The sequence below is a fragment of the Microbacterium sp. Marseille-Q6648 genome (assembly GCF_943181415.1).
Taxonomy (GTDB): domain Bacteria; phylum Actinomycetota; class Actinomycetes; order Actinomycetales; family Microbacteriaceae; genus Microbacterium.
Genome location: NZ_CALPBZ010000001.1, coordinates 400,441 through 515,783, shown reverse-complemented (window position 1 = coordinate 515,783; position 115,343 = coordinate 400,441). Strand labels below are relative to the sequence as shown.

The window sequence follows — 115,343 nt, the reverse complement described above, 5'->3', positions numbered from 1 at the left end:
ATTCGAGCGTCCGCGCGGCTACGGTGACGAGGACGCCGCCCGCTTCCACGCCGAGCGCCACCGCTCCCAACGCGACGACTTCGCGCGCGATCGGGCTCGTGTCCTGCACTCGGCGGCGCTGCGCCGCCTGGCGGCCAAGACGCAGGTGCTGAGCCCCGCCTCGCCGGCGGACTTCGCCCGCAACCGCCTCACCCACTCGCTGGAGGTCGCGCAGGTGGGTCGGGAGCTGGCGACGTCGCTCCATCTGGCCGCCGACGTCGTCGACACGGCGTGCCTGAGTCACGATCTCGGTCACCCGCCCTTCGGACACAACGGCGAACGGGCGCTGAACGACTGGGCGGAGGACATCGGCGGTTTCGAGGGGAATGCGCAGACCCTCCGGATCGTCTCGCGGCTGGAGCCCAAGGTCTTCGACGACGACGGTCGCAGCGCCGGACTCAACCTCACCCGGGCGAGCCTGGACGCGACGTGCAAGTACCCCTGGACGGCCGCTCATCCGCTCCCGGACCCCGGCGGGCGATTGAAGTTCGGCGTGTATCCCGAGGACGAGCCCGTCTTCCGGTGGATGCGCGAGGGTGCCCCGGGGCGTGTGCGCTGCATCGAGGCGGAGGTGATGGATCTGTCCGATGACATCGCCTACTCGGTGCACGACTTCGAGGACGCCGTCGTCAACGGCTATCTCGACCCGGCCGTGCTCGCCGACACGGCGGAGCACGACGCGCTTCTGGACGCCATCCAGACCTGGGTCGGCTTCGACTTCGCGCGGGACGAACTCGCCGACGCCCTCTACCGGCTGATGCGGATGCCGGAGTGGATCACCGGCTTCGACGGCACGCGGCCGGCCCTCGCCCGCCTGAAGAACCTCACCTCCGACCTCATCGGGCGCTTCGCGCGTGCGGCCACGACCGCCACCAGGGACGCCTACGGCGGGCCCACGCTCACGCGCTATCGCGCGCACGTGGTCGTTCCGCGCGTCGTCGAAGCAGAGATGGCGGTGCTCAAGGGCATCATCGGCGCGGTGGTGGTCTCCATCGACGGGCGCAAAGAGCTCTACCGCGAGCAGCGGCGCGTGCTGAAGCGGCTCGCGACGGCACTGTGGGACGAGCCGGGCGAACTCGACGCCCTCCACACCGAGGACTTCCGCGCGGCGGCCACGGACGACGCCCGTCGGCGCGTGATCGTGGACCAGGTGGCGAGCCTCACCGACCAGCTCGCGATCGCGTGGCACGGGCGACTCGTCGGCGAGGTGGATGCCGCGTCGCTCGGCATCTGGGCGCCAGGCGCCCGCCCGGGTCGCACTCTCGCTCGCAGGGCGGACTGATGGCAGGCCGCATCCGCCAAGCCGACGTCGACGAGGTGAAGGCGCGCACCAACATCGCCGACATTATCGGCGAACGCGTCGCGCTCAAATCTGCCGGAGTCGGCTCGATGAAGGGCCTGTGTCCGTTTCACGACGAGCGGAGCCCCAGCTTCAACGTCCGACCGCAGGCAGGCTTCTACCACTGCTTCGGCTGCGGCGAGTCCGGCGATGTCTACTCGTTCCTGCGGCGCATGGACCACGTGTCCTTCACCGAGGCGGTGGAGCGCCTAGCCGGTCGGATCGGCTTCGCGCTGCACTACGAAGACGGCGCCGCGGCGCCCGAGACCACGGGCCGCGCACGACTGTACGCGGCCAACGCGGCTGCCGCGGAGTACTTCCGCGGACGACTGTCGTCGCCCGAGGCGGACGCGGCACGGCGCTTCCTGGGCGAGCGGGGCTTCGACGCCGGGGCCGCCGCGCACTTCGGCGTCGGCTACGCGCCCAAGGGCTGGTCGTCCCTGCACCAGGCGCTGCGGGCGCAGGGCTTCAGCGACGAGGAGCAAACCACGGCCGGCCTGCTCTCGCAGGGACAGCGCGGTGTCTACGACCGATTCCGCGGCCGACTGGTGTGGCCCATCCGCGACGTCACGGGCCAGGTGATCGGCTTCGGCGCGCGTCGTCTCTACGACGACGACAACGGGCCCAAGTACCTCAACACCCCTGAGACGACGATCTACAAGAAGGCCCAGGTGCTCTACGGGCTCGACCTCGCCAAACGCGACATCTCGCGCGAGCATCGCGTCGTGGTCGTCGAGGGCTACACCGACGTGATGGCGTGCCACCTGGCCGGTGTCACGACGGCCGTCGCCACGTGCGGAACGGCCTTCGGGGCCGACCACATCACGGTGCTCCGCCGCGTGATGGGCGATGACACGACCGCCGGCGAGGTCGTCTTCACGTTCGATCCCGACGCCGCGGGGCAGAAAGCGGCCCTGCGCGCGTTCGCCGACGCCAAGCGCTTCAACGCGCAGACGTACGTAGCCACCGGACCGGAGGGCCTCGACCCGTGCGACCTGCGGCTCGGACGCGGTGACGGTGCGGTCCGCGCGCTCGTCGAGAAGAAGGTCCCCATGGTGGAATTCGTCCTCGATCAGCGCATCTCGGGGTACGACCTCGCCAGCGTCGAGGGCCGGGTCGGCGCGCTGCGCGCCGCCGCACCCGTCGTCGCCGATCTGCGGGACCCTCTGCTGCAGCCGGAGTACGTCCGCGTCCTGGCACGCCGTCTCGGCATGGACACCGAGGACGTGCGTCGCGAGGTCGAACAGGCGGGCCGCGGCGGCCGGCACCAGGATGCGGCCGCGACGGCTGAGCCCGCCCCCGGAGAACCGGCGACGCGGGTCACCATCGCGTCACTGCCGCGCACGGCCGAGATCGCGCTGGAGCGGGACGCGCTCATGGGCTTCCTGCAGTTCGGCCATCGGCTGGACCCCGAATTGGTGTCACGCTCGCTCGCGCAGCCGTTCCGGCATCCTGCGCTGGAGGCCGTTCGCCAGGCCGTGCAGGCGGCCACCGACCGCGACCGGCCCGGATGGGCCGCAGACGCGGTGGGAACCGTGCGTGAGCCCTATCGCTCCCTCGCCGGCCAGCTGCTCGCCGCGGATTTCCCGGCGCTGACCGACGCCGCCGCCGTGGCCTCAGCCACGGATCTGGCCCGACGGATCCTGGTGAGGGGACTCGACCGGGAGAAGTCCGAACTCCTCGGCGCCGTCCAGCGCGTCGCCCCCCAATCCGAAGAGGGGCGGCGGATCCGTCTGCGCCTGCGCGAGGTGGACGTGGAGCGTCAGCGCATCACCACCGACGGCTGAGCACGACGAGCCCGGCTGGCGCCGGGGCCGGGCCCAGGGCAGGATGAGGACATGCCCCGACGACGCGACGCCGAAGTGGCCATCCGGGCCGACGACCTCTCGATAGCCCGCACGCCCCGCCGGGGGCCCGTACAGCGCGTCATCGACGGTGTGACATTCGTCCTTCCCCACGCGTCCGCACTCGCGGTGTTCGGCCCCACCGGATCCGGCAAGTCCACTCTGGCAGCCGTCCTCGCCGGCGCAGCCGAGGACGGTCTCGCCGTCGTGGGCGGGGATGCGACGGTGGAAGGCGTGTCGGTGCGTCACCCCGGGCGTCGTCACCGCTACCTGACCTACGCGACGGGGTATCTGCCCCAGTCCGCCGGCGCTAGACTGCCCGCCAGGCTGACGGTGTCGGAGGTCATCGCCGAACCCATCACGGGGCGCGATCGGCGGGTCAATCAGCGTGCTCTCGCCATTCGCGTGGCCGCACTCCTCGACGAGCTCATGCTGCCGCTGGGCAGCGCGGCCAAGTACCCGTACGAACTGAGCGCGGGAATGCGACAGCGCGTCGCGCTCGCGCGGGCGCTGGTCCTGCAGCCACGGCTGCTCGTGGCCGATGAACCGTTCGCGAATCTCGACATCGAGGTGCGCCGGGCCGCGCGCGAGGCGATCCTGCGACGCCGGTCGGAATCGGCGATGTCGGCGTTCGTCGTCACCAACGACGTCGAGGTCGTGGGTGAGCTCGACGCTGACGTCCTCGTCCTCCGCAAGGGCAACATGGTGGCCTACGGGCACGGCACGAGCGACCTGCTGTGGACCCCCGGGGCCGAGGGCGACCACCGTCTGATCGCGTCGTGACGTACAGACCACCCCTGGAGCTTTGCTAATATGGTGTGGTTGCCCGCGCGAGAGCGCGGACATTCCTCCATAGCTCAATTGGCAGAGCAATCGGCTGTTAACCGATAGGTTCTTGGTTCGAGTCCAAGTGGGGGAGCGAGGCCCCGAGGCTCCACCCTCGGGGCCTTTTTCGTGCATCGACGGCGGGTGGTGTGTCCCCCGAACGACCTACAGACACGTGATCTCGGCGTTCGCCATGCTGATCACGTGAAGCACACCCCCCTCATCCCCTCCCTCGCAGCACTCGCAATCACCGCGCTCGTCCTCGGACCCGCCGCGCCGGCCTGGGCAGCCAAGCCCGGCGGCGGCGGCGGCAAGGGCGGCAGCGGTCAGACCCAGCCCGCTCCGTCTCCCGCTCCCGTCCCGACCGTCTCGGGCACCCTCTTCGCGACCAACACCGACGCGGCCGCACTCGCCGACCACTGGAACCGGTCGCTGCACGACCTCGCCATCGCGGGCGATCAGCTCTATTCGAGCTGGGGCAGCTACGACGACAACATCGGTCCCATCGCGCTGAACTCCCACAGTCTCACCTCCGGAGCCCAGACCCACCACCTGACAGTCAACGGCGAGGAGCTCGACGCGCTCCGCGTGTACGGCGGCAGCGTCTACACCGGCGACGTCGACCCCAAGGTGGGGTGGACCTCGAACGCGGGCTTCGCGGGCAACGCCGGCGGCGCCTGGGCCTACGCGGCGGCGACGCCGTTCATCCACGTCTTCGATGTCGCGGTGGCCGGGAGCGAGATCTTCCTGGCGGGCAGCATCGTCAACCCCGATCCCGCCGTATACGGCAAGGCTCCGTATCTCGCCGCGATCAAGAAGTCCTCGGACGGCGGCAAGACGTGGACGATCGCGAAGACCCGGTCGTCGGCGGTCGGCAGCAACGACTTCGACCGGTACTACTGGCTCGCCGTGATCGGCGGCAAGGTGTACGCGTCGGCGACCGTGGTCGACCAGAACGGCATCCGCAACAAGGTGCTGGACGTCTACTCCCGCGGCTCGTGGTCGACCGTCACCCTGCCGACCAGCGTTGCAGCGGGCATCCACGACGCACACACCGTCGTCGCGTTCGGAACCAAGATCGTAGGCAAGTCGATCAACAACAGCGTGTTCGTGTACGACACCGCGGCCAAGGGCAAGCCGAGCACGCAGTCGGCGACGCTCGGCACCGTCCGCGGCGTGATCAGCGACTTCTATGTCGACGGATCCACGATCTACGCGCTCGTGCGCGCCTCGGGCACCACGACCGATGACACCCTCTACTCGTCCAAGGACGGCGTCTCGTGGGCTCCGGTGATGAACGTCGACATCCCTGTGCCCAACTGGTTCCACACCTGGCACAATGGCGAGATCACCAGCGAGATGCGCGGCGCTGCGAGCAGCGTGGCAGTGAAGGACGGCGTGTTCTACTTCGGCACGAACATGGGGACGCTCTACCGCGCCACGCGCTGAGCCCTCACGTGGACGTCAGGCGTCGATGTCGTCGACTCCTGGCGTCCACGCGTGTCCGGGGCGACCCCAGCCGCGCTTGCGCGCGATCTTCTGAGCGGTCTTCCACTCACCGTCGCCGATCCGGTCGATGTACAGCACACCGTCGAGATGGTCGAACTCGTGCTGCAGGATCCGGGCCCGCCAGCCGTCCACCTCCAGCCGGACGGGGGCGCCTTCGAGGTCGGTCCCGATCACGACGACCTTGTCGGAGCGGCGCAGGGGAAACCGCTCGCCGGGGAAGGACAGACAGCCCTCCGACTCGTCGTCCGGGTCGGGTTCGCCGGGCTCGAACGGACGCATCCACAACTCGGGGTTGACGACCACCCCCCGCCACGGGGCACCGTCGTCGTCGGGATAGGAGTAGGTGAAGATCCGCAGGCCGACTCCCACCTGGGGCGCGGCCAGACCGACGCCGGGCGCGGCATCCATCGTCTCGAACATGTCCTGGACGAGCGTGCGTATGTCATCGGTGATCTCGGCGACAGGCGAAGCGGGGGAATGGAGCACGGGATCGCCCATGATGCGAATCGGAAGAACGGCCACGCCTTGAGCCTATCGAGGGGCTCCGGCCGTTAGGGTTTCTGTCGTGGTGTGGACGGCGAACGAGCTCGAAGAGGTGGGCGACCAGCTCGTCGGCGCCTTCCAGAATCCCGGCATCCTCATCGGGATCCCTCTCGCACTCCTGGGCGCGATCTTCATGTCCTTCGGCGCGCAGTACCAGCATCGCGGGGTCGTCAAGGTCGAGCAGCTCAGCGGCTCCGTCGCGAGTCAGGGGCTGAGCCGCTCGCAGCTGCTGCGATTGCTCTCGCGACCGTCCTGGGTGATCGGCACGGTGATGCTCGCCGTGGCCATCGTGTGCCAGCTCGCGGCCCTCACCTTCGCGCCCCTCATCGTCGTGCAGCCGCTCGGGGCGATCGCCCTGGTCGTCACGACGCTGCTGAACGCCCGCATCAGCGGTCATTCGCCGACGCGTCGATCGCTCATCGCGATCGCGGCATGCGTCGGCGGCATCTTCGTGTTCGTCACCATCGCGGCGGCCTTCGCCACCGAGAAGCCGGTGTCCAACGCGCAGCTGATCACGATCCTGATCCTCCTGGCTGCCGTCGCGATCGTCTTCAGCGGTCTCTGGGCGTGGTTGCGTCGGCGCATGGGCGCGCTCTTCTACATCATGGCTGCGGGTGTCATCTACGGTTTCGTCGCGACGCTGGCCAAGGTCGTCATCAAGCGCATCCAAGCCGGCGACTTCGAGTGGCTGACTCTCCTCTGTCTCGCCGCACTGGTGATCGGGACGGTGCTCGGCGCCTACTTCGTGCAGACGGCGTACTCGTCCGGGCCCCCGGACCTCGTCATCGCGGGGCTCACGGTCATCGACCCCATGGTCGCGATCCTCATCGGCCTGCTCGTGCTGGGCGAGGCCTCGGGAGCGCCGCTTTGGGCGTATATCGCCTTCGGAATCGTCGGCGCGGTGGCGGTGTGGGGCGTGCTGCAGCTGGCCCGCTACCACCCGCAGGTGATCAGCGACAGCCAGGAGATCCCGATCGTGCGAGGCAGCTCCGGCACGGAGGTCGCCCACCCGACGACGGGGTCCATCCGCGTCACCGAGGCGGTCGCGAAGGTATGGCCGGAGCCGCCTGTGCGCGACCCCGAAGTGGACGACCTCGACAAGCGCTGAGGCTGCGGAGTCAGCCCCGCGCGTGCTTTAGGCTCGTGGGGGAGGGGCGGTGGCCAAGCTGGTCAAGGCAGCGGGCTCATAACCCGACGATCGTGGGTTCAAGTCCCACCCGCCCTACGCACGCTCCTGCATGGCCTCGCCGATGTAGGAGTACTTCACGAACACCTCCGGCGCCAGACCCGCCTCGTCGAGGACCCCCTGCACGGCCCCCAGCATGTAGCTCGAGTCCCAGCCCATGTACAGGAACGTCTCCTCGTCGAGGCGGTCCCACTGACCGTTCCACGACTGCTCGGTGTACACCGGTCCGCCGCGGCGGCGGCTGTACGCCTGGACGTGCTCACGGGAGTCCGACCACAGCCGCTTGAAGACGCGGTTGAAGAGGTACCTCACGTCCGGCACTTCCCAGTGCTCACCGCAGTACTCCACGTAGGACCACTCGCGCTGCCACCCGCGCGGCCAGCCACGGCGTCGCACCGCGTCGAGGATCGGGGTGAGCCCATCGTCGTCGATGGGCGCGTCGCCCGGCCGCGGCCAGATCCGGATGAACTCCTCGGTGAGCCGGTCCGAGCGCGTGGCGATGGCCGCCGTACCCCAGGATTCCCGCTCGGCGAGCTCGCGTGTGAGCGCGAGTCCGCTGCGCGCATAATGCCGCCGCTTGGCCGGGAAGCTCTCGTCGAAGGCGCGCTCGGCGAGATCCGCTTCGAGGAGGACGAGGTTCCCGAGGGTCTGCGCGAGGGCGCGATGGCTGTTCTGCTCGTCATCGGAGTAGGCCGACCACGGCCGGTCCCCATCGCCGCTCCACGTGTCGGCGGGCGCGAGGGGAACGATGTGATCGATCTCGACATCCGCGTCGGCGGGGGCCCCCGACAGCCGGTGGAGCACGAAGGACGCGTGCGGCAGCTCGGAGTACTTGAGCGCGACGCGAACCCGGTCGTCGGAGGGAGTGATGCGGGCGACCGCCTGCACGAGGGCGTCGTGCCCGTCCCCGGCGGCCCGGCACAGGCGTGCGGCCAGCCGATCGCTGCGGACCCCGACCACCGCCCGGCGCACCAGCAGAGACTGCACCGTGGCGAGAGTCTCGCGCAGCCGGGCGTGATCCAGCGTGCCGGCCACGTGATCGCGGTACACCCGCATGGTGAGCGGGTACATCCCGCTGCCGAACTCGTTCAGGTGGGCCAGGTCGCGCGACACCTCGTCATCGGTCGCGCTGCTCGGATCGAGCAGCGTCCGGTAGACCTCGGAGAAGTCGCGCCATTGCGTGGCGAGCTCGCGCAGATCCGCCCACTCCAGGCGAGGGAACTCGGCGCGGAACGCGTCGTAGACGCCGCGTCCGCCGTCGTCCGGCGCTTCGCGTCCGGTGCGCATGACCAGGTACTGACGCCAGAACGCGGCGATGGCCTCGCCGGTGTTCCGCTCGATCGGAAGCCAGTACTCCTCCTCGACCTCACGCTGTTCGGCGTGCGAGAGTCCCATCAGCACGTAGTTGTGGATCAGCTCGTGGTCGCGCAACGGCTCGCCGGTCGAGTTCAAGCTCTCGAAGATCTGCTGCGCGTTGGCCCCTGGCCCCAGGGTGATGGCGACGTGCTCGAGCTTCTGCAGTCCACGCCAGATGCGCGGAGCCTCCTCCGACGAGATCTGGCTGCGGAAGAACGCGTAGTTGTCGTCGAAGCGCGACAGTCGGGAGGCGGCGTGGCCGGACGGCGGTGTGAGCACCACCCTCTCGAACACCTCCGCCCACGCAGGGTGAGGCCGGAGCTTCGTTCGAGCGCCGTCGGCGGCGCGGACCAGGACGCGCTCGAGATCCGTCCCGAGATCCGGATGCCGGTCCCGCACGGTGTGGTGGAGCGCTGCGACCAGCAGCATGAGGGTCGTGATGCGCTGCTGCCCGTCGATCAGCACGAGTTCGTCACCGCGCGCCGACACGGATGAGAGCACCGAGCCGATGAAGTGCATGTGGCGATCATCCAGGTCCGCCACGGCCCGGATGTCCGCCAGGAGCTGCTCGCACGCCCCGATGTCCCAGCGATACTGACGCTGGTAGACCGGAACGACGATCGACCATTCGCCGGAGGACAGCCAGCCGATCGTGTTCACCGCGGTCGCGTCGACGTTCGTGGCTGTGATGGCAGTGACCATGCTCGGGATCGCCTCTCGGTGGTTCGCGACGTCCACTGTAACCGACACGCTCGCCTGCCCCGGGATGGCGCGGATCGCGCGGGTAGGCTTGCCTCAGTGGGGCCTGTTAAAACGTGCTGGCCCGCTGACCGAAAGGCATGATCCGCATGGGTTACATCAAGTCCGCCGCTCTCGATGAGACCGGCTTCGTCGTCCTCGACTCCTACGATCGACCGATCGATCCCAAGGAGTGGCTCGACCTGGAGTACGTCGACTGGAAGTCCTCGGGCGACACTCGATTCGCACCGCTGGCCTCTGCCAAGGGCGAGGTCGAGTGCAACGGCTTCTGGAACCATACGCCGCCGCGCACCGACAAGGACGGCGTCTGGATCGACTCGCAGACCGCAATCGCCCCCACTCTCACTGAGCGCGCCATGGAGCCCGGCGCCAATGTCGGGCGCTGCCGCATCATCGAGCTCCAGCCCAACTCCTACGCCGACGCGCTCTACAACCTGCACCAGGACGACAACAACCGGCTCAACCCGGACGGTACCGGCTGGATCGTCCGCGGGTTCTTCAACCTGACCGACGACAAGGACAGCTATTTCGTCCTGCGCGACAACCGCACCGACCCCAGCGTGGAGTACCGCCTGGCGCTGCCCGCGGGCGCGCAGCTGATCGTAGACACGCAGCGGCTCTGGCACGCCGTCCACCACACCGGCGACGCTCCCCGCTACTGCCTCATCACGTCGTGGGAGTCCGGCCCCGAGCTGGACGCCTATATCGAGAAGTACCACGGCCGGCCCACCACCGATTACGTCGAGGTCGACCAGGAGACCCGCGACGCCGGTCAGGCCGAGCAGAACCGCCGGGATGCCGCCCGTGCGGCCTATTACGCGGCGAAGGGCAAGGCCGACCTGCAGGCCATGAGCGAGGCCTGAGCGTCGATCCGCATTTGAGAAGGGGCCCCCGATTCACATCGGGAGCCCCTTCTCGAATGACAGGCTTGTGATTCCGGCCGGGCATCGGGATAATGGCCCCAGACAACCGAACACGCCGGTGATCCGTTTCAGGTCGTAGGGGAAGACGTACCTGAAGGAAACGGAGACATCATGGCGACGACGCAGGCGCGCGGAGTGGTCTTCATCCACTCCGCGCCGAGAGCGCTCTGCCCCCACCTCGAGTGGGCGGTCGGGCGCGCCCTCGGTCGTGCGGTCAACTTCGACTGGTCTGATCAGCCGGTGCTGGCCGGCAGCCGGCGTGCGGAATTCTACTGGGAAGGCGCCGCCGGCACCGGCGCGGCCCTGGCCACCGCCATCCGCGGGTGGGAGCATCTGCGCTTCGAGGTGACCGAGGACCCCACGCCGCGCAGCGACGGCGGCCGGTGGCTGCACACCCCGGGGCTCGGCATCCACTACGCCCAGACCGATGCCGCGGGGAACGTCGTCATCGGGGAGGATCGCATCCGGTACGCCATGGAGGTCTCGGCAGGAGATGCCTTCGAGCTGCAGCGCGAGCTCCAGGTCGCGCTGGGTGCCGCGTGGGATGACGAGCTGGAGCCCTTCCGGCATGCCAGCGACGACGCCCCCGTGGTCTGGCTGCACAAGGTCGGATGAGGAAGAAGTCGGCTGAGGACAGGCCGGCAGGCGAGAGGCGCCAGTACCGACGCTCGGAGGTCGACTTCCCGGGCTGCGGGACCGTGTATCACCGCCTGATGCGAAGAAGCCCCCGGATTCCCGGGGGCTTCTTCGTGCGCCGGACGTCAGACGGCAGTGAAGGCCGCCACGGCGTTGTGGCCGCCGAAGCCGAAGGAGTTGCTGATGGCCAGCTGGTCGCCGGTTCCGAGAGCGACGGGGGAACCGGAGATGCGGAACGGCACGTCGGGGTCCTGCGTCGTGATGTTGATCGTCGGCGGAGCCTGGCGGTCCCGCAGCGCGAGGATCGTGAAGAGCGCCTCGAGCGCACCTGTGCCGCCGAGGAGATGACCGGTCGATGCCTTGGTGGCTGACACCGGGATCTCGTCGATACGGGAGCCGAAGACCGCTTTGAGCGCCTGGTACTCGTTCGGGTCGCCGACGGGTGTGGATGTCGCATGCGCGTTGATGTGCGTGACGTCATCGGGCGAAGCGCCCGCCATCTCCAGCGCCATCCGTACGGCGCGCGCTGCTCCGTGGCCCTCGGGGTCGTTCGCGGTGATGTGGTACGAATCGGCCGTGACCCCGCCACCGACCACGGCGGCGTAGATCTTCGCGCCGCGGGCACGGGCGTGCTCTTCGGTCTCGAGGATGAGGCAGGCCGCGCCCTCGCCCATGACGAAGCCGTCCCGGTCGACGCTGCACGGTCGCGACGCGGTGGACGGGTCGTCGTTGCGCCGCGACAGCGCCTGCATCGAGGCGAAGGATGCCACGGTGATGGGGTGGATGGCGGACTCGGTGCCACCCGCGATGACGACGTCCGCGAGGCCCGCACGCAGGTGCTCGACGGCGTTCACGATCGATTCGGTGCTCGAGGCGCATGCGCTGGCGACGGTTCGCGCGAAGGCGCGTGCGCCGAAGTGGAGCGAGAGGTTGCCTGCTGCGGCGTTGGGCATGAGCATGGGAACCGTCATCGGCATGACGCGGCGCGGACCCTTCTCACGCAGGGTGTCCCACGCATCCAGCAGAGTCCAGACACCGCCGATCCCGGTGGCGAAGTCGACGCCGAGTCGCTCGGACTCGACCTCGGGGGCTCCCGCGTCCTCCCACGCCTCCATCGCTGCGACGAGCGCCAACTGGGATGCCGGGTCCAGACGCTTCGCGGTCGGGCGCGGCAGCACCGACTCCGGTCGCACCTTCGCCTCCGCGGCGAAGGTCACCGGAAGCTGGTACTCCTCGACCCAGTCGTGCTCCAGGCTCCGGGCGCCGGAGGTGCCGGCCAGGAGCTCGGACCAGCTTTCCGGTGCGGTGCCGCCGATGGGCGATGTGGCGCCGATGCCGGTGACGACGATGCGGGGAGTGCTCATGCGTGTGGATTCCTCGGTGCAACGGGTGGTATCCCGGTGGGGGCGGATGCCCCCACCGGTGAAGGTCACGCCTGGTGGGACGTGATGTACGTGACGGCGTCGCCGACGGTCTTGAGGTTCTTCACCTCGTCGTCGGGGATGGTGACGCCGAACTTCTCCTCGGCGTTGACGACGATCGTCATCATCGAGATCGAGTCGATGTCGAGGTCGTCGGTGAACGACTTCTCCATCGCGACCTCGTCGGACGAGATCCCGGTCTCGTCGGTGATGAGCTCGGCGAGTCCGGCGAGGACCTCGTCGTTGGTGAATGCCATGGTTTCTCCTGTTTCTTCGGGGTTCGCGGTCCCGGTCGGGCCGGGAATCAGTCTAGGGTCGACGATGCGCGGCGTCAGGGAAGCACGACGACCTGAGCGCCGAACACCAGCCCGGCCCCGAAGCCGATCTGCAGGGCCAGCCCGCCGCTGAGCTCGGGGTGCTCCTGCAGCAGCCTGTGGGTGGCCAGCGGAATGGACGCCGCCGAGGTGTTTCCGGTGGTCTCGATGTCGCGGCCGATGACGACCGTCGCGGGCAGTCCCAGCTGCTTGGCGAACTCGTCGATGATCCGCATGTTGGCCTGGTGGGGCACGAACGCGGCGAGATCCGCGGCGGTGACTCCCGCCGCTTCGAGGGCCTGCCGGGCGACCTTGACCATCTCCCACACCGCCCACCGGAAAACCGTCGGACCCTCTTGCCGGAGGGTCGGCCAGGGAGCGCGGCCGTCGCGGAACTCCGTCAGGGTGTGGTTCATGCCGACCGCTTCCGCCTTCGACCCGTCGGATCCCCACACGGTCGGTCCGATCCCGGCGCTGTCGCTGGGACCGACGACGGCTGCTCCCGCACCGTCGCCCAAGAGGAACGAGATGCTCCGGTCGGCGGGGTCGACGATGTCGCTGAGCTTCTCCGTGCCGATGACGACGGCATACCGAGCGGACCCGGCGCGGATGAGGGCGTCCGCCTGCGCGATGCCGTACGCGAACCCGGCGCAGGCGGCGTTGAGGTCGTAGGCCGCCGCCGGATTCGCGCCGACGCGGTCGGCGACGATGGCGGCGACCGACGGCGTCTGCTTCGGGTTGCTGATGGTCGCGACGATGACCGCGTCGATGTCGCCTAATGCGACGCCGGACCGCTCGATCGCCTCACGCGCGGCATCCGTGGCCAGGTCGATGGCGTCGGTCTCGGCAATCGCGCGCACGCGCGTCACGATCCCCGTCCGCTGACGAATCCACTCGTCGCTGGAGTCGATGGGCCCGACGAGGTCGTCGTTGGGCACCGCGATCTCACCGCGCGCGGCACCGTAGGCGTAGATGCGGGTGTGGGCGGGGCCGGTCGACTGGACGAGCGTGGGTGTCATGGCGTCTCCGGTCATGCGTCTGGATGGGCGAGGCGGCGGGCCGACGCGAGATCGTCCGGTGTCTTCACCGCGACGGAGGGTACGCCCCGCAGGGCGCGCTTGGCCAGCCCGGTGAGCGTACCCGCCGGCGACAGCTCGATGAGACCGCCCACGCCGGCATCCGAGAATGCTCCCATGCACAGGTCCCAGCGCACGGGAGAGGCCACCTGCTCGACGAGGGCACGGACGAAGTCGCGACCGCTCGGGACGGCGCTGCCGTCGCGGTTGGTCCAGATGGTCGTCCGAGGGTCCGAGGCCTGGACGGACTCGGCAGCCTCGCGCAGACGCTCGACGGCGGGCTCCATGAAGCGCGTGTGGAAGGCGCCTGCCACCGCGAGGGGGATCACCCGGGTCGCGGGGGGAGGAGTCTCGGCGAGGGCGGCGAGGGCGTCGACGCGACCCGCCGCCACCAGCTGTCCGCCGCCGTTGTAGTTCGCCGGAGTGAGGTCGAGCTCGCCCAGGCGGGCGACCACGGCATCCTGGTCACCGCCGATGACCGCGCTCATGCCGGTCGCCTGCGCCGTAGCCGCCTCGGCCATCGCACGACCGCGGATACCGACGAGCCGGAGTGCGTCCTCTTCGGAGAGGATGCCGGCGGCGACGGCCGCGGCGAATTCGCCCACGGAGTGGCCGGCGACCCCCTCGACGGCGTCGCGGGCGTCCAGAGCGTTCCACGACAGCAGACTCGCGGCCACGATCAGCGGCTGGGCGACCTGGGTGTCGCGGATCCGCTCGGCATCCCACTCCGTCCCCGCGGCGATGAGGTCCACGCCCGACCAGTCCGAGTAGGCGGCCAGCCGGTCGCGTGCGCCGTCGACGTCGAGCCAGGGAGTGAGGAAGCCGGGGGACTGGGAGCCCTGACCCGGGAACACGGCGATGATCACTCTCACCATCCTGCCAAGGATGCGGATACACCTTCTGGCGATGTCGTCACAAGAATCCCGCTGGCCTTTGTGCGGAGGCGACAGTGCAGATCGAGATGACCGGGCCAGTTTCAGGCGGGTGCCCGCCGCGCCGCCTGCGGGCGCCGTCGTGCGGCATCCGTGCCGATCGAACCCAGGATCAGCGCCGTCTGCAGGATGAGCGCCTCTCGCGGGCCGGTGGCGTCCCAGCCGATCACCTCGGATACGCGCTTGAGCCGATAGCGCACGGTGTTCGGGTGGACGAACAGCTCGCGTGCCGTGGCCTCGAGGGAGCGGCCGTTGTCGAGGTAGGCCCACAGCGTGGCGACGAGGTCGGAGCTGTGCGCCTGAAGGGGCCGGTAGATCCGCTCGACGAGCGTCTGCTTCGCCAGCGGATCACCCGCGAGGGCTCGCTCGGGAAGCAGATCGTCGGCCTCCACGGGACGGGGGGCGTGCCGCCAGGATCGCGCGACGGCGAAGCCCGCCAGGGCCGCGCGGGCGCTCTGACCGGCTTCGACCAGCGCGGGCACGGCCGGACCCAGGACGAGATGACCGCTGCCGAAACCGGGTTCCAGCTGTTTGGCGATCTCGGTGAAGGGCAGCTCCGCCGAGGCCTCGTCGGCCCGGGGCGGTGTCTCGGCGCGGCCCACGACCAGCACCAGACGCGACCCCTGCACGCCGATCAGCACGTCGGCGGCGAGCTTGCGCGCTGTCCGCCGCAGTTGATCGACGTCGAACTGCGGGGGAGTGGTGCCGACCAGAACGGCCACCTCGCCGTGTCCGTGCCAGCCCAGCGCGGCGATGCGGCTCGGGAGCTCCTCATCGGCCTCGCCGGTCAGGATGGAGTCCACCACGAGGGCCTCCAGCCGCGCATCCCACAGCCCACGAGCCTCCGCCGCACGGGCGTAGACGTCGGCGGCGGCGAAGGCGACCTCGCGCGAGTAGAGCAGGATCGCCTCGCGCAGATGCTCGCCCTTGCCCGTCACGCGTTCCTCGGTGACCTCGACGGTCACCCTGATGAGCTGCAGGGTCTGGGTGAGGCTCACGCTGCGCAGCAGCTCGCGGGGCGCGGCGGCGAAGATGTCCGCAGCGATCCAGGGGGTCGACTCTGGGTCGTCGTACCACTGGATGAACGACGTGATGCCCGCCTGTGCCACCAGACCGACAGCCGATCTGCGCGCCGGAGGCATCTCCGCGTACCACGGGAGGGTGTCCTCCAGGCGCTTGATCGTGACGGTCGCGAGGTCACCCGAGATCCGTCGCAGCCAGGCGAGCGTCTCGGGTTTGTCCATCGGTGCCGTGGCGGCGGGCATCGCGCCGATCAGCTCTCGCCGCCCGCGTTGCCGCTCGTGCCCGCGGTCACGTCGTGCAGGCGATACTTCTGGATCGCCTGGCCGGCCAGCGCACGATCGACCGCGCCCTCGGTCGCGAGCGCCTGCAGGGTGCGCACCACGATCGACGGACCATCGATCTTGAAGAAGCGCCGCGCGGCGGCTCGCGTGTCCGAGAACCCGAATCCGTCGGCGCCGAGCGTGACGAACTGGTGCTGAACCCACGGGCGGATCTGATCCTGGACCGCGTGCATGAAGTCGCTGACCGCGACCACCGGGCCGGGGGTGCCGGCGAGCTTCTGCGTGATGTAGGCCGAGCGCGGCTCTTCGTCCGGGTGAAGGAAGTTGTGCTCGTCGGCGGCCAGACCGTCGCGGCGCAGTTCGGTCCACGACGTGACCGACCAGACGTCCGCCTGGACTCCCCAGTCGTCACGCAGCAGCTGCTGCGCCTCGAGCGCCCACGGCACACCCACGCCCGAGGCCAGGATCTGCGCCCGCGGACCGTCGCCCTCGGGCGACGAGATGCGATGGATCCCGCGCACGATGCCCTCGACGTCCACACCTTCCGGCTCGGCCGGCTGAACGATGGGCTCGTTGTACACCGTGAGGTAGTACATGACGTTGGGGTCGGGGTGCTCGCCGCCGTACATGCGCTGGATGCCGTCGCGGACGATGTGGGCGATCTCGTAGCCGTAGGCCGGGTCGTACGACACCGTGGCGGGGTTGGTCGACGCCAGCAGATGGGAGTGCCCGTCAGCGTGCTGCAGGCCCTCGCCGGTCAACGTGGTGCGACCGGCCGTCGCGCCGATGATGAACCCTCGGGCCATCTGGTCGCCCGCGGCCCACTGCGCGTCGCCGGTGCGCTGGAAGCCGAACATCGAGTAGAAGACGTAGACGGGGATCAGCGGCTCGCCGTGCGTGGCGTACGACGTCCCCGTGGCGGTGAAGGCCGCCACGGCTCCGGCCTCGTTGATGCCCACGTGCATGATCTGGCCCTGCGGGCTCTCCTTGTAGGCGAGAAGGAGCTCGCGGTCGACCGAGGTGTAGTTCTGGCCGTGCGGGTTGTAGATCTTGGCGGTGGGGAAGTAGGCGTCCATTCCGAACGTGCGGGCCTCGTCGGGGATGATCGGCACGATGCGGTGGCCGAAGTCCTTCGCGCGCAGCAGGTCCTTCAGCAGACGGACGAATGCCATCGTGGTGGCGATCTCCTGCGTGCCGGAGCCCTTCTTCGGCAGCGCGTAGGCGGCGTCACCCGGAAGCTCCAGGCCGACGTGGTGGCTGCGGCGCTCCGGGAGGAAACCGCCGAGCGCACGTCGGCGCTCGAGCATGTACTGGATCGTCTCGTCCTGCTCGCCCGGGTGGTAGTACGGCGGCTGGTAGGGATTCTCCTCCAGTTGCTCGTCCGTGATCGGGATGCGCATGGAGTCGCGGAAGTGCTTCAGGTCCTCGAGCGTCATCTTCTTCATCTGGTGGGTCGCGTTCCGACCCTCGAAGTGGTGACCGAGACCGTAGCCCTTGATCGTCTTGGCGAGGATGACCGTGGGCTGACCCTTGTGCTCGACCGCCGTCTTGTAGGCGGCGTAGACCTTCTGGTAATCCAGTCCGCCGCGGCGGAGCTTGCCCCAGATGTCGTCGTCCGACCAGTCCTTCACCAGCTGTGCTGTGCGCTCGTCGCGACCGAAGAAGTGCTCGCGGATGAACGCGCCGTCCTCGGCGCGGTAGGTCTGGAAGTCGCCGTCGGGCGTCGTGTTCATCAGTCGCACGAGGGCGCCTTCGGGGTCCTGCGAGAGCAGTTCGTCCCAGCCGCGTCCCCACACCACCTTGATGACGTTCCAGCCGGCGCCGCGGAAGAAGCTCTCCAGCTCCTGGATGATCTTGCCGTTGCCGCGCACCGGGCCGTCGAGGCGCTGCAGGTTGCAGTTGACCACGAAGGTCAGGTTGTCCAGACCCTCGTTGGCGGCGACCTGGAGCTGCCCGCGGCTCTCGACCTCGTCCATCTCGCCGTCGCCGAGGAAAGCCCACACGCGGGAGGACGACAGGTCCTTGATACCGCGGTTGGTGAGGTACTTGTTGGTCATCGCCTGGTAGATGGCGTTGATCGGGCCGAGGCCCATCGAGACCGTCGGGAACTGCCAGTACTCCGGCATGAGACGCGGGTGGGGGTAGGACGGGATGCCGTCAGGCGCCTTGGACTTCTCCTGGCGGAACCCGTCGAGCTGCTCGGCGGTGAGGCGTCCTTCGAGGAAGGAGCGCGCATAGATGCCGGGGGACGCATGGCCCTGGATGAAGACCTGGTCTCCGCCCGAGGGATCGTCCAGCCCGCGGAAGAAGTGGTTGAACCCGACTTCGTAGAGCGAGGCCGACGACGCGTACGTCGAGATGTGGCCACCCACGCCGATGCCCGGGCGCTGGGCGCGGTGCACCGTGAGCGCCGCGTTCCAGCGGATCCAGCGACGGTAGCGCCGCTCGAGCTCTTCGTCACCGGGGAACTCGGGCTCGCGGTCCACCGTGATGGTGTTGATGTAGTCCGTCGTCGGGACCTGCGGAACGTTGAGCTGCAGATCGTGCGAGGACTGCAGAAGGCTGAGCATGATCTCGCGCCCGCGCCCTCGACCCTTCGCCTGAACGAGCTGCTGGAGGGACTCCTGCCACTCCGACGTCTCTTCGGGATCGCTGTCGAGGGGTTCCTGCGAGTACGGATCCTGATCGTTGACAGTCACAGAAGACCTTTCGTCGTCTGGCAGATCATGCCAGGTAATCGCAACCGGTGCGGCCCTGCCGTTGTTCGCGACCGACAACGCACCGTCCATCAGCCTAGCGAGTCGGCGGCGTCGTCGAGGCCGACCGTGTCACTCTCGTAGACTTCCTCCCGAGGGCCTTTAGCTCAGCTGGTAGAGCGCCACGTTTACACCGTGGATGTCGTCGGTTCGATCCCGGCAGGGCCCACTCGACGCAGCCGCGGGGCCGGGTAGGTTGGTTGCGTGAACGCCAGCCCAGAAGACCAGCGCCGTCTCGTCGACCTCGCCGACCTCGATGCCCGCATCCGGCAGGCCGAGCACGCGCGGCGCAACCCGCCGCAGGCGGCCAAGGTGCAGGAGCTGCTCGCCCATCGCCAGCGCCTGTCGCAGGAGTTGACGATCCGCCTCGGTCTGCGCGACGATCTGCGCACCGAGCTGTCGCGCATCGAGTCCGACGTGGCCGTGGTCGACGCCCGCAGCGCGCGCGATGCGCAGCGGCTGGCCGCATCCTCCAACTCCAAGGAGGCGCAGGGTCTCGAGAGCGAACTGGCATCGCTGGCGCGTCGCAAGAGCGACCTCGAAGACGCCGAGCTCGAGGTCATGGAGAAGCTCGAACAGGCCGAACGCGCCGCGACCGAGCAGGAGCAGCTGATCGCGCAGACCAACGCCGAGGGCGCATCGCTGAGCGCCGAGGCGAAGCGCGTCGTCGCCGAAGCCGACACCGCATACGACGCGGCGACGCGAGACCGCGCTGCTCTGGCGCAGAACGTTCCGGCGGCGCTGATGGCGATGTACGAGCGCATCGCCGCACGGGGGACGGGCGCCGCGCTGCTGGTCGCCCGGACATGCGAAGGGTGCCGAATGGTGCTTTCGGGCACGGACCTCAACCTCATCCGGCAGGCTTCGGACGACACGGTCGTGACGTGCCCGGAGTGCGGCTGCATCCTCGTTCGCTCTGGCGAATCGGGCCTGTGAGGGGCGAGGACCGGTACGCGCACCGAGGTGGCTGAGCAGGTCCGGATCGTCCTGGGCCGCGACGGCTCGCGGGTCGCCGCCCTCACGATGGGCGCGGGCGGCGTGAACGCCCAGGAGAGCGTGGACCTGGAGGAGCTGCCGGCCTGGGTCGCCGAGCGCGAGCGCCGCGGCGGCATCCGGTGGATCTGGAACGACACGGTCGATTGGTATCCCGGTCTGCTGGAGGCGGGGGTGCGGGTGGCTCGGTGCCAGGACCTCCGGTTGACCCACGCCATCCTGCGCCACGCGGCCGGCGTGGCGGGCACGGCGATCATGCGCGGCTCCGGCGAGTGGGATGCGCCGCCTGCGGGGCGCCATGGCGCAGGCACGGCCTTGTTCTCGCTCGCGGACTGGCCCGCACGCACCGGGGTCCCCGCGGACGTGAGCGCCGCCCACGCCGAGTTCGCCCGGCAGCAGGACGCCGTGGCCACGTCGCGGGACCCGGGACGTCTGCGCCTGCTCGTGGCGGCCGAATCGGCAGGGGCGCTCGTGGCGGCCGAGATGACCGCGGCAGGGTTGCCGTGGGACCGGCACGCTCACGATGACATCCTCACCGGAGTGCTGGGGGAGCGATCGGCAACGGGGGTGCCCGCTCACCTCGCGGATGCCGCAGGACGCGTCCGGGCGGCGCTCGGTGATCCGAACGTTCGCCTCGATTCGCCGGTGCAGCTGCTCCGGTCGCTCCGACGTGCCGGACTGTCCGTGGAATCCACCGGCAGGTGGGAGCTCGCGCAGCACGATCACCCCGCCATTCCACCGCTGCTGGAGTACAAGCGCCTCGCCCGCCTGTTGAGCGCGAACGGCTGGGCATGGCTCGACGAGTGGGTGCGGGACGGCCGATTCCGCCCCGTGTTCATCCCCGGCGGTGTCGTCACGGGACGCTGGGCATCCGCAGGCGGGGGCGCGCTCCAGCTTCCGCGACAGCTGCGTCCCGCCGTGCGCGCCGATGCGGGCTGGATGCTCGTCGTCGCCGACGTGGCACAGCTCGAGCCCCGCGTCCTGGCGGGGATGAGCGGCGACCGCGGGCTCGCAGAGGCGGCCCGGGGGCGCGACCTCTACGAAGGGATCGTCGCCACGACGGCCATCACCGAGCGCGCCGACGCGAAGATGGCGCTCCTCGGCGCCATGTACGGCGCCACCAGCGGGACATCGGGGCGGCTTGCTCCGCAGCTGCGCCGGTCGTTCCCCCGTGCGATGGCGATGGTGGATGCCGCGGCGGCGCGCGGCGAGGACGGCGGAGCGGTCAGCACGCTGCTCGGTCGCACATCACCCGCACCGGACCCCCGCTGGCTCGAGGAGCAGCGGCGCGCGAGCGAAGACGGCGCGACGCCGGCGGAGATCTCACGCTCGCGATCGCGCGCGCGTGACCGCGGACGCTTCACCCGGAACTTCATCGTGCAGGGGACGGCGGCGGAGTGGGCGCTGGCATGGCTCGCCGATCTGCGGGCGGAACTGGCCCAGGCGCCCGCGGCGATGACCGAGGCGACGCTGTCGGGGCCGGTCTTCGGCAGGCGCCCGCACCTGGCGTTCTTCCTCCACGACGAAGTGATCGTCCACACCCCCGCCGAGCAGGCCGACGCCGTGGCCGCGCAGGTCCGTCGGAGCGCGGAGCGCGCCGGGCGTCTGCTGTTCGGAGACTTCCCGATCGACTTCCCGCTCGATGTGCGGGTGAGCCGCACAGCCGAAGCGAAGTGATGCCCCACCCGGGCGACTAGACTCGGCCTCGCGAATGGGTCGGCTGGACGGTCGCGTCGCCCGCGGTTCTCCGCGGGTGCCGAGGAACGTCCGGGCTCCGCAGGGCAGGGCGGTGGGTAACACCCACCCGGAGTGATCCGCGAGACAGTGCCACAGAGAGCAGACCGCCCGGCTCCGGCCGGGTAAGGGTGAAAGGGTGGTGTAAGAGACCACCGGGGTCGCGGTGACGCGACCCGCACGGCAAACCTCGCCCGGAGCAAGGCCAGACAGGGGATGATGACGCGGCCCGCCGAGTCCCCGGGTAGGCCGCTGGAGCGGCACGGCAACGTGTCGCCGAGAGAGATGACCGTCCACGGGGCGCAAGCCTCCGGACAGAACCCGGCGTACAGGCCGGCCCATTCGCCTCTCAGCCGGCGGTGTCGTCGCGCAGTGCCCGCGCCCCCAGGAGCGACAGCGCAGCAGCGCCGATGATCCCCGCGTTGTTGCGGTGGACCGCGGGGACGATGGGCGTGGCCAGCTTCAGCAGCGGGAGGAACTTGTCGGCGTGCTTGGACACGCCGCCGCCGACGATGAACAGATCGGGACTGAAGAGGAACTCGATGTGGCTGTAGTACCACTGCAGCCGCTCGGCCCACGCCTCCCAGGACAGCTCGTCACGCTCCATCGCGGAGTAGGCGGCGTACGCCTCGGCGTCCCTCCCATGCTCCGCACGCTGAACGTGGCCGAGCTCGGAGTTCGGGATGAGAACCCCGTCGTACAGCAGTGCCGACCCGATGCCGGTACCGAGGGTGGTCAGGATCGTGAGCCCGTCCTGGTCTTTCGCGGCGCCGTACCTCAACTCGGCTATCCCCGCCACGTCGGCGTCGTTCGCGAAGTGGATGTCGCGACCCAGCCCGTCTTCGAAGAACTTCTCGGCCTCGAAGCCGATCCAGGCGTCGGAGACGTTGGCGGCGGACAGGGTGCGGCCGCGCTTCACGATGGCCGGGAATGCGACGCCGAGGGCGATGGAGGCATCCGTGACGCCGAGCCGATCGAGGACGCCCCGTACCGCCTCGAGCACGTCGGCGGGCTCCGCGCCCGCCGGCGTCGCGACCTTCACGCGGTCCGAGATCAGCCGGCCTCCGGCGAGGTCCACCAGACCCGCTTTGATGCCGGTGCCGCCGATGTCCACGCCGACCGCGTGCGTCGCCTGAGATGCCATGCCGTCCAGCCTATCCAGCGCGGTGGTGCCCATCAGTAGGATCGACGCATCGGCCCGAAGGCGGCGCCGGGAGGGGGAGCCATGAGCGGCGACAGCGAGAAGTACTGGTACAACCTGACCACCGGCCAGGTCGAGCGGGGGTTCGAGTCGCCTGCGGTGGATCGCGCCGGCCCCTTCGAGACCGAAGACGAGGCCCGGCGAGCTCCGGACATCCTGCGAGAGCGCTCGCGCGCGTGGGCCGAGGAAGAGGCGCGAGACGACTCCTGGGGTCCTGCCGGGCGCGGCGGCGCGTCGGGGGATGCCGACGGCGACCAGTAGTCTGGCTGAAGCCGGTCCGGCACGGGAGAGGATGCAATGGACAAGCAGCGCGACTTCGTTCTTCGGACCATCGAGGAACGAGGAGTCAAGTTCGTCCGTCTGTGGTTCACGGACGTCATCGGGACGCTGAAGTCGGTGGCGATCGCCCCGGCCGAGGTGGAGGGCGCCTTCGCCGAAGGCCTCGGCTTCGACGGGTCGGCCATCGAGGGCCTCACCCGCTCCTATGAGTCCGACCTCCTCGCCCACCCCGACCCGACGACGTTCCAGACGCTGCCGTGGCGCGGTGAGATCGACCCGACGGCGCGGATGTTCTGCGACATCACCACCCCCGACGGTCAGCCCGCGGTGGCCGATCCCCGCAACGTCCTCAAGCGTGCGCTCGCGCGAGCGGCCGACGCGGGCTTCACCTTCTACACGCACCCCGAGATCGAGTTCTATCTTCTGAAGTCCTCGACCTACGGACCCGAGGGCCCCGTTCCCGTGGACTCGGCGGGATACTTCGACAACGTCCCCGGGGGCACCGCGCACGACTTCCGTCGGCGTTCGGTGCGGATGCTGGAGGATCTCGGGATCTCGGTCGAGTTCAGCCACCACGAGGGTGGACCGGGCCAGAACGAGATCGATCTGCGCTACGCGGATGCGCTCGCGACGGCCGACAACATCATGACGTTCCGCACCGTCATCAAAGAGGTGGCGATCGAGCAGGGCGTCTACGCCACCTTCATGCCCAAACCGCTCGGCGGGCAGCCCGGCAGCGGCATGCACACCCACATGTCGCTCTTCGAGGGAGACGTCAACGCCTTCTACGAGGAGGGCGCGCAATACCAGCTGTCGAAGGTCGGTCGTCACTTCATCGCCGGCCTCCTGCGCCACGCGAACGAGATGGCGGCGGTGACCAACCAGTTCGTGAACTCCTACAAGCGGATCTGGGGTGGCGACGAGGCCCCGAGCTTCATCTGCTGGGGGCACAACAACCGCTCCGCGCTCGTGCGCGTTCCGATGTACAAGCCGAACAAGGGGCAGTCCTCACGGGTCGAGTACCGCGGCCTCGACTCCGCGGCGAATCCCTACCTGTCGTACGCGCTCCTGCTGTCGGCGGGTCTCAAAGGCATCGAAGAGGAGTACGAGCTCCCGCTCGAGGCCGAAGACAACGTCTGGTCGCTCACGGATGCCGAGCGGCGGGCACTCGGCTACGCGCCGCTTCCGGCGAGCCTGGACCATGCGCTGGAGTACATGGAGGAGTCCGAGCTGGTCGCCGAGACGCTCGGCGAGCAGGTCTTCAACTACGTCCTTCTGAACAAGCGTCGCGAGTGGGAGCAGTACCGCGCGCAGGTCACCCCCTTCGAGCTGAAGAGCAACCTCGAGATGCTCTGAGCCGGGCTCATGTCGGCGACGGATCGCTCCACCTCCCTCACGGAGCTCGCCCGCCTCGGATTCAGCAGTCTGTCCGAGGCCGACGCGCTCCTGGCCGAGATCTCCGACGCGACGGGGTTCGAACGCGGAACCCTCACCGAGCGGGCCACGGCGGCGGCCGACCCCGACGCCGCCGTCGCGGCGGTCGCGAAGATCGTCCGACGTGCCCCGCAGGCCGTTATCGACCTTCGCGGCGACCCCGTGGGATGGCGCGCGCTGTGGGCTCTGACCGGAGCATCTTCCGGCTTCGCGGACTTCTACCTGCGGCATCCCGAGGAACTCGCCTCACTGCGGGGAGCGGGCGCGGCGCTCCCCGGCATCGAAGCGATGCGCGAGACCATGCTGCAGGCGGTCGGCGCCGAGGACGGGTTCGCGGCGGGCGGGGGAGAGGCATCCTGGGTCGCGCTGCGCGTGCGCTACCGCCGGATCCTCGCGTGCATCGCCGCGTACGACCTGACGAGTGACTCCGCGGTCGACGAGATGCCCGCGGTCGCGGCGGCTCTGGCGGACGCCGCCGGAGCCGCCCTGGAGGCCTCGCTGTGCGTGGCACGCACCCGCATGTGCGGCGGCGGACCGGGCGGAGGCTCGTTCACCCGCGACGAGGTCGCGGGCACACTGCTGGCGATCATCGGCATGGGCAAGACCGGCGCGCGCGAGCTGAACTACGTCAGCGACGTCGATGTGATCTTCGTCGCCGGCCTGGCCCCCGACGCCCCGGACGGACTCGCCGAAGGCCGGATGCTCGACATCGCCACCCGGCTGACCGTGCAGACCATGCGGGGCATCTCAGGCGTCGAGATCGAGCCACCGCTGTGGGAGGTCGATGCCAACCTCCGCCCCGAGGGCAAGCAGGGCGCGCTGGTGCGCACCCTCGACTCGCACCTGTCGTATTACGACCGGTGGGCCAAGAGCTGGGAGTTCCAGGCGCTCCTGAAGGCGCGGCCCATCGCGGGAGATCCTGTGCTCGGCGACGCGTACGTCGCCGCGGTGCAGCCGAAGGTGTGGACGAGCGCGGCGCGCGAGAACTTCGTCGACTCGGTGCAGCGGATGCGCGAACGGGTGACCGAGCACATCCCCGCGGAGGACGTCGCCTTCCAGCTGAAGCTCGGGCCCGGCGGCATCCGCGATGTGGAGTTCACCGTCCAGCTGCTCCAGCTCGTCCACGGTCTCAGCGATGACAACATCCGCCAGCGCGGCACCCTCGACGCACTGGACGCGCTGGTGGCCGAGGGATACATCGGGAGAGCGGATGCCGCCGCCTTCGCCCGTGACTACCGCGTGCTGCGCCTGCTCGAACATCGCGTGCAGCTTCGGGCGCTGAGGCGCACGCATCTCATGCCGGCTCGCGAGGAGGAGCGACGCGTACTCGCGCGCGCATCCGGCCTGGCGGCCTCCGCCGAGGACGTCTGGGCGCTGTGGGAGGCCACGAAGCGGGAAGTCCGGGACATCCACGTCCGCCTGTTCTACCGCCCCTTGCTTTCGGCTGTGGCCGCGCTGCCTGCCGAAGAGCGGGTCATCTCGCCCGCGCAGGCGCACGACCGCCTGGCCGCGATCGGCTTCACGGATCCCACCGGGGCATTGCGCCACATCGGCGCCCTCACCAGCGGGATCAGCCGGAAGGCGACGATCCAACGCCACCTCATGCCGGTGATGATCCGCTGGTTCGCCGACGGCGTCGATCCCGACTACGGTCTGATCGCGTTCCGCCGCCTCAGCGAGCGGCTCGGCAACACGCCGTGGTTCCTGCGGATGCTCCGAGACTCCTCGGGCGCCGCCGAGAGCCTCACCCGTGTCCTCTCCGGATCGAGGTATGTCGGCGAACTGATGGAGTGGATCCCCGAAGCCGCCGCATGGCTGGATGACGACGAGCTGCTGCGTCCGCGATCGGGCTCCTCCCTGCAGCAGGAGGCGCGGGCCATCCAGACGCGCCACACCGACATCACCGGCGCGATGCGAGCCGTGCGCGCGCTGCGACGGCGCGAACTCCTGCGGGTCGCCATGGCGGGCATCCTCGGCACGACGACGATCGAGGAGATCGCCGACGCGCTCACGACGATCACCGAAGTCACCATCCAAGCGGCGCTGCGGGCCGTCCGACGCGAAGTGGTCCCCCCCGAAGACGACGATCTCGACTTCTCGGTGATCGCGATGGGACGCTTCGGCGGGCGGGAGCTCGGGTTCGGCTCGGACGCCGACGTCATGTACGTCTACCGGGCGAACGGCGTGGATCCGCAGCGCGCGAACCAGCTCGCCCTCCAGATCGTCGCGGAACTCCGCCGTCAGTCGGAGGACCACCGCGTGCCGCTCGACCTCGACGCCGATCTGCGGCCGGAGGGGCGAAGCGGACCGCTCGTGCGCTCGTTGGACAGCTACGCCGCGTACTACCAGCGCTGGTCGCTGTCCTGGGAGGCCCAGGCGCTGCTGCGGGCGCGAGGCGTCGCGGGCAGCGTGAAACTCATCGCGGCGTTCACCGCCCTCGCCGATGAGATCCGCTACCCGGCGGAGGCCGACGCGCAGGGCCTTCGCGAGATCAAGCGCATCAAGGCGCGTGTCGAGAACGAGCGGCTGCCGCAGGGAACGGATCCGGCGAGACACCTCAAGCTGGGTCCCGGTTCGCTCTCGGATGTCGAATGGCTCGTCCAGCTGGTGCAGCTGCAGCACGCGCATCGGGTCTCCGGGCTTCGCACCACCTCCACGATCGCCGCGCTGCGAGCGGCCGAGGACGAGGGACTCGTGCCGACGCAGAGCGCGGACCTGCTCGCCGAGGCGTGGCGCCTGTCGAGCAGACTTCGATCGGCGAACACGCTGCTGTCGGGTCAGACCAGCGACGTGCTTCCCGCCGATCGTGGCCGCCTCGACGGCATCGGGCGTCTGCTCGGCTACCCGCCGAGGTCGGCGACCCAGGTCGAAGAGGACTACTTCGGCGCCACCCGACGTGCGCGGCGCGTCTTCGAGAAGCTCTTCTACGGCTGATCGCTTCAACGAGAGAAGCCCCCCGGACCGAGATCCGGGGGGCTTCCTGCGATACGTGGGTCAGACCCCGAAGTACAGCTCGTACTCGAAGGGGTGCGGACGCTGAGCGATCGGCTGGATCTCGTTCTCGATCTTGTACTCGATCCAGGTCTCGATGAGCTCGGGCGTGAACACGTTGCCCCGCGTCAGGAACTCGTTGTCGGCGCGCAGCGCCTCGAGCGAGTCCAGGAGCGAGTTCGGCACCTGCGGAATGTTCTTGGCCTCCTCGGGCGGAAGCTCGTACAGGTCCTTGTCGACCGGCTCGTGCGGCTCGATGCGGTTGATGATGCCGTCGATGCCGGCCATCAGCTGCGCGGCGAACGCCAGGTAGGGGTTGCCCGAGGCGTCCGGGGCGCGGAACTCGATGCGCTTGGCCTTCGGGTTGGTGCCCGTGATCGGGATGCGGATCGCCGCGGAGCGGTTACCGGCCGAGTAGACCAGGTTCACGGGTGCCTCGAAGCCCTTCACCAGGCGGTGGTAGCTGTTGAGGGTCGGGTTGGTGAATGCCAGGACGGCGGGAGCGTGGGCCAGGATGCCGCCGATGTACCAGCGCGCCACGTCGGACAGACCGCCATAGCCCTTCTCGTCGTAGAAGAGCGGCTCGCCGTTGTTCCACAGCGACTGGTGGGTGTGCATTCCCGAGCCGTTGTCGCCGAAGAGCGGCTTGGGCATGAAGGTCGCGACCTTGCCCCACTGCTCGGCGGTGTTCTTGACGATGTACTTGAACTTCAGGATGTCGTCCGCAGCGTGCACCATGGTGTCGAAGCGGTAGTTGATCTCGGCCTGGCCGCCCGTGCCGACCTCGTGGTGCGCGCGCTCGAGGAGGAGTCCGGCCTCGATGAGCTTGAGGCTGATGTCATCGCGGAGGTCGGCCTGCTTGTCCACGGGTGAGACCGGGAAGTATCCGCCCTTGTAGGGGGTCTTGTTCGCGAGGTTGCCGCCCTCTTCCACACGGCCGGTGTTCCAGGCGCCCTCTTCGGAGTCGACCGAGTAGAACGACGAGTTCTGCTTCACCTCGTAGCGGACATCGTCGAAGATGTAGAACTCCGCCTCGGGAGCGAAGAACGCCGTGTCGGCGATGCCGGTCGACGCCAGGTACTTCTCGGCCTTCTTGGCCACCTGACGCGGGTCTTTGGAGTAGATCTCGCCGTTGCGCGGGTTGTAGATGTCGAAGACCATGATGAGCGTCTTCGCTTCGCGGAACGGGTCGAGGTATGCGGTCGACACATCGGGGATGAGCTGCATGTCGGACTCGTGGATGTTCGCGAAGCCCCGGATGGAGGAGCCGTCGAACAGCTGGCCGACGGTGAAAAACTCCTCGTCGACGGTGGCTGCCGGGATGTTGAAGTGCTGCTGCACACCAGGAAGATCCGTGAACCGGATGTCGAGGAACTTGACGTCCTCGTCCTTGATGAACTTGAGCACCTCGGATGAATCACTGAACATGAAGTCTCCAGGGGTAGGGCATCGGGAACTGCCGCTCGCAAAGCGAGCTTGCCTGGCAACGTACCGGTGGGGCATTGCCCGGCAGTGACCGGATTGTTTCCGGCATGTTACACGGGCCTGGTTAGGCTGATCCGGTGACGCAGAGTGCGCAGGAGTATCCGGGTGAACGGCTCGGCCTTCCCCGCGACGGAGACGGTTCGATAGCCCGCCCTGGGCGGCGCGTGGCGGCGCTGTTCCTCGATTACGGCGCCGCCTACCTCATCTCGGGCTTCTTCGGATGGGACCCGCTCGCCATCCTCACGATCTTCGCGATCATCCAGATCGTCTTCATCCCCACGCTCCAGGGGAGCCCGGGGCACCGCCTCTTCGGTATGCGTCTTCAGCGCGTCGGTGGCGGCTGGGTCGGCCTGGGCAGGCCACTGCTGCGCACCCTCCTGCTGGTCGTCGTTATTCCGGCGGTGATCTGGGATGCCGATCAGCGCGGTCTGCACGACAAGGCCGCCGGAACGGTGCTCGTCCGGACCTGACCCCCGCCGCGCGCGCGTCAGCGCGGGCGCGGGGCGCGCACCTTGGTGGGGTCGATCCCCTTCGGGATGGGAAGGGACGAGAGGGACTGCGAGACCGATTCGACCCGCTTGATGACCGCCGCCATCGTCGCGCGGTCGATGGCCTTCGGCAGCGACTTGATCGTCGAGGCCAGCTTGCCGACCGGAACCTCGTCGGAACCGTGGCCGAGGTAGAGGACGGTGACCGGAACGCCGGACGCCACGCGCTGCACTTTCGCCCGCTCGTCGTTCACCAGGCGAGTGAGGCGACCGCGAGCACCCTCGCCCACGATGACGATCCCGCCTCGGCCGATCGCGCGATACACCGCCTCCTGGGTCTTCGGGTTGATCCCCACCGGCATCTCGCTGGCTTGCCAGCGCCGCCCGAGTGAGGTCGACAGCACATGACCGGCCGCCCCCGGCATCCCGTCGATCTTCTTGTACATCGCCAGCGTCGACATGCGGGTCATCGTCATGAGCGAGGCCAGCACGCCGAGCATCAGCCCGGTGATGCCCCAGAGGATGACACTCCAGATGGCGACGGGCGGCAGCAGGAATCCGAGCCCCACGCCGAGCGCGACACCGAGCAGCAGCACGCCCACCAGCAGGAACGGCAACCAGCGGTATTCCTTCTGAGTGAACGTGTAGAGGGTGCGGATCTGCGAGAAGAAGCCGGGGCGCTTCTCGGGCGTCGTGGTGCGGGCTGCCATGCGCATCATCCTACCGTTCCACCGCCTCGCCCCCTCCTCCCCAGTGCCCCTGCAGGATCGGTTCCTCCACAGCCTGGCGGGGGAGCCTCCGGCGGTCAGTGTCCCGGGACGACACTCTTCCCATGACCGAACGCGAGCTGATTCCGGGTGTGTATCGCACCATCCGCGGCCTCAGCGCGGGTCGCGAGGCGCCGTGGGCGGGCACCCTGTGCCAGGACGCAGCGGGGGCGGCGTTCCACGTCGTCGATGCCGAGGTCCTCGGAGACGACTGGGCGGGGTGGCGGGCCGCGCCCGACGGCCATGTCCTGGCCGCCGTGGACGTGGTCCGGCGGGCGTCGGGCCACGACGTCGTGCTCCCGGTGTGCGACGAGCCCGTGACGGCGCTCCTCGACCGTCGCGCCGGAGCGGGCGCGCCGCTTTCGGCGGGGGAGGCCGTGACACTCGGCATCAGCCTGCTGCGGGGGATGGGCGAGCTTCCCTCTGACGCGGCTGCTTCGTGCGCGGAGTGGTGGATCACCGGGGACGGTCGACCGGTGGTGGTGTCGGGCGCAGGGCGGGACGACGCCAGGGCGGCCAGCGTCGCCCTGGTCGAGCACCTGCGCAACCACGTGGACCTGTCGTGCTGGGGCCGGGTGCGCGATGCGGTGACGGTCGAGCGGTTGTCCGCCGTCGAGATGGATGCCGCCGAGGCTGCGCTCTTCGCCGAGGCGGCGCCGGAACCGCTCGCCACCGCGGTGCTCGCGCCGCGCACGGCACGCAGCGTGAGTCGGATCGGTCCACCCGAGATCGAACCGGTGCCTCCCGCTGACCCCTGGCCGCTGCGTGCGCTGCGGCACGTCGACGGCGACCTCGCGGACATGGTGTCCCGTGCGACGACGTCGCTGTGGCGGCGTGCGCGGGCGGCGCCAGGATCGGCGGGCAGGCGCAGACCGTGGGCGATCGCCGGGGGCGTCGCCGGGCTGATCGTCGCGGGTGGGCTGCTCTGGCCGACACCGGCCGAGCCCGGGCCGGCCGCTTCCGCCCCACCGCCGTCCGCGATCGAACCCGCCACGGCGACACCCGCCGCGTCGTCGGCGGCGGCTGAGGAAGCACGGGTCCCGGGCGCCACCGCACACGAGGACGAGGACCTGGCGGCCGTCCTCGCGGATCTGCTGGCCAGACGTGCGGAATGCGGGGGAGATCAGTCCTGTCTCGAGACGACCGCCGCGGCCGCGTCCGTCTCGTCGCAGACACTGGATCTGCCGGAATCCGATCGAACCATCGAACTCGTGGACGACCTCGGCGACGTCGCGGTTCTCAAGGTGGTGCCGCGCGATGCCTCACTGGCAACGCAGGTGGTCGTCATCGTCCGCAAGGACGGCTCATGGCTGCTGCGGGACGTTCACGACGTCCTGCAGCAGCCATGAGCGGAGTCGTCAGATACCGAGCTGCCCGGCGAAGGCCGCCTGCTCCAAGCGGGTCTTGACCGCGCTGAGGAACCGGGCCGCGTCGGCGCCATCCACGATGCGGTGGTCGTACGACAGCGCGAGATAGACGTACGAGCGGATCGCGATCGCCTCCTGACCATCGACCTTCACCACGCCGGGACGCTTCACGACAGTGCCGGTGCCGAGGATGGCGGACTGCGGCAGGAAGACGACGGGGGTGTCGAACAGCGCGCCACGAGACCCGGTGTTGGTCAGCGTGAAGGTGCCGCCCGCGAGCTCGTCGGGCTTCAGCTTGTTGTTCCGGGTACGCGCCGCGAGATCCGCGATCTCATGGGCGATCTCGGCGATGTTCTTGCTGCCGGCGTCGCGCACCACGGGCGTGAGCAGGCCGCGCTCCGTGTCGACGGCGATCGACAGGTTCTCCGACGCCGGGTAGACGATCGATTCGCCGTCGACCGTGGCGTTGATGACGGGATGGGCCTGCAGCGCTTCCGCGGCGGCGAGGGCGAAGAACGGCAGGAACGACAGCTTGTCGCCGGTCTTCTCGAGGAACTCTGCCTTCACCTGATCGCGGTACGCGGCCAGCTTGGTCACGTCGACCTCGACGACGGTGGTCAGCTGAGCGGTCGACTGCATCGAGGCCACTGCCCGCTCGGCGAGGACCTTGCGAAGGCGCGACATCGGCTGGGTCGTTCCGCGCAACGGCGAGACCTCCACCTCGGGTGCGGCCTCGGCGGCTGCGCTCGGTGCGGACTCGGCGGGGCTCGCCGCAGCGGTGGCCGCCTTGAGGACGTCCTCCTTGCGGATACGACCCCCGACACCGGTGCCGGTCACCGAGGCCAGGTCGACTCCCTGCTGCTGGGCGAGGCGGCGCACCAGCGGTGTGACATAGGTCGGCGCGTCATCGTCGGAGGATGCCCCGGCCGGCGACGCCGTCTCGGGCTTTGCGGCGGCAGGCTGAGCGGCGGGCTTCTGCGCGGCAGGCGCCGGGGCGGGCTCCTGAGCGGGCTTCTCGCTGGCGGGTGCCGGCGCGGACGGCTCGGGGGCAGGGGCCTCCTGCGCGGGCGCAGCAGCGGGCGCAGCAGCGGGCGCAGCAGCGGGAGCAGGCTCGGCGGGTGCGGATTCTGCGGGAGCCTCTGCCGGGGCTGCGGGTGCGGGTGCTCCGTCGCCGATGCGGGCGAGCGGCGATCCGACGGCGACGGTCTCATCCTCCTGCACCAGGATCTGCTGCAGTGTTCCCGCGAAGGGCGACGGGATCTCGGTGTCGACCTTGTCGGTGGAGATCTCCAACAGCGGCTCGTCCTCGGCCACCTCGTCGCCGACCTGCTTGAGCCAGCGGGTCACGGTACCTTCGGTCACCGACTCGCCGAGCTCGGGGAGCACGACATCCTTGCCGGCGCCCGAACCCGCATCGTTCTGCGCGGGCTGCTCGGCGGGCTGCGGGGCTTCGGCGGGCGGAGCTGCTGCCTCGGCAGGTGCCGCCTCTTCGGCAGGTGCCTCCTCGGCAGGTGCCTCCTCGGCAGGTGCGGCCTCTTCCGCGGGTGCGGCCTGTTCCTCTGCGGGGGCGGGCGCGGACTGCCCGCCACCGGAGCCGTCGCCGATCTTGGCCAGCACGGCTCCGACCTCGACGGTCTCGTCCTCCTGGACGAGGATCTCCTCGATGACGCCGCTGACCGGCGAGGGGATCTCGGTGTCAACCTTGTCGGTCGAGATCTCGAGCAGTCCTTCGTCGGCCTCGACGGTGTCACCGACCTGCTTGAGCCAGCGGGTGACCGTTCCCTCGGTGACGCTCTCTCCGAGCGCGGGGAGGACCACGGAAGTGCTCATGGGGTTGTCTCCTTCAGGATGCCTGATGTTCGTCTAGCTTAGTGATGCTGATGGGTCGGATCGTCAGAGGGTGTGCAGCGGCTTGCCGGCGAGCGCCAGGAAGGCTTCACCCAGAGCTTCGCTCTGCGTGGGGTGCGCGTGGATGAACGGGGCGATGTCTTCGGGATGCGCTTCCCAGGCGACGGCGAGCTGGCCCTCGGAGATGAGTTCTCCGACGCGGTCCCCGACCATGTGCACGCCCAGGACGGGCCCGTCCGTGGCACGGACGACCTTCACGATCCCGCCCGTCCCGATGATCTCGCTCTTGCCGTTGCCGGCGAGGTTGTATTCGTAGGACACCACTGCGTCGGCGCCGTGACGTTCGATCGCGGCGGCCTCGGTCAGACCGACGGAGGCGACCTCGGGGCTGCTGTAGGTGACTTTCGGAATGAGCGCGTCCTCGACGACGACCGGCGCCCGTCCCGCGATCTCCTCGGCGACGAAGATGCCCTGCTGGAATCCGCGGTGGGCAAGTTGCAACCCGGGCACGATGTCGCCCACCGCCCAGACGTGCTCTGCCGTCGTGCGGAGCCGCTCGTCGACGCGGACGAACCCGCGCTCGAGTTCCACTCCGGCGCCTTCGAACCCGAGATCCGCAGTCAGGGGACCGCGCCCGACCGCGACGAGGAGGTAGTCCGCTTCGAGCCGGTCGCCGTTCTCGAGCTCGACGACGACGCCGCTGTCGGACTGCGACGCCGACGCGAAGCGCACGCCCAGGGACGAGGAGATCGCGCGACGGCGGAAGGCCCGCTCCAGGGCCTTGCTGCTGGCGATGTCCTCAGCCGGAACGAGATGCGGCAGCGCCTCGACGATGGTCACGTCGACGCCGAAGGATCGCCAGACACTGGCGAACTCGACGCCGATGACACCCCCGCCGAGGATGACGACCGACCTCGGCACCTCGTCGAGGGCGAGGGCCTGCTCACTGGCGAGGATGCGCCCGCCGATCTCGAGGCCAGGCAGGGTGCGGCTGTATGAGCCTGTTGCGAGGACGACATCCGTGCCGAGATAGCGGTCCTCGCCGACGCGCACCGCCGGTCCGGGCTCGAGCCGGCCCTCGCCTCGGACGACGGTGATCTTGCGCGCCTGGATGAGACCTTCGAGGCCCTTGTGCTTCTTGGCGACGATGTTCTCGCGATACGCGCGGAGTGCTGCCGGGTCGACGCCCTCGAACGATGCGCGGATGCCCACCGCTCCTGCTCCGCGCGCGCCGTCCGCCACTTCCGCAGCGTGCAGGAGCGCCTTCGTCGGGATGCATCCGCGGTGGAGGCAGGTTCCGCCGAGCTTGTCCTTCTCGACCAGGGCGACGGTGCGACCGAGTTCGGCCGCACGCAGAGCCGCGGCATAGCCGCCGCTCCCACCGCCGAGGACGACGAGATCGAAGGTGTGGTCGGTCATCGGGTCACCTCGCCCGCGACGAACCTGATGAGGGCGCGCACCGTCGCGGCGGTGGGCCCCTTGTCGGTGAATCCGAACGGCGCTCCCTTGTGCATGCCGCTACCGGCGATGTCCAGATGCACCCAGGGGATGCGCGGGGCGTCGGGCTGGTCCTCCACCCGGCCCACGAAATGCCGCAGGAACAGACCGGCGAACAGCGACCCGCCCGCCGGATCGCCGATCTTGGCGTTCTGCAGGTCTGCGATGGGGGAGTCGAGCTCGTCGACCATATGCGCCGGAAGAGGAAGCTGCCAGGCGAGCTCGCCCGCCTCGGCGGAGGCGGCGAGGTACTCCGTGACGGCCCCGTTGTCGCCCATGACTCCGGTGTGGCGATTGCCGAGCGCCACCGTGATGGCGCCCGTGAGGGTCGCCACGTCGACGATCACGTCCGGCTTCTCGCGGCTCGCAGCCACCAGGCCGTCGGCGAGGACGAGCCGGCCCTCGGCATCCGTGTTGAGCACCTCGACCGTGGTCCCGTCGAGCATCCGCAGCACATCGCCGGGGCGCGTCGCGCGCCCGGACGGCATGTTGTCGGCCAGGCACAGCCACGCGGTCACCTTCACGTCCGCCTCGACCTTGGCCACGGCGCGGAGCACGGCGAGCACGGTGGCCGCGCCGCACATGTCGTATTTCATGCCGACCATCGAAGCCGGGGGCTTGAGCGACAGGCCGCCGGTGTCGAAGGTGATGCCCTTGCCCACCAGGGCGACGTGGCGGGTCGCCTGCGCAGGTGCGTACTCGAGTCGCACCAGGCGGGGCGGACGATCGGACCCCTGACCCACGCCGAGGATCCCGCCGTAGCCGCCCGCGCGCAACGCCTCCTCATCGAGGATCTCGACGGTGACCGCGAGGCCCGAGACCTCTTCCTCGGCACGCGCTGCGAGGTCTGCCGGCCCCAGCCACTCGGCCGGGATCGCCACGAGATCCTTCACGAGCGCCACGGCCTCCGCCTCCGCGTGCACCGCGGCGAGAGCCTCGTCGTCGGCCGGCGCGTCGCCGTGGATGATCACGGTGGCGGCACGGGACTTTGGCGCCTCGGTCTTGTAGCCGTCGAACCGGTAGCCGCCCAGAGCGGCGCCCTCGGCGGCGGCGCGCCACGCGTGCGGCCCGGCGAACGGGGCGCCGACGGCGACCGTGGCGTACCCCGTGAGGGAGCGGATGCCGGCTCCGACGGCTTCCCTGATCGCAGCGTCGTCCGGTGCGCCGCCGGTGCCCACGACGGCCAGGGGGCGGGTCGTCGCCTCCGGGGCGAACGTCCGCTGGAAGGAGCCTGGGGCGCCCGTGAAGCCGGTGGCTTCGAGTGCCTCGCGCAGACCCGGCCAATCGGCGAGGACGGCGTCGTCCGCGTCGGTGAGCGGGGGGAGGGCGAGGAGGATCGCGTCGGCTTCGGACTCTCGGATGGGGTCGGTGCGGTATTCGAGGTCGGGGAACGACATGGCTCCCATCCTAGGGAGGGGATTGTTCGCTGTGAGCGGGACGCGGCCGCATCCGGCGGGTCGAACCGGCTCGTAGCATGGCCACATGCCCTTTTCCGGATCGATCCTCGAGCGCGTGGCGTCCGCCCCGCCGGTCCCGCGCGGCCTGCCGCTCGTGATCGCGTTGACCGGCTTCACCGACGCCGGCAGCGCCGTGAGCCGCGTCGTGCAGTACCTTCGCGACGAGACCGGTCCGACGCCGCTGGTCGTCTTCGCGAACGACGTGCTCCTGGACTACCGGGCGCGCCGCCCCGTGATCTCCTTCGACGCGGATCACCTCACCGATTACCGCCCGGCTCGGCTCGAGCTCTCCCTCGCGCACGACACGCTGGGCCAGCCGTTCCTCCTTCTCGCCGGTTACGAGCCCGACTTCGCCTGGGACGCCTTCACACTCGCGGTGACCGAACTGTGCGATGAACTCGCCGCGAGCACCGTGACGTGGGTGCACGCGATACCGATGCCCGTGCCCCACACCCGGCCGCTCGGCACGACCGTGAGCGGCACCAGAGCCGACCTCACTGCCGCGCACTCGGTCTGGAAGCCGCAGACCCAGGTGCCCGCCACGGCGGGGCATCTGCTCGAGTACCGGCTCGCCGAGGCAGGTGTCGCGGTGGCGGGCTTCGTCATCCTCGTTCCCCACTACCTCGGCGACACGGAGTATCCGGCCGCCGCCCTGGCCGCCCTGGACAGCCTCACCGTGGCGACGGGTCTGGTCTTCGCCGGTGACGCGCTGCGCGACGAGAACCGGGACTACCTCGAGAAGGTGGACGAGCAGGTGACCGGCAGTGAAGAGCTCTCGCGCATGGTGCAGGCTCTGGAGGAGCGTTACGACGCCTACATGGCCGGATCCACGAACGCGACGCCGATGATCCACACCGGCGATCTGCCCAGCGCCGAGGAACTCGCCGCCGAACTCGAGCGCTTCCTCGCCACGCGCCCAGCGGACGAGGACAAGCGCGGATCCTGAATCGGAGGAATGTGCCGGGTCCTCGACGCGTTGGGACACAGCGACAGAGATGCCGCGCCGGCCGGGGGAGTGCCGCGCGGCGAGTGTGAGACAATAGACGCTCCGACCCGTTGTCAACCCGTTCCGCCGTGCTCTGCGCGGCCTCCGGACTTGACAAGGGTCTTACTAGTGTCCGAGATCTACCGGTGGGAGTGCTTTCGGCACCCGGCGGTGAAAGGCGAAACGTGACTCCAGGCACGAACACCAAGGCCCGTGCGGCCGCGGCGGCGAAGGACACCGACGCGGAGACGGTCGAGCCGACCGATACCGCCGCCCCCGCGACCAAGAAGGCGGCGGCCAAGAAGCCGGCCGCCAAGAAGCCCGCCGCGACGCGCGCGAAGGCTGCGCCCAAGACCGCCGCGAAGAAGCGCACCTCCGACGATGACACGGACGAGATCGACGATGATGTCGAGATCGACGCCGCCGAGGACACCGCCGATGAGGCGGATGCGTCCGATGAGACGCCCGCCGACAAGACAGACGGCAAGCCCACGGCCGACGCCGACTCGGACGACGACGAGGAGAGCACCAAGCCGGTGTTCACCGAGCCGCTTCCGACGGGCGCCATCGTGCTGTCCTCGAGCGACGAGGACGACGTTCCGGTCTACTCGACCCAGATCACCGGCGCGACGGCCGACCCCGTCAAGGACTACCTGAAGCAGATCGGCAAGGTTCCCCTGCTGAATGCGGCCGAAGAGGTCGAGCTCGCCATGCGCATCGAGGCCGGTCTCTTCGCCGAGGAGAAGCTCTCGCACATGTCCGCTGCCGAGAAGTCCAGCCAACTGGGCCTGGACCTGCAGTGGGTCGCGCGCGACGGGCAGCGGGCGAAGAGCCACCTGCTGGGGGCGAACCTGCGTCTCGTGGTGTCGCTGGCCAAGCGGTACACCGGGCGTGGGATGCAGTTCCTGGATCTGATCCAGGAAGGCAACCTGGGTCTCATCCGCGCGGTGGAGAAGTTCGACTACACCAAGGGCTTCAAGTTCTCGACGTATGCCACGTGGTGGATTCGGCAGGCCATCACCCGCGCCATGGCAGACCAGGCCCGGACCATCCGCATCCCGGTGCACATGGTCGAGGTCATCAACAAGCTCGCCCGCGTCCAGCGGCAGATGCTCCAGGACCTGGGACGCGAGCCCACCCCCGAAGAACTCAGCCGTGAGCTCGACATGACACCCGAGAAGGTCATCGAGGTCCAGAAGTACGGCCGCGAGCCCATCTCCCTGCACACGCCGCTCGGTGAGGACGGCGACAGCGAGTTCGGCGACCTCATCGAGGACACCGAGGCGGTCGTTCCCGCCGACGCGGTCGGGTTCACGATGCTGCAGCGTCAGCTCGAGTCGCTGCTGGACTCGCTGTCGGAGCGCGAGGCGGGCGTGATCCGCATGCGATTCGGCCTCGGCGACGGACAGCCCAAGACGCTGGATCAGATCGGCGACACCTTCGGCGTGACCCGTGAGCGGATCCGTCAGATCGAGTCGAAGACCATGGCGAAGCTGCGGCACCCCAGCCGGTCGCAGTCGCTGCGGGACTACCTCGAGTGAGCGCCGAAGCAAACGCCGGCAAGGCGCTCACGGTCGAGGTCGACGGCACCTCGTACTCGCGGATCCCGATCCGCACCCGCGTGGTGCTGCCAGGGGACGATCTGGACGCGTTCATCCGCGAGTACGTCGGCGACAGCCTGCGGCCCGGGGATCTGCTCTTCGTGACCGAGAAGATCGTGGCCATCACGCAGGGGCGCTCGTACCTCGTGGAGGAGATCACGCCGCGCCGGCTGGCGCTCTTCCTCTCGAAGTACGTCACGCGCACGCCGTACGGCATCGGTCTCGGCATGCCGGAGACGATGGAGATGGCGCTGCGCGAGTGCGGCACCCCGCGCATCCTCCTGGCCGCTGCGGTGTCGGCCGTCACGAAGGCCTTCGGCCGCAAGGGCGACTTCTATCGCATCGCCGGCGACAAAGCCCGCGCGATCGACGGCCCGACCAGCGGTACGATCCCTCCCTACAACAAGGCCGTCGTGCTGGGTCCGGAGCGACCCGACGAGGTCGCGAAGCACCTCAAGGCGCTGCTGGGCGGCGCCGCCGAGGTCGCGGTGGTCGACATCAACGACCTCGGTGGGAACATCCTGGGGTCGACGGTGGACCGTGCAACGGAGAAGCGGCTGGTGACGATCCTGAAGGACAACCCTCTGGGGCAGGGCCACGAGTCCACGCCGCTCGGCATCATCCGCGCCGCCTGAGCGGTCGCCCCCTGATGAATCTCGCGCGCGCGAGCAGCCTCATCGCCGCCGGCACCCTGGTGTCGCGGCTCACGGGGCTCGTGCGCACCATCGTGCTGGTCAGTGCGATCGGTGCGATCGGAGCGGCCAGCGACGCTTTCGGCGTCGCCAACCAGCTACCGAACACGGTCCTGACCCTCATCTCCACGGGTCTGCTCACCGGTGTCATCGTGCCCCGCGTCGTGGCCGTCAGCGCTCAGGCGGACGAAGGCCGTGCCTTCCTGCCGAAACTGCTGACCGTGGGCGCGACGATCCTCCTGACCGCGACGGCGGTGTCGATGCTTCTCGCCCCGGCGCTGATCTGGGTCTTCGCCGGGACCTTCAGCGAAGCGCAGCGGGCGCTGGCCACCGCCTTCGCCTACTGGTGTCTGCCGCAGATCTTCTTCTACGGCATGTTCGCCCTCATGGGCGAGAGCCTCAACGCACGCCGGATGTTCACGCCGTACGCGTGGGCCCCGGTCGTGAACAACCTCGTCTCGATCGCGGGGTTCGCGGCCTTCATCGCCATCTACGGCAGTGACCGCAATCAGCTCGACGGGTGGGGGCCCGAGATGATCGCCCTCGTGGGCGGAACGGCCACGCTGGGAATCGTGGCCCAGACGGTCGTGCTGACGATCGCCTGGCGCCGGTCGGGTATTCCGCTGCGGCCCGACTTCCGCTGGCGCGGCGCCGGATTCGGCGACATGGGCGGCCTCGCCACCTGGACGTTCGGAATGGTCCTGGTGACCCTCGGCGCAGGCATCGTGCAGCAGCGCACGATCGCGGTGGCCTCGGGTGACAACGCCTCCGTCGCGGTCTGGCAGAACGCGTGGCTGGTGTACATGGTGCCGTACGCGCTGATCGTCCTCTCCATCGGCACCCCGTACTTCACCCGCATCGCCGAGCACGCCGCGGCGGCACGCCACCGCGAGGTGCGCGACGACATCGGCGCCGCGATCCGCACGCTGGGGCTGTTCGTGGTGATCGCGGCTGCGGCGCTCATCGCGGCTGCCGCACCGGCTTCACGCATCTTCACGAACCAGGCGTCGGATGCCGAGCTCGCCGCCCCGGTTCTCGTGGCGTTCCTGCTGTCGCTGACGCCTATGGCGGTCCTGTTCATCGTGCAGCGCACGTTCTATGCGTACGGCGACACCCGGACGCCGTTCTGGTTCACCCTCGTCCAGGGCGTTCTCGTCGTCGCGCTGACGCTGGTCGCGGCCCTGGTGCCGCGGGAGTACCTCACCGCGGCGGTGGCGGCGGCGCAGACGCTGTGCGGCGTGATCGAGCTGATGCTGGCGGTCTGGCTGCTGCGCCGCAAGATCGGGCCGCTGGGGCTGCGCGGGCCGCTGCTCGGCCTGGTCCGGTTCACCATGGCCGCGATCCCCAGCGGCGTCGTCGGCTACGGCGTGTATCTGTGGGCCGGTGGGCCCGAGGGGTGGATGCTGCAGGACAAGCTGTTCGGCGCCCTGGGCACGTTCCTCATCTGCGCGGCCAGCGGTGCCGTCTATCTCGCCCTGCTGGCGGTGGTGCGCACGCCGGAGCTGTCGTCGGCGGTCGCGCTCGTGCGCGCCAAGCTGTCGCGTTAGCGACGGTCGAGCACTCCCGAGCCGACGGCGTCCCGGTAGCGCGCGAGCAGCCCGGTGCGCACACCCGACACGCTCGGCTTCATCTGGAAGACGCTCGAGTTGTGATTCGCCTCGATGAGCGCGGGGCCGGTGGGGGTGATGGCCACATCCCATCCGACGTAGGGGACGGTGGGCAGGCGTCGCGACGCCGCCTCGACCATCGCCAGAGCCTCGGCGAACAGGGGCACCTCGAACCCCGCGATGGGCACGTCGGTGACAGGATGCCGGGGGAAGACGTTCGAGTTCTTGTCGACCCCCGCCCAGCGTGCCACTCCGCGGTCGTCGAGCATGGTGAACATGCCGCCGCCGGCGAAGTTGTCGACCACACCGCCGTTGCCGATGCGCAGCACCGAGGCGATGACGTGGAACCGCTCGTCGGGCGCGCGGTAGGTGATGATGCGCAGGGTGTTCACGCTCCCGGCGTACAGCTGCGACATGCGCTCGTGCTGGGGCAGAAGCTCTTCGACGAGCGTCCGGTCCTCCGAGACGAGAAGTTCCCGCCATGCGGCCGGGTCGGAGATGTCGGCCGCCTCGAAGGTCGTGATCCCACGGCCGCCTTCGCCCCGCGCCGGTTTGACGAGGACGCGCGGGTGCCGTGCGAGGAAGGCGGTGATCTGATCGTCGTCGGCGTCGGCCACATCCAGCCAGTCCCGCCCGATCATGTCCGCGAAATCGCGGTAGAACTTGGGTTTGTCGCCGAGTAGTGCCGCGGAATCGGGGCCGTTCAGGGTGTTGTTGAGGCGGATGGCCTTGGGATGCGTCATCCACGTACGGCGCTCGCGCCCGTTCAGCAGGCGGATGTCCCACACCGCGTAGTCCCGGAAGCCCATTTCGTATCGCACCGAACACCAGAGCATGTCGGCCACGATCACCGGGAGAGGTGCCTTGGACACCTTCTTGACCTGGCGGGCGAACTCCGTCACGTTCGACGGCTTCAGCCGCCGGGCCCGCTGCAGCAGGTAGCGCACGCGCAGGGAGCTCTGTGACACGGCTTCACGCTAACACAGGGGCTTCCGCGTGTGCGGGCGCCGGGGTGGGACAGCTCGTCCTCGTATAATCGGTCGTCTATGGGCATCTCTCTGAAAGCGCGCGCCGGCTATTTCCTGAAGCGCGCCACGGCCTTCCGTCCCGCCCGGGTGTGGGGTTTCGCCCGCCAGATCTCGGACGAGACGGGCAAGTGGGCGGTGCCGGTCTTCGTCGACATGCTGTGGTCCGCCGCCTTCCGCGACACCGCCTACATCGACTACTACGAAGCGGATTTCGCGCTGCTGACCCGCAAAGAGCGGCGAACCTTCATGACCTCTCTCGTGCAGCATCACCTGGCTACCGCGGTCAACGACCGCGAGGTCGCGAAGACGCTCGAGGACAAGCTGAACTTCAACCGCGCGTTCGGGGAGTTCCTCGGCCGCGAGTGGATGCAGGTCGACGACGCCGACGCGGCTGCCCTCCAGGAATTCGCCCGCCGGCATCCCGTGATCATCGCGAAGGTGCCGGTCAGTCGCGAGGGGAAGGGCGTGTTCCGTTACGACACGGCCGAGGTCGACGACTGGGATGCCTTCCGCAGCGAGCTCATCGAGAAGGGCCAGATCCTCGTCGAGCAGCCGATCGCTCAGCACCCCTACCTGTCGTCCTACTGCGCCGGGACAGTCAACACCACCCGTATCACCACGTACTTCGACGGTGAGAAGGTGCACCCGCTGGTCATGGTGCAGAAGTTCGGCCGCGGCGCGGTGAGCGATCAGTTCACCTGGGGCGGCTTCTTCACGATGCTGGACGACGCCGGGCACTCGGTGGGGCCGGGACACACCGGCAAGCACAAGAGCCGCTATCTCGAGCACCCGGATTCGCACGCGTCGATCGTGGACTTCCAGGTGCCGTTGTGGGACGAGGTGATCGCGCTGGTCGATCGTGCCGCGCGGCGCATCCCCCAGGTTCCGTACATCGGCTGGGACGTGGCGGTGGGGCCCGACGGCCCGGTTCTGATCGAAGGCAACTGGATCCCCGGACTCTACGAGACGCGCGTGAGCGCGACCGGCATCCGTGAGGGCACGCGCCCGCGCCATGAGCGCGTCATGGGAGACGCCCTCCGCTGATGAGCGTCCGCGTCAGCGTGTCGCAGGCCGCGCTGCGTGCGAATCTCTCCGGATCCGACCAGGGGAGCGTCCTCGATCTGCGGGCGGACGCCTGGGGTCACGGGCTGCGCGTCGTGGCCGAAGCCGTGCGCGCCGAGACCTCGGCGACGGCTCTGGTCGACCCCCACGCCGCCGCGAGCGTGATCGACGCGGGTTTCCCTGCGGATCGCATCGTCACCTCGGCCGGGCCGACGGTTCCGGGCGAGCAACTCTATGGTCTCGACGGCCCGGGAGTCCCCGTCATGCGCCTGAACGGCGGGGTGATCAGCAGCAAGGAGCTGAAGGCGGGGGAGGGCGTGTCCTACGGATACCGGTATCGAGCGACACGGGACACCCGCATCGCTCTGGTGTCGGGCGGTTACGCCGACGGAGTCGTCAGGGGCCTCGGCGGCCGCATAGCGGTGACCATCGGCGACGCGCGGTGTCCGGTCCTCGGACGTGTCGCGATGGATGTGTGCGTCGTCGAGATCGGTGACGCCGACGTTCGCCGAGGGGACGTGGTCTGGTACTTCGGCGACCCCGCCGAAGGGCACCCCCCGGTCGCGGAGTGGGCCGCCCACACGGGTGCGAGCGCGGCGGAGATCGTCGCCACCGTCGGCCGACTCGCCGGCCGCGCACCGGGCGTGCCGAGGAGCGATCCGTGACCGCCGCCCTCGAGATCGACCTCGCCGCCTTCGACGCGAACATCGCAGCAGTTCAGGCGCGCGTGTCGCCGGCGGAGCCGATGCTGGTCGTCAAGGACGACGCCTACGGCCACGGAGCCGTACCGCTCGTGCGACGCGCCGTCGCCGCAGGCATCCGATGGATCGGCGCCTACGACATCGAGACCGCCCGCGCCGTCCGCGCAGCCGTCGGCGGTCGGGTGCGGATCTTCGTGTGGACGTTTCCCTCCGTGGATGAGGTCGCAGCGGCCGTCGACCTCCATCTGGATCTCGGGATCGGGGACCGTGAGGTCCTGGAGGACGTCGCGCGGGTCGGCGCCGAGCGTTCCGCCCGCGTTCACCTCAAGATCGACACCGGCCTTCACCGCAACGGCTTCCGGCCCGAGGACTGGCCTGCCGCCGTGCGCCAAGCCAGGCAGCTCGAACTCGACGGCACCGCTCGGGTCGTCGGCATCTGGAGCCACATCGCCGAGGCGTCCGACGCCGACGACGATGCCGCCCGCGCCGTCTTCGATCTCGCTCGGCGCGAGGCGGTCGAGGCCGGGCTCGGGCCGAGCATCCACCATCTCGCCGCCAGTGCGGCATCCTTCGCGCGCCGCGCCTTCCGCTACGACCTCGTGCGCGTGGGGGCGTACGCCTACGGTGTGGCACCGGCGGGAGGGCCATCGGGCGCCGACCTGGGGCTTGTCCCGATCGCTCGTCTTATCGCAACCGTCACCGCCATCGCACGCGACGAGGTCGTGGTGGACACAGGGGCGTTCGACGGGCTGTTCTCGACACTTGCGGGCCGCACATCGGTCGGAACGCCGGCCGGTCCGCGGGCACTCCTGCGGGTGGGCCACACCGAGAGTGCGGTGGCCGCGTGGCCGGGCGCCGCCATCGGCGACACCGTCGTGATCTACGGCCCGGGCACGCGCGGAGAGCCCACAGCGACCGGTCTGGCCGAACTCATCGACACGATCGGCGAGGAGATCGTCACGAGAGTGTCGCCGGATCTGCCGCGGCGCTACGTCGAAGGACGCGCCTGATCGGAGCCGAAGCCCCGGTGTGCTCAGTCGGCGTCGTGCAGGCGAGACGTCTCGTCGTGCCAGGAAGTCGCGATGGTACGCAGCTTTTCTTCGTACTTGCGGCCGTGATGAGCGCAGAAGAGCAGTTCGCTGCCGTTGACCTCGGCGGCGATGTAGGCCTGTGCGCCGCAGGAGTCGCACCGATCCGCGGCGTTCAGACGGTACTCGAGGACGGCGGCGGGCTCGGTGGGTGTCGATAGCGTGTTCATCTCGGTGCCTCCTCGGTCGCGAATCGCTCGGGTCGTGCTGATTCATGACATACAACCACGCGTTTGTTTCGAGAATGCCGCGATCGGGTCACAGTTCGCTGACCGCGTACGACGGCCCTCGAGCGCCGTGTTCGTGCGGGGGTCCCATGGCGTGCGCGGATACGCTTGAGGATTGTGACCGTCGAATACTCCGCCCACCACCTCCAGGTGCTCGAGGGACTGGAGGCGGTCCGCAAGCGTCCCGGGATGTACATCGGTTCCACCGACTCCCGCGGGCTCATGCACTGCCTGTGGGAGATCATCGACAACTCGGTGGACGAGGCCCTTGGCGGCCACGGCGACCGCATCGACATCGTTCTGCACCCCGACGGCAGCGTCGAGGTGCGCGACCGTGCACGCGGCATCCCCGTCGACATCGAACCGCGCACCGGACTGTCCGGGGTCGAGGTCGTCTTCACGAAGCTCCACGCCGGTGGCAAGTTCGGGGGCGGATCGTACGCCGCATCGGGCGGATTGCACGGGGTCGGCGCGTCGGTCGTCAACGCCCTGTCGGAGCGACTCGACGTCGAGGTGGACCGCGGCGGCAAGACCTGGGCGATGTCCTTCCACCGCGGTGAGCCCGGGATCTTCGAAGGACCGACACCGGACTCGACCTTCCGTCCGTTCGAGCGCAGCAGTGAGCTCCGCATAGCCGGCAAGGCTCCGCGGGGCGCGACCGGGACGCGCATCCGGTACTGGGCGGACCGCCAGATCTTCACCAAGGATGCCGCGTTCCATCTGCAGGAGCTCGAGCAGCGTGCCCGCCAGACCGCTTTCCTCGTCCCCGGGCTCGAGATCGTCATCCGCGACGAGCGGACCGACGAGCCCGTCGAGACGAGCTACCGGTACGAGGGCGGAATCTCGGAGTTCGCGGAGTTCCTCGCCCCCGACGCACCCGTGACGGACACCTGGCGGCTCAGCGGCTCGGGCACCTTCACCGAGACCGTTCCCGTGCTGCAGCCGACCGGCGCCATGGTGCCGACCGACCTGGAGCGCGAGTGCCACGTCGACATCGCCGTGCGGTGGGGGACGGGATACGACACCGTCAGCCGCTCCTTCGTCAACATCATCGCCACGCCCAAGGGCGGCACGCATCAGCAGGGGTTCGAACAGGCTCTGATGAAGGTGCTCCGATCCCAGGTGGAGCAGAACTCGCGACGACTCAAGGTGGGCAACGACAAGCTCGAGAAGGACGACATCCTCGCCGGACTGACGGTGGTGCTGACGGTGCGGGTCCCCGAACCTCAGTTCGAGGGCCAGACGAAAGAGGTGCTCGGCACCCCCGCGGTGCGCCAGATCGTCGCCAACGTCGTCACCCGGGAGCTGACCGCGCGGCTGACCTCGACCAAGCGGGACGACAAGTCCCAGGCCGCCCAGCTCCTGGACAAGGTCGTCGCGGAGATGAAGTCGCGCATCTCGGCACGCGCTCACAAAGAGACCCAGCGTCGCAAGAACGCGCTGGAGTCTTCGTCCCTGCCCGCCAAGCTCGTGGACTGCCGCTCGAACGACGTGGGGGAATCCGAGCTGTTCATCGTCGAGGGTGACTCGGCACTGGGCACCGCCAAGCTCGCGCGCAACAGCGAGTACCAGGCGCTGCTGCCCATTCGGGGGAAGATCCTCAACGTGCAGAAGGCCTCGGTGAGCGACATGCTCTCCAACGCCGAGTGCGCCTCCATCATCCAGGTGATCGGCGCCGGATCGGGTCGCTCGTTCGACCTCGGCGCGGCCCGCTATGGCAAGGTCATCCTGATGAGCGACGCCGACGTCGACGGCGCCCACATCCGCACGCTGCTGCTCACCCTCTTCTTCCGGTACATGCGTCCGCTCATCGAAGACGGACGCGTCTTCGCCGCGGTGCCGCCGCTGCACCGGGTCATCATCCAGAACCCCGGTTCGAAGCCGAACGAGACGGTGTACACGTACAACGAGGCCCAGCTCCACGCGCTCCTGGCCAAGCTGACCAAGTCCGGTCGGCGCTGGCACGAGCCCATCCAGCGCTACAAGGGCCTGGGCGAGATGGATGCCGAGCAGCTGGCGACCACGACGATGGACCGCGCCGGCCGGACCCTCCGCCGGGTCCGGGTCGCCGACGCCGAAGCCGCGACCGGTGTCTTCGAACTCCTGATGGGGAACGACGTCGCTCCCCGGCGGGAGTTCATCATCGACGCGTCCGATCGTCTCGCACGCGAGCGCATCGACGTCTGACGTCGTCGGGCGCAGCGGCGAGGCGCCGTCCTCCCGTCAGCGGACGACCGTGCCCAGGGCACCCACGACGGCATCCAGCGGGGTGCCGCTGGCGTCGCGCCTGCCCTTGACCGAGGGCAGCGTTCGGGGCGAGCCGTCGGCGCCGGTCGCGCGCGGCTCCACCCCGACCCACGCGAGCGCGATCACGTCCTCGCCCCGCAGGAAGCGCTGGGCGCGGACGCCGCCGGTGGCCCGGCCCTTGGGAGGGAACTCCGCCAGGTCCGACACCTTCGCCGATCCGGCATCCGTTCCCGCGATCGCCGTGGAGGACGCTGCGATGGTGACCACGACGGCTTCGTGCGCGTCCGCGGGGACCGAGCCGAAGTAGACGGCGTGCTGGCCCGCGGCGACGCGCACGCCGGCCATGCCGGCAGCGGTGCGTCCCTGCGGCCGCACGGACGCGGCGTCGAACCGGAGCAGCTGGGCGTCGGTGGTCACGAAGATCAGCTCGGCACCGTCCGGCGCAGGCGCGGCGCCGACGACCCGGTCGCCCGGCTTCAGCGCGATGATCTCGACGTCCGCTTTGGTCGAGATCTCCGTGGCCGCGACGCGCTTGACGACACCCTGCGCCGTGCCGACCGCGAGCACCGGCTTCTCTTCCAGCGGCACGAGAGCGACGACGTGCTCATCCGCGCCCAGGGTCAGGTAGTGCTCGGCACGCGTCCCCGCGGCCAACTGCACCGAGTTGCCGGGAACCGACGGCAGATCGACCGGTGAGAAGCGCACCAGGCGACCCGTGCTCGTGATGGCCCCGGCGTCCCCGCGCGTGGTGGTGTCGACCGCCGACCGCACGGCGTCGTGCTTGGACCGACGGGTGGGGGGCACGATCCCCCCGGTGCCGTCCTCGGCCGCGAGATCCGCGCGGACCATCCGTCCCGTGGCCGACAGGAACACCCGGCACGGTGCATCGGCGATCTGCAGGTCGGCCGGCTGCCGCGACCGGCTCGCCCGGGACGTCGCGACTCCGCCGTTGAGGAGGAGCGTCCGCCGCGGCGTGCCGAAGGTCTCGGCTGCGGCGTCCAGCTCGCGCGCGACCTGGGCGCGCAGCAGGACGTCGCTGGCGAGAAGCTCCTCGAGGTGCGCGATCTCGGTCTTCAGCTCGTCGCGTTCGGCCTCGAGCTCGATGCGCGAGAAGCGGGTGAGGCGGCGGAGCCGCAGCTCGAGGATGTATTCGGCCTGAGGCTGCGAGAGGTCGAAGACCTCCATCAGCCGCCCGCGTGCCTGCTCGCCGTCGTCGGAGGCGCGGATCACCTGGATGACCTCGTCGATGTCGAGGATCGCGATGAGCAGCCCCTCGACCAGGTGCAGTCGCTCCTGCCGTCGCGCGAGACGATAGCGACTGCGCCGCGTCACGACCTCGATGCGATGCTCGAGGTACACCCGCAGCATCTCCCGCAGGCCGAGCGCCTGCGGTTGACCGCCCACCAGCGCGACATTGTTGATGCCGAACGAATCCTCCAGCGGTGTGAGCCGGTAGAGCTGCTCGAGCACGGCCTGCGGATCGAATCCGGTCTTGATGCCGATGACCAGACGAAGGCCCTTGTGACGGTCGGTCAGATCGACGACATCCGCGATGCCCTGCAGCTTCTTCGCGTTGACGGCATCCTTGATCTTCTCGATGATCCGCTCGGGGCCGACGAGATAGGGGAGCTCCGTCACCACCAGACCGGTTCGGCGCGGCCCCAGCGATTCGATGGACACCTTGGCCCTCGTGCGGAACGTCCCGCGCCCCGTTGCGTAGGCGTCCTTGATCCCGTCGAGTCCCACGATGATCCCCCCCGAGGGGAGATCGGGGCCGGGGACGAACTCCATGAGCTCCTCGACCGTGGCGTCGGGATTGTCGAGAAGGTGGATCGCTGCGGCGACGACCTCGATGAGGTTGTGCGGGGCCATGTTGGTGGCCATGCCGACCGCGATGCCGGTCGCGCCGTTGACGAGGAGGTTGGGGAAGGCGGCGGGAAGGACCTCGGGCTGCTGGAACTGCCCGTCGTAGTTCGGGATGAAGTCGACGACGTCCTCGTCGAGGTTCTCGGTGAGCGCCAGCGCCGGCGGCGCCAGGCGCGCCTCGGTGTAGCGGGCGGCGGCCGGTCCGTCGTCGAGCGAGCCGAAGTTGCCGTGGCCGTCGACGAGGGGCACGCGCAGCGAGAACGACTGTGCGAGACGGACCAGGGCATCGTAGATCGCCGCGTCGCCGTGCGGGTGGAGCTTCCCCATGACCTCGCCCACCACGCGCGCGGACTTCACATGCCCCCGGTCGGGCCTCAGTCCCATGTCCGCCATCTGGAAGAGGATGCGGCGCTGCACGGGCTTGAGTCCGTCCCGAGCGTCGGGCAGGGCGCGGGAGTAGATCACGGAGTACGCGTACTCGAGGAACGACCCCTGCATCTCGGTCGAGACGTCGACGTCCTCGATGCGGCCGTGGTCGGCGGGAGCGGATTCGGTGCGGGATGCGGGCATGACGATGAGGCCTCGGGAGACAGCGGTCGGCGGGGGGCAATCTGTCGTGTGCGAGACTGGCCCGGATGTCCCTCAGCCTACCCGCGGACCCGCCAGGGGCCCGGAGCCTCACCGACGTCGTCGGAGAGATGACGGCGGCCCTGGACGGTCGATCGACGTGGTTCCCTCCGGCCACCAGCGCCGTGGTCTTCGTCATCGACGGACTCGGCGCACGCAACCTCGCCGCGCGAAGCGGTCACGCCCGCTTCCTCGCGCAGGCGGGGGGACGCCGCGCGGTCTGCCGCACGGTCTTCCCCTCGACGACGGCGAGCGCGTTGACGAGTCTGCTGACCGGTGCGTCCGTCGGGACGCACGGCATCGTGGGGTACCGTGCCCGCGTCCCCGCCACCGACGAGGTCGTGAACCAGCTGCGCGGATGGGACGCCGGCCACCTGCCCCCGGGCTGGCAGCGTGCGACGCCGTCGTCTGCGGGCGAGCGGCCCTTCTTCGCCGTCTCGAAGAGCGAGTACGCCGGGACGGGCTTCACCGCGGCGACCCTCGGGGGAGCCGAGTTCCACGGGGAGGACGATCTCACCCAGCGCGTCCGGGCCGCCGCAGCGCTGGCGTCGCGGGTGCCGGGCTCCCTCACCTACCTCTATGCGCCCGAGCTCGACGCGATCGGGCACCGCAGAGGCTGGGAGTCCGATGAGTGGGTGGCGGCCCTGGAGCGGGTCGATGCCGCCGCCCGGGACCTGGAGGCGGCGGCGACCCGCGGCGTCGGCATCGTCGTCACAGCCGACCACGGCATGGTGGACGTGCCGCGGCATCGGCACGTCCTGCTGACCGAGGGCGGTCTCACCGACGGCGTGCGACACATCGGCGGCGAACCGCGGATGCTGCACCTGTACGCCTCGGACACCGAGGCCGACGCCGTGCTCACCCGCTGGCGCCACGCCGAGGCCCATCGATCCTGGGTGCTGTCGCGAGACGAGGCGATCGAGGCCGGGTTGTTCGGCGACGTCGCGGATGACGTGCGCGCGCGCATCGGCGACGTGCTGGTGGCCGCACGTGCCGGCATCGCCTACTACGACGATCGCGAGGCGGACAAGGGCGCGCAGCGGATGATCGGGCAGCACGGATCGCTCACCGATGAGGAGCGAGTCGTGCCGCTGCTGGGGCTCGGGGCCTTCGCACGGTCCTGAGACGCGGACGCGCGGCGCGGTGCGGGAGACCCGCGCTCCGGGTCAGTCGTCGGTGCGCGCTCCGAAGACGATCTCGTCCCACGACGGCATGGACGTCCGACCCTTCCGGCGTCCGGCTTCGGCCACGGCGGGCGAGCTCGTCTGCTCGGGCGCGGCATCCCCGTCGGTCTCGTCCTCGCGAACGTCCAGCGCATCGAACAGGGCCACGGGCGACGACGACGGAGCGTCCGGTTCCTCCATGCCCGGCAACGGCTCGCGCTGACCGCGGCGGCGTCGCAGTGCCTCCAGGAGATCGGCCGTCTCGGCTGACGTCACCACCGGCTCGCTGCGACGCTTGATGGCCGCTTCCTGAGCCGGCGACCCGGACACCGGGGGATCGGGCTGCTCTATCTCGACTTCGGTGTGACGGCGAGGCCCGAAGGCGCCGCTGTCGAAGCGGGATTCGTCCTTGAGCGGCGTTACGTCGAGGGCGCGCAGTCGCGGTATGAGGCCGTCCGGGAGCGAGCCCTGGCGGGACAGCTGCACGGCATCGGCGTTCTGGGGAGTCAGTGTGGTGCGCCGGGGCTCGAAGCCCCACCGTGCATCGTGATCGATGTCACCGGCGGTGAACTCCAGCTTCACCACCCAGCCCGCCTGCTCCTTCCAGCTCGTCCAGCGTTCGCCGACGGCGCCCGCCTCGCTGAGCTTGGCGCGGACGGCAGCACCGAACGTGTGGTGCGCGTCCGCCTCGAACTCGCCGCCTAGAAGCACCGGAACCGCCAGCGCCTGGCCCACCACGTGCTCGCGCTCGGCCAGCACCGGACCTTCGAAACGCTGCACGTCCTCGATGCGCGCTCCCAGCAGCTCCGCCACCTCGCGAGCCGACATGCCCGCGCGGATGTGGGCCTGGATCTCTCGGGGGCTCGGACGCGGAGCCTGGGAATCGGCGTCCTGATCGCGGCGCGCCCTGCGCAATTCGGCGCGCAGCACCTCGTCGACGGCGAGGGCGAACCTGTCGCCCCCCTCGGTAGCCAGGACGAGCCGATCGTCCTCGGTTCCGATGACCTTGAGCTGTTCCATGCGAACGCCTCTCCGATCCAGCCGTATGCGCCTTCATGCTGTCACAGCGCGGGCGATGCGCCGGGAATATCGCGGGCGTGCCGCGGGTTTGGACCCGACGCAGCCTCACCGCCGCCGCGTGCATTTGCGAAACCGGTGGCGGTCATGCAAACTATCGCCGCCCGAACCGGCGGGCTCTCCCCGCGACTCCCTGGAAGTAGAGACCTTCACGTATGGCCACCGACTACGACGCACCGCGCAAGACCGACGACGACAGCGAGTCGATCGAGGCCCTCAAGGAGCGCGTCCCCGACAAGATGTCCGGGACGGTCGACGTCGAGGACGCCGACAACCCCTCGGGCTTCGAACTTCCCGGCGCGGACCTGTCGGACCTCGAGCTCGACGTCGTGGTGCTGCCTCCGCAGGAGGACGAGTTCACCTGCATGAACTGCTTCCTCGTGAAGCACCGTTCGCAGCTCGACCACGATGGCGCCGACGGTCCTATCTGCGCGGAGTGCTCCGCGTAGCGGCCTGAGCCCGCCGCACAGCGGCGGCGAGACGGTCCGGCGTCCGCGAGGACAGCACCCATGACGGCGCCGGATCGTCGGGGTCGAGGATCGGGATCACCGCGATCGGATCGATCCCCCCGCGGATGACATGCCACGACCGCGGATCCAGCGCCACCCCGCGAGCATCCCGCGCTTCGTCGCCGAACAGGATCCGGGGAGCACCGAGCCACTCCACCTCGATCCGGGCCCTGCCCGCACGCAGCCTTCCGCCCGTGATCTCGATGACGGGGGAGCTGAGCACCAGGATCGCGATGAGCGCGACACCGACCCCCGCACCGCCGATCAGCGCGAGGGTGCGGTCGACGGGAGCCAGCACGAGCGCCGCCATGGGCCCCGCGACGGCCGCGGAGGCCAGCACCCACAACGAGGGGCTGAGCCGCTCCCGGTAGGTCGTCTCGACGTCGACATCGCGCACTGTGTTCTGCATTACCCTCGTTGAGTGACTGAAACCGTGGACGTCCCCATTATCGCGTCCGCCGCGCCGGTGTACGCCCACCCCGGTGACGCCGGCGCCGATCTGACCTCGGCCGAGACGCTCACACTTCGGCCCGGAGAGCGGGCCCTCGTCGGAACCGGCGTGAGGATCGCACTGCCCGACGGGTTCGTCGGCTTCGTCGTCCCGCGCAGCGGCCTGGCCGCCAAACACGGCATCACCATCGTGAACGCTCCGGGGACCGTCGACGCCGGCTACCGCGGCGAGATCAAGGTCGCCCTGCTCAACACGGACCCCGCCGAGCCGTTCGAGGTCTCGGTGGGCGACCGCATCGCACAGCTCATCGTGATGCCGGTGCCGCGGGCGCGATTCGTCCCCGTGGCGGAACTGCCCGACAGCGCCCGCGGCGAGGGCGGCTTCGGCTCCACCGGCTACCAGAAGGAAGAAGTCATCGCATGACCGACCCCACCCCCGTCGACTCCTCGGGCAAGGTGGCCCCCCAGGACCGGTCCGAATCGGGCCCGTTCGACGAGGCCGAGGCCAACCCCGTCCGTCCCTACATCGACCTCGGCGGCATCAAGGTCCTGCCTCGTGAGGGACTCAACCTGCGGCTGGAGGTCGAGGAGCAGACCAAGCGCATCGTCGCGGTGGGCCTGGACTACGCCGGCTCCACGCTTCAGGTGCAGCCCTTCGCGGCACCCCGCTCGACGGGACTGTGGGAGGAGACCCGCGAGCAGATCCGCAGTCAGATCCGCCAGCAGGGGGGACGCGTCGAGGAGCGCGAAGGCCCGCTCGGGCCCGAGCTCCTCGCGGAGGTGCCGGCGACGGGTGCCGACGGCTCCGCCGGGATGCGCCTGGCACGGTTCATCGGCGTCGACGGTCCCCGCTGGTTCCTCAGAGGTGTGATCGGGGGTGCGGCGGCGAGCGATGTGGAAGCCGCAGCCAAGGTCGAGGACCTCTTCCGTTCGATCGTGGTCGTGCGCGGTGCGTCGCCGATGCCCCCGCGCGACCTGATCCCGCTGCGCATGCCCGCCACGCCGGGCAGCGCGTGAGCCGGCCCGACCCGCCTCCGGCGAGCAGCGGCGACGACGAGGCCGCGGCGGCCTCGCCCTCGGCATCCGAAATGCTCGGGGCGGCTCTCGGCGGCGCCGCCCGACGCGCCGGGCTCGACCCCGCCGCCGGCACGTCCACCGGGCACGTCGTCTGGCAGGCGATGGGCGGATGGCGCGGCATCCTGGAATCGGTCCTCCCGAGCCTGGCGTTCATCGTCGCGTACACCCTGATCCCCGGCGAGACCGGCGACAAGCTCGTTCCCGCGCTCGCGATCTCGGTCGGGATCGCGGCCGTGTTCACCGTGGTGCGGCTCGCTCAGAAATCGCCCCCCTCCGCGGCCATCGGCGGCCTCGTCGCCGCCGGCGTTGCGGCCGCGCTGGCGTTGATCACCGGCAACCCGTCGGACAACTTCGTACCGGGATTCATCACGAACGCCGTCTACGGCTCCGCACTGCTGATGTCGGCGTTCGTCGGTTGGCCGCTGATCGGCCTGGCCGTCGGGTTCCTCATGGGGGAGGGCACCGCGTGGCGTGCGTCCAAGCGGAAGCGGCGCGCGTTCTTCTGGCTGACGATCGCATGGGCGGCTCTGTTCGCCGCGCGCCTCATCGTTCAGTTCCCGATCTATCTGACCTCGCTCGAGCCGGCGCAGCGCGACAGCGCCGTGGCGCTCCTCGGTACGCTGAAGCTGGTCATGGGGATCCCCCTCTTCGCGCCCATGGTCGCGGTGACGTGGCTGACCGTCCGCGCCCTCTACCCCAAGCCCGCAAGCTGATACATTTATCTCGACATCAAGATAAATCTGCCGGTTCTCGGTAAGGCCTGCCTCACTTGGCAGCGCCGCGCGCACCGGGGGAAGATGGGCGGACGGGCCTCGGTCCATCCGCCGCCGACGAAGGAGACACGCGTGTCCACGGTTGACAGCTTCGGTGCCAAGAGCACCCTGACGGTCGGCAGCACCGACTACGAGATCTTCCGCATCGACAAGGTCGAGGGCTACGACAAGCTGCCCTTCAGCCTGAAGGTGCTCCTGGAGAACCTGCTTCGCACCGAGGACGGCGCGAACGTCACCAAGGAGCAGATCCAGGCGCTCGGATCGTGGGATGCCGCGGCCGAGCCCGACACCGAGATCCAGTTCACGCCCGCACGCGTCGTGATGCAGGACTTCACCGGCGTCCCCTGCATCGTCGACCTCGCCACGATGCGCGAGGCGATGGCGGCGCTCGGCGGCGACCCGAGCCGCATCAACCCGCTCTCGCCGGCGGAGATGGTCATCGACCACTCGGTGATCGCCGATCTGTTCGGCACCGAGAACGCACTCGAGCGCAACGTCGAGATCGAGTACGAGCGCAACGGCGAGCGCTACCAGTTCCTGCGCTGGGGTCAGACGGCGTTCGACGACTTCAAGGTCGTCCCCCCGGGCACCGGCATCGTGCACCAGGTCAACATCGAGCACCTCGCCAAGGTCGTGTACGACCGGGTCTCGACGAACTCGACCACCGGCGAATCCGTCCTGCGCGCCTATCCCGACACGTGCGTGGGCACCGACTCGCACACGACCATGGTCAACGGACTCGGCGTGCTCGGCTGGGGTGTGGGAGGCATCGAGGCCGAGGCCGCCATGCTCGGGCAGCCGGTGTCGATGCTCATCCCGCGCGTCGTCGGCTTCAAGCTGACCGGCTCGATCCCCACCGGCGTCACCGCCACCGACGTGGTGCTGACGATCACCGACATGCTGCGCAAGCACGGCGTCGTCGGCAAGTTCGTCGAGTTCTACGGCGAGGGCGTCGCCTCGGTGCCTTTGGCCAACCGCGCCACCATCGGCAACATGAGCCCGGAGTTCGGCTCCACCGCGGCGATGTTCCCGATCGACGGCGTCACGATCGACTACCTGCGCCTCACGGGCCGCAGCGAGCAGAACCTCGCCCTGGTCGAGGCGTACGCGAAGGCGCAGCACCTGTGGCACGACGCGTCCCGCGAGCCGGTTTTCAGCGAGTACATGGAACTCGACCTCTCGACGGTCGTCCCCTCCATCGCCGGCCCGAAGCGCCCGCAGGATCGCATCGAGCTGTCGCGATCGAAGCAGCAGTTCGAGTCCGACCTCGTCAACTACGCCGATGTCGATCACGACCTCGTGGACCTCACGATCTCGGAGTCCTTCCCGGCATCTGACCCGCCGGGGATGACCCCCGAGGACGAGTCGAGCCACCACGCGCACCACCACCACTCGCACGCTCCCGCTTCGGTCAGCAAGCCGACCCCGGTGACCCTGGCCGGCGGCGAGTCGTTCGTGCTGGATCACGGGGCCGTGACCATCGCCGCGATCACCTCGTGCACGAACACGTCCAACCCATCGGTGATGCTGGCCGCGGGCCTGCTCGCCCGCAACGCGGTGAAGAAGGGCCTCAAGGCGAAGCCGTGGGTGAAGACCACCCTCGCGCCCGGATCCAAGGTCGTCACCGACTACTACGAGAAGGCGGGTCTGACGAAGGACCTGGAGGACCTCGGCTTCTTCACGGTCGGGTACGGCTGCACCACGTGCATCGGCAACTCCGGACCGCTGATCGAAGAGGTCTCGGCCGCCGTCAACGAGAGCGATCTCGCGGTGACCGCCGTGCTGTCGGGCAACCGCAACTTCGAAGGGCGCATCAACCCCGACGTCAAGATGAACTACCTCGCCAGCCCGCCGCTGGTGATCGCGTACTCGCTCGCCGGATCGATGAACTTCGACTTCGAGACGGACCCGCTCGGCAAGGACCGCGACGGCAACGACGTCTTCCTGAAGGACATCTGGCCCGACGCGGCAGAGGTCCAGGCGACGATCGACTCCTCGATCAGCGAGGAGATGTTCACCCGCCAGTACGCCACCGTCTTCGAGGGGGATGAGCGCTGGAAGAACCTCCCCACCCCCACCGGCGATGTGTTCGAGTGGGACGAGGCGTCGACGTACGTCCGCAAGCCCCCGTACTTCGACGGGATGACGATGGAGTTGACCCCGGTGTCGGACATCGCGGGCGCGCGCGTGCTCGCGACGCTCGGGGACTCGGTCACGACGGACCACATCAGCCCCGCCGGCAACATCAAGGTCGACAGCCCCGCCGGTCACTACCTCGCCGAGCACGGCGTGGACCGGAAGGACTTCAATTCCTACGGCTCGCGCCGCGGAAACCACGAAGTGATGATCCGCGGCACCTTCGCGAACATCCGGCTGAAGAACCTGCTGGTGAGCGCGGTGAACGGCGGCGCCGTGATCGAGGGTGGGTACACGCGCGACTTCACCCAGGAGGGTGGTCCGCAGTCGTTCATCTACGACGCGAGCCAGAACTACCAGGCCGCCGGCACGCCGCTGGTGATCTTCGGCGGCAAGGAGTACGGCTCGGGCTCGTCGCGCGACTGGGCGGCGAAGGGCACGAGCCTGCTGGGAGTGAAGGCCGTCATCACCGAGAGCTTCGAGCGCATCCACCGCTCGAACCTCATCGGAATGGGTGTCGTACCCCTGCAGTTCCCCGCCGGGCAGAGCTGGGAGTCGCTGGGGCTCGACGGCACCGAGATCGTGTCGATCACGGGGCTGGAGCAGCTGAACGAGGGTGTGACGCCCAAGACGGTGCGCGTCACAGCCGCGCCCAGCGAGTTCTCGGCACCCGGCAAGGACACCGTCGAGTTCGACGCGGTCGTGCGCATCGACACGCCCGGCGAGGCGGATTACTACCGCAACGGCGGCATCCTCCAGTACGTGCTGCGGTCGCTCGTCTGACGCGTATCCCACAGAGGCCGGGCGCGCTCCGCCCGGCCTCTGCCGTTCTCCGCGGATAGACTGGTGGCGGCCCGACCGGCCTGGAAAGGAGAGCGGATGTCGCTTCTCGCCCGCATCTCAGGACCTCGCGACCTCGACGCGCTCAGCACCGAGCAGCTCGGGGAGCTCGCGTCGGAGATCCGCTCGTTCCTCGTCGACAACGTCTCGCAGACCGGGGGCCATCTCGGACCGAATCTGGGCGTCGTCGAACTCACCATCGCCCTGCACCGGGTCTTCGACTCGCCTCACGACCCGCTCATCTTCGACACCGGGCACCAGTCCTACGTCCACAAGCTTCTGACCGGCCGGCAGGACTTCTCCGGGCTCCGCAGCCGCGGGGGGCTCGCGGGGTACCCCCAGCGCGCGGAGAGCGAGCACGACGTCGTGGAGTCCTCCCACGCGTCGAGCTCGCTCAGCTGGGCCGACGGTGTCTCCCGGGCGCTGACCCTCACCGGTCGACGCGACCGCCATGTCGTGGCCGTGGTCGGCGACGGCTCCCTGACGGGAGGCATGACCTGGGAGGCGCTCAACAACATCAGCGACGACAACGACCGCAACCTGGTCATCGTCGTCAACGACAACGGGCGCTCCTACGCACCGACGATCGGCGGCATGGCCAGGTACCTCAACCGGGTGCGCACCGCCGACACCTACCGGAACCTCCGCCGGGGCTCGGACACCTTCTTCCGCAAGCTCGGTCCGGTCGGCCGGGCGGTCTACCGCGGGGTCCGCGGCGGAACGCACGGCTTCCTGTCCCGCTTCACCAACAACGCGGACCTGTACTCGAACCTCGACATCAAGTACCTCGGCCCGGTCGACGGCCACGACCTCGGCGTGCTGATCGAAACGCTCGAGCTGGCCAAGTCCTATGGGGCTCCCGTGATCGTCCATGCCATCACCGAGAAGGGCAGGGGCTACCAGCCGGCGCGCGACGACGAGGCCGACCAGTTCCACGCCGTCGGGCGGATCGATCCCGCGACCGGACAGACCATCTCGGGTTCGGCCTCGGGCCCCGCGTGGACGGAGGTCTTCGCCGAGCAGCTCGTGACCGTCGGAGAGGAACGTCGCGACGTCATCGCGATGACGGCCGCAATGCTCCGGCCCACCGGACTCCTTCCGTTCGCACAGCGGTTCCCGGACCGGGTGTACGACGTCGGCATCGCCGAGCAGCACGCGGTGACCTCGGCCGCCGGTCTGGCCTTCGGCGGGCTTCATCCGGTCGTGGCGATCTATGCGACGTTCATGAACCGGGCGTTCGACCAGGTCCTGATGGATGTGGCGCTGCACCGTGCCGGTGTGACGTTCGTCCTCGATCGCGCGGGGGTGACGGGCCCCGACGGTCCGAGCCATCACGGCATCTGGGACCTCGCGATGCTGCAGATCGTCCCCCACATCCGCATCGCGGTTCCCCGCGACGCCGAGCGGCTCCGGGAGGAGCTGTCCGAGGCGGTCGAGGTGTCGGACGCCCCCACTGTGCTGCGCTTCCCCAAGGGCGCGGTGAGCCCGACGCTGCCCGCCCTGGAGCGCCTGGAGGACGGCGTGGATGTGCTCGTGCGCTCCGACGCCCAGGACGTGCTCATCGTCGGGATCGGCCCGATGGCTCACACCGCGGTCGACGTAGCGCAGCGCCTCCGGGCCCAGGGCATCGGCGCCACCGTCGTCGACCCGCGCTGGGTGATCCCGGTGCAGCCCTCGATCGTCGAGCTGGCCGCCGCCCACCGCCTCGTGATCACGATCGAGGACGGCATCCGCGTCGGGGGTATCGGCACGCGTGTGCGGCAGGTGCTTCGCGAGGCCGGCGTCGACACCGCGGTGGACGAACTGGGCGTCCCCGACGCCTTCATCGATCATGCGAGCCGCGAGCAGATCCTCGACGATGCGGGCCTCACGCCCGCGAAGATCGCTCAGGACGTCGTCTCGCAGGTGCTCGGCACGAGGATCCCGGTCGCACGTGCCGCTGACCAGGAGCTGTCGTCGTTGCGGGAGTGGTCCGCCACACGGCCGCAGTGAGGGTCAGCCGACCGAGGTGAGCCGATCGGCATAGACCGCGGACGCGGCATCCCATCGATCGTGTGCGGTCGGGTCGGGACTGCGCAGCGCCTGCGAGAGAAGGAAGCCGTCCGTGAGCGCGTCCCCGGTGACCAGGACCGCGAGCAGCTCGACGCCGCACTGCTCCCGGACCTCGGACGCGCACGCCGACACCAGTTCGGGCGACAGTTCATGGTTGGCGGGGAGGACGGGGCCCGCGAGGCGGTGGACCCGGTCGCGCAGCGCTGCGCCGACGATGTTTCCCGCGCGCTCGCGTACGTCGACGACGTCGAGTTCCAGAACGCGCAGGTCGTGCCCGGTCACGAAGGGTCGCCAATCGAAGGAGGCGTGCACCACGTGCTGGTGACCGTCGGCGCCGGTGAGGGTGCGGGCGGGCAGATCGGTGGACCGGGCGCGGACGTCCACCATGCGGTACCAGAGGAAGATGGGGAACGCCCCATGGGTGCCCGGCCTGAGCACCACCACCTCGCCGCGCCCGTCCCCGCGGGAGCGTGAGGCGCGACGGATGATGGGCTTGCCGTTGCGCGTCCGGATCGCCGCGGAACCCTCGTCGACGGTCACGAGGAAGAGCTTCATCAGCGCAGGCACGACCACCAGGAGGGTCAGCGCCGCACCGCTCGACTTGATGAGGATGCTCAGCGCACTGCCGCTGAACATCCCCGTGATCGCTTCCAGCACCGCGACTCCGATCCGTCGATCCGACGAATCCAGGATGCCGCGCCCCGACGTCCCCGCCGCACCTGCCGCGGTCCGATCGGTGAGATTTCATCGACCGGACCGCGAGCGTTCCCCCGACGGGGGGAGGGGTGTCAGCTGCCGGTACCCGTGATGGGCGGCTGGTGGAACGTGGCGCCGAAGACACGCTCGGACGCGCCTTCCCGATCGAGGTACGGGGACGCGCCGCCGTCGATGAACGGCCAGCCCGCGCCGAGGATCAGGCACAGATCCACGTCCTCGACCTCGGGGACGACGCCCTCGTCGAGCATGATACGGATCTCGTGCGCGAGCCCGTCCTGCACGCGGCGAAGGATCTCCTCGGCGGAGGCGGGGGAGCGGCCGACTTCGGGCTTGAGCACCTTCTCGGCGGCCTTCGTCCACCCGGTGACGCGCCCGCCCTTGTCCTTCTCCACGACCTGATCCAGCTCGGCCAGCCGGTGGAAGTTGTCGTTGGCGTAGAAGCGGTCCGGGAATGCGGTCGCCATGGTGTCCTGCACGTGCGCGGCGACCTTCCACCCCACGAGATCGATGAGCTGGAAAGGGCCCATCGGCAGGCCCACCGGAGCGAAGGCCTTCTCGACGTCGACGATGTCGGCGCCCTCGTAGACCGCCCGCGCGGCTTCCCCCATGACCTTCGCCAGCAGTCGATTGACGACGAAGCCGGGTGCGTCGGCGGTGAGGACCGCGCTCTTTCCCAGGTTCTTCGCGACCACGAAGGCGGTCGACAGCGCGGCATCCGAGGTCTGAGCGGTCTTGACGATCTCGATCAGCGGCATGACGGCGACGGGGTTGAAGAAGTGGAAGCCGACCAGGCGCTCGGGGTGTGCCAGCCGCGCCCCGATCTCCTCGACCGAGAGCGACGAGGTGTTCGTGGCGAGGATGGCGTCCTCGGCGACGATCTGCTCGATCTCGCCGAACACGGCCTGCTTCACACCGACCTCTTCGAAGACGGCCTCGATCACGAAGTCGCAGTCGGCGTAGAGGCTCTTGTCCGTGGTGCCCGTCACCAGAGCCCGCAGTCGGTTGGCGGTGTCCGCGTCCACGCGGCCCTTGGCCTCGAGCGCTCCGATCTCGTCGCGGATGTGCGCCACGCCCTTGTCGACCCGCGCCTGGTCGAGGTCGGTGATCAGCACCGGCACCTGGAGCTTGCGGACGAACAGGAGCGCGAGCTGGCTGGCCATGAGACCGGCGCCGACGATGCCGACCTTGGTCACCTTCCTCGCCAGCTCCTTGTCAGGGGCACCCACGGGTCGCTTGGCGCGCTTCTGCACGAGGTCGAAGGCGTACATCGATGCGGCGAACTGATCGCCCGTGACCAGGTCGGCCAGCGCGTCGTCCTCGCGGGCGAAACCCTCAGCCTTGCTGCCGCCCCGCGCCTTGTCGAGCAGCTCGAGCGCGACGTAGGGCGACCTCGGGACCGTGCCGATCTTGGATTCGAGCATCGCGCGGGCCATCTTGATGGCGATCGGCCACTTGGTGAGGCGCTCGATGCGCCCGGGCTCGTTCCGGCGGTCCACCTTCGTGCGGCCGTCGAGGACGCCGTCCGCCCAGCGCAGCGAGTCCTCGAGGAAGGTGGCGGCCGGGAACATCGCGTCCACGACCCCGAGCTCGAGGGCCTGCGGGGGCTTGAGCATGCGGTTCTGCTTGAGCGGGTTGGAGATGACGACGTCCAGGGCGTTCTCGATGCCGATCAGATTGGGCAGCAGGTAGGCCCCGCCCCACCCGGGGATGATGCCCAGGAACACTTCGGGAAGGGCGATCGCGGCTGCCGAGGCGTCCAGGGTGCGGTACGTCGAGTTGAGTGCGATCTCGAGCCCCCCGCCGAGGGCGAGACCGTTGACGAACGTGAACGACGGCACGCCGAGCTCTGAGAGCTTGCCCAGCACGTGGTGACCGAGCTGGGCGATCAGCTTCGCGTTGTCTCGGGATCCGACGCGCGAGATGTCCGACAGATCGGCTCCGGCGGCCAGGATGTACTGCTTGCCGGTCACCGCCACAGCGTGGATCTGCCCCGCGGCCGCCCGTCCGGCGAGGGCGTCGAGGGTGTCGCCGAGCTCGAACAGGGTCGCCGGACCCAGCGTGTTCGGCCGCGTGTGGTCGCGACCGTTGTCGAGCGTGATCAGCGCCAGGACCTTCCCTGACGGAAGGGTGATGTCGCGCACGCGCGAATGCGTGACGACCTCTCCGTCCGTCAGCGCGCGAAGGGGGGAGAAGTCGATGGCGGCGTAGGGGGAGGAGTGCGTCTTCGTCATGGTCGTCTGGCTCACTTCTTCTTCTTGCCGTCGTAGTGCGGGTTCTCCCAGATGACGGAACCGCCCTGTCCGAGCCCGACGCACATCGCCGTGAGGCCGTACCTCACGTCGGGTCGCTCGGCGAACTGGGCGGCGAGCTGGATCATCAGGCGCACACCGGATGCCGCGAGCGGATGTCCGAGGGCGATCGCCCCGCCCCACTGGTTGACCCGAGGGTCGTCGTCGGCGATTCCGAAGTGGTCGAGCAGCGAGATGACCTGGATCGCGAAGGCCTCATTGAGTTCGAACAGGCCGATGTCGTCGATCGTGAGGTTCGCGCGCCGCAGCGCCTTCTCGGTCGAGGGAATGGGACCGATGCCCATGATCTCGGGCTGGACCCCGGCGAAGGCGAACGAGACCAGGCGCATCTTGGGCGCGAGCCCGAGCTCCTTCACCGCTCCGCCGCCCGCGAGCAGGCTCATCGTGGCGCCGTCCGTGAGCGGCGAGGACGTCCCCGCGGTCACGCGGCCGTGGGGACGGAAGGGCGTCTTCAGCGCGGCCAGGTCGGCCATGGTCGTCTGGGGACGTCGACCTTCGTCCTCCGTGGCCAGACCCCATGCGCCCTCGGCGTCCTTGACCGCGACCGGAACGAGATCCGGCTGGAACTTCCCGGCCTCGTAGGCGGCCTGGGCGCGATGCTGACTGAGCATTCCGAAGCGATCGGAGCGCTCCTTCGTCAGATGCGGAAAGCGGTCGAAGATCCGCTCGGCCGTGACGCCCATGTTGAGGGCACCGGGATCGACCATCTTCTCTGCGACGAACCGCGGGTTGGGGTCGGCATTGCCGCCGATCGGGTGGTGTCCCATGTGCTCGACGCCACCGGCGAGGGCGACGTCGTACATCCCCATGCCGATCGAACCGGCCATCGTGGTGACGCTCGTCATGGCGCCGGCGCACATCCGGTCGATCGCGAAGCCGGGGACGGTCTGCGGCAGCCCGGCGAGGATGGCGACGCTGCGCCCGAGCGTGAGGCCCTGATCGCCGGTCTGCGAGGTCGCCGCGATGGCGACGTCATCGATGCGGTCCTTCGGAACGGCGGCATTGCGCTCCATCAGACCGATCGTCGCCTTGACCGCGAGGTCGTCGGATCGGGTGTTCCAGTACATGCCCTTTTCGCCGGCGCGCCCGAACGGGGTGCGCATTCCGTCGACGAAGAAGACGTCCGAAATCTCGGCCACTCTGCCTCCAATGGTTGGGATGTCGCAAGACTATGGAGGCGCCCTCGGCGGCGGGGAATCGGTTGGTGCGAACCTACGAAGCCACTTCCGCGACGCTCCCGGGCTCTTGCACGGAAGTGACAAAGGCATCGGCGATACCCTGTGCGGTCTGTTCAATCTGCCACTCGCGCGCGCCGAGATCGCGGAGAGCCTCGCCGATGGTCTCGGGGGACACGTCCTCCGGCGGCGACCAGGCCACGCGCCGCAGCAGCTCCGGGGTGAGAAGGTTCTCGGTGGGCATGCCCAGATCGTCCGCACGCGCCTCGACCACCGGACGGGCCGCTTTGAGCCGAGCGTCGGCTTCGGGATTGCGATCGGCCCACGCCCGCGGTGGGGGCAGTGTGTCGCCGCCGCGCGCGCGATCAGTGGGCAGCTCCGTCGCAGCCCGGCCCGCCTGGATCGCGCTCCACCAGCGGTCGATCTGGCTGCGGCTGGCTCTTCCGGTGAACTCCTTCAAGCCCGCCAGCGCCTGCTTGGTCTGCGGATCGGCCATGATGGCCGCCACCAGTGCGCGATCGGGCACGAGGCGCCCCGGCGCGACGTCCTGCTCCTGCGCGTACTCCTCGCGCGCGGTCCACAGTTCGCGTGCGACCGCGAGCGATCTGCGGCCACGCACCGTGTGCAGCCCGCTCAGCCGTCGCCACGGCTCCTCGCGCGGCGCCTTCGGGCGCCGTTCGAGCACCGCGGCGAACTCTTGCGCGGCGAACTCGGTCTTGCCCTGCTCCTCGAGCTCGCCGTGCAGGACGTCGCGCACGTCGACGAGGTGCAGCACGTCGAGCGCGGCGTACTCCAACCACGACTGCGGGAGCGGCCGCGTCGACCAGTCGGCCGCCGAATGCGCCTTCGCGAGCGCGATGCCCAGGGTGTCTTCGACGACCGCACCCAAACCGACGCGCGCGTGCCCCAGCAGGCGGGCGGCCAGCTCGGTGTCGAACATCACGCGGGGCTCGAGCCCGAGTTCCCGCAAGGACGGAAGGTCCTGGCTCGCCGCGTGGAGAACCCACTCCTCCCCGCCGATCGCCGTCTGCAGCGGCCCGAAGTCGCCGATGGGCGGGGGGTCGAAGAGGAACACGCCCGCGCCGCGGCGGAAGACCTGGATCAGGTAGGCCCGCTGCGAGTAGCGGAAACCCGACGCCCGCTCCACGTCCACGGCCACCAGCCCCTCACCGCCCGCGAGCAGTGCAGCCGCGACGCCGAGCCCGTGCGCATCGGTGATCACCGTGTAGTCAGCCACGAGGCGACCTGCGCGAACCGAACATCGCAATCCCTTCCGATCCGGGCGGCAGCCCTGCGAGCATGCACACCAGTTCGGTCCATGCTTCCACATGCGGTTCCAAGGGGCCCTCGGGAGACCACGACGCGCGAAGTTCGATCTGAGCGCCTTCGCCTTCTCCGGCCAGCGTCCCGAAGCCCTTCGACAGGGTCTTGGTGGCCGTGCCCGAAGACGAATGGTGCGCTGCCCCGCGTGAACGGAGGGCGTCGGTCAGCCAGGACCAGGCGACGTCGGCGACGAGCGGGTCGATGCCGAGGTCCGGCTCGAGCGGGGCCTGGGCGAAGCAGACGATCCGCCACGGACCGTCCCACGGGCTCGGTTCGGAGGCGTCGTGCAGGAGGATGAACCGACCGGTGCCGTAGGCCGACTCGCCGTCGTCGTCCGGGCGCACATCTGCAGCCAGGGCGAGGGCGTCGGGCGCCAGCCCGCCGGGAGCGGCGATCTCGCGGACGCTCAGGTCGTCCCGGAACCGCATGGCACGGACGTCGTCTGCCGCAGTCGCGAACGGGGACGACGTCTCGGGAGGACGTTGGTCAGCCACCCGGACAGACTAGAGTGGGGCCTCGATGGTCGACTCCAGGCGCGCCGCGGGAACCGGTGCATCCCTCGCATTGATCGCGGGCCTCCGAGCCGCGATCACCGTGCTGACCGCGGCACTGACGACCACTCTGGCCCTTCTCGGCCTCGCGTCCCTCAGGATGGCGCGCACCGTCGTGACGCCCGCGAGGCGCCTCGCCGACGTCCGCATCCTGGCGCTGGACACCGCCGCGCAGACGATCACGCTGTCGCGGACGCCCGACACCGCGCTGCCGGGACGCTACGGCCTGTTCACCGACGGCACGATGGACTATCTCAAGCTCGGCTCCGTGCTGGCGGAGGACGACGAGGGAGTCACCCGCAAACTGCTGACCCATGTGCCCCCTGCGGCGCGTCTGGCGGCGGAGGCGGCCTTCAGCGGCTGGTACTTCGACCATCCCGAGCAGCTGCACCTGCCGTACTCGCCGGAGCTCGTCGGATCCGCGGTCGGCCCGTGTCCCGCGTGGCTCTTCCCCGCCGGCGACGGCGACGTGTGGGTGATCCAGATCCACGGCCGGGGCACGACCCGCGCCGAGTGCCTGCGTGCCGTGCCCGTCTTCCACGGGCTCGGAATCACGTCGCTCCTGGTGTCGTATCGCAACGACGGCGAGGCGCCGCGCAGCCGCGAAGGCACGTACACGCTCGGGGCGACCGAATGGCGCGACGTCGACGCCGCCGTCGGCTTCGCACGTCGGCGCGGTGCCCGACGGATCATCCTGATGGGCTGGTCGATGGGGGGCGCCATCGCCCTGCAGCTGTCGCTGCACTCGGCGCACCGAGGCATGATCGCCGGTGTCATCCTCGACAGCCCCGTCATCGACTGGCGCATCGTGCTGGACTACCAGGCGGGCCTGCGCGGCGTGTCGCCGGCCGTGGCCCGCCTGGCCGTGCGCGCGCTTCGGTCGCGGTGGGCGACCCCGCTGATCAGAGCGGGAGCGCCCATTCCGTTCGAGCGGCTCGACATCGTGTCGCGCGCCGCTGAGCTGCGGCATCCGATTCTCATCCTGCACAGCGACGATGACGGATTCGTGCCTTCGGACGCCTCCCATGACCTGGTCGTGGCGCGCCCCGATCTCGTCGAGATGCGCGTCTTCGACGTCGCGCGACACACCAAGCTCTGGAACTACGACCAGGACCGGTGGACGCGGAGCATCACCGGCTGGCTGCTGGAGCGCGGTCTCGGCGACGAGGCCGGTCGCACGTCCCCCACGCCCTGACGAGCTCCGCGCAATCAGCGACGCTCGCGCACCCGCCGCTTGACCCGCCGGAGCATGCCGGACATGCCGGCAAGTCGCAGCGGCGAGACCGCGCGGGAGAGCCCGATCGACTGCGGGAAGTCGTCGGGGATGGCCAGGACCGCCTCGACGCTGAGCCCGGTGACCCCTTGACAGAGGATGCTGGCGAAGCCACGCGTCGTGGGTGCCTCGGGCGGCGCCGTCGCATACACGGCGACCGTGCCCTCCGGGTCGACGTCGACGAGGACGTACACGGGGGACTGGCACTCCGAGACCCGTTCGAACATGTCCGGATGCGCGTCGTACACGGTGGGCACCGGGGGCAGCTCACGTGCGAACTCCGCGAGCAGCTGCAGGCGCTCGGGCTCGGGCAGTGCGAGGAAGTCGTCGCGGATCTCGGCGAGCGCCGGGGGAGGGGTCTCGGATGCGGTCACCGGTCCATCATGAGGCCGCGACCGCGGCGCCGGCATCCGCGCAGGACGACATAGGCTGGTCGCGTCGCTCCGGCCGGAGTGTCGGCGGGTCCGCTGTCGCCCGCACCATGCCTTCCAGGAACGCCATGACCCACGCCGCCGCCCGCACCGGGATCGTCCACCTCGCCGAGCGGTCGCCCGATCTCGCCGGGGCCGACATGGTCGCCGCCCTCACTCCGCCCCCGCAGTTCGAGGACGCGACGTTCGAGTCCTATCGAGCCGATCCCGAGTACCCGTCGCAGCAGCAGGCCAAGGATGTGCTCGTCGCGTTCGCGGGGGGCGGTCCGGCGTCGGCGCGCGGCGGCTTCTTCCGTCGCGCCAAGCGGGAGCAGCAGAAGCCCGGTGTCTACCTCGACGGCGGATTCGGAGTCGGCAAGACCCACCTCCTCGCCGCCGTCTACCACGCCACGGCTGCGCGGCGGAAGTACTTCGGATCCTTCATCGAGTACACGGCGCTGGTTGGTGCGCTCGGCTACAAGAACACCGTGGAGCTGTTCAAGGGTGCCGACCTGCTGTGCATCGACGAGTTCGAACTCGACGACCCGGGCGACACGATGGTCATGACCCGTCTGCTCGGGGAGCTCGTCGCCACCGGCACCAAGCTGGCGGCCACCTCGAACACCCCGCCGAACGCGCTCGGCGAGGGTCGTTTCGCCGCGCAGGACTTCCTGCGCGAGATCCACGCGATGGCAGAGAGCTTCCAGACCATCCGCATCGACGGCACCGACTACCGCCACCGGGCGGTGGACGGACACGCCGTGACCCTGACCCCGTCCGAGTACGAGGACGCCGTCGCAGAGGCGGCGCGCGCGAGCGTCGTGAGCGACGACGCCTTCGGTGACCTGATCACCCACCTCGCCCGCGTCCATCCGTCGCGCTACATCCGCCTGATCGAGGGAGTGGACACGGTGGGGCTTCGGGACGTCACGGTTCTCAGCGATCAATCGTCCGCCCTGCGCTTCGTCGCGTTCATCGACCGCGTGTACGACGCGCAGCTGCCGATCCGGGCGACCGGCGCCACGCTCGACACCGTGTTCCCCGATGAGATGCTCGCCGGCGGCTATCGCAAGAAGTATCTCCGGGCCGTGTCGCGCCTCGTCGCATCCACCCTGGCCTGACGCACGCAGCTGTCTCTATCGTCCTCGCCGCCCCGGCCCGCCCGACGGCGTCGATCTCGCGGCGCGTTCCCGCTTGCGCGAAACGTGATGTTTACGCGACGCCCGGTGACGTAACGACCGCGAAACACGACTCGCCCCCCGCTCGAAACCGCGGCTCGCCACACTGGGCATCGCCCGGACAGCCGCAACCCGACACAGCTGCTGCTTCGGCGCCTCGAGTAACACGACACATGGATGAGGAATCTCATGGATAGCGGAAATTTCGCGTGGTCGATCACAGCAACCGCGTTGGTGCTGTTCATGACCCCGGGCGTGGCCTTCTTCTACGGAGGCCTGGTGAAGGCGAAGAGCGTCGTCAGCATGATGATGATGAGCTTCGGGGCCCTGGGTCTGATCAGCGTGCTGTGGATCCTGTACGGCTTCAACATGAGCCTGGGAGGCGGCACGTTCGCCTTCTCCGGCAACCCCTTCTCGGACTTCGGTCTCGCCGGGGCTGACAGCGCCACACTCGTCGGCGCGACCTTCGGCGCCACCTTCGCCATCATCACCGTCGCGCTCATCTCGGGCTCGATCGCGGACCGGGCCAAGTTCGGATCGTGGATGCTGTTCGCCGGCCTCTGGGCCACGATCGTCTACTTCCCCGTCGCGGCGTGGGTGTGGGGCGACGGCTGGATCTTCAACTGGGGTGACAACACCGGTCTTCCGGGCGTCATCGACTACGCCGGCGGCACCGCGGTGCACATCAACGCCGGGGCGGCAGCGCTCGCCCTTGCTCTCGTCCTCGGAAAGCGCATCGGCTTCCAGAAGGGCATCCAGAAGCCCCACAACGTCCCGCTGACGCTGCTGGGCGCGTCCATCCTCTGGTTCGGGTGGTTCGGGTTCAACGCCGGTGCCGAGGGCACGTTCGGCCTCCTCGGCGAGGAGAACACCGGCGCGGGTCTGATCGTGGTCAACACCCTCGGCGCCACGGCTGCGGCGATCCTCGGCTGGCTCATCGTCGAGAAGCTCAAGGACGGCAAGGCCACGTCGGTCGGCGCCGCTTCGGGCGCCGTCGCCGGCCTCGTCGCCATCACCCCGGCCTGCGCAAACCTGACACCCGGATGGGCACTGCTGCTCGGTGTGCTCTCGGGCGCCCTGTGCGCCCTGGCGATCGAGCTGAAGTGGAAGCTCGGCTACGACGACTCGCTCGACGTGGTCGGAATCCACCTCGTCGGCGGCCTGCTCGGCACGCTGTACCTCGGCTTCTTCGCCACCGAGACCGGCCTGTTCCTCGGTGGCGGCATCGGCCAGCTGATCTCGCAGCTCGTCGCCGCGCTCGGCGTCCTGATCTACTCCTTCGTGGTCGCCCTCCTCATCGGGTTCGCGATCCAGAAGACGCTCGGATTCCGCATCAAGAACGAGGACGAGCTCGCCGGAGTCGACACGGTCGTGCACGGCGAAGAGGGCTACCTCCTCGACGAGCGCGTCTGATCCTGCACTCGACCGATGGGCGCTCCGGCTTCGGCCGGGGCGCCCATCGCCGTCTGCGGGCTAGGGTGGCCAACGTGAGAGCACGCACCCTGATCTCGACGCTGCTGCAGCGCATCGTCCGTCCCGGCCGGCCTGTCGCCGAGGCTCCGCCCGCCTCGGGTCGCACCAGCGGGGAGGTCACCGTCGAGGTGGAGCCGCCCGCTCCCTCGGAGCTGCGGCTCGCATACGCCCCCGATGCGGACGGCGCCCCGGATGCGGGCGAGATCGTCTGGACGTGGGTTCCCTATGCCGAGAACGACGGGCGAGGAAAGGACCGCCCCGTCCTCGTCATCGGCCGCCATACCGAGGCGCGTGTGTACGCCGTCCGGCTCACGAGCAGATCGCGCGACGGAGACCGCGACTTCCTGGCCATCGGGTCGGGGTCATGGGACGCCCAGGGACGCCCCTCGTGGGTCGACATCGATCGGGTGTACAGCGTCCATGAACGCGGGTTGCGGCGCGAAGCCGCCGCCTTGGACCTCCCGAGGTTCGGGCGGGTCGCGGACGCGCTGCGTCGTCGCTACGGCTGGATGCCGCAGGGGAGGGGCTGAGGATGAAACGGTGGGCGATACCAGACTCGAACTGATGACCTCTTCCGTGTGAAGGAAGCGCGCTACCAACTGCGCCAATCGCCCGTGCTCCCGAGGGGAACGAGTTTCGATCCTACCGGATGGCGCGACGGGAAGAGGACCATTCCGGCGGACACGCGCGGGGCGACGTCGGTTTTGCGTGACGCGGGTGATCGGCTAAAGTCATACAAGTGCCCGGCGCGAAAGCCCCGGGAACGAAATGCGGATGTAGCGCAGTTGGTAGCGCATCACCTTGCCAAGGTGAGGGTCGCGAGTTCGAGTCTCGTCATCCGCTCGAGTGCGGGGATTCTACGGAATCACCAACACGTGGGTCGAACCACACACGGTGGCGTGGCCGAGCGGCTAGGCACCGGCCTGCAAAGCCGTTTACACGGGTTCGAATCCCGTCGCCACCTCCACTCCCGGTCCCGACCGGAGCACGACTCGGGCGATTGGCGCAGCGGTAGCGCGCTTCCCTGACACGGAAGAGGTCACTGGTTCGATCCCAGTATCGCCCACCACCTGAAACCCCCGGCTCGCCGGGGGTTTTCGCTTTCTCCGCTCCCCCCCGCCGGCGCGGCGCGTGCGCGAAGCCCGCCGCGGCACCGGATAGCCTTGACGGAGCCTCAGGATGGAGAGTCCCTTGACCAACCCCGCCATCCCGTCGGACGTGACGTTCCCCGCCGACGGTTTCGCACTCTTCCCCGATCGATCGGTCGTAGCGCTGCGCGTCAACGGCGACCTGCGCGACCTCGCGACCGTCGTCGACGCCGCCGACGTCGTGGAGCCGGTGGCCGTGGACAGCCGTGACGGACTCGACATCCTCCGCCATTCCACCGCGCACGTCCTCGCCCAGGCCGTGCAGCGCGTCAAGCCCCAGGCGAATCTCGGCATCGGCCCGCCGGTCGAGAACGGCTTCTACTACGACTTCGGGATCACCGAGCCCTTCACTCCGGAGGACCTCAAGGCGATCAAGAAGGAGATGGAGCGCATCGTCCGCGAGGGCCAGCGGTTCGTCCGCCGCGTCGTCACGGACGAGGAGGCTCGGGCCGAGCTGGTGGACGAGCCCTTCAAGCTCGAGTTGATCGGCCTGAAGGGCGGTGCGGCGGCGACGGAGGGCGCCTCGGTCGAAGTCGGCGCCGGCGAGCTGACGATCTACGACAACGTCACGCGGGATGGCGAGACCGCCTGGAAGGACCTGTGCCGCGGGCCGCACGTGCCCAGCACCCGCATGGTCGGCAACGGCTGGGATCTGACGCGCGTGGCCGGAGCGTACTGGCGCGGAAGCGAGAAGAACCCGCAGCTGCAGCGGATCTACGGCACCGCCTGGCCGACGAAGGACGAGCTGCGGGCCTATCAGCACCGACTCGAAGAGGCTGCCAAGCGGGACCACCGGAAGCTCGGCAGGGAGCTGGACCTGTTCTCGTTCCCCGACGAGATCGGCCCGGGGCTGTCGGTGTTCCACCCCAAGGGCGGGATCATCCGCTACGAGATCGAGCGCTACATGCGCGAGCAGCTGCTGCGCAACGGCTATGACGTCGTCAACACCCCGCACATCACCAAGGGCGACCTGTTCATGACGAGCGGGCACCTGCAGTGGTACGCCGACGGCATGTACCCCCCGATGGTGCTCGACGAACTCGTCGGCGACGACGGGCATGTCACACGCGAGGGCCAGGAGTACTACCTGAAGCCCATGAACTGCCCGTTCCACAACCTCATCTTCCGCTCCCGCGGGCGCAGCTACCGCGAGCTGCCCCTCCGGCTGAGCGAGTTCGGTTCGGTGTACCGCTACGAGAAGAGCGGCACGCTGGCGGGGCTCACCCGCGTGCGGGGGATGACGCAGGACGACACGCACATCTACGTCACAGCCGAGCAGGTGAAGGACGAGCTCACGCACAGCCTGGAGTTCGTACTGCAGACGCTGCGCGACTACGGTCTGAACGACTTCTACCTGGAGCTGTCGACGAAGGAGGACGGGAACCCCAAGTTCCTCGGGCCCGACGAGCTCTGGGACCGGGCGACGGAGACGCTGCGGGAAGTGGCGGTGGCCTCGGGCCTCGAGCTCGTGCCCGATCCGGGCGGCGCCGCCTTCTACGGCCCCAAGATCTCCGTGCAGGCACGGGACGCCATCGGCCGCACCTGGCAGATGTCGACCATCCAGCTCGACTTCAATCAGCCCGAGCGATTCGAACTCGAGTACACCGGCCCGGACGGCGAGAAGCACCGGCCGGTGATGATCCACCGTGCGCTCTTCGGATCGATCGAGCGCTTCTTCGCGATCCTGCTCGAGCATTACGCCGGTGCGTTCCCCGTGTGGCTGTCGCCGGTGCAGGTGATGGGCATCCCGGTCGCCGACGAGTACGCCGACTACCTCGGCGGCGTCATCGCCCGCCTGAAGAGCGCGGACGTGCGCGCCGAGATGGATCACAGCGCCGACCGCATGCAGAAGAAGATCCGCACCCACACCACTCAGAAGGTTCCGCTGATGCTCATCGCGGGGGAGCAGGATCGAGCAGCGGGAACGGTGTCGTTCCGCTTCCGTGACGGCACGCAGCTCAACGGCGTGCCCGTCGCGGACGCGGTGGAGCGCATCCGCTCGGCGATCGCCGCGCGCACGCTGGTCGACTCGGCGGAAGACCTGCCGTGAGCGACGGATCCCTGGAATCCGCGTCGGAGCTCGCCGGCGTTCCCGACGGCTTCCAGCGCCTGTGGACACCCCACCGCATGGCCTACATCGCGGCGGGTCCCGAAGTCCTGCGCGAGTCGTGCCCCTTCTGCGCCGCGCCCGACAAGACGGACGAGGACGGGCTCATCGTCGCCCGCGGCCGGACCGCCTACGTCCTGCTCAACCTCTTCCCGTACAACTCGGGCCACCTGCTGGTGTGCCCGTACCGGCACATCGCCACATACGATCAGGCGACAGAGGAGGAGGCCGCCGAGATCGGCATCCTCACGCAGGTCGGCATGCGCGTGCTGCGGCAGGTGTCGCGGTGCGACGGGTTCAACATCGGGATGAACCAGGGCGCCGTGGCCGGTGCGGGCGTCGACGAGCATCTGCACCAGCACGTGGTGCCACGATGGTCGGCGGACGCGAACTTCTTCCCCATCATCGCCAAGACCAAGGCGCTCCCGCAGCTGCTCGGCGACGTGCGCGACGCCGTCGCGGCCGCGTGGCCGGCGTGATCAGCCGATTCGACGAACCTCGAACTGCATACGCGGCTCGGCGTAGTGCTGCTGCGACTCCACGAGCTGGAGTTCGCGTTCGCCGGAATCCAGCGTCGTCTGCAGCAGATCGAACACGCTCGAGGTGGTCCGCGCGAGTGCGAGCCCAGCGTCCCCGGTACGCCGGTAGTGCGCGGTGAACAGCGCCGCGGTGACGTCCCCGGACCCGTTCGCCTTCAGCGGCAGGCGGGGCGTCGCGACGATCCATGATCCGGCGTCGTCGACGACCAGCATCTCGATCGTGCCCTCGGGAGCGTCCGGACGCGCGACACTGGTCACCAGCACCGTGCGCGGTCCCGTGGCGCGAACCGCATCCACGGCGCGCAGGGTCGATTCGAGCGTGTCGGGTGTCGTCCCGGTGAGATAGCCGAGCTCGAACTGATTGGGCGTGATGATGTCGGCGGCAGGCACGACGCGATCGCGGAGAAGATCGGGGATGGCCGGTGCGACGAAGCAGCCCGAGGTCGCGTTGCCCATGACCGGGTCGCACGCGTAGACGGCGGCGGGATTGGCCGACTTGACCCGGCGGACCGCGTCGAGGATGACGTCGGCGATGCCCTCGCCGCCCTGGTAGCCCGACAGCACGGCGTCGATGTGCGGCAGGACACCGCGCTCCTCGATTCCGAGGATGACCTGATGGACGTCCTCCGGATCGATGAGCGGTCCGCGCCAGGCCCCGTATCCGGTGTGATTGGAGAAGTTCACGGTGTAGACCGGCAGCACCTCGACGCCGATGCGCTGCAGGGGGAACACCGACGCGGAGTTGCCGACGTGGCCGTAAGCGACCGCGGACTGGATCGAGAGGATCTTCACCGATCGATCATCCCATGGGAGCCGTGCGCGGACCGGACCGCAGCCAGCACGTCGGAGGCGAGCCGATCGCCGTCTGCGTCATCGAGGTCATGCACGGTGAGGCGCAGATGTCGGGCGCCTGCGCCGTCCGAGAGGACGAAGTCGTCGCCCGCGCGAGCGAGCCATCCCCGCCGCATCAGGTGGGGGACGACCGCGCTCCCCGCGACCGGCAGCGGTACCCACAGACTGAGTCCGTCGCCCGCCGTCGTGGGCAGGCCCAGCGCGGTGAGGGAGCGGGCGACCCGTGCGTTGCGGTCCGCGTAGTGCGCCGCCGCGCGACGGATGCCGGAAACGACGTCCTCGTCGGTGGCGAGCGCGTGCACCAGCCGCTGCAGCAGGTGACTGACCCAGGTCGTGCCGGGGCTCAGCCGCATGGCGAGCCGCTCCGCGGTGACGGGGTCGGACGCGGTGACAGCCAGGCACATGTCGGGACCGAGGAACTTCGACACCGAGCGGACCAGAGCCCACCGTCGGTGACCCGGGCCGATCACGGACCGGTAGGGCTGAGACGACAGCATCGAGAAGTGATCGTCCTCGATGACGAGGACGTAGGGGTGCGAGGCCAGTTCGGCGCGGAGGTCCCGCGCGCGCTCCTCGCTCAGGCTCGCGCCGGTCGGGTTCTGGGCCCGCGGCGTGCAGACGACGGCGCGCACACCACCGGCGAGCGCCGCACGCAGTCCCGCGACGGTCATGCCCTCGGCATCCACCGGGATCGCGACGGGGCGGTATCCGCCCTGCCGGACGATGTTCATGCTGGACAGGAAGCACGGGTCCTCCAGCGCGACCGCGTCATCGCGGGTGAGCGCCTGGGCCAGCAGCCGCTCGATCGCGTCGGACGCCCCGCTGGTGACGGTCAGGCGCAGCTCGTGCGCGTGGTCCACCGCTTCGCGCATCCAGGCGTGGGCCCACTGCTCCAGGTCGCGATCGATGATCGGCTCGCCGTACAGCACGGGTCTGCCGGCCATGCTCGCGAGCGCGCGCGACGGATCCGGGATCAGTTCCGGATCGGGATTGCCGGTGCCCACGTCGCGCAGGACCGTGTCGGGTGCGTACCCCTCCTGGGCGATCGGGTCGGGATCGGCGATCCGGGTTCCACCCCGGCCGCGGGACGTGACGAATCCCGCCTGGGCGAGGTGGCGGTACGCGGCGACGACGGTGTTGCGGTTCACGCTCAGGCGTTCGGCGAGCGCCCGCACCGACGGGAGCACGTCGCCGGGCCGCAGCATCCCGCGGTCGCGCAGCTCGCGGATGCTCTCCGCGATCTCGGATGCCGATGAGCCGGCGATGTCGTCATGCGACGTCATGGCACCTCCCGTGCGCGAGCTTACGTGCCCCACATGCTATCTTTTGGCCTAGGTCAAACAAGGAGCATTGCATGTCCACTGCCGCCACCGGTTCTTCGCGCGTCAAGCGCGGCCTCGCCGAGATGCTGAAAGGCGGCGTCATCATGGACGTCGTCACCGCCGATCAGGCCAAGATCGCCGAGGACGCCGGCGCCGTGGCCGTCATGGCCCTCGAGCGGGTGCCCGCCGACATCCGGGCGCAGGGCGGCGTGTCGCGGATGAGCGACCCGGACATGATCGACAGCATCATCGAGGCCGTCTCGATCCCGGTCATGGCCAAGGCGCGCATCGGGCACTTCGTCGAGGCCCAGGTGCTGCAGGAACTCGGCGTCGACTACATCGACGAGTCCGAGGTCCTCTCTCCCGCCGACTACGTGAACCACATCGACAAGTGGGGCTTCACGGTGCCGTTCGTCTGCGGGGCGACCAACCTCGGAGAGGCGTTGCGCCGCATCAACGAGGGCGCGGCGATGATCCGCTCCAAGGGAGAGGCCGGCACCGGCGACGTGTCCGAGGCCACCAAGCACATCCGCAAGATCACCGGCGAGATCAACATGCTCCGCTCGATGACCAAGGATGAGCTCTACGTCGCGGCCAAGGAGCTGCAGGCGCCGTACGAGCTGGTCGCCGAGGTCGCCGAGACCGGCGCGCTGCCCGTCGTCCTCTTCGTCGCGGGAGGTGTGGCCACGCCCGCCGACGCCGCGATGATGATGCAGATGGGCGCCGACGGCGTCTTCGTCGGCTCGGGGATCTTCAAGTCGGGGAACCCCGCGCAGCGCGCCGCGGCGATCGTGAAGGCGACGACGTTCTACGACGACGCGAAGGTGATCGCGGAGGTCTCGCGAGGCCTCGGCGAGGCGATGGTCGGCATCAACGTCGCCGACCTCCCGGCCCCGCATCGCCTCGCCGAGCGCGGCTGGTGACAGGACCCGTGCGACCCCGTCCCTCGGGGCGCGAAGCGCGATGAGGATCGGCGTCCTGGCCCTCCAGGGGGATGTGCGCGAGCATCTGCGGGTGCTGACCGCCCTCGGGGTCGAGGCGGTGGCGGTGCGTCGTCCCGATGAGCTGGGGTCCGTGCGGGGTCTCGTGCTCCCGGGCGGTGAGTCCAGCGTGATCGACAAGCTCTCGCGGGCCTTCGGCATGCAGCATCCGATCCGGGAAGCGATCTCGTCCGGGATGCCGGTGTACGGCACGTGCGCGGGCATGATCCTCCTGGCCGACCGCATCACGGACGGCATCGTCGGGCAGGAGACGTTCGGAGGCCTGGATATCACGGTCCGCCGCAACGCCTTCGGCAGCCAGTCGGACTCGTTCGAGACCGACCTCGACGTCCCCGTGCTCGGCGACCTCCCGGTGCACGCCGCCTTCATCCGAGCGCCGCTGGTCACGCAGACGGGCCACGATGTCGAGGTGCTGGCGCGGCTGGACGACGGGGGAGTGGTGGCGGTGCGGCAGGGTGCGCTGCTCGCCACATCGTTCCACCCCGAAGTGAGCGGAGAGAGCCGATTCCACCAGCTCTTCGTCGACACCGTGCGCGCATCCTGAGCGCGCGACGCGGTGCCGCTAGGTTGCATACATGACGATCAACGAGTGGTGGCGGGACCACCCCGAGGAGCGCTACTGGATGATCGCGCCGTCCCGCGGGATCGTCGGGGACGCTCTGGTCGCCCCGAAGGCCGCGCCCGTGCGCCGGTTCGAGTGGTCGCACGAGCTCGTCGGATGCACCGCCCCCGGCGACACCCTCTTCGTCTGGGACCGCACACTCGCGAGCCCCGGTATCGCGGCGTGGGGCCGCATCCTCGGTCCGCTCGGCGAAGAGGAGCGCGCGCGGCACGGTGAGACGATGGCGCACTGGCGGATGCCGGTGAGTGACACCCTCCGGCTCGCCTCGCCCATCACGCTGGCGGCGCTGCGGCGCATCGGCGGCGACATCGTCGCCATCCGCGATCGGATCGAGGCGGACACCGACGGGCCCGTCTACTTCCCCTTCATCGGCGGACCCACGACGCTCGCACCCGCACCGGCGTACATCGCGAAGATCCCGCGCGATCTGGTCGCGCTGCTGTCGTCGCGGTTCGGCTTCGAGTTCGCCCTCTGACGCCGCATAGACTGGAAATCATGTCCGGCCACTCCAAGTGGGCGACGACCAAGCACAAGAAGGCCGTCATCGACGCGCGTCGTGCCAAGTCGTTCGCCAAGCTCATCAAGAACATCGAAGTCGCCGCCAAGATCGGCGGCGCCGACCTCGCGGGCAACCCGACGCTGTACGATGCCGTCCAGAAGGCGAAGAAGACGTCGGTCCCCAACGACAACATCGATCGCGCCATCAAGCGCGGCGCCGGCATCGGCGGCGAGGCGGTGGAGTACACCTCGATCATGTACGAGGGCTACGGTCCGGGCGGAGTTGCCCTCATGATCGAGTGTCTGACCGACAACAAGAACCGCGCCGCAGCAGAGGTGAGGACGGCCCTCAGCCGCAACGGCGGCAACCTCGCGGATCCGGGGAGCGTCGCGTACAACTTCACCCGGAAGGGCGTCATCGTCGTCTCGGGCGAGGGCACGACCGAGGACGATGTGATGATGACCGTCCTCGAGGCCGGCGCCGAGGAGGTGGAGCCGCACGCCCAGGGGTTCGAGGTGATCACCGAGGCGGGCGACCTGGTGACGGTGCGATCGGCCCTGCAGGATGCCGGAATCGACTACGAGTCCGCCGACGTCGAGTTCGTCCCGAACCTCAAGGTCGACATCGACGCCGACACGGCGCGCAAGATCTTCCGCCTGATCGACGCACTCGAAGACAGCGACGACGTGCAGAACGTCTACTCGAACTTCGACCTGTCCGCCGAGGTCCAGTCCGAGCTGGAGACCGACGAGTAGGCCGGCGGGGCGCGCCTGGCGGCATCCGGTCGGCACGCCGCCTACGGTGGGGCCATGACCTCCCTCCGACGTGTGCAGCGCGTCCTCGGCATCGATCCGGGCCTCACGCGGTGCGGAGTCGGCGTGGTGGATGTCGCCCCCGACCGGTCGGCGGTGCTCGTCCATGTGGGCGTGGTGCGCTCGTCGCCCGACGCGGCGATCGAGACGCGTCTGGCCACGATCGCGGCGGGCATCCGCGCCGTCATCGACGAGCACGACCCGCACGTGATCGCTGTCGAGCGCGTGTTCTCGCAGCACAACCGCCACAGTGTCATGGGCACCGCCCAGGCCAGCGGCGTCGCCCTCCTCGTGGCGGGCGAGCGCGGCATCCCGGCCGCGACCCACACGCCCACCGAGGTCAAGGCCGCCATCACCGGCTACGGGGCTGCGGACAAGCGCCAGGTCCAGCAGATGGTCGCGCGGGTGCTCCGGCTGGATTCCCTGCCCACCCCGGCCGACGCCGCCGACGCGCTGGCGCTGGCGCTGTGCCATGCATGGCGCGGGGCCGGTCCGTCGGCGGCCCCGACGGGTGCGCTCACGCCCGCCCAGCGCGCGTGGGCGGACGCCGAGCGCGTGTCACGGCGCTGAGCGTGTCGCTCGAACATAGCTCCGAATCGGCGTTTAGGCTCGCTTCATGATCTCGTCCGTCCGCGGCCCCGTGCTCCACATCGGCTCCGACGCCGTCGTCATCGACGTCGGGGGCGTGGGACTCTCGGTGGCCGTGACGCCCCAGGTCTCGCGCGCCCTCCGGACGGGCGAGACGGCGATGCTGCACACGACGCTCATCGTCCGCGAGGACTCTCTCTCGCTCTTCGGCTTCGACACCCGTGACGAGCTCGAGGTGTTCTCCCTGCTCCTGGGCGTCACCGGTGTCGGGCCCAAGTCCGCGCTCGGCGTGCTCGCCTCGCTCTCGGTCGACCAGATCGCCGACGCCGTGGCGAACGACGACGACGCGCCGTTCCGCCGTGTGTCGGGCATCGGACCGAAGACCGCCAAGCTCATCGTCGTCCAGCTCGCCGGCAAGCTCGCCGCACGCGCACGTTCCGGTGCCGTCGACGCCGTCACGCCCCCCGACGTGTCGGCTCAGGTCGTGGCCGCGCTGGCGGGCCTCGGCTGGTCGGAGCGTGTGGCCGTCGAGGCCGTCGCCGGCGTCCTCGAGACCGCGGGCCCCGCGGACCGCGGCTCGGTGCCGGTGCTCCTGCGGATGACCCTCGCCGAGCTCGGCCCCGCGCGGAAGGAGCCGGTCGGTGGATGAGCTCCGCGACACCGCCGAGCCGGTGGACGACACGGAACTCGCGATCGAGGGGGCGCTCCGCCCCGCCTCGCTGTCGGAGTTCGTCGGGCAGCAGAAGGTTCGCGGGCAGCTGCAGCTGCTGCTCGATGCCGCGCGCATCCAGCAGCGTCCCGCCGACCACATCCTGCTGTCCGGACCCCCCGGACTCGGCAAGACCACCTTGGCCATGATCGTGGCTCACGAGAGCGGACGGCCACTGCGGCTCTCCAGCGGGCCCGCGATCCAGCACGCCGGCGACCTGGCCGCGCTGCTGTCGAGCCTGACGCCCGGAGAGGTCCTCTTCATCGACGAGGTGCATCGCATGGCCCGCTCGGCCGAGGAGATGCTGTACCTGGCGATGGAGGATTTCCGCATCGACATCATGGTGGGCAAGGGAGCCGGCGCCACCAGCATCCCGCTGGATCTCGCGCCGTTCACCCTGGTCGGCGCCACGACGCGCTCCGGGCTGCTGCCGAACCCGTTGCGGGACCGCTTCGGCTTCACCGCGCATCTGGAGTACTACGAACCGGCGGAGTTGGAACGCGTCATCGAGAGGTCGGCGATGATGCTGGGGGTGGGCCTTCCGCCGATCGCCCGCAGCGAGATCGCCCGCCGTTCGAGGGGTACGCCCCGCATCGCCAACCGCCTGCTCCGCCGCGTCCGCGACTACACCATCGTCCACGGAGACGGGCGCGACGCCGACCCGGCGACGGTGGATGCCGCCCTCGACCTGTACGACGTCGACGCGATCGGCCTGGACCGCCTCGACCGGGCGGTGCTGGAGGCCCTCGTGCGGCGCTTCCGCGGCGGCCCGGTGGGATTGAGCACCCTCGCGGTGACGGTGGGCGAAGAGGCCGAGACCATCGAATCGGTGGTGGAGCCCTACCTCGTGCGGATCGGGTTCATGGGCCGCACGCCGCGGGGCCGCGTGGCCACACGCGAGGCATATCAGCACCTCGGCGCGGCCCCGGCGGAGTCGGTGCTGGAGATCGATGACCTATAATCGCTGGAGGCTTTCGCCTGACCCCCTCCTGCACAGGCAGTGCCGCTCTGGCGCGAGCCGGAACCGAAAGGTGCCCCCACCTCCATGAGCTTCGCCGAATTCTTCGCCAACTACGGCCTCATCCTCCTCCTCGTCGTCCTCCTGGTGTTCATGTTCTGGAGCTCGCGCCGGCGGATGCAGAAGCAGAAGCTCGAGCAGGAGGAGCGCGCGCGCCAGACGGTCCCCGGCGCCGAGGTCCTGCTGCAGGGCGGTCTGTACGGCACGATCGTCTCCTACGACCCCGAGAACCTCGACCAGCCCGCGATCGTCGAGATCGCGCCGGGCGTCGACATCAAGGTCCACAGCCAGGCGATCCTGCGCATCGTGAGCGGCACAGACGCCGACACCGTCGCCGAGCCGCTGGCGGCCGAGCCGGCCGACGAGATCGCTGCAGATGACGCCGGCCCGATCGAGCCCGACACCGACGCGGACCGCAAGCCCAACGTCTGACCGCCCGAAGGGGCCCCGAGAGAGCTGATCCGTGGCGACATCCACCCCCGTCCGGCACGCCTGGCGTGCACTCACCGGACTTCTGACGATCACCGCCGTCCTCTTCGGCATCAATGCGCTGGGCGTGCACGTCTTCCAGGAGAGCTCCTGGCAGCCCGAGCTCGCCCTCGACCTGCAGGGCGGAACGCAGATCATCCTGCAGGCGCAGACCGAGGACGGCGCAAGCCCCTCCGCCGAGCAGATGAGCCAGGCGGTGACGATCATCCGTCAGCGCGTGGATGCGTCGGGCGTCGGCGAAGCCGACGTCACGACCGAGGGCGGACAGAACATCGTCGTGCAGATCCCCGGTCAGGCCGACGAGCAGACGCGGCAGCGCATCGAGGCGTCCGCGCAGCTCCAGCTGCGGGCGGTCCTGTTCGCCGGTCAGCCGGCGAACACCTTCGTTGGAGAGGATGGGACGGCCACGCCGTATCCGACGCCGGATCCGTCGCTGGCAGCCACTCCGACGGCCGAGCCGACCAACGGCAGCGACCCCTCGTGGATCACCGATCGCCTCTACGCGGAGTTCCTCGCCTACGACTGCGCGGACACCGCGAACGACCCCGCCTCGGCGCCCACCGACCAGCCGCTCATTACCTGCGACATCGACGGCACCGTGAAGTACATCCTCGGGCCCGTCGAGCTCGACGGATCGTCCATCGACGATGCGACGTTCGGCCTTCAGCAGACCAACGGCCTCTGGGCGGTGAACCTCGTCTTCGACGGTGAGGGCACCGAGACCTTCGGGCAGATCAGCCAGCGGCTCTACGGCGCCGAGTCGCCCCTGAACCAGTTCGCCTTCGTGCTGGACGGCTCCGTGCTCTCCGCCCCGTCGATGAACGGCGTGATCCTCGACGGACGGCCGAGCATCACCGGCAGCTTCACCCAGGAGACGGCCAAAGTCCTCGCCGATCAGCTGAAGTACGGCGCGCTTCCCCTGAGCTTCTCCGTCGAGAGCTCGAACTCGATCTCCGCCACGCTCGGGTCGCAGCAGCTTCAGATCGGCCTCATCGCCGGCCTCATCGGTCTCGCGCTCGTCGCGATCTACTCTCTCGCCGTCTACCGCGCCCTCGGCGTGATCATCATCGCGTCCCTCGGCGTGATGGCTGTGCTCACGTACGTCACGCTGTGCATCCTGGCGTGGCGCATGGGCTTCCGCCTGTCACTGGCCGGCGTCGCGGGCTTGATCGTGACGATCGGATTCACCGCCGACTCGTTCATCGTCTACTTCGAGCGCATCCGTGACGAGCTGCGCGACGGCAAGTCGATCACCAGCGCCGTCGAGGACGGCTGGGGCCGCGCCAAGCGCACGATCTACATCTCGAAGTCGATCAACGTCCTGGCCGCCATCGTGCTCTACATCCTGGCCGACTCCACGGTGAAGGGCTTCGCCTTCACCCTGGGGCTCACGACGGCCATCGACGTCTTGATCTTCATCCTCTTCACCCACCCGGTGCTGCAGCTGCTCGCCCGAAACCGCTTCTTCGGATCCGGCCACCCGCTCTCGGGACTCGACCCTGCCGCACTCGGCGCGGTCTACCGCGGGCGGGCCCAGTTCCGCGCCCCCGTCGCCGCGTCCGCGAACACCGGCGCGGGTCGCCGCGCGGTCAAGTCCCGAAGCGAGGCCGTGCGTCGCCAGACCATCGCCGAACGCAAGCAGGCGGAGATGGCTGCCGCCGACACCGGTCGATCACGCACCGCCACGAAGGAGGGAGACGACTGATGCGCTCCATGAGCCAGTTCGGCAACGACCTCTACACCGGCAAGACCTCGATCCCGTTCGTGGGTCGCCGGCGGCTGTGGTTCATCATCGCGGCCGTCCTCGTGATCGGTGCCGCCCTCGTCCCCCTGTTCCGCCCGATCCAGTTCTCGATCGAGTTCACCGGCGGCTCGCAGTTCACCGTCAGCGGGGTGGCGACCACCGATCAGGCGCTCGCGACCGATGCCGTCCGCACCGTCGTGCCGGGCGCCACCACGAAGGTGGTGACCGTCGGCGACGACACCGTCCGCGTGCAGACGGACCAGATGACCGACGCCGAGAGCCGTGAGGTCTCGAACGTCCTCGCGGACTCGTACGGCGTCTCCGCCGACGAGGTCAGCTATTCCTTCATCGGTCCGAGCTGGGGAGCCGACGTCACCCGGCAGTCGCTGTGGGGCCTGGCGATCTTCCTGGCCCTCACCTTCTTGATCCTGGCCCTGTACTTCCGGACCGTGAAGATGTCGATCGCCGCGATCATCGGCCTCGTCGACGTGCTCGTGATCACCATCGGCATCTACGCCCTGTTCGGCTTCGAGATCTCGCCCGCGGCGGTGATCGGGTTCCTCACGATCCTTTCGTACGCGCTGTACGACACCACGGTGGTCTTCGACAAGATCAGGGAGAACACCAGCGAGGACGGCGAGGTGTCGGGACGCACGTTCGGCGAATCGGTGAACCTCGGCGTCAACCAGACACTGGTCCGCTCCATCAACACGACCGTCGTGGCCGTGCTCCCCACCGGCGCGATCCTGTTCATCGGCGCTCTCTGGCTCGGTGCGCAGACGCTCACCGACATCTCACTGTCGATCTTCGTGGGAACGATCGTCGCGGCGTATTCGACGATCTTCGTCGCCGCTCCGCTCTACTCGCTCCTGCGTGAGAACGAGCCGGGGATGAAGTCCCGCGACGCACGGGTGCTCGCCGCCCGTGAGCTCGCAGGTCAACCCGCCTGAACGGACGCGCCCGCGCGCGGGCGTAGGATTGTCTGATCCAGGGAGGGAAGTGCGCATGGCGGAGACGGTTCCTCCTGCACCGTCCTCGCTGCGCCGTCTCGTCCCCAGGATCTTCTCCCGGGCCGCTCGTCGGGACGACGTCGAGAAGCTGCTGCGGACGGTGCGCACGCATCACCCCAAGGGCGATCTGTCGATCATCGAGCGAGCTTACGCCGTCGCCGATCGAGCGCACACCGGGCAGGCCCGCCAGAGCGGCGAGCCGTACATCACGCATCCGCTCGCCGTCGCGCAGATCCTCGCCGACCTGGGGCTGGGACCCAAGGCCATCGCTGCCGCGCTGCTGCACGACACGGTCGAGGACACCGGGTACGGCCTGGATGAGCTGACGGCCGACTTCGGCGACGAGGTCGCGATGCTGGTGGACGGCGTCACGAAGCTCGACAAGGTCAAGTACGGCGAGAGCGCGCAGGCCGAGACGGTCCGCAAGATGATCGTGGCGATGTCCAAGGACATCCGCGTGCTGCTCATCAAGCTCGCCGACCGACTGCACAATGCCCGGACCTGGGGCTTCGTCCCCCCCGAGAAGGCGGCCAAGAAGGCGACCGAGACGCTCGAGATCTACGCACCGCTGGCTCACCGGCTCGGCATCCAGGCCATCAAGTCCGAGCTCGAGGACCTCTCCTTTGCGGTTCTGCACCCCAAGCTCTACGCAGAGATCGAGAGCCTCGTCAAGCAGCGGACCCCGCAGCGCGAGCAGTACGTGCAGAATGTGATCGACGCCGTCGACGGGGATCTGCGGGATCTGCGCATCCGCGGGCGCGTCATGGGGCGCCCGAAGCAGCTCTACTCGGTGTATCAGAAGATGATCGTGCGCGGTCGCGAGTTCGACGACATCTACGACCTCATCGGGATCCGCATCCTCGTCGGAAGCGTGCGCGACTGCTATGCCGTCCTCGGCGCGATCCACGCCCGCTGGACGCCGCTGCCCGGCCGCTTCAAGGACTACATCGCGACACCGAAGTTCAACCTCTACCAGTCGCTGCACACGACCGTGATCGGACCGGGCGGGCGGACGGTCGAGATCCAGATCCGCACCAACGAGATGCACCAGCAGGCGGAGTACGGCGTCGCCGCCCACTGGAAGTACAAGGAGCGGATGGCCGGCGGCAAGCCGGACGACAAGGCGATCGACGCCGACATGGCCTGGCTCGCGCACATCTCGGACTGGCAGGCCGAGACCGCCGATCCGGGGGAGTTCCTCGACTCCCTGAGGTTCGAGATCGGCGCGAAGGAGGTCTACGTCTTCACGCCGAAGGGCCGGGTCATCGGCCTTCCGGCCGGCGCGACGCCGGTGGACTTCGCGTACGCCGTGCACACCGAGGTCGGTCACCGCACGATGGGCGCCAAGGTCAACGGGCGACTCGTTCCGCTGGAGTCCGAGCTCAAGAGCGGTGACGTCGTCGAGGTCTTCACCTCGAAGAATCCGGATGCGGGCCCCAGTCAGGACTGGCTCGGCTTCGTGAAGTCCACGCGCGCCCGCTCGAAGATCCGCGGGTGGTTCACGAAGGAGCGCCGCGAGGACGCGATCGAGCAGGGCAAGGAGGCCATCGCGCGCGCGATGCGCCGGCAGAACCTCCCGCTCCAGCGCCTGATGAGCCAGGACTCCTTCACCGAGGTCGCCCAGCAGCTGCGCTATGAGGACGTGTCTGCGCTGTACGCGGCCGTCGGCGAAGGGCACGTGTCGACCCAGTCGGTGATCGAGAAGGTCACGTCGCTGGTCAGTGCGAGCGACACCTCCACCGGTCCCATAGACCTTCCGTCCGTGGGCCGCAGCCGCGCACCGCGGGGCGGGGATTCCGGCGTGCTGGTCCGGGGAGCACCCGACATCCTGGTGAAGCTCGCCAAGTGCTGCACCCCCGTTCCCGGGGACGAGATCGTCGGGTTCGTCACGCGAGGCAGCGGCGTGTCTGTGCACCGCACCGACTGCACCAACGTGTCGTCGCTCATGCAGGACCCGCAGCGGATCATCGACGTCGAGTGGGCGCCGACGAGCAAGAGCGTCTTCCTGGTGCAGATCCAGGTGGAGGCCCTCGACCGATCCGGGCTGCTGAGCGACGTCACCCGCGTGCTGAGCGAGCACCACGTGAACATCCTGTCGGCGAACGTCGCGACCTCCAATGACCGTCTCGCGATCAGCAGATTCGTCTTCGAGATGGGTGACATCGTGCACCTCGACCGCGTGCTCAACGCCGTGCGCCGGATCGACGCCGTCTACGACGTGTACCGCGTCACCTCGTCCTGAGACCCCACGGTCCTCTCAGCACTCAGCCGCGCGATCAGCCCCGCCGCGGGACGCTTGCCCGGGAACGGGCCCGAGGCCGCTATGTGCGCCAGCGCCTCTTCGGCGAGGCCCGGCCAGCGGTGCGTCATCGCCGCCGCTGCAGCGCCGTGGGCGTCGTCGCCTTCGCGGGCGAGGTCGACCAGCGTGCGGACCCGGTCGGTGACGTTGACACCGCCCACGACCGTCAGATGCTGCGGCGGGATCATCGCATCCCGATAGCGGAAGCGCCTGCCGAGCACGTGATGCAGGCGTCGCGGCACCGCCCGCTGCACGGTGTGACGCGGGGGCGGATCGGCGACCGCGTCGTGTATCCAGGCAGCGCTGAGGTGGGTCGCCGCGAGGACCGTGCCCAGGATGTCGCGCAGCGAACCGGCACGCAGTGCGGCCGTCTCCACCGCGTCGGCGGGGATGTACGCATCGCCCAGCTCGACCACGTGCCCGTCGAGGCGCGCGGCGGAGAGTTCGGCCACCGACAGCCGATGGTCGGCGTAGTACAGGAACGGCGACGGCATACGGGCAGTGTGCCCCAGACCGTGTGCGGCCCGGGGCGCATCGTCAGATGCTGTGGAGAACTCCGAGTCGGATGCGCGGGGGAGGGTCAGCCGCCGAGCGCTCGAAGCCACGTCTTGCGCGCTTCGAGGGCTTCGGATGCCGCGGCGATCGCCTTCTCGTCACCGGAGGCGCGGGCGTCGTCGAGCTCCTGCTGCAGCTTGTCGATCGCGTCGGTCAGCTGGCGGGTCATGTCGTTGGCCCGGGCCTTCGTCTCGGGATCGTTGCGCTTCCAGTCCGCCTCCTCGCGCGCGCGCAGTGCGTTCTCGATCTTGCGGAGGTCGTCGTCCAACGCGCGCTCGACGTCGCGGGGGAAGACGCGTCCGAGGTCGTCCCAACGGCGCTGGATGCCGGTGAGAAGAGCGCGGGCCTTGGTCAGATCCCGCTCGTCCGCGACAGCACGCGCCTCTTCGAGGAGCTCGCGTCGCGCGGCGATCTTCTCGCGCGAGGATTCGGCCTCGGCCGCTTCGCGCACGCCGCGCGCCTCGTAGAGGGCGTCGCCGGCGGCCTTGAAACGAGCCCACAGGGCATCGTCGGCCTTCTTACCCGCGCGACCAGCGGACTTCCACTCATCGAGCAGATCGCGGTAGGCGCCGATGCCGTCCTCGCCGCGGGGGGCGAGGGCCTCTGCGCGTTCGACGAGCCGCGCCTTGCGATCGCGCACCGACTTGTGCGCTTCGTCCAGTTCGGCGTAGAACTCCCGTCGGTGACGATCGACGGTCGCGCGCGCGTCGCGGAAGCGCTTCCAGAGCGCTTGGCCCGTGGACCGCGGAAGGCGGGGCCCGTTCTGCTGGTGGTCCTGCCACCGCTCGAACAGCGCCGTCATCTCGCCCGACGCCTGCTTCCACTGGACGGTCTTCGGGTCGCGCGCGGCGAGCGCCTCGGCGCTTTCGACGATCCCGGTGCGCTCCCGCACCGCCTCGTCGACGGCTTCCTTCGCCGCCTTGGCCTCGGTCTCGGTCGCCTGCTCGAGGGTGGCGAGCAGGGCGCCGACGCGGGCCTGCAGTCCCGCGAGGTCACCGACCGCTGCGGCGCCGTCGAGCTTCTCGGACACCGTGCGGGCTGCCTTGCGGACGTCCGCCGCCGATGCGCCGCCACGACGGTGACGCACCTCCAGGAGGGTGACTTCGCTGGCGAGATCGGCGAACTTGCGCTCGAAGTACGCCAGAGCCTCTTCCGCGGAGCCGTCGGGGAACTGCCCGACCACGCGCCAGCCGTCGGTCTCTCGGACCGAGACGGTGCCGTCGTCGTCGACGCGGCCCCAAGCCTCGTCAGCGGGGGAGTCGGGAGTGGTTTCTGCGTCGGCAGTCACGGATTGCACCTCATCGCGGCAACGGCCGCCTGTGGGGGGATGGACGCGCCCAGCCTAGTACGGCCGGGCGACCGGCCCGAAAGGGCTCGCGATACGGCGTGCCCGTCACGGGGTGGGCGTCGGCGTGGGCTCAGGTGTGGTGGCAGGAGTGGGCGTGGGTGTCCCGCTGGGAGCCGGTGCGAGGGTCGGGATCGGCGTCGATGAGGGGGACGGCTCGGTCGCCCCGGGGCCGACGGTGAAGAAGAGGGTCTGGATGACGACGATGCCGACGACGAGCGCACCGCCGGCGATCCCGGCGACGACGTTGTCGCGCGCGCGCCGACGGGCCAGCGACGCCTGGAAGTCCTGACGCGCCTGATACAGCCGCGCGCGATCGCGTGTCGCGCGCGTCGCGCGGTCTCTGCCTGGCTTGGCCACGGAGCCTCCTCCGCCCGGCCCCTCGCCGAGCGGCTCGATCCTAGATCGACGCGGCGGACGCGGCCAAACCCGGCGATGATGTCCGCGCCGCCGATTAACCTGGGGAGGTGACCACACCGAGCGCCCTGTTCACGGGGCAGACGCCGCTCGCGGTGCGGATGCGCCCGGTGTCACTGGACGAGGTGGCAGGGCAACCCCATCTGCTCCGCCGCGGGTCTCCGCTGGTGGCGCTCGCGGACGCTGACGCCCGCACCACGGCGACGTCGGTGATCCTGTGGGGTCCGCCCGGAACCGGCAAGACCACCCTCGCCCAGGCGATCGCGCGGTCCTCGGGGCGCCGATTCGTGGAACTGTCGGCCATCACCGCCGGAGTCCGCGATGTGCGCGAGGTCATGCAGGAGGCTCTGACCCAGCGCGATCTCTACGGTCAGTCGACAATCCTCTTCCTCGACGAGATCCACCGGTTCACCAAGGCGCAGCAGGACGCCCTGCTGCCGGGTGTCGAGAACGGGTGGGTGCTGCTGATCGCCGCAACCACCGAGAACCCGTCGTTCTCGGTGATCGCGCCGCTGCTGTCGCGCTCGCTCCTGCTCACCCTCCGACCGCTCACCGACGACGACCTCGGTGTGCTCGTGGATCGAGCGGTCGCCGACCCGCGTGGTCTCGCCGGGGCGGTAACCCTGACGCCCGAGGCGCGCGAGGCGCTCATCCGGCTCGCCTCGGGCGACGCCCGGCGCGCATTGACGGCACTGGAGGCGGCCGCATCGCTGGCGCCCGAGCCCGACGAAGCGAGTGGGACGCGGGCGATCGACTCCGAGCACGTCGCGCAGGCGGTGGACCGGGCGCTTCTGCGCTACGACCGCCAGGGCGACGAGCACTACGACGTCATCAGCGCGTTCATCAAATCCATCCGCGGATCCGATCCCGATGCCGCCATCCACTACCTGGCACGGATGATCGAGGCCGGCGAGGACCCGCGCTTCATCGCGCGGCGACTGATCATCTCCGCCGCGGAGGACATCGGCCTGGCCGACCCGCAGGCGCTGTCGATCGCGGTGGCCGCCGCCGACGCCGTGCAGCTCATCGGGATGCCCGAAGGGCGCATCCCCCTCGCCGAGGCGACCACCTACCTGGCCACCACGGCCAAGTCGAACGCCGCCTACGTCGCCATCGACGCGGCGATCGCGGATGTCCGAGCCGGCGGGATCGGCCGCGTGCCGCCCCACCTGCGGGACGCCCACTACCCGGGCGCCAAGCGACTGGGCCACGGCAAGGGCTACCGCTACCCGCACGACAGCGAGATCGGGGTCGTCGCCCAGCAGTACCTGCCCGACGAGCTGCGCGAGCGCCGCTACTACCAGCCGACGCAGCGCGGAGCCGAGCGCGACATCTCCGCCCGTCTGGAGCGGATCCGGCGCATCCTCGACCCCGGATCCTGACCACCGCTGGCGAGTCGGGTCGATTTCCAGGCGCGATCGGGCGATCTGTTAGGATTGACCGGCTCGAAACCGTGTTTTCGGGCATCCCCCTTCTCCTTCACCTACCGTTCGGTGCCGCCCCGGCGTGCGGATCGACGGGCGGAGTAGGGCGATACGTCCGTGAGCCGCGAAAGTCGTGGCCACGTCATGGAAGGAATCCTTCGTGCCTACGAAGTCCCAGGACCGCCGCAAGGTCCGCCTGTCCCGTGCTCTCGGCGTCGCCCTCACCCCGAAGGCGGCGAAGTACCTCGAGAAGCGCCCCTACGCTCCGGGGGAGCACGGCCGCACCAAGCGCAAGCAGGACAGCGACTACGCCGTCCGTCTGCGCGAGAAGCAGCGTCTGCGCGAGCAGTACGGCATCCGCGAGAAGCAGATGCGCAACACGTTCAACGAGGCCCGCCGCAAGGACGGCCTGACGGGTGAGAACCTCGTCGAGCTGCTCGAGATGCGTCTGGACGCCCTCGTGCTGCGTGCCGGCTTCGCTCGCACCACCGCTCAGGCGCGCCAGCTGGTCGTGCACCGTCACATCCTGGTCGACGGCCAGACGGTCGACCGCCCGTCGTTCCGCGTGAAGCCGGGTCAGCTCATCCACGTCAAGGCGAAGAGCGAGGGGACCGAGCCGTTCCAGGTCGCCGCCGCCGGCGGTCACGCCGACGTGCTGCCCCCCGTTCCGGGCTACCTCGAGGTCGAGCTCGACAAGCTGCAGGCCCGCCTCGTCCGTCGCCCCAAGCGCGCCGAGGTCCCCGTCGTCTGCGACGTCCAGCTCGTCGTCGAGTACTACGCCGCGCGATAACCCGCGCACGCGCGACCGAAGGGCGCCGGGGCAACCCGGCGCCCTTCGGCGTTTGCGCTTACGATGGATCGATGCCGTGCCGGCGGCCGAGGAGTGGTGACATGAAGAACGTGCTGTGGTTCCTGGCGGGTATCGCCGGGGGATTCGTCGTTGCCCACATGATGAACAAGGACCCCCGGGGGCACGAGCTCCTCGCCGAGGTCGATGCCCGCATCACCGAGTTCACCGATCGCATCGGCGACGCCTATCGCGAGCAGGAGGCCCGGTTCTCGGGACTGGTCGACGAGGTGAAGGATGCCGCTGCCGGCGCCGCCGAGTCGGTGCGCGCCACCGCCGCAGACGCCGCCGACGACGTCGCGGACGCCGCGCGCAAGACCACCGACTGACCCGACGCGCCCCCGGTCACGGGGGAGAAGACCGCCTACTGCGAGGACCTGAATGAAGACCGCGGAGATCGCCCAGCGCTATCTTGACTATTTCGCGAAGAACGACCACGTCATCGTCCCGTCGGCGTCGCTGGTCACGGACGACCCCGCACTGCTGTTCACGGTGGCGGGGATGGTCCCGTTCATCCCGTACCTGAGCGGTGATGTCCCCGCGCCGTACGCCCGTGCCGCGGACGTCCAGAAGTGCCTCCGCACGAACGACATCGAAGAGGTCGGCAAAACCCCCCGACACGGCACCTTCTTCCAGATGCTCGGCAACTGGTCGTTCGGCGACTACTTCAAAGAGGGCGCGATCCGCTTCGCCTGGGAGCTGCTGACGAGTCCCGAGAGCGCCGGCGGACTCGGGTTCGACCCGAAGGACCTGTGGGTCACCGTGTACGAGGAGGATGACGAGGCGCACGGCTTGTGGCGCTCGCTCACCGACCTGCCGGAGGAGCGCATCCAGCGGCTCGGCAAGGACACCAACTACTGGAGCACCGGCCTCCCCGGGCCTGCCGGCCCGTGCTCCGAGATCTTCTTCGACCGCGGCCCCGAATACGGCATCGACGGCGGCCCCGCCACCGACGACGACCGCTACGTCGAGATCTGGAACCTCGTGTTCATGCAGTACGAGATCACGAACGTGCGCTCGAAGTACGACTTCGACATCGTGGGCGAGCTGCCGGCGAAGAACATCGACACGGGCATGGGTCTCGAGCGCGTCGCCTTCATCAAGCAGGGCGTCGACAACATGTACGAGACCGACCAGGTCCGCCCGGTGCTCGACCGCGCTGTGGCGCTTTCCGGTCGCACCTACGGCGCGAACGCCGAGGATGACGTGCGGTTCCGCGTCGTGGCCGACCACGTCCGCTCGTCGCTCATGCTGCTCGCCGACGGCGTCACCCCGGCCAACGACGGCCGCGGCTACATCCTCCGCCGCCTCATGCGCCGCGCCATCCGCTCGATGCGCCTGCTCGGAGTCGAGGGGGCGACCTTCGCCGAGCTCTTCGCCGCTTCCCGGGATGCGATGAAAGAGGCCTACCCCGAGGTCGAGACGGACTACCCGCGCATCTCGCGCTACGCGCTGGCCGAGGAGGAGACCTTCCTGCGCACGCTCGCCGCCGGCTCCAGCATCCTCGACGAGTCGGTCGCCGAGACCAAGCGCTCGGGCGGCACGGCCCTCGCCGGCGCCGAAGCCTTCCTGCTGCACGACACGTACGGCTTCCCGATCGATCTGACCCTGGAGATCGCGGAAGAGGCGGGACTCACCGTCGATCGCACCGCGTTCGACGTGCTCATGCAGGAGCAGCGCTCCCGCGCGAAGGCGGACGCCAAGGCACGCAAGCGCCAACTGGCCGACACGAGTGCGTACCGCGACTTCCGGGCCAAGGGCGAGACGGTCTTCACCGGCTACACCGACCTCGAGACCGAGTCGTCCGTGCTTGGCCTCCTCGTCGACGGGGTCCCGGTCGACCGGGCGGTGGTCGGCGACATCGCCGAGGTCATCCTCGCCGAGACGGCGCTCTACGCGGAGTCGGGCGGCCAGGTCGCCGACAAGGGCGTCATCGTCGGGCCGGGCTTCGAGCTCGAAGTCCTCGATGTGCAGAAGCCGGTCGCGGGTCTCATCAGCCACACGGTGCAGGTGACGACGGGCGAAGTGGGCGTCGGACAGCCCGCCACCACGGTGGTGGATGCCGCCAACCGGCGTGCGGCACGCCAGGCCCACTCCGCGACCCACCTCGTGCACGCGGCCCTGCGCGACACCCTCGGGCGCACCGCCACGCAGGCGGGTTCCCTCAACCGCGCCGGCTACATGCGTTTCGACTTCTCGTGGAGCCAGGCGCTCTCGGAAGCCACCAGGAGCGAGATCGAAGAGATCGCCAACAACGCCGTCCGCGACAACCTCGAGGTGACCACGCGCGTACTCGCCCTGGACGAGGCCAAGGCGCTCGGGGCCATGGCGCTGTTCGGCGAGAAGTACGGCGACACCGTGCGCATGGTCGATATCGGGGGTCCGTGGTCGCGCGAGCTCTGCGCGGGCACCCACGTGTCGACGAGCGCCGAGATCGGCCTCATCAACCTGGTGGGGGAGTCGAGCGTCGGAGCCTCGAACCGTCGCGTGGAGGCTCTCGTCGGTCTGGATGCCTTCCGCTCGCTGGCGGCCGAACGCGCGCTCGTGTCGCAGCTGACCTCCACGCTGAAGACGCCCCGGGAACAGCTTCCCTCGCGCATCGCCGAGCTGACCGCGAGCCTGAAGGCCGCGGAGAAGAAGATCGCCGCCTACGAGGCCAAGGCGCTCGGCGACCGGGTGCCCGCACTGGCGGCATCGGCGTCGCCGGTGGGCGGCTTCCGTGTGGTCGCCGAGTCGGTCGGGGCCGCGGGCTCCGCCGACGATGTGCGCTCCCTGGCGCTCCAGGTGCGCGAGCGTCTGGGCTCCGGCGCGGGGGTGGTGGCCCTCGGCGGCGAGGTCGCGGGCAGGCCGGTCGTGATCGTCGCGGTCAACGAAGCCGCGCGGGCCGCCGGGGCGAAGGCCGGGCCTCTCGCCAAGGCTGCCGCCGCGGTGCTCGGCGGGGGCGGCGGAGGCCGCGACGACGTCGCGCAGGGCGGCGGTGCGGACGTCTCGGCGCTGCCGCGCGCGCTGGCTGCCGTCGGCGAGGCGCTGGCGGCGTGAGCGGCTTCCGTCGGGGCGTACGTCTCGGAGTCGACGTGGGACGAGCCCGCGTCGGCGTCAGCCGCAGCGACCCCGACGGCTTGCTGGCCGTGCCGGTCGAGACCGTGCCTCGCACCGACGCCTCGGTTGCGCGTGTGCTCGAGCTCGCCGCCGAGTGGGGGGCGATGGAGATCCTCGTGGGTCTTCCGCTCAACATGCGGGGCGAGGACACCGCGTCGACGGTCGATGCCCGCGAGTTCGCCGACGCGCTGTCCGCGGGCGGTTCCGCGCCCGTGCGACTCGTCGACGAACGCCTGAGCACGGTGTCTGCGCACGCGGCTTTGCGGGATGCGGGCCGATCACAGCGGAAATCTCGTAGCATTGTTGACCAGGTTGCGGCGGTCGTGCTCCTTCAGCAGGCCATCGATGTAGAGAAGCGCACGGGACGCCCCGCCGGAACGACCGTCCCCCAGGAGTTCGCCTGACATGCCCCATGACTCGTTCGACGATCCGTTCGCGGATCTCTACGGCAAGCTGCCCGACCCCCGCGTGAGCGGCAACGGGCACCGCGCCGCTTCCGAAGAGCCACACGACACGCCGACCGGCGCGGCGCCGGTGTCGCGGCGGGCTGCGCGCGAAGCCGCCGCGCGGGACGCGGCATCACGCGGGACATCGTCGCCGGCAGAGGATGCCGCCCCCGGCGGTTCCGCGGAGTCCGCGCCTCGCTCCGCGAGTGAGCGACCGGCCGTACCCCCACGCCCCGCCCCACCCGCACGCCCCGCCGCAGCAGGCGCGGGCCACGGGCGGTCCGACGAGGCGTGGCCGTTCGCCGATGCCGACACCGCACCCTCGACGTCCGCAGCGTATGGACGCGCCGCGAGCGCGGGCGGCGGCACGGCCACCGCCACACGGCCCTCGACGCTGGAGGACCTGTTCGCGGGCGAGAGCAGCACCGACGAGCTGGGCGCGCTGCCCCCTGAGCCCGACCGGGGACGTCGCCGGATCGGCGCGTGGATCGCGCTGGCCATCGCCCTGCTGATGGTCGGCGGCATCGCCGCCGGCGGCCTGTGGGTCTGGAACACCTACGAGAACCAGATCCGTGAGGTCATGGGCTGGGAGGAGCCCAAGGACTACGAGGAAGGCCTCGCCAGCGGAGAGGCGCTGCTGACGATCAGCTCCGGAGACGTGCCGTCCACGATCTCGCGCTCCCTCTACGACGCCGGCGTCACCAAGACACCCGAAGCCTTCTACGAGATGCTGATCGACACCGGTGAGAACCCGACGTTCTATCCCGGCGTCTACCAGCTGCAGCAGCGGATGACCGCCGCTGCGGCGCTCGAAGCGCTGCAGGATCCCAGCCGCAAGCTGGAGAACTCGGCGCTCGTGCGTGAGGGACTCACCGTCGCCCAGACGCTTCCCATCCTCGCCGAGGGCCTGGGGATGCCGCTGGAGGAGTTCGAGGCCGCCGCCGCGGACCCCGCCGCCTACGGGGTGGACGCCGAGAGCCTCGAAGGCTGGCTGTTCCCCGCGATGTACACCTTCGATCCGGGTCTCACGCCTTCGGACGTGATCCAGCGCATGGTGGACCGCACCGCCCGCTCGCTCGACGACGCCGGCGTGCCCGAGGCCGATCGCCAGCGCGTGCTCACGATCGCTTCGATCATCCAGCGCGAGGCGCGTTTCGAAGAGGACTTCTACAAGGTCGCCCGGGTCATCGAGAACCGGATGGACCCGGACAATCAGGAGACGTTCGGGATGCTCCAGATGGACTCGACGGCGCAGTACGGCTACGGCGAGATGCACGCGGGGAGCGCGAGCACGTCCGCCGAAGCGCAGTACGACGACAACCCGTGGAACACCTACGTGCACCCCGGGCTCCCCATCGGTCCGATCTCCAACCCGGGCGACACCGCGATCGACGCGGCGATGAACCCGGCCGACGGCGACTGGCTGTACTTCGTCACGGTGAACCTCGACACCGGCGAGACGCTGTTCACCTCGAATCTCGCCGACCACAATCGCGGGGTCGCGCAATGGCAGGCCTGGTGCGCCGACAACCCGGATTCGGGGTGCTGACCGGGGGCGCACGGCGACTGGAGGTCTGGGGCGATCCGATCGACCACAGCCGATCGCCTGCGCTCCACGCCGCGGCCTACCGCGTCCTGGGGCTGGACTGGACATACGGGCGGCGGCGGGTGGACGAGGCATCCTTCGCCGGCGAGCTGGCGGGCCTCGACCGCACCTGGCGCGGGCTCTCGCTGACGATGCCGCTGAAGACCGCGGCGCACCGCGCCGCGGTCCGGCGGGACCGTCGCGCGGAGCTGACGGGTGCGGTGAACACGCTCCTGCTCGGCCCGGACGGCCCGGCCGGCTTCAACACCGACGTCGGCGGCATCGTCGCCGCCCTGGCCGATGAAGGCGTCCAGGCGGCGCCGACCGCCCGCATCATCGGCGCCGGCGCCACGGCCACCTCGGCGCTGGTGGCCCTGGCCGAACTCGGCGCGCAGCGGGTCGAGGTCGTCGCACGACGGGCCGGGGCCGTCACGGAACTCGCGCGGCTGGGCGCCGTCCTCGGCGTGGCGGTCGTGCCCGCGCCCTTCGAGGACGACCCCGTCACCTCCGCGCCGCTGACGATCGCGACGCTCCCCGGCGACGCCTCCCTCGCCCCGCGGGTCGCGCGCGGCCTCGCGCGCACCGGCGGGCGTCTTCTCGACGTCGTCTACGGCCACTGGCCGACGGCGCTGTCGGCGGCGTGGGACGAGGTGGGGGCTCCGGCGTCATCGGGACGGGGGATGCTGCTGCATCAGGCCGTCCGGCAGGTGCGCATCTTCACCGCCGGGGATCCGGATGTTCCGCTGCGTGACGAGCCGGACGTCGTCGCCGCGATGCGCTCCGCGCTCGTGGAAGACTAGACGAATGCTCCGCGTGCTGACTGCCGGTGAATCGCACGGCCCCGAACTCGTCGCCATCATGGAGGGCCTGCCCGCGGGCGTGCCCGTCTCCCGCGCCGCCATCCAGGCCGATCTCGCGCGCCGCAAGCTCGGCTACGGCCGCGGCTCGCGCATGAAGTTCGAAGAGGATGAGCTGAGCATCTCGGGCGGCGTGCGCCACGGGCTCACGCTCGGCAGCCCCATCGCCCTGCGCATCGGCAACACCGAATGGCCCAAGTGGGTCGAGGTGATGAATCCCGAGCCGGTCGAACTCACCGAGCGCTCGCGCGGTCGCGGCGCAGCGCTCACGCGACCCCGTCCCGGACACGCCGACCTGGTGGGCATGCAGAAATACGGCTTCGACGAGTCGCGTCCGATCCTGGAGCGCGCCAGCGCGCGCGAGACCGCGGCGCGGGTCGCGCTGGGTGCTCTGGCACGCAGCTTCCTGTCCGAGCTCGGCATCCGACTGGTGAGCCACACCCTGTCGATCGGTCCCGTCCGCGTGCCCGAGGATGCCCCCCTGCCCTCTCCCGACGACGTCGACTCCCTCGACGCCGACCCGCTGCGGTGCTTCCACGCGGAGACCTCCGAGGCGATGGTCGCCGAGGTGGATGCGGCGAAGAAGGACGGTGACACGCTGGGCGGCGTGGTCGAGGTCCTCGCGTACGGACTGCCTCCGGGGCTCGGGTCGCACGTGCACTGGGATCGCAGACTGGACGGCCGGCTCGCCCAGGCGCTCATGAGCATCCAGGCCATCAAGGGGGTCGAGGTGGGCGACGGGTTCCTCACCACCACGCGCCGTGGATCCCGGGCCCACGACGAGCTCTTCGCCACCGACGCCGGCATCTCCCGCGCGAGTGACCGCGCCGGTGGCACCGAGGGCGGGATGTCGACCGGCACCGTTCTGCGTGTGCGCGCGGGGATGAAGCCCATCGCCACCGTGCCGCACGCGCTGCGCACCGTCGATGTGGCCACCGGCGACACCGCCGCTGCGCATCACCAGCGATCGGACGTGTGCGCGGTGCCCGCCGCGGGTGTCGTCGCCGAGGCTATGACCGCGGTGGTGCTGGCCGAGGCGGTGCTCGAGAAGTTCGGCGGCGACAGCGTGGCCGAGACCCGTCGGAATCTGCAGGGATATCTCGAAGCCATCCCCGACACGCTCCGCAGCACCGCGGCCAGCGACGACGCCCTCGGAGCATGACGCCGGCGGAGCGCGCGATCGTCCTGATCGGTCCGATGGGGGCGGGCAAGACGAGCATCGGCCGACGCCTCGCGAAGGCGCTCGGGGTTCCGTTCACCGACACCGATGCGAGCATCGTGCGGGAGCACGGGCCGATCGCCGACATCTTCACGACCCGGGGCGAGGCGCACTTCCGCGCCCTGGAGCGGGACGCGGTGAGCGAGGCGCTCGAACGGGGCGGCATCGTGTCGCTCGGCGGCGGGGCGGTCCTGGACGAGGCCACGCGGCGCGCGCTGACCGCGCACCGCGTGGTGCTGCTGACGGTGGAACCCGCCGTCGTCGCGGGCCGCATCCGGCAGAGCGCGCGACCGCTCCTGCAGGACGAGGACCCGCTCGCGCGGTGGGCGGAGATCTACGCCGCCCGCCGGCCGCTGTACGAGCAGCTCGCCCACGTCGCGTTCGACACGTCGCGGGGCCCCCTGCAGGGCGTGGTCGATGACATCCTGGCGTGGGCGCAGCACGACGACGAGGGAGAACGATGAGCGGGACGACGACGATCACGGTGTCGGGCGATGCCTCGTACGCGATCACGGTGGGCCGAGGCCTTCTGGCGGGCCTCGCCGAGGCGCTCCCGCCGTCCGCGCGCAAGGTGCTGATCGTGCACCCGCCGACACTCGCCGCGCAGGCCGAGGCGCTGCGCGCACGCCTGGTGGGCGACCGCGAAGTCCTGCTCGCCGAGATCCCCGACGCCGAGGCGGGCAAGCGCATCGAGGTCGCCGCCTTCTGCTGGCAGGTCATGGGCAAAGCCGACTTCACCCGCACCGACGTCGTGGTCGGATTCGGGGGCGGAGCAGTCACCGACCTCGCCGGCTTCGTCGCCGCGACATGGCTGCGGGGCGTCGCCGTGGTCCAGGTGCCCACGACCGTGCTCGCCATGGTCGACGCCGCCGTCGGGGGCAAGACCGGGGTCAACACCGCCGAAGGAAAGAACCTGGTCGGCGCGTTCTGGCCTCCCCACGCCGTGCTGTGCGATCTCGACCTCCTCGACTCCCTGTCGGACAACGAGCGGGTCGCGGGGTATGCCGAGGTCGTCAAAGCGGGGTTCATCTGGGCACCCGAGATCCTCGACCTCGTGGAGGCCGACCCCGCCGCGGCCACCGATCCGGCATCCGACGCGTTCCGGCGCACGATCGAGCTGGCCATCGAGATGAAGGCGCGCGTGGTGAGCGAGGACCTCCGCGAGGCCGGCCTTCGCGAGATCCTCAACTACGGGCACACCCTCGGGCACGCGATCGAGCACGCCGAGCGGTACCGCTGGCGCCACGGCGCGGCGGTCTCGGTCGGCATGGTGTTCGCCGCCGAGCTGTCGCGCCTTGCAGGCCGGCTGCCGGATGCCGCAGCGCAGCGTCACCGCGACATCCTGACGTCGCTCGGACTTCCGACCTCGTATCGTCCGGGCGCGTGGCCCCAGCTGCTGGCCACCATGCAGCGGGACAAGAAGAGCCGCGGCGGCATGCTGCGCTTCATCGTGCTGGACGACATCGCCAAGCCCACGGTGCTGCAGGCTCCCGACGAATCGCTGCTGTTCGCCGCCTACCAGGAGGTCGGGGCATGAGCGGCCACCCGATCCGCGACGAGAGCCGTCGCCGCCTGCTGCTGGTCAACGGGCCGAACCTGAACCTCCTCGGCACCCGCGAGCCCGAGATCTACGGCGCCGACACACTGCGCGACGTCGAGCAGCTCGTGGCGCGGACCGCCGCCGTCCACGGTTTCGACGTGCGCGCCGTCCAGAGCAATCACGAGGGCGTCCTCATCGACGCCATCCACGCCGCGCGGGAGGACTGCGCCGGGATCGTGATCAATCCCGGAGGCCTGACCCACACCTCCGTGGTGCTCCGCGACGCCCTCGCGGGGGTGGCGCTGCCGGTGGCCGAAGTGCACATCTCGGATGTGTACCGTCGCGAGGAGTTCCGTCATCACTCGTACGTCGCCGATGTGGCCGTCGTGCACGTGATCGGCGAGGGCGTGGCCGGCTACGCCACCGCCACGCGTCTGCTGCTGGACGTCGTCACCGGGCAGGCGGAGGGCTGATTCCGGGCCGCACCGGGCACATCCCGTAGAATCGACCGTCGGCCGTGCGCGCGCGCGAGCCAGAACCCATTACGAAGGAATCCCACGCGACATGGCATCCACCGCAGACATCAAGAACGGCGTCGTCCTGAACATCGACGGGCAGCTCTGGAGCGTGGTCGAGTTCCAGCACGTCAAGCCGGGTAAGGGCGGAGCCTTCGTCCGCACGAAGCTGAAGAACGTGGTCAGCGGCAAGGTGGTCGACCGCACGTACAACGCGGGCGCGAAGATCGAGATCGAGAACGTCGACCGCCGCGACTTCACCTACCTCTACAACGACGGCGAGAGCTTCGTCTTCATGGACACCGCCGACTACGACCAGATCAACGTGCCCGCTGCCACCGTCGGCGACGCGGCCAACTTCCTGCTCGAGAACCAGCAGGTCACCATCGCGCTCAACAACGGCAACCCCCTCTACATCGATCTGCCGGCTTCTGTCGTGCTCGAGATCACGTACACCGAGCCGGGTCTCCAGGGCGACCGCTCGTCGGCGGGCACCAAGGCGGCGACCGTCGAGACCGGCTACGAGATCCAGGTGCCGCTGTTCCTCGAGACCGGCACGAAGGTCAAGGTCGACACCCGCACGGGTGACTACCTCGGCCGCGTCAACTGATCGATGAGCGCACGCACGAAAGCGCGCAAGCGCGCCCTCGACATCCTCTTCCAGAGCGACGTGCGCGGTGAAGAGCTGACGACCATCATCGCCGCCGAGGCCCGGCGTGCAGCCGGTGAGCCCGCGCGCGAGGCGTCATGGCTTTACGCGCGCGAGATCGTCGACGGGATCAGCGACAACCGCGACGAGATCGACGAGCAGATCACGACGTTCTCGAAGGACTGGACCCTCGCGCGCATGCCGGCTGTGGATCGCGCCCTGCTGCGCATCGGCGCGTGGGAGATCCTGTACAACGACGAGGTCCCCACAGGGGTGGCGATCGACGAAGCCGTGGAGCTGGCCAAGGAGTTCTCGACAGACGAGTCCGGCGCGTTCATCCACGGCGTCCTCGCGCGCATCGCCCGCGCCTCCTGAGCAGCACGTCGGCGGTCCGCGGCAGGATGACGTGATGTCCTCCCGCGATCCCGATCCTGCCGTCGGATCCCTCTGGCGCGCGCTGACGGCGGCATCGGATCCGCCGCGCGGGATTCCCCTCGCCCTCGGGCTCGACCTCCAGCAGCGGTCCGCACGCGGACGCTCGCCCTGGGCGCCGAAGACGCTGACGGCGGCGACCGCCCGCGCGGCCGCCGCGCGACCCGAGGACGTGGTCCTCGCCGTCCGTCCGCTCATGCCCAGCCCCAGCACCGGGGCGTGGGTGAAGGGCGAAGTGACCTGGGATGTGCTGCGCCGCCCCGGCGACCGCTTCGCCGCCGCGCAGGCGCGCTGGTTCGCTGAACTCCACGGGATCGCCCGCGAGGTGCGCACCCTCACGACGTACTCCGATCTCGCCGACTGGCTGGTCCTCGACACGGTGGAGTCGCGGCTCCTGTGGCCGCACCTGGCCGAGGCGGACCGCCTCGGCATCCCGCTCGTGGGCGTCCGGCCGGGGAGCACGGTGGAGCTGCATGCCGAGGCCGCCGTCGAGCTCGCCGTCCGTCCGGCGGATGACGGCGGTCTCGAACTGTCACCGCGCGTGAGCGTCGGTGGCGAGCGCGTCGAGCGCGGCACCCCGCGTCCCATCGGCGCCACCGGACTGTATGCGTACGACTTCGCCGACGGTGGCCTGAGGATCGGGCTGGCCCCGGCGACGATCGGACGCGCGGCACGGGATCTCCTCGCCGCTGCGACGCCCGTGGCGGCGGTTCCGGCATCCGAACGCGGGGAGTTCCTCGAGCAGCACTTCCACGCCCTCGCCCGTCGCGAGCGCGTCCATACCGACCCGCGGGTGCGGATCCCCGCGCCGCCGCGGCCGGTGCTCCGCGTCCGCGCCACCACGGGTGAGGACAACCGTGTGGAGCTGTCGTCGACGTGGGCGTACCCGGGAACGCCCGACGCGCCGTTCGGGGCAGACGGCGCGAGTCACCGGGACCCCGAGGCGGAAGGGGCGGTCCTCGCCGCCGTCGCCGCCGTCTGGCCGCGCGCCGGAGACGCCGACTTCACCGGTTGGCACACCGCGCAGGGGCTCGACGCGGCCGACCTGGTCGCGCACGTCCTGCCGGCGCTCGAGGCCCTCGAGGGTGTCCGTGTCGATGTCCACGGCACGCCCGGCCGCTTCCGCGAGCTCACCGGACGTCCGGAGATCGTCGTATCGACCGTCGAGACGACCGACCCGGACTGGTTCGACCTCGGCATCATCGTCACCATCGACGGTCGGCGCATCCCCTTCACCCCGCTGTTCTCCGCGCTGACGCTCCGCCGCAGTCGCATGATGCTCGCCGACGGCGCGCACTTCTCGCTGCGGCACCCCGCCCTCGACAGGCTGCGAGAGCTCATCGACGAGGCCGCCGAACTCGCCGAGTGGGAGACAGGCCCGCGCATCAGCCGGTACCAGCAGTCGCTGTGGGCGGATTTCGAAGACCTCGCCGACCAGTCCGAGCCGGCGGTGTCGTGGCGCGCCGCGGCCGAGGCCCTGCGCGGCGTGCGGACCGTCCCCGACGCGCCGGAGCCGGCCGGTCTCGCCGCCAGCCTGCGCCCATATCAGCGGGACGGGTTCTCGTGGCTGGCCTTCCTGTGGGCCAACCGACTCGGCGGCATCCTCGCCGACGACATGGGGCTCGGGAAGACCCTCCAGGTCCTCACGCTGTTCCTGCACGCGCGGGCGGCGGGCGAAGCGCGCCCGTTCCTCGTCGTCGCTCCCACGAGCGTCCTCGGCGTCTGGCGCGAAGAAGCGGCGCGGTTCGCCCCTGGTCTGCGGGTGACCGTGGCGGACACCACGGGGGCGCTCGAGGACGTCACGGATGCCGCGGGCGCCGACCGGTCCGACGCGGTGGTCACCTCATACGCCGTGCTCAGGCTGGACGAGCGCGCCTTCCAGGACGTCGACTGGGCGATGCTTATCCTCGACGAGGCCCAGTTCGTGAAGAACCCCGCCACGCGGGCGCACCGTGCCGCCGCGGGACTGCGCGCGGACGCGGTGTACGCGCTCACCGGCACGCCGCTCGAGAACACCCTGTCTGAGCTGTGGGCGATCCTCGCGCTCACCGCTCCGGGGCTCTTCCCATCGGCGGCGAGGTTCCGGCGCGACTACATCGGCCCCATCGAGAAGGGGAAGGTGCCCGAGAACCAGGAGGGGGGCGCGTTCCGAACGGCCCGCCTTTCACGGCTGCGCCGCCGCATCCGGCCCTTCGTGCTCCGTCGCAGGAAGGAAGACGTCGCCGTGGAGCTGCCCGCCAAGCAGGAGCAGCTGCTGCACGTCGAACTCGGGGCCGCGCATCGCGCGCTGTACGACACCGTGCTTCAACGCGAACGGCAGAAGATCCTCGGGCTGCTGGCCGATCTCGACCGGAATCGGTTCATCGTGTTCCGCTCCATCACGCTCCTGCGGCTCCTGAGCCTCGCACCGGGTCTCGTGGATCCCGAGCGCGCGGGGATCCGGTCGGCGAAGCTCGACGCGCTGGTCGATCAGCTTTCCGACGTCGCGGCCGAGGGGCATCGGGCGCTCGTCTTCAGCCAGTTCACCTCCTTCCTGGACCTGGTCGAGGAGCGCCTGAACGCGGAGGGCATCGCGCACGTGCGCCTGGACGGCGGCACCCGCCGGCGCGAGGAGGTCGTCGCCCGGTTCCGCGACGGAGACGAGCCGGTGTTCCTGGTGAGCTTGAAGGCGGGCGGCTTCGGGCTCACCCTGACCGAAGCGGACTACGTCTTCCTGCTGGACCCGTGGTGGAACCCGGCCGCCGAGTCGCAGGCGGTCGACCGCACGCACCGCATCGGGCAGACCCGACCGGTCTTCGTCTACCGGCTGATCGCGACGGGCACCATCGAAGAGAAGGTCGTCGCACTCCAGGAGCGGAAGGCGCGGCTCTTCCACGCGGTGATGGATGCCGGCGAGCCGTTCGCGCGCGCCCTCACCGCGGACGACATCCGCGGACTCTTCGACGCCTGAGCGCCGTGGACGGCGCGGATCGGGGGAGCGGCTCGACCGACCCGTAGACTCGTGGGCGGTTCACACTCTGAAGGAGGATCATGCGGATCACGGGCCTCGGCCACGCCGGGATGTTCATCGAGACGGCCGGCGGCAGCATCCTGTGCGACCCCGTCATCGGACCCACCTTCTTCGGCTCGTGGTTCCCGTTCCCCGACAACCGGGGTCTCGACTGGGAACGCTTCGGCAAGGCCGACTTCCTGTACATCTCGCACCGGCATCGCGATCACTTCGACCCGGCGCTCATGCGGCGTCACGTGCCGAAGGACATCACCGTGCTCCTCCCGGACTACCCGACGGACGACCTCGAGCACGATCTCCGCGAGCTCGGCTACGACAACATCGTGTACACCCAGGCGGGGGTGCCGCTGGAGTTCGGACCGCTGAAGGTCATGGTCACGCCGCTGCGCGCGCCGAGCGACGGTCCCATCGGCGACTCGTCCCTGAGCGTGGACGACGGCACGGCCAGCATCCTCAATCAGAACGACTCGCACCCGCTGGACCTCGACAAGCTCCTCGCCTTCTCGAAGCCCGAGGCGTACTTCACGCAGGTGTCCGGTGCGATCTGGTGGCCGATGGTCTACGACCTGCCCGCCGACGCGAAACGGAACTTCGCCAAGCTCAAGCGCGACGCCCAGAACAAGCGCGCCCTCTACTACATCGAGAAGGTCGACGCCGAGCACGTCTTCCCGATGGCCGGGCCGCCGATGTTCCTGCGCGAGGAGCTCTTCCGCTACAACGGCTACGGACTGGAGGACGACTCGATCTTCACCGATCAGCGTCAGTTCCTGGCCCACATGGCCGAGGTGCGGCCCCAGCAGAAGGGCTACGAGTTCGTGCCCGGCACCGTCGTCGAACTCGACGGCGGTCGGCTCACGGTCACGCAGACGCTCTACTCGCAGGCGGAGATCGACCGGATCTTCGACGACAAGTGGGCCTACCTCGCCGAGCAGCGCGACTCGCGCCAGGCCGAGATCCGCGCCGAAGAGGCCTCCCGCGCCCCCGTGCTCCCTCCGGAGGAGATGCTCGCGGCCATCAAGGAATGGTGGGAACCGCTCCTGCGGCGCGCGCGCACGATCCGGGGCGGCGTCGGCGGCATCGTCCGCTTCCGCATCGGCGAACTGGACATGGTCGTGGACTTCCCCAAGGCGAAGGTGCGCGAGTACGCAGGAGACGACTGCATCTACTGGTACACGATCCCCGCAGACCTGGTCTCGACGAACATCGCCGACCGCGAGATCGACTGGTCCAACTCGATCTTCCTGTCGATGCAGTTCGAGGTCGGCCGCAGCGGCAAGTTCAACGAGTTCCTGACCACCTTCCTCAAGTGCCTCTCGCGCGACCGCATCGAGTACGTCGAGAACTGGTACGCCGAGCAGTCGGACCAGACCGAGGACGCGCAGCTGGGCGACTGGATCGTGCAACGCCGGTGTCCGCACCTGCGAGCCGACCTGACGAAGACGGCGAAGATCGAGGACGGCGTGCTCACCTGCAGTCTGCACGACTGGAAGTGGGACCTCGCCAGCGGCCGGTGCCTCACCACGCAGGGCCACCCGATCCGCTCCCACCCTGCGGACGACGCCGGGCGGGAGGAAGCGGACTCCACCGCCGCCTGAGACCACCGGCGCATCGGGTATCCTGTACCCGCACCACAGCAACCTTTAACCCCGTCCCGTGAGGCGGAGAAGGGAGCGGCGGATGAGCACGCGCACCGTGCTGCACCAGGCCGACATCACCCGGGCCCTCACTCGGATCTCGCACGAGATCCTCGAGTCCAACAAAGGTCCCGACGGCCTCGTCCTCCTCGGCATCCCCACGCGCGGTGTCACTCTCGCCGAGCGCATCGCCGACCTCATCGGGCAGTTCAGCGGCACGCGTCCGCCGGTCGGCGCGCTCGACGTCACGATGTACCGCGATGATCTCCACCGGCATCCGACGCGCGCGCCGCAGCCCACGCAGATCCCTGCCAGCGGCATCGACGGCCGGACGGTCGTCCTCGTCGACGACGTGCTGTTCTCGGGCCGGAGCATCCGCGCCGCACTGGACGCGCTGCAGGACATCGGGCGCCCGGCGGCGGTGCGGCTGGGCATCCTCGTCGACCGCGGACACCGCGAGCTCCCCATCCGCCCCGACTTCGTGGGCAAGAACCTGCCGAGCGCGCGTGACGAACGCGTCAACGTCCGCCTGAGCGACGTGGACGGCATCGAGGAGGTGACGATCGGCTCATGAGGCATCTGCTCGACACCCGCACCCTCTCCCGCGACGAAGCGCTCCGCATCCTCGACGTCGCCGAGGACATGGCCGACACGCAGCAGCGCGAGGTCAAGAAGCTGCCGACGCTCCGGGGGAAGACCGTCGTCAACCTGTTCTTCGAGGACTCCACCCGCACCCGCATCTCGTTCGAGGCGGCCGCCAAACGACTGTCGGCGGACGTCATCAACTTCTCGGCCAAGGGCTCGAGCGTGTCGAAGGGGGAGTCGCTGCAGGACACCGCCCAGACCCTGCAGGCACTCGGTGCCGATGCGGTCGTCATCCGGCACGGCGCTTCGGGCGCTCCTCGCACCCTCGCCACGAGCGGCTGGATCAGCGCCGGAGTCGTCAACGCGGGGGACGGCACGCACGAGCATCCGACCCAGGCGCTGCTGGACGCCTTCACCATGCGCAAGCGGCGGTACGGCGCGGACAGCCGCGGACGCGACCTCGCCGGGGTACGGGTCACGATCGTGGGAGACGTGCTGCACTCCCGCGTGGCGCGCTCGAACGTGTGGCTGCTCGACGCCCTCGGCGCGGACGTCACGCTCGTGGCCCCGCCCACCCTCGTCCCGCAGGACGTCTCCGCCTGGCCGGTCCGGGTCCGGTACGACCTCGACGAGGCCATCGCCGGCGGGCTCGACGTGCTCATGATGCTGCGCATCCAGGCCGAACGCATGAACGCCGCATATTTCCCCACTGAACGGGAGTATTCGCGCCGCTGGGGTCTGGATTCCGGTCGGTTGGCCGCGCTCGGCCCCGGTAGCATTGTGATGCACCCCGGGCCGATGAACCGCGGCCTGGAGATCTCCGCCGACGCCGCCGATTCTCCCCGCTCGACCGTGCTCGATCAGGTGACGAACGGCGTCTCGGTGCGGATGGCGGTGCTCTATCTGCTGCTGGCGGGAAACGACGCGCGCGACGAGAAGGAGGACGCACGATGACCGAGGTCCTTCTGTTCCGAGGAGCGTTGCTGGGGGGATCCGGCGCCGCCGACATCCTCGTCGAAGACGGCCGCATCGCCGATGTCGGCAGCGGCCTCCAGCGTGCGGGCGCCACGGTCGTGGACGCGCACGGTCTGATCGCCCTCCCGGGCCTGGTCGACCTGCACACCCACCTGCGCGAGCCCGGGTACGAGGCATCCGAGACGGTGCTCACCGGCTCGCGTGCCGCGGCCGCCGGCGGGTACACCGCCGTGTTCGCCATGCCCAACACGTCGCCGGTCGCCGACACCGCCGGCGTCGTCGAGCAGGAGCTCGCACTCGGCGAGGCCGCAGGATTCGTCACCGTTCAGCCGATCGGCGCCGTCACCGTCGGGCAGAAGGGCGAACGCCTGGCGGAGCTCGGCGCGATGGCCGACTCCCGGGCGCGGGTGCGCGTGTTCAGCGACGACGGCTTCTGCGTGTGGGATCCGCTGATCATGCGCCGCGCCCTGGAGTACGTGAAGGCCTTCGACGGCGTCATCGCCCAGCACGCGCAGGATCCCCGCCTGACCGAAGGAGCGCAGCTCAACGAAGGCTCCGTCTCGGCCGAGCTCGGACTGGCAGGATGGCCGGCCGTCGCCGAGGAGTCCATCATCGCCCGCGATGTGCTTCTCGCGGAGCACGTCGGCTCCCGTCTTCACGTCTGCCACCTCTCCACCGCCGGATCCGTGGACATCATCCGATGGGCCAAGAAGCGGGGCATCGACGTGACGGCCGAGGTGACACCCCATCACCTGCTGCTCACCGACGAGTCCGCCCGCGGCTACGACGCGCGCTTCAAGGTCAATCCGCCGCTGCGGCGCCACGAGGACGTCCTGGCGGTGCGCGAGGGGCTGGCGGACGGGACGATCGACATCGTCGCGACCGATCACGCCCCGCACCCCGCCGAGGCGAAGGCCTGCGAGTGGCAGGCGGCAGCCAATGGCATGGTGGGTCTCGAGAGCGCGCTGCGGGTGGTCCACGCCACGATGGTCGACACCGGCCTGATGACGTGGGGAGACATCGCCCGAGTGATGTCGCGCGAGCCCGCCCGGATCGGGAGGCTGTCGGGTCACGGAACGCCGCTGACCTCGGGACAGCCCGCGTCGCTGACCTTCTACGATCCCGCACCGGTCCGCGCGTTCTCGGTGGACGACCTGCACGGACGCAGCCGCAACTCCCCGTATCTCGGGCGCGAGCTCCCCGGCGACGTGCGCTGGACGCTTCACCGCGGCACCCCGACGGTGGCGGACGGCCGTGTGCTCGATCTGCCGGGGGTGCGGGCATGACCCGTGAGGGAGCGCTGCTGGTCATCGTCGCCGTCACGCTCGTCGCACTGGCCGGGCTCGCATGGGCCTGGCGGCGGCGCACCCGGCGCGACGCGGGGCTGAGCGCCCCGCACGGCGACCTGCCCGCGGACGGCGGTCCCACGACGGCCTTCCGCGTCCTCTACGTCGCTACGACGCGCCATGGCCAGCCCCTGGAGCGGCTGGCGATCCGAGGCCTCGGCTTCCGGTCGCGGGCCGATGTCACGATCGCGTCGGCCGGCGTGGCGCTCGACCTCACCGGCCAGCCCCGTGTGCTCCTTGCCACGCCGATGATCACCGACGTGGCTCAGGCCACCGTCGCCATCGACCGTGTCGTCGAGCGCGACGGCCTTGTGCGACTTTCGTGGCGCATCGACGACGACACCGTCGTCGACTCGTACCTCCGACCGCAGGATGCCTCGGCCCGCGCTCTCGCGGACGCCGTTCGCGGCATCCTCCCCACCCCGACGGGAACCGAATCATGACCTCACTGTTCCAGTCCGACCCGGCCGTCCTCGTCCTGGAGGACGGCACCCGCCACCGCGGCCGCGCCTACGGTGCGGTCGGGACGACCCTCGGCGAGGTGGTGTTCGCCACCGGCATGACCGGCTACCAGGAGACCCTCACGGATCCCTCCTACGCCGGCCAGATCGTGCTGCAGACGGCACCGCACATCGGCAACACCGGGATGAACTCCGAAGACGTCGAATCCCGGCGCATCTGGGTGGCCGGCTACATCGTCCGGGACCCCTCCCGCGTGGTGTCGAACTGGCGCTCGGAGAACTCCCTCGACGAGGCCCTCGACACGGACGGGATCGTCGGGATCTCCGGCATCGACACGCGGGCCGTCACACGCCACATCCGTGCGGCGGGCAGCATGCGCGGCGGCATCTTCTCCGGTGCGGCAGCGGAGATCGACGCCGACGAGCAGCTGCGACTGGTCCGCGAGGCCCCGGCCATGGCGGGCCAGAACCTCTCGGGCCAGGTGTCGGTGACCGCTGCTGAGGTCACCCCGGCGACGGGGGAGCGGATCGGCAACCTCGCCGTGCTCGACCTCGGCGTGAAGCAGGCCACCGTCGACAACCTCGCCGCGCGCGGGTTCGACGTGCACGTGCTGCCCCAGACCTCCACGATCGAAGACATCCTCGCGATCGACCCGGTCGCCGTGTTCTACTCCAACGGCCCGGGCGACCCCGCAGCCTCGGACGCCCACGTCGAGGTGCTGCGCGCGGTGCTCGATCAGCGCCTGCCCTTCTTCGGCATCTGCTTCGGGAACCAGCTCCTGGGCCGGGCGCTCGGGCTGGGAACCTACAAGCTGCCCTTCGGCCACCGCGGCATCAACCAGCCGGTGCTCGACCGTTCCACGGGCCGCGTGGAGATCACCGCGCACAACCACGGCTTCGCCGTCGACGCACCGCTCGAGGGCTCGTTCGACAGCCCGCGCGGCTACGGCCGCGTCGAGGTGAGCCACGTCGGACTCAACGACAACGTCGTCGAGGGCCTGCGCGCCCTCGACATCCCCGCCTTCTCGGTGCAGTACCACCCCGAGGCCGCGGCGGGACCGCACGATGCCAACTACCTCTTCGACCGGTTCGCTGACCTCGTCCGCGGCACGGTCGCTGACGTCCAGGAGGACGAGAACTGATGCCCAAGCGCGACGACATCACCAGTGTCCTGGTCATCGGGTCCGGCCCGATCGTGATCGGCCAGGCGTGCGAGTTCGACTACTCGGGCACGCAGGCCTGCCGGGTGCTGCGCGAAGAAGGCGTGCGCGTCATCCTGGTCAACTCCAACCCGGCGACGATCATGACCGACCCCGACTTCGCCGACGCGACCTACATCGAGCCGATCACCTGGCAGGTGATCGAGACGATCATCGCCAAGGAGAAGCCCGACGCGATCCTTCCCACCCTCGGCGGACAGACGGCGCTGAACGCCGCGATCGACCTGCACAACCACGGCATCCTCGAGAAGTACGACGTCGAGCTGATCGGCGCGAGCTTCGAGGCGATCAACAAGGGCGAGGACCGCCAGATCTTCAAGCAGCTCGTGCTGGATGCCGGAGCCGACGTGGCCGCCAGCCGCATCGCCCACACCATGGACGAGGTCCTCGCCGCCGCCGACGAGCTGGGATACCCGCTCGTGGTGCGCCCTTCCTTCACCATGGGCGGGCTCGGCTCGGGATTCGCGTACGACGAGCGCGACCTCCGCCGCATCGCGGGAGCAGGACTCCGCGACTCGCCCACCACCGAGGTGCTCCTGGAGGAGTCCATCCTCGGGTGGAAGGAGTACGAGCTCGAGCTCATGCGCGACACCGCCGACAACACCGTCGTGGTCTGCTCGATCGAGAACGTCGATCCCGTCGGCGTCCACACGGGCGACTCGATCACCGTCGCCCCTGCGCTCACCCTCACCGACCGCGAGTACCAAGAGCTCCGCGACATCGGCATCGACATCATCCGCGCCGTCGGCGTCGACACCGGCGGCTGCAACATCCAGTTCGCGGTCGACCCCGCGACCGGACGCGTCATCGTCATCGAGATGAACCCCCGCGTCTCGCGCTCGTCGGCGCTGGCCTCCAAGGCCACCGGATTCCCGATCGCCAAGATCGCCGCCAAGCTCGCCATCGGCTACCGCCTCGACGAGATCCCCAACGACATCACCAAGGTCACCCCCGCGAGCTTCGAGCCCACCCTCGACTACGTCGTGGTGAAGGTTCCGCGCTTCAACTTCGAGAAGTTCCCCGCCGCGGACACGACGCTGACGACCACCATGAAGTCCGTCGGCGAGGCGATGGCCATCGGCCGCAACTTCGCCACGGCGCTGCAGAAGGCGCTGCGGTCCCTCGAGAAGCGCGGCTCCAGCTTCCACTGGGGCGACCAGTCGCTGACGATGGAGGAGCTGCTCGAGATCGCCAAGACGCCGACCGACGGCCGCATCATCGCGGTGCAGCAGGCGCTGCGCCTCGGTGCCACGGCGGAGCAGCTCTTCGACGCCACCGCGATCGACCCGTGGTTCCTCGACCAGATCGTCCTCATCAACGAGGTCGCGGCCTTCATCCGCGACGCCGACGACCTCGATGCCGACACGCTGCGGGTCGCCAAGGACCACGGGTTCAGCGATGTCCAGATCGCGCAGCTTCGCGGCCTCGCCGAAGCCGAGGTGCGCGGCATCCGTCACGGTCTGGGACTGCGGCCGGTGTACAAGACCGTGGACACCTGCGCGGGCGAGTTCCCGGCCCTCACGCCGTACCACTACTCCAGCTACGACGCCGAGACCGAGGTCACGCCGTCCGAGCGCACGAAGATCGTCATCATCGGCTCGGGCCCGAACCGCATCGGGCAGGGCGTGGAGTTCGACTACTCGTGCGTGCACGCCTCGTTCGCCCTCGCGGACGCGGGATTCGAGACCGTCATGGTCAACTGCAACCCCGAGACCGTGTCGACCGACTACGACACCTCGGACCGGCTGTACTTCGAGCCGCTGACCCTCGAGGACGTGCTGGAGGTCCTCCACGCGGAGTCCCGCTCCGGCCGTATCCTCGGCGTCATCTGCCAGCTGGGCGGCCAGACGCCGCTGGGCCTGGCCAAAGGCATCGAAGAGGCCGGCTACCGCATTCTGGGCACGAGCCCGGCCGCGATCGACCTCGCCGAGGAGCGGAGCCTGTTCAGCGGCATCCTCGACGCCGCCGGTCTCGTCGCCCCGCGGCACGGCACGGCGATCGACGTCGACGGAGCGGTGGCGGTGGCCGAGGACATCGGCTACCCGGTGCTCGTCCGCCCGAGCTTCGTCCTCGGCGGCCGCGGCATGGAGATCGTCTACGACACGGCGAGCCTGCGCGACTACTTCGTGCGCATCGCCGATCAGGCCATCATCGGCCCCGGGCTGCCGCTGCTGGTCGACCGCTTCCTCGACGACGCCATCGAGATCGACGTGGACGCGCTGTTCGACGGCGACGACCTGTACATCGGGGGCGTCATGGAGCACCTCGAGGAGGCCGGCATCCACTCCGGCGACTCCAGCTGCACGCTGCCGCCGGTGAGCCTCGGGCGCACCGACATCGACCGCGTCCGCGACGCGACCCTCGCCATCGCGCGCGGGGTGGGGGTCCGGGGGCTGCTCAACGTGCAGTTCGCCATCAGCGCCGGCGTGCTCTACGTCATCGAGGCCAACCCTCGTGCCAGCCGCACCGTGCCCTTCGTCTCGAAGGCGCTCGGCATCCCGCTCGCCAAGGCCGCCAGCCGCATCATGGCGGGGTCCACCATCGCCGAGCTGAAGGACGAGGGGATGCTGCCGCTGCAGGACGGCTCGCGCGTGCCGCTGGACGCACCCGTCGCGGTCAAGGAGGCGGTGCTGCCGTTCAAGCGGTTCCGCACCGCGGACGGTCAGACGGTCGACTCGGTCCTCGGGCCGGAGATGCGCTCGACCGGCGAGGTCATGGGCATCGACCGCGACTTCCCGACGGCGTTCGCGAAGTCGCAGGAGGCGGCCTACGGCGGGATGCCGCTGGAGGGAACCGTCTTCATCTCGGTGGCCGACAGCGACAAGCGGGCTGTCATCCTTCCGGCGCACCGGCTTCAGGAGCTGGGCTACGACCTCGTCGCCACCGAGGGCACCGCCGAGATCCTGGCCCGAAACGGCATCCGGGTGCGTGTGGTGGGCAAGTACTCCGAGACACAGCAGACGGGGGAGCAGAACATCGTCGACCTCATCAACGCCGGCGAGATCGACATCGTCGTGAACACCCCGAGCGGCGGGCTCGCCCGTGCGGACGGCTACGAGATCCGCGCGGCGGCGGTAGCGGGCGACAAGGCGCTGTTCACGACCATGGCCGTGCTCGGCGCCGCGGTGAGCGCCCTTCCCGTGCTGCGCGAGGGCTTCGACGTCAAGAGCCTGCAGGAGTACGCCGTCGAGCGAGCAGGCCGGCTGTGACGGGATTCGCCGCGCGGCTGCGCAGCGCGCTCGACCGGCACGGCCCGCTCTGCGTCGGCATCGACCCGCACCCGCACCTGCTCGAGCAGTGGGGGCTGGCGGTGTCGGCGGACGGTGTCCGGGAGTTCGCACTGCGGACCGTCGAGGCCGCGGCGGGGCGGGTCGGCGTCGTGAAGCCCCAGGTGGCGTTCTTCGAACGATTCGGATCCGAGGGCTACGCCGCCCTCGAGGCCACGCTCGCCGCCGCCCGCGACGCCGGGCTCCTGACGATCTCGGACGCCAAGCGCGGCGACATCGGCAGCACGATGGCCGCGTACGCCGCCGCATGGCTGGAGCCGGGGTCCCCCCTCGAGTCGGACGCGCTCACGGTGAGCCCCTACCTCGGAGCGGACTCCCTGCGGGAGACCCTCACCCTCGCGGTCCGACACGGCAAGGGCGTCTTCGTCCTCGCCGCGACGAGCAACCCCGAAGCCGCCGCCCTGCAGAGCGCCCACCCGATCGACGTGGCCTCCACCGAGGGGCAGACCGTCGCCCAGCGGGTGGCGCGCGACGTGTCGTGGGTCAACGGCTCAGCCGCCTTCGACGGAGGACTCGGCCCCGTCGGGCTCGTCGTGGGCGCCACCGTCGACCGCGCAGAGTTCGGACTCACCGACGAGGTGCTGCGCGCGACGCCGCTGCTGGCCCCGGGATTCGG

General features: G+C 69.7%; 98 protein-coding genes, 7 tRNA genes and 1 other RNA gene (2 of these 106 only partly in view). 75 read left to right on the top strand and 31 right to left on the bottom strand.

Annotation, left to right across the window (positions count from 1 at the left end):
- The 5 genes from NFR93_RS02435 to NFR93_RS02415 form a co-directional block, all read left to right on the top strand.
- On the top strand, nt 1–1,321 hold the 3' portion of the coding sequence (locus NFR93_RS02435; protein WP_502846269.1) for a deoxyguanosinetriphosphate triphosphohydrolase. The gene continues 29 nt to the left of window position 1, outside the view; only the last 1,321 of its 1,350 coding nucleotides appear in the window; its start codon lies beyond the left edge, outside the window; its stop codon occupies nt 1,319–1,321.
- Nucleotides 1,321–3,165 carry a DNA primase gene (gene dnaG, locus NFR93_RS02430; protein WP_251449731.1) on the top strand — a complete coding sequence of 615 codons (1,845 nt, stop codon included), beginning with the start codon at nt 1,321–1,323 and terminating at the stop codon, nt 3,163–3,165. Before NFR93_RS02435 ends, dnaG begins: the two co-directional genes overlap by 1 nt.
- 51 nt (nt 3,166–3,216) lie before the next feature.
- Nucleotides 3,217–4,005, top strand: a complete 789-nt coding sequence (locus tag NFR93_RS02425; RefSeq protein WP_251449730.1) for an ATP-binding cassette domain-containing protein — start codon at nt 3,217–3,219, stop codon at nt 4,003–4,005.
- A gap of 63 nt (nt 4,006–4,068) precedes the next feature.
- Nucleotides 4,069–4,141, top strand: a tRNA-Asn gene (locus tag NFR93_RS02420).
- Nucleotides 4,142–4,251: 110 nt separating this feature from the next.
- Nucleotides 4,252–5,496, top strand: coding sequence for a hypothetical protein (locus tag NFR93_RS02415; RefSeq protein WP_251449729.1), 1,245 nt, complete (start codon nt 4,252–4,254; stop codon nt 5,494–5,496).
- A 15-nt stretch (nt 5,497–5,511) separates the two neighbouring features.
- Here the strand turns inward: NFR93_RS02415 and def are convergent, their stop codons facing one another.
- Nucleotides 5,512–6,078 (bottom strand): peptide deformylase, encoded by a 567-nt coding sequence (gene def / locus NFR93_RS02410; protein ID WP_251449728.1) that lies wholly within the window; start codon nt 6,076–6,078, stop codon nt 5,512–5,514.
- A 43-nt stretch (nt 6,079–6,121) separates the two neighbouring features.
- On the opposite strand from def, the gene NFR93_RS02405 reads away from it, so the two are divergent.
- Nucleotides 6,122–7,207, top strand: a complete 1,086-nt coding sequence (locus NFR93_RS02405; RefSeq protein ID WP_251449727.1) for a DMT family transporter — start codon at nt 6,122–6,124, stop codon at nt 7,205–7,207.
- 43 nt (nt 7,208–7,250) lie between these two features.
- Nucleotides 7,251–7,324, top strand: a tRNA-Ile gene (locus NFR93_RS02400).
- Here the strand turns inward: NFR93_RS02400 and NFR93_RS02395 are convergent.
- On the bottom strand, nt 7,322–9,343 hold the full coding sequence (locus NFR93_RS02395) for a DUF262 domain-containing protein (RefSeq protein WP_251449726.1): 2,022 nt from the start codon (nt 9,341–9,343) through the stop codon (nt 7,322–7,324). The genes NFR93_RS02400 and NFR93_RS02395 overlap by 3 nt on opposite strands.
- Nucleotides 9,344–9,489: 146 nt before the next feature.
- Between NFR93_RS02395 and NFR93_RS02390 the strand changes: the two genes are divergently transcribed.
- Both NFR93_RS02390 and NFR93_RS02385 read left to right on the top strand, forming a co-directional pair.
- Nucleotides 9,490–10,263, top strand: a complete 774-nt coding sequence (locus tag NFR93_RS02390; protein WP_251449725.1) for a hypothetical protein — start codon at nt 9,490–9,492, stop codon at nt 10,261–10,263.
- Nucleotides 10,264–10,434: 171 nt separating this feature from the next.
- Nucleotides 10,435–10,938, top strand: coding sequence for a DUF3145 domain-containing protein (locus NFR93_RS02385; protein ID WP_251449724.1), 504 nt, complete (start codon nt 10,435–10,437; stop codon nt 10,936–10,938).
- Between the two features lie 146 nt (nt 10,939–11,084).
- Here the strand turns inward: NFR93_RS02385 and NFR93_RS02380 are convergent, their stop codons facing one another.
- The 6 genes from NFR93_RS02380 to aceE all read right to left on the bottom strand — a co-directional run bounded on the left by NFR93_RS02380 (nt 11,085) and on the right by aceE (nt 18,705).
- Nucleotides 11,085–12,323 carry a beta-ketoacyl-[acyl-carrier-protein] synthase family protein gene (locus NFR93_RS02380; RefSeq protein WP_251449723.1) on the bottom strand — a complete coding sequence of 413 codons (1,239 nt, stop codon included), beginning with the start codon at nt 12,321–12,323 and terminating at the stop codon, nt 11,085–11,087.
- A gap of 65 nt (nt 12,324–12,388) precedes the next feature.
- Nucleotides 12,389–12,637 carry an acyl carrier protein gene (locus tag NFR93_RS02375; protein WP_251449722.1) on the bottom strand — a complete coding sequence of 83 codons (249 nt, stop codon included), beginning with the start codon at nt 12,635–12,637 and terminating at the stop codon, nt 12,389–12,391.
- Nucleotides 12,638–12,711: 74 nt separating this feature from the next.
- On the bottom strand, nt 12,712–13,713 hold the full coding sequence (locus NFR93_RS02370) for a beta-ketoacyl-ACP synthase III (RefSeq protein ID WP_251449721.1): 1,002 nt from the start codon (nt 13,711–13,713) through the stop codon (nt 12,712–12,714).
- A gap of 11 nt (nt 13,714–13,724) precedes the next feature.
- Nucleotides 13,725–14,636, bottom strand: a complete 912-nt coding sequence (locus NFR93_RS02365; protein ID WP_251449720.1) for an ACP S-malonyltransferase — start codon at nt 14,634–14,636, stop codon at nt 13,725–13,727.
- Nucleotides 14,637–14,746: 110 nt separating this feature from the next.
- On the bottom strand, nt 14,747–15,967 hold the full coding sequence (locus tag NFR93_RS02360; protein ID WP_251449719.1) for a PucR family transcriptional regulator: 1,221 nt from the start codon (nt 15,965–15,967) through the stop codon (nt 14,747–14,749).
- 8 nt (nt 15,968–15,975) lie between these two features.
- The gene (aceE, locus tag NFR93_RS02355) at nt 15,976–18,705 is read right to left on the bottom strand and encodes a pyruvate dehydrogenase (acetyl-transferring), homodimeric type (RefSeq protein ID WP_251449718.1); all 2,730 of its coding nucleotides are present in this window, start codon (nt 18,703–18,705) and stop codon (nt 15,976–15,978) included.
- A 153-nt stretch (nt 18,706–18,858) separates the two neighbouring features.
- Between aceE and NFR93_RS02350 the strand changes: the two genes are divergently transcribed.
- The 4 genes from NFR93_RS02350 (at nt 18,859) to rnpB (ending at nt 21,834) form a co-directional block, all read left to right on the top strand.
- A tRNA-Val gene (locus NFR93_RS02350) sits at nt 18,859–18,931 on the top strand.
- Nucleotides 18,932–18,966: 35 nt separating this feature from the next.
- Nucleotides 18,967–19,698 carry a zinc ribbon domain-containing protein gene (locus NFR93_RS02345; protein ID WP_251449717.1) on the top strand — a complete coding sequence of 244 codons (732 nt, stop codon included), beginning with the start codon at nt 18,967–18,969 and terminating at the stop codon, nt 19,696–19,698.
- Between the two features lie 27 nt (nt 19,699–19,725).
- Nucleotides 19,726–21,432, top strand: a complete 1,707-nt coding sequence (locus NFR93_RS02340) for a bifunctional 3'-5' exonuclease/DNA polymerase (protein ID WP_285814533.1) — start codon at nt 19,726–19,728, stop codon at nt 21,430–21,432.
- 35 nt (nt 21,433–21,467) lie between these two features.
- An RNA gene (gene rnpB / locus NFR93_RS02335) (RNase P RNA component class A) lies at nt 21,468–21,834 on the top strand.
- Between the two features lie 4 nt (nt 21,835–21,838).
- On the opposite strand, the gene ppgK is transcribed toward rnpB, so the two are convergent.
- Nucleotides 21,839–22,633, bottom strand: coding sequence for a polyphosphate--glucose phosphotransferase (gene ppgK, locus NFR93_RS02330; protein WP_251449716.1), 795 nt, complete (start codon nt 22,631–22,633; stop codon nt 21,839–21,841).
- Between the two features lie 81 nt (nt 22,634–22,714).
- Between ppgK and NFR93_RS02325 the strand changes: the two genes are divergently transcribed.
- From NFR93_RS02325 to NFR93_RS02315, 3 genes are read left to right on the top strand one after another with little or no spacing between them, the layout of a single operon-like run.
- Nucleotides 22,715–22,951: an SPOR domain-containing protein gene (locus tag NFR93_RS02325; RefSeq protein ID WP_251449715.1), complete on the top strand. Its 237-nt coding sequence runs from the start codon at nt 22,715–22,717 to the stop codon at nt 22,949–22,951.
- 36 nt (nt 22,952–22,987) lie between these two features.
- Complete coding sequence (locus NFR93_RS02320) at nt 22,988–24,325, top strand: glutamine synthetase family protein (protein WP_251449714.1); 1,338 nt, start codon at nt 22,988–22,990, stop codon at nt 24,323–24,325.
- A gap of 9 nt (nt 24,326–24,334) precedes the next feature.
- Nucleotides 24,335–27,337: a bifunctional [glutamine synthetase] adenylyltransferase/[glutamine synthetase]-adenylyl-L-tyrosine phosphorylase gene (locus NFR93_RS02315; protein ID WP_251449713.1), complete on the top strand. Its 3,003-nt coding sequence runs from the start codon at nt 24,335–24,337 to the stop codon at nt 27,335–27,337.
- Between the two features lie 60 nt (nt 27,338–27,397).
- On the opposite strand, the gene glnA is transcribed toward NFR93_RS02315, so the two are convergent.
- Nucleotides 27,398–28,822, bottom strand: coding sequence for a type I glutamate--ammonia ligase (glnA, locus tag NFR93_RS02310; RefSeq protein ID WP_251449712.1), 1,425 nt, complete (start codon nt 28,820–28,822; stop codon nt 27,398–27,400).
- A 134-nt stretch (nt 28,823–28,956) separates the two neighbouring features.
- On the opposite strand from glnA, the gene NFR93_RS02305 reads away from it, so the two are divergent.
- Complete coding sequence (locus NFR93_RS02305; protein WP_251449711.1) at nt 28,957–29,349, top strand: RDD family protein; 393 nt, start codon at nt 28,957–28,959, stop codon at nt 29,347–29,349.
- Between the two features lie 17 nt (nt 29,350–29,366).
- Here the strand turns inward: NFR93_RS02305 and NFR93_RS02300 are convergent, their stop codons facing one another.
- Complete coding sequence (locus tag NFR93_RS02300) at nt 29,367–30,077, bottom strand: DUF4191 family protein (RefSeq protein ID WP_251449710.1); 711 nt, start codon at nt 30,075–30,077, stop codon at nt 29,367–29,369.
- Nucleotides 30,078–30,199: 122 nt separating this feature from the next.
- Between NFR93_RS02300 and NFR93_RS02295 the strand changes: the two genes are divergently transcribed.
- A complete protein-coding gene (locus NFR93_RS02295; RefSeq protein ID WP_251449709.1) occupies nt 30,200–31,483 on the top strand; it encodes a hypothetical protein in 1,284 nt (427 codons plus the stop codon).
- 9 nt (nt 31,484–31,492) lie between these two features.
- On the opposite strand, the gene sucB is transcribed toward NFR93_RS02295, so the two are convergent.
- From sucB to NFR93_RS02280, 3 genes are all read right to left on the bottom strand, one after another.
- Complete coding sequence (gene sucB, locus NFR93_RS02290) at nt 31,493–33,331, bottom strand: 2-oxoglutarate dehydrogenase, E2 component, dihydrolipoamide succinyltransferase (RefSeq protein WP_251449708.1); 1,839 nt, start codon at nt 33,329–33,331, stop codon at nt 31,493–31,495.
- Nucleotides 33,332–33,394: 63 nt separating this feature from the next.
- Nucleotides 33,395–34,768: a dihydrolipoyl dehydrogenase gene (gene lpdA / locus NFR93_RS02285; protein ID WP_251449707.1), complete on the bottom strand. Its 1,374-nt coding sequence runs from the start codon at nt 34,766–34,768 to the stop codon at nt 33,395–33,397.
- On the bottom strand, nt 34,765–36,243 hold the full coding sequence (locus NFR93_RS02280) for a leucyl aminopeptidase (protein WP_251449706.1): 1,479 nt from the start codon (nt 36,241–36,243) through the stop codon (nt 34,765–34,767). Before NFR93_RS02280 ends, lpdA begins: the two co-directional genes overlap by 4 nt.
- 85 nt (nt 36,244–36,328) lie before the next feature.
- Between NFR93_RS02280 and NFR93_RS02275 the strand changes: the two genes are divergently transcribed.
- The 4 genes from NFR93_RS02275 (at nt 36,329) to murJ (ending at nt 41,128) form a co-directional block, all read left to right on the top strand.
- Complete coding sequence (locus NFR93_RS02275; RefSeq protein ID WP_251449705.1) at nt 36,329–37,249, top strand: proteasome assembly chaperone family protein; 921 nt, start codon at nt 36,329–36,331, stop codon at nt 37,247–37,249.
- Between the two features lie 224 nt (nt 37,250–37,473).
- Complete coding sequence (locus tag NFR93_RS02270) at nt 37,474–38,829, top strand: RNA polymerase sigma factor (protein ID WP_251449704.1); 1,356 nt, start codon at nt 37,474–37,476, stop codon at nt 38,827–38,829.
- A complete protein-coding gene (locus NFR93_RS02265) occupies nt 38,826–39,524 on the top strand; it encodes a coenzyme F420-0:L-glutamate ligase (RefSeq protein ID WP_251449703.1) in 699 nt (232 codons plus the stop codon). The genes NFR93_RS02270 and NFR93_RS02265 overlap by 4 nt, the downstream gene beginning before the upstream one ends.
- A 14-nt stretch (nt 39,525–39,538) precedes the next feature.
- The gene (murJ, locus tag NFR93_RS02260) at nt 39,539–41,128 is read left to right on the top strand and encodes a murein biosynthesis integral membrane protein MurJ (protein ID WP_251449702.1); all 1,590 of its coding nucleotides are present in this window, start codon (nt 39,539–39,541) and stop codon (nt 41,126–41,128) included.
- Here the strand turns inward: murJ and NFR93_RS02255 are convergent.
- Nucleotides 41,125–42,156, bottom strand: a complete 1,032-nt coding sequence (locus NFR93_RS02255; RefSeq protein WP_251449701.1) for a sugar-transfer associated ATP-grasp domain-containing protein — start codon at nt 42,154–42,156, stop codon at nt 41,125–41,127. The genes murJ and NFR93_RS02255 overlap by 4 nt on opposite strands.
- Nucleotides 42,157–42,234: 78 nt before the next feature.
- Here NFR93_RS02255 and NFR93_RS02250 point away from each other — a divergent pair, with 78 nt between their 5' ends.
- Genes NFR93_RS02250 through NFR93_RS02240 form a run of 3 tightly spaced genes read left to right on the top strand, consistent with a single transcriptional unit; the run spans nt 42,235 to nt 44,989 of the window.
- Nucleotides 42,235–43,260: a sugar-transfer associated ATP-grasp domain-containing protein gene (locus NFR93_RS02250; protein ID WP_251449700.1), complete on the top strand. Its 1,026-nt coding sequence runs from the start codon at nt 42,235–42,237 to the stop codon at nt 43,258–43,260.
- A complete protein-coding gene (locus NFR93_RS02245; protein WP_251449699.1) occupies nt 43,260–43,943 on the top strand; it encodes an alanine racemase C-terminal domain-containing protein in 684 nt (227 codons plus the stop codon). The genes NFR93_RS02250 and NFR93_RS02245 overlap by 1 nt, the downstream gene beginning before the upstream one ends.
- Nucleotides 43,940–44,989 (top strand): alanine racemase, encoded by a 1,050-nt coding sequence (locus NFR93_RS02240; RefSeq protein WP_251449698.1) that lies wholly within the window; start codon nt 43,940–43,942, stop codon nt 44,987–44,989. Before NFR93_RS02245 ends, NFR93_RS02240 begins: the two co-directional genes overlap by 4 nt.
- Before the next feature lie 23 nt (nt 44,990–45,012).
- Here NFR93_RS02240 and NFR93_RS02235 read toward each other — a convergent pair whose 3' ends face one another.
- Nucleotides 45,013–45,237, bottom strand: a complete 225-nt coding sequence (locus NFR93_RS02235; protein ID WP_251449697.1) for a DUF7455 domain-containing protein — start codon at nt 45,235–45,237, stop codon at nt 45,013–45,015.
- Nucleotides 45,238–45,411: 174 nt separating this feature from the next.
- Here NFR93_RS02235 and NFR93_RS02230 point away from each other — a divergent pair, with 174 nt between their 5' ends.
- Nucleotides 45,412–47,481, top strand: coding sequence for a DNA gyrase/topoisomerase IV subunit B (locus NFR93_RS02230; RefSeq protein ID WP_502846246.1), 2,070 nt, complete (start codon nt 45,412–45,414; stop codon nt 47,479–47,481).
- Between the two features lie 36 nt (nt 47,482–47,517).
- Here the strand turns inward: NFR93_RS02230 and NFR93_RS02225 are convergent, their stop codons facing one another.
- A complete protein-coding gene (locus NFR93_RS02225; RefSeq protein WP_251449696.1) occupies nt 47,518–49,977 on the bottom strand; it encodes a DNA gyrase/topoisomerase IV subunit A in 2,460 nt (819 codons plus the stop codon).
- 65 nt (nt 49,978–50,042) lie between these two features.
- Here NFR93_RS02225 and NFR93_RS02220 point away from each other — a divergent pair, with 65 nt between their 5' ends.
- Nucleotides 50,043–51,158 carry an alkaline phosphatase family protein gene (locus tag NFR93_RS02220; protein WP_251449695.1) on the top strand — a complete coding sequence of 372 codons (1,116 nt, stop codon included), beginning with the start codon at nt 50,043–50,045 and terminating at the stop codon, nt 51,156–51,158.
- Between the two features lie 42 nt (nt 51,159–51,200).
- On the opposite strand, the gene sepH is transcribed toward NFR93_RS02220, so the two are convergent.
- On the bottom strand, nt 51,201–52,217 hold the full coding sequence (gene sepH, locus NFR93_RS02215; protein ID WP_251449694.1) for a septation protein SepH: 1,017 nt from the start codon (nt 52,215–52,217) through the stop codon (nt 51,201–51,203).
- 212 nt (nt 52,218–52,429) lie between these two features.
- Between sepH and NFR93_RS02210 the strand changes: the two genes are divergently transcribed.
- The gene (locus NFR93_RS02210) at nt 52,430–52,723 is read left to right on the top strand and encodes a DUF4193 domain-containing protein (protein ID WP_251449693.1); all 294 of its coding nucleotides are present in this window, start codon (nt 52,430–52,432) and stop codon (nt 52,721–52,723) included.
- On the opposite strand, the gene NFR93_RS02205 is transcribed toward NFR93_RS02210, so the two are convergent.
- Nucleotides 52,698–53,192: a DUF3093 domain-containing protein gene (locus NFR93_RS02205; RefSeq protein WP_251449692.1), complete on the bottom strand. Its 495-nt coding sequence runs from the start codon at nt 53,190–53,192 to the stop codon at nt 52,698–52,700. The genes NFR93_RS02210 and NFR93_RS02205 overlap by 26 nt on opposite strands.
- Nucleotides 53,193–53,204: 12 nt before the next feature.
- Between NFR93_RS02205 and dut the strand changes: the two genes are divergently transcribed.
- The 5 genes from dut (at nt 53,205) to dxs (ending at nt 60,051) form a co-directional block, all read left to right on the top strand.
- Nucleotides 53,205–53,657, top strand: coding sequence for a dUTP diphosphatase (gene dut / locus NFR93_RS02200; protein ID WP_251449691.1), 453 nt, complete (start codon nt 53,205–53,207; stop codon nt 53,655–53,657).
- Nucleotides 53,654–54,250, top strand: coding sequence for a DUF3710 domain-containing protein (locus NFR93_RS02195; protein ID WP_251449690.1), 597 nt, complete (start codon nt 53,654–53,656; stop codon nt 54,248–54,250). The genes dut and NFR93_RS02195 overlap by 4 nt, the downstream gene beginning before the upstream one ends.
- Complete coding sequence (locus tag NFR93_RS02190; protein WP_502846245.1) at nt 54,247–55,023, top strand: DUF3159 domain-containing protein; 777 nt, start codon at nt 54,247–54,249, stop codon at nt 55,021–55,023. Before NFR93_RS02195 ends, NFR93_RS02190 begins: the two co-directional genes overlap by 4 nt.
- A 132-nt stretch (nt 55,024–55,155) precedes the next feature.
- Nucleotides 55,156–58,002: an aconitate hydratase AcnA gene (gene acnA / locus NFR93_RS02185; RefSeq protein ID WP_285814532.1), complete on the top strand. Its 2,847-nt coding sequence runs from the start codon at nt 55,156–55,158 to the stop codon at nt 58,000–58,002.
- Nucleotides 58,003–58,098: 96 nt separating this feature from the next.
- Nucleotides 58,099–60,051 carry a 1-deoxy-D-xylulose-5-phosphate synthase gene (dxs, locus tag NFR93_RS02180; RefSeq protein WP_251449688.1) on the top strand — a complete coding sequence of 651 codons (1,953 nt, stop codon included), beginning with the start codon at nt 58,099–58,101 and terminating at the stop codon, nt 60,049–60,051.
- A gap of 3 nt (nt 60,052–60,054) precedes the next feature.
- Here the strand turns inward: dxs and NFR93_RS02175 are convergent, their stop codons facing one another.
- From NFR93_RS02175 to NFR93_RS02155, 5 genes are all read right to left on the bottom strand, one after another.
- A complete protein-coding gene (locus tag NFR93_RS02175; RefSeq protein WP_251449687.1) occupies nt 60,055–60,768 on the bottom strand; it encodes an SPFH domain-containing protein in 714 nt (237 codons plus the stop codon).
- A gap of 131 nt (nt 60,769–60,899) precedes the next feature.
- Nucleotides 60,900–63,059 carry a 3-hydroxyacyl-CoA dehydrogenase NAD-binding domain-containing protein gene (locus tag NFR93_RS02170; RefSeq protein WP_251451428.1) on the bottom strand — a complete coding sequence of 720 codons (2,160 nt, stop codon included), beginning with the start codon at nt 63,057–63,059 and terminating at the stop codon, nt 60,900–60,902.
- Between the two features lie 11 nt (nt 63,060–63,070).
- Nucleotides 63,071–64,276, bottom strand: coding sequence for a thiolase family protein (locus tag NFR93_RS02165; RefSeq protein ID WP_251449686.1), 1,206 nt, complete (start codon nt 64,274–64,276; stop codon nt 63,071–63,073).
- A 73-nt stretch (nt 64,277–64,349) separates the two neighbouring features.
- Nucleotides 64,350–65,549 (bottom strand): ribonuclease D, encoded by a 1,200-nt coding sequence (locus tag NFR93_RS02160; protein ID WP_251449685.1) that lies wholly within the window; start codon nt 65,547–65,549, stop codon nt 64,350–64,352.
- Complete coding sequence (locus NFR93_RS02155; protein ID WP_251449684.1) at nt 65,542–66,129, bottom strand: DUF3000 family protein; 588 nt, start codon at nt 66,127–66,129, stop codon at nt 65,542–65,544. The genes NFR93_RS02160 and NFR93_RS02155 overlap by 8 nt, the downstream gene beginning before the upstream one ends.
- A 25-nt stretch (nt 66,130–66,154) precedes the next feature.
- On the opposite strand from NFR93_RS02155, the gene NFR93_RS02150 reads away from it, so the two are divergent.
- Complete coding sequence (locus NFR93_RS02150; RefSeq protein ID WP_251449683.1) at nt 66,155–67,381, top strand: alpha/beta hydrolase family protein; 1,227 nt, start codon at nt 66,155–66,157, stop codon at nt 67,379–67,381.
- Between the two features lie 14 nt (nt 67,382–67,395).
- On the opposite strand, the gene NFR93_RS02145 is transcribed toward NFR93_RS02150, so the two are convergent.
- Nucleotides 67,396–67,833 (bottom strand): SufE family protein, encoded by a 438-nt coding sequence (locus NFR93_RS02145; RefSeq protein ID WP_251449682.1) that lies wholly within the window; start codon nt 67,831–67,833, stop codon nt 67,396–67,398.
- Between the two features lie 125 nt (nt 67,834–67,958).
- Between NFR93_RS02145 and zapE the strand changes: the two genes are divergently transcribed.
- From zapE to NFR93_RS02130, 3 genes are all read left to right on the top strand, one after another.
- Nucleotides 67,959–68,990 (top strand): cell division protein ZapE, encoded by a 1,032-nt coding sequence (gene zapE / locus NFR93_RS02140; protein ID WP_251449681.1) that lies wholly within the window; start codon nt 67,959–67,961, stop codon nt 68,988–68,990.
- A 246-nt stretch (nt 68,991–69,236) separates the two neighbouring features.
- Nucleotides 69,237–70,460 (top strand): ammonium transporter, encoded by a 1,224-nt coding sequence (locus NFR93_RS02135; RefSeq protein ID WP_251449680.1) that lies wholly within the window; start codon nt 69,237–69,239, stop codon nt 70,458–70,460.
- Nucleotides 70,461–70,534: 74 nt separating this feature from the next.
- A complete protein-coding gene (locus tag NFR93_RS02130) occupies nt 70,535–71,050 on the top strand; it encodes a type II toxin-antitoxin system PemK/MazF family toxin (protein WP_251449679.1) in 516 nt (171 codons plus the stop codon).
- An 11-nt stretch (nt 71,051–71,061) separates the two neighbouring features.
- Here NFR93_RS02130 and NFR93_RS02125 read toward each other — a convergent pair.
- Nucleotides 71,062–71,134, bottom strand: a tRNA-Val gene (locus NFR93_RS02125).
- A gap of 156 nt (nt 71,135–71,290) precedes the next feature.
- Between NFR93_RS02125 and NFR93_RS02120 the strand changes: the two genes are divergently transcribed.
- The 5 genes from NFR93_RS02120 to NFR93_RS02100 all read left to right on the top strand — a co-directional run bounded on the left by NFR93_RS02120 (nt 71,291) and on the right by NFR93_RS02100 (nt 74,254).
- A tRNA-Gly gene (locus tag NFR93_RS02120) sits at nt 71,291–71,363 on the top strand.
- 50 nt (nt 71,364–71,413) lie between these two features.
- Nucleotides 71,414–71,487 (top strand) — tRNA-Cys (locus tag NFR93_RS02115).
- A gap of 27 nt (nt 71,488–71,514) precedes the next feature.
- Nucleotides 71,515–71,589: transfer RNA gene (locus tag NFR93_RS02110), tRNA-Val, on the top strand.
- Between the two features lie 110 nt (nt 71,590–71,699).
- Complete coding sequence (thrS, locus tag NFR93_RS02105) at nt 71,700–73,718, top strand: threonine--tRNA ligase (RefSeq protein WP_251449678.1); 2,019 nt, start codon at nt 71,700–71,702, stop codon at nt 73,716–73,718.
- Nucleotides 73,715–74,254, top strand: coding sequence for an HIT family protein (locus NFR93_RS02100; protein ID WP_251449677.1), 540 nt, complete (start codon nt 73,715–73,717; stop codon nt 74,252–74,254). The genes thrS and NFR93_RS02100 overlap by 4 nt, the downstream gene beginning before the upstream one ends.
- On the opposite strand, the gene pdxY is transcribed toward NFR93_RS02100, so the two are convergent.
- Together pdxY and NFR93_RS02090 are read right to left on the bottom strand one after the other, a co-directional pair.
- The gene (gene pdxY, locus NFR93_RS02095; RefSeq protein WP_251449676.1) at nt 74,255–75,106 is read right to left on the bottom strand and encodes a pyridoxal kinase PdxY; all 852 of its coding nucleotides are present in this window, start codon (nt 75,104–75,106) and stop codon (nt 74,255–74,257) included. It lies immediately after the preceding gene.
- Nucleotides 75,103–76,449, bottom strand: a complete 1,347-nt coding sequence (locus tag NFR93_RS02090) for an aminotransferase class I/II-fold pyridoxal phosphate-dependent enzyme (RefSeq protein WP_251449675.1) — start codon at nt 76,447–76,449, stop codon at nt 75,103–75,105. The genes pdxY and NFR93_RS02090 overlap by 4 nt, the downstream gene beginning before the upstream one ends.
- Nucleotides 76,450–76,520: 71 nt before the next feature.
- Between NFR93_RS02090 and pdxS the strand changes: the two genes are divergently transcribed.
- The 11 genes from pdxS to NFR93_RS02035 all read left to right on the top strand — a co-directional run bounded on the left by pdxS (nt 76,521) and on the right by NFR93_RS02035 (nt 87,222).
- On the top strand, nt 76,521–77,411 hold the full coding sequence (gene pdxS / locus NFR93_RS02085) for a pyridoxal 5'-phosphate synthase lyase subunit PdxS (protein ID WP_251449674.1): 891 nt from the start codon (nt 76,521–76,523) through the stop codon (nt 77,409–77,411).
- Between the two features lie 40 nt (nt 77,412–77,451).
- Nucleotides 77,452–78,033 (top strand): pyridoxal 5'-phosphate synthase glutaminase subunit PdxT, encoded by a 582-nt coding sequence (pdxT, locus tag NFR93_RS02080; RefSeq protein ID WP_251449673.1) that lies wholly within the window; start codon nt 77,452–77,454, stop codon nt 78,031–78,033.
- Between the two features lie 31 nt (nt 78,034–78,064).
- Entirely contained in the window at nt 78,065–78,586 is a 522-nt protein-coding gene (locus NFR93_RS02075; protein WP_251449672.1) for a hypothetical protein, read from the top strand.
- Between the two features lie 20 nt (nt 78,587–78,606).
- Nucleotides 78,607–79,365, top strand: a complete 759-nt coding sequence (locus NFR93_RS02070) for a YebC/PmpR family DNA-binding transcriptional regulator (protein ID WP_251449671.1) — start codon at nt 78,607–78,609, stop codon at nt 79,363–79,365.
- Nucleotides 79,366–79,419: 54 nt separating this feature from the next.
- Nucleotides 79,420–79,992 carry a crossover junction endodeoxyribonuclease RuvC gene (gene ruvC, locus NFR93_RS02065; RefSeq protein WP_251449670.1) on the top strand — a complete coding sequence of 191 codons (573 nt, stop codon included), beginning with the start codon at nt 79,420–79,422 and terminating at the stop codon, nt 79,990–79,992.
- A 46-nt stretch (nt 79,993–80,038) separates the two neighbouring features.
- On the top strand, nt 80,039–80,659 hold the full coding sequence (gene ruvA, locus NFR93_RS02060) for a Holliday junction branch migration protein RuvA (RefSeq protein ID WP_251449669.1): 621 nt from the start codon (nt 80,039–80,041) through the stop codon (nt 80,657–80,659).
- On the top strand, nt 80,652–81,680 hold the full coding sequence (gene ruvB / locus NFR93_RS02055) for a Holliday junction branch migration DNA helicase RuvB (protein WP_251449668.1): 1,029 nt from the start codon (nt 80,652–80,654) through the stop codon (nt 81,678–81,680). Before ruvA ends, ruvB begins: the two co-directional genes overlap by 8 nt.
- Before the next feature lie 84 nt (nt 81,681–81,764).
- Complete coding sequence (locus NFR93_RS02050; protein ID WP_251449667.1) at nt 81,765–82,169, top strand: preprotein translocase subunit YajC; 405 nt, start codon at nt 81,765–81,767, stop codon at nt 82,167–82,169.
- 31 nt (nt 82,170–82,200) lie between these two features.
- Nucleotides 82,201–83,931 carry a protein translocase subunit SecD gene (gene secD / locus NFR93_RS02045; protein ID WP_251449666.1) on the top strand — a complete coding sequence of 577 codons (1,731 nt, stop codon included), beginning with the start codon at nt 82,201–82,203 and terminating at the stop codon, nt 83,929–83,931.
- Nucleotides 83,931–84,920: a protein translocase subunit SecF gene (gene secF / locus NFR93_RS02040; RefSeq protein WP_251449665.1), complete on the top strand. Its 990-nt coding sequence runs from the start codon at nt 83,931–83,933 to the stop codon at nt 84,918–84,920. Before secD ends, secF begins: the two co-directional genes overlap by 1 nt.
- Nucleotides 84,921–84,975: 55 nt before the next feature.
- Nucleotides 84,976–87,222, top strand: a complete 2,247-nt coding sequence (locus NFR93_RS02035) for a RelA/SpoT family protein (protein ID WP_251449664.1) — start codon at nt 84,976–84,978, stop codon at nt 87,220–87,222.
- Here NFR93_RS02035 and NFR93_RS02030 read toward each other — a convergent pair.
- The 3 genes from NFR93_RS02030 to NFR93_RS15955 all read right to left on the bottom strand — a co-directional run bounded on the left by NFR93_RS02030 (nt 87,192) and on the right by NFR93_RS15955 (nt 89,539).
- On the bottom strand, nt 87,192–87,773 hold the full coding sequence (locus NFR93_RS02030) for a hypothetical protein (RefSeq protein WP_251449663.1): 582 nt from the start codon (nt 87,771–87,773) through the stop codon (nt 87,192–87,194). The genes NFR93_RS02035 and NFR93_RS02030 overlap by 31 nt on opposite strands.
- Before the next feature lie 86 nt (nt 87,774–87,859).
- Nucleotides 87,860–89,122 carry a DUF349 domain-containing protein gene (locus tag NFR93_RS02025; protein ID WP_251449662.1) on the bottom strand — a complete coding sequence of 421 codons (1,263 nt, stop codon included), beginning with the start codon at nt 89,120–89,122 and terminating at the stop codon, nt 87,860–87,862.
- A gap of 105 nt (nt 89,123–89,227) precedes the next feature.
- Nucleotides 89,228–89,539, bottom strand: coding sequence for a dioxygenase (locus tag NFR93_RS15955; RefSeq protein ID WP_285814531.1), 312 nt, complete (start codon nt 89,537–89,539; stop codon nt 89,228–89,230).
- 107 nt (nt 89,540–89,646) lie between these two features.
- Between NFR93_RS15955 and NFR93_RS02015 the strand changes: the two genes are divergently transcribed.
- From NFR93_RS02015 to pyrF, 22 genes are all read left to right on the top strand, one after another.
- The gene (locus NFR93_RS02015) at nt 89,647–90,978 is read left to right on the top strand and encodes a replication-associated recombination protein A (RefSeq protein ID WP_251449661.1); all 1,332 of its coding nucleotides are present in this window, start codon (nt 89,647–89,649) and stop codon (nt 90,976–90,978) included.
- 202 nt (nt 90,979–91,180) lie between these two features.
- A complete protein-coding gene (gene rpsD / locus NFR93_RS02010; protein ID WP_251449660.1) occupies nt 91,181–91,810 on the top strand; it encodes a 30S ribosomal protein S4 in 630 nt (209 codons plus the stop codon).
- Between the two features lie 101 nt (nt 91,811–91,911).
- Nucleotides 91,912–92,196 carry an ATPase gene (locus NFR93_RS02005; protein WP_251449659.1) on the top strand — a complete coding sequence of 95 codons (285 nt, stop codon included), beginning with the start codon at nt 91,912–91,914 and terminating at the stop codon, nt 92,194–92,196.
- 52 nt (nt 92,197–92,248) lie between these two features.
- On the top strand, nt 92,249–94,906 hold the full coding sequence (gene alaS, locus NFR93_RS02000) for an alanine--tRNA ligase (protein ID WP_251449658.1): 2,658 nt from the start codon (nt 92,249–92,251) through the stop codon (nt 94,904–94,906).
- Complete coding sequence (gene ruvX / locus NFR93_RS01995) at nt 94,903–95,370, top strand: Holliday junction resolvase RuvX (protein ID WP_251449657.1); 468 nt, start codon at nt 94,903–94,905, stop codon at nt 95,368–95,370. Before alaS ends, ruvX begins: the two co-directional genes overlap by 4 nt.
- 1 nt (nt 95,371) lies before the next feature.
- Nucleotides 95,372–96,961 (top strand): endolytic transglycosylase MltG, encoded by a 1,590-nt coding sequence (mltG, locus tag NFR93_RS01990; protein ID WP_251449656.1) that lies wholly within the window; start codon nt 95,372–95,374, stop codon nt 96,959–96,961.
- Nucleotides 96,931–97,797, top strand: coding sequence for a shikimate dehydrogenase family protein (locus tag NFR93_RS01985; protein ID WP_353049893.1), 867 nt, complete (start codon nt 96,931–96,933; stop codon nt 97,795–97,797). Before mltG ends, NFR93_RS01985 begins: the two co-directional genes overlap by 31 nt.
- Nucleotides 97,798–97,801: 4 nt before the next feature.
- Nucleotides 97,802–99,016 carry a chorismate synthase gene (aroC, locus tag NFR93_RS01980; RefSeq protein WP_251449654.1) on the top strand — a complete coding sequence of 405 codons (1,215 nt, stop codon included), beginning with the start codon at nt 97,802–97,804 and terminating at the stop codon, nt 99,014–99,016.
- Nucleotides 99,013–99,537: a shikimate kinase gene (locus NFR93_RS01975; RefSeq protein ID WP_251449653.1), complete on the top strand. Its 525-nt coding sequence runs from the start codon at nt 99,013–99,015 to the stop codon at nt 99,535–99,537. Before aroC ends, NFR93_RS01975 begins: the two co-directional genes overlap by 4 nt.
- Complete coding sequence (gene aroB, locus NFR93_RS01970) at nt 99,534–100,610, top strand: 3-dehydroquinate synthase (protein ID WP_251449652.1); 1,077 nt, start codon at nt 99,534–99,536, stop codon at nt 100,608–100,610. Before NFR93_RS01975 ends, aroB begins: the two co-directional genes overlap by 4 nt.
- Nucleotides 100,607–101,086 carry a type II 3-dehydroquinate dehydratase gene (aroQ, locus tag NFR93_RS01965; RefSeq protein WP_251449651.1) on the top strand — a complete coding sequence of 160 codons (480 nt, stop codon included), beginning with the start codon at nt 100,607–100,609 and terminating at the stop codon, nt 101,084–101,086. The genes aroB and aroQ overlap by 4 nt, the downstream gene beginning before the upstream one ends.
- A 91-nt stretch (nt 101,087–101,177) precedes the next feature.
- Nucleotides 101,178–101,738, top strand: a complete 561-nt coding sequence (gene efp, locus NFR93_RS01960; protein ID WP_251449650.1) for an elongation factor P — start codon at nt 101,178–101,180, stop codon at nt 101,736–101,738.
- Nucleotides 101,739–101,741: 3 nt separating this feature from the next.
- The gene (nusB, locus tag NFR93_RS01955) at nt 101,742–102,152 is read left to right on the top strand and encodes a transcription antitermination factor NusB (protein WP_251449649.1); all 411 of its coding nucleotides are present in this window, start codon (nt 101,742–101,744) and stop codon (nt 102,150–102,152) included.
- Nucleotides 102,153–102,186: 34 nt separating this feature from the next.
- A complete protein-coding gene (locus NFR93_RS01950; protein WP_251449648.1) occupies nt 102,187–105,159 on the top strand; it encodes a DEAD/DEAH box helicase in 2,973 nt (990 codons plus the stop codon).
- An 80-nt stretch (nt 105,160–105,239) separates the two neighbouring features.
- The gene (locus NFR93_RS01945) at nt 105,240–106,814 is read left to right on the top strand and encodes a Rieske 2Fe-2S domain-containing protein (protein ID WP_251449647.1); all 1,575 of its coding nucleotides are present in this window, start codon (nt 105,240–105,242) and stop codon (nt 106,812–106,814) included.
- An 82-nt stretch (nt 106,815–106,896) separates the two neighbouring features.
- A complete protein-coding gene (pyrR, locus tag NFR93_RS01940; RefSeq protein WP_251449646.1) occupies nt 106,897–107,427 on the top strand; it encodes a bifunctional pyr operon transcriptional regulator/uracil phosphoribosyltransferase PyrR in 531 nt (176 codons plus the stop codon).
- A complete protein-coding gene (locus tag NFR93_RS01935; RefSeq protein WP_251449645.1) occupies nt 107,424–108,392 on the top strand; it encodes an aspartate carbamoyltransferase catalytic subunit in 969 nt (322 codons plus the stop codon). Before pyrR ends, NFR93_RS01935 begins: the two co-directional genes overlap by 4 nt.
- Nucleotides 108,389–109,699, top strand: coding sequence for a dihydroorotase (locus NFR93_RS01930; protein ID WP_251449644.1), 1,311 nt, complete (start codon nt 108,389–108,391; stop codon nt 109,697–109,699). The genes NFR93_RS01935 and NFR93_RS01930 overlap by 4 nt, the downstream gene beginning before the upstream one ends.
- Complete coding sequence (locus NFR93_RS01925; RefSeq protein ID WP_251449643.1) at nt 109,696–110,202, top strand: PH-like domain-containing protein; 507 nt, start codon at nt 109,696–109,698, stop codon at nt 110,200–110,202. Before NFR93_RS01930 ends, NFR93_RS01925 begins: the two co-directional genes overlap by 4 nt.
- Nucleotides 110,199–111,362: a glutamine-hydrolyzing carbamoyl-phosphate synthase small subunit gene (carA, locus tag NFR93_RS01920; protein ID WP_251449642.1), complete on the top strand. Its 1,164-nt coding sequence runs from the start codon at nt 110,199–110,201 to the stop codon at nt 111,360–111,362. The genes NFR93_RS01925 and carA overlap by 4 nt, the downstream gene beginning before the upstream one ends.
- Entirely contained in the window at nt 111,362–114,649 is a 3,288-nt protein-coding gene (carB, locus tag NFR93_RS01915) for a carbamoyl-phosphate synthase large subunit (protein WP_251449641.1), read from the top strand. Before carA ends, carB begins: the two co-directional genes overlap by 1 nt.
- On the top strand, nt 114,646–115,343 hold the 5' portion of the coding sequence (gene pyrF / locus NFR93_RS01910) for an orotidine-5'-phosphate decarboxylase (protein WP_251449640.1). Its footprint extends 163 nt past the window's final position; 698 of the gene's 861 nt are visible here — the first part of the coding sequence; its start codon is at nt 114,646–114,648; its stop codon lies beyond the right edge, outside the window. The genes carB and pyrF overlap by 4 nt, the downstream gene beginning before the upstream one ends.

Bases quoted from the DNA above. Each gene is read 5' to 3' on its own strand.
- dnaG (WP_251449731.1), top strand. From the start codon at position 1,321: ATGGCAGGCCGCATCCGCCAAGCCGACGTCGACGAGGTGAAGGCGCGC.
- NFR93_RS02425 (WP_251449730.1), top strand. From the start codon at position 3,217: ATGCCCCGACGACGCGACGCCGAAGTGGCCATCCGGGCCGACGACCTC.
- NFR93_RS02395 (WP_251449726.1), bottom strand. From the start codon at position 9,343: ATGGTCACTGCCATCACAGCCACGAACGTCGACGCGACCGCGGTGAAC.
- NFR93_RS02390 (WP_251449725.1), top strand. From the start codon at position 9,490: ATGGGTTACATCAAGTCCGCCGCTCTCGATGAGACCGGCTTCGTCGTC.
- NFR93_RS02385 (WP_251449724.1), top strand. From the start codon at position 10,435: ATGGCGACGACGCAGGCGCGCGGAGTGGTCTTCATCCACTCCGCGCCG.
- NFR93_RS02380 (WP_251449723.1), bottom strand. From the start codon at position 12,323: ATGAGCACTCCCCGCATCGTCGTCACCGGCATCGGCGCCACATCGCCC.
- NFR93_RS02375 (WP_251449722.1), bottom strand. From the start codon at position 12,637: ATGGCATTCACCAACGACGAGGTCCTCGCCGGACTCGCCGAGCTCATC.
- NFR93_RS02370 (WP_251449721.1), bottom strand. From the start codon at position 13,713: ATGACACCCACGCTCGTCCAGTCGACCGGCCCCGCCCACACCCGCATC.
- NFR93_RS02360 (WP_251449719.1), bottom strand. From the start codon at position 15,967: ATGCCCGCCGCCACGGCACCGATGGACAAACCCGAGACGCTCGCCTGG.
- ppgK (WP_251449716.1), bottom strand. From the start codon at position 22,633: ATGGCATCTCAGGCGACGCACGCGGTCGGCGTGGACATCGGCGGCACC.
- NFR93_RS02325 (WP_251449715.1), top strand. From the start codon at position 22,715: ATGAGCGGCGACAGCGAGAAGTACTGGTACAACCTGACCACCGGCCAG.
- NFR93_RS02320 (WP_251449714.1), top strand. From the start codon at position 22,988: ATGGACAAGCAGCGCGACTTCGTTCTTCGGACCATCGAGGAACGAGGA.
- NFR93_RS02315 (WP_251449713.1), top strand. From the start codon at position 24,335: ATGTCGGCGACGGATCGCTCCACCTCCCTCACGGAGCTCGCCCGCCTC.
- glnA (WP_251449712.1), bottom strand. From the start codon at position 28,822: ATGTTCAGTGATTCATCCGAGGTGCTCAAGTTCATCAAGGACGAGGAC.
- NFR93_RS02300 (WP_251449710.1), bottom strand. From the start codon at position 30,077: ATGGCAGCCCGCACCACGACGCCCGAGAAGCGCCCCGGCTTCTTCTCG.
- NFR93_RS02295 (WP_251449709.1), top strand. From the start codon at position 30,200: ATGACCGAACGCGAGCTGATTCCGGGTGTGTATCGCACCATCCGCGGC.
- sucB (WP_251449708.1), bottom strand. From the start codon at position 33,331: ATGAGCACTTCCGTGGTCCTCCCCGCGCTCGGAGAGAGCGTCACCGAG.
- lpdA (WP_251449707.1), bottom strand. From the start codon at position 34,768: ATGACCGACCACACCTTCGATCTCGTCGTCCTCGGCGGTGGGAGCGGC.
- NFR93_RS02280 (WP_251449706.1), bottom strand. From the start codon at position 36,243: ATGTCGTTCCCCGACCTCGAATACCGCACCGACCCCATCCGAGAGTCC.
- NFR93_RS02275 (WP_251449705.1), top strand. From the start codon at position 36,329: ATGCCCTTTTCCGGATCGATCCTCGAGCGCGTGGCGTCCGCCCCGCCG.
- murJ (WP_251449702.1), top strand. From the start codon at position 39,539: ATGAATCTCGCGCGCGCGAGCAGCCTCATCGCCGCCGGCACCCTGGTG.
- NFR93_RS02250 (WP_251449700.1), top strand. From the start codon at position 42,235: ATGGGCATCTCTCTGAAAGCGCGCGCCGGCTATTTCCTGAAGCGCGCC.
- NFR93_RS02245 (WP_251449699.1), top strand. From the start codon at position 43,260: ATGAGCGTCCGCGTCAGCGTGTCGCAGGCCGCGCTGCGTGCGAATCTC.
- NFR93_RS02235 (WP_251449697.1), bottom strand. From the start codon at position 45,237: ATGAACACGCTATCGACACCCACCGAGCCCGCCGCCGTCCTCGAGTAC.
- NFR93_RS02225 (WP_251449696.1), bottom strand. From the start codon at position 49,977: ATGCCCGCATCCCGCACCGAATCCGCTCCCGCCGACCACGGCCGCATC.
- NFR93_RS02220 (WP_251449695.1), top strand. From the start codon at position 50,043: ATGTCCCTCAGCCTACCCGCGGACCCGCCAGGGGCCCGGAGCCTCACC.
- sepH (WP_251449694.1), bottom strand. From the start codon at position 52,217: ATGGAACAGCTCAAGGTCATCGGAACCGAGGACGATCGGCTCGTCCTG.
- NFR93_RS02210 (WP_251449693.1), top strand. From the start codon at position 52,430: ATGGCCACCGACTACGACGCACCGCGCAAGACCGACGACGACAGCGAG.
- NFR93_RS02205 (WP_251449692.1), bottom strand. From the start codon at position 53,192: ATGCAGAACACAGTGCGCGATGTCGACGTCGAGACGACCTACCGGGAG.
- NFR93_RS02195 (WP_251449690.1), top strand. From the start codon at position 53,654: ATGACCGACCCCACCCCCGTCGACTCCTCGGGCAAGGTGGCCCCCCAG.
- dxs (WP_251449688.1), top strand. From the start codon at position 58,099: ATGTCGCTTCTCGCCCGCATCTCAGGACCTCGCGACCTCGACGCGCTC.
- NFR93_RS02170 (WP_251451428.1), bottom strand. From the start codon at position 63,059: ATGACGAAGACGCACTCCTCCCCCTACGCCGCCATCGACTTCTCCCCC.
- NFR93_RS02150 (WP_251449683.1), top strand. From the start codon at position 66,155: ATGGTCGACTCCAGGCGCGCCGCGGGAACCGGTGCATCCCTCGCATTG.
- zapE (WP_251449681.1), top strand. From the start codon at position 67,959: ATGACCCACGCCGCCGCCCGCACCGGGATCGTCCACCTCGCCGAGCGG.
- NFR93_RS02135 (WP_251449680.1), top strand. From the start codon at position 69,237: ATGGATAGCGGAAATTTCGCGTGGTCGATCACAGCAACCGCGTTGGTG.
- thrS (WP_251449678.1), top strand. From the start codon at position 71,700: ATGGAGAGTCCCTTGACCAACCCCGCCATCCCGTCGGACGTGACGTTC.
- NFR93_RS02090 (WP_251449675.1), bottom strand. From the start codon at position 76,449: ATGACGTCGCATGACGACATCGCCGGCTCATCGGCATCCGAGATCGCG.
- pdxS (WP_251449674.1), top strand. From the start codon at position 76,521: ATGTCCACTGCCGCCACCGGTTCTTCGCGCGTCAAGCGCGGCCTCGCC.
- pdxT (WP_251449673.1), top strand. From the start codon at position 77,452: ATGAGGATCGGCGTCCTGGCCCTCCAGGGGGATGTGCGCGAGCATCTG.
- NFR93_RS02075 (WP_251449672.1), top strand. From the start codon at position 78,065: ATGACGATCAACGAGTGGTGGCGGGACCACCCCGAGGAGCGCTACTGG.
- NFR93_RS02070 (WP_251449671.1), top strand. From the start codon at position 78,607: ATGTCCGGCCACTCCAAGTGGGCGACGACCAAGCACAAGAAGGCCGTC.
- ruvC (WP_251449670.1), top strand. From the start codon at position 79,420: ATGACCTCCCTCCGACGTGTGCAGCGCGTCCTCGGCATCGATCCGGGC.
- ruvA (WP_251449669.1), top strand. From the start codon at position 80,039: ATGATCTCGTCCGTCCGCGGCCCCGTGCTCCACATCGGCTCCGACGCC.
- NFR93_RS02050 (WP_251449667.1), top strand. From the start codon at position 81,765: ATGAGCTTCGCCGAATTCTTCGCCAACTACGGCCTCATCCTCCTCCTC.
- secF (WP_251449665.1), top strand. From the start codon at position 83,931: ATGCGCTCCATGAGCCAGTTCGGCAACGACCTCTACACCGGCAAGACC.
- NFR93_RS02035 (WP_251449664.1), top strand. From the start codon at position 84,976: ATGGCGGAGACGGTTCCTCCTGCACCGTCCTCGCTGCGCCGTCTCGTC.
- NFR93_RS02030 (WP_251449663.1), bottom strand. From the start codon at position 87,773: ATGCCGTCGCCGTTCCTGTACTACGCCGACCATCGGCTGTCGGTGGCC.
- NFR93_RS02005 (WP_251449659.1), top strand. From the start codon at position 91,912: ATGAAGAACGTGCTGTGGTTCCTGGCGGGTATCGCCGGGGGATTCGTC.
- alaS (WP_251449658.1), top strand. From the start codon at position 92,249: ATGAAGACCGCGGAGATCGCCCAGCGCTATCTTGACTATTTCGCGAAG.
- mltG (WP_251449656.1), top strand. From the start codon at position 95,372: ATGCCCCATGACTCGTTCGACGATCCGTTCGCGGATCTCTACGGCAAG.
- aroC (WP_251449654.1), top strand. From the start codon at position 97,802: ATGCTCCGCGTGCTGACTGCCGGTGAATCGCACGGCCCCGAACTCGTC.
- NFR93_RS01975 (WP_251449653.1), top strand. From the start codon at position 99,013: ATGACGCCGGCGGAGCGCGCGATCGTCCTGATCGGTCCGATGGGGGCG.
- aroB (WP_251449652.1), top strand. From the start codon at position 99,534: ATGAGCGGGACGACGACGATCACGGTGTCGGGCGATGCCTCGTACGCG.
- aroQ (WP_251449651.1), top strand. From the start codon at position 100,607: ATGAGCGGCCACCCGATCCGCGACGAGAGCCGTCGCCGCCTGCTGCTG.
- efp (WP_251449650.1), top strand. From the start codon at position 101,178: ATGGCATCCACCGCAGACATCAAGAACGGCGTCGTCCTGAACATCGAC.
- nusB (WP_251449649.1), top strand. From the start codon at position 101,742: ATGAGCGCACGCACGAAAGCGCGCAAGCGCGCCCTCGACATCCTCTTC.
- NFR93_RS01950 (WP_251449648.1), top strand. From the start codon at position 102,187: ATGTCCTCCCGCGATCCCGATCCTGCCGTCGGATCCCTCTGGCGCGCG.
- NFR93_RS01945 (WP_251449647.1), top strand. From the start codon at position 105,240: ATGCGGATCACGGGCCTCGGCCACGCCGGGATGTTCATCGAGACGGCC.
- pyrR (WP_251449646.1), top strand. From the start codon at position 106,897: ATGAGCACGCGCACCGTGCTGCACCAGGCCGACATCACCCGGGCCCTC.
- NFR93_RS01935 (WP_251449645.1), top strand. From the start codon at position 107,424: ATGAGGCATCTGCTCGACACCCGCACCCTCTCCCGCGACGAAGCGCTC.
- NFR93_RS01930 (WP_251449644.1), top strand. From the start codon at position 108,389: ATGACCGAGGTCCTTCTGTTCCGAGGAGCGTTGCTGGGGGGATCCGGC.
- NFR93_RS01925 (WP_251449643.1), top strand. From the start codon at position 109,696: ATGACCCGTGAGGGAGCGCTGCTGGTCATCGTCGCCGTCACGCTCGTC.
- carA (WP_251449642.1), top strand. From the start codon at position 110,199: ATGACCTCACTGTTCCAGTCCGACCCGGCCGTCCTCGTCCTGGAGGAC.
- carB (WP_251449641.1), top strand. From the start codon at position 111,362: ATGCCCAAGCGCGACGACATCACCAGTGTCCTGGTCATCGGGTCCGGC.